Genomic DNA, 102300 nt, shown 5'->3' with positions numbered 1-102300 from the left:
ACAGGCCGGACATATGAAAGCAACCGATCAAACCACCCGACAAAAAGCCCTTGCCATAGGGGGCGTCCACATATGAATCAGCTACGATCTCAGGAAACATGCAGTAGGCGCGGATGGCAGAATTTAGTTCTTGCACTGAGCTTCCTCCTCTCAGTAAGGGCAGGATGAGGCAGAATGGGCGGCCTGTACAGGCAGCAGACGGCAAGGCGTTTGCGGGCTTTTGCAACAGGGAGTGCGGGTTTATGCAGGACGTGGACGCCCCGTCGAGCGCTTAATGGAGGATGCGGTCGACGCGTAGAGCAGGCGGAGGCGATCGCGGGAGGAACTGCGGACATGCCGCACATCGCGCCGGCCGCCCTGGTCGACCACTATCTTGGTATATCCCGGCTGCTGGCCGGCCAGCTCGATTTCCGCTCCGCAATCCGCGCCGTGGCGGCGGAGGTGGCGCACATCATCCCGCACGACCATCTCGACGTCTGTATCCTGATGGTGGGCGGCAATTACCACACGGCTTACGAAACGGGCATGGACACCGCCTGGGGAAACGTCGCCTCGACGCCGGTCGCCAGCAGTCCAATCCGATCCCTCCTTTGGGGCGAAGTCGACTATATGCTCACCGACGATGCGATCAACGATCAGCGCTTCCACTTCGAGGGGGCATTCAAGCGGCCGATCATCGAGCAATCTCTCCGCAGCCGGTTGCATGTGCCGATGAAGGTGCAGGGCACGATCATCGCAGCCCTCAGCTGCTCATCGCAGGCTCCGGCAATCTACACCATGGAGGACGTCGACCGGGCGCGGATTATCGCCGACCTGCTGGCGCCCTATTTCTTTGCCCTGCACGCCGCCGAACAGGCGCAGCGACTGGCCATCGTCGAGGCGGAGGCGCGGGCGCGGGAGGAAGGGCTGAGGCAGGGTGCCCTGAAGTTGACCGAAGCCCTGGAGCAGGAGCGCCAACGCATCGGCATGGACCTCCATGATCAGACGCTTGCCGACCTCACGCGGTTGTCGCGCCGCATCGACCGACTGGCTCGGTCGAGCGAGCTGAACGGCGAGGCACTCGATCCCATTTCGCGAGGCCTGCACCATTGCATGCAGGACCTGAGGCAGATCATCGAGCAGGCAACTCCCTCTGTCTTGCAGCTCTTCGGCCTCGCTCAGGCGGTCGAGAACCATCTCGACCGGTCCGTCCGCGACAGTGCCATGCCGATCGAGTGGGCAGTCGCCGATGAGACTGCAGGGGCACTTGAACGGTTGGAGCCGACGGTGAGCGTCGCTCTCTTCCGCATAGCGCAAGAAGCGATCAACAACGCGGTTCGTCACGCCCAGCCATCGGCGATCACCGTCAAGCTTCGGCTCGAAGCAGGCCAGCTCGCGATCGAGATATCGGATGACGGGCGCGGATTTCCCAAAGCCCGTGGGCGCATCGGAGGCGGCATCGACAGCATGAAGACGCGTGCGCGGCTCATTTCGGCGAAATTCGCCATCGGTCCACGGCGTGACAATCGCGGCACGATGGTTACGGTCTTGCTGCCGCTCGGCGAGCTCGCAGCCGATGCGGAAGTCCAGTGATGAGAGAGGAGGACCGGCGATGAAGGTTCTGATCGTAGAAGACGACCCGCTGCATCGCTCCTACCTGCATGAGGCGGTCTGTTCGGCGCTGCCCGAATGCGACACCGTGATCGAGGCGGAAAACGGGATCGTCGGCGAGCGGCTCGCCCGTGACCACAAGTCCGCCCACATCGTCATGGACCTGCAGATGACCACCCGCAACGGGATCGAAGCGGCGCGGACCATTTGGAAAGAGCGTCCGGACACGCGCATCCTCTTCTGGTCGAACTACTCCGATGAGGCCTATGTCCGCGGCGTCTCGCGTATCGTCCCGGACGGAGCGGCCTATGGCTACGTGTTGAAGTCCGCTTCCGATGAGCGACTGAAGCTGGCCCTCCGTTCAATCTTCGTCGAGAGCCAGTGCGTGATCGATCGCGAGGTCCGCGGCTTGCAACAGAAAAGCATCGGCCACGCCAACAGCCTCACCGATTCGGAATATGAGATCCTCGTCGATATCGCCCTCGGATTGACGGACCGGGCAATTGCCAGACGCCGAAGCCTGTCGCTGCGCAGCGTCCAGAACCGGTTGCAGCAACTCTACGACAAGCTGGACGTTTACCAGGCGGCTGCCGACGATCAGCTCGACAGCCGGTTCAACCTGAGGGCGCGCGCCGTCACCATTGCCCTCTTGCGCAAGCTGTTGAACTACAATGCCCTGGAGAGAGCAGAGGCGGAATTGCAAGACTGGCTGAAGGAACCAAAGTGAGCGACGCTTCCGGCTTTCGCGGGCGATGACCTTTGAGGTCGCCGCGACTGGGGCCATAGGAACATCGAAGGGTCCAAGCCAGCAAATCGGAGCGGATTGCCTATCGAGTCCGGCCGGCGCTAGTCCTCCTCTACGAAGACCTCGTTGCGCTTCCGGCGGATGTGCGGCAGGGCGGCGACGAGAATGCACATGAGCCCGAGCGCAAGCAGCGCCGCCGAGAGCGGCCGGGTCACGAAGGTCGTCGGATCGCCATGGGAAATGATCATCGCCCGGCGCAGATTTTCCTCTAGAGCGGGATGCGCTCACATACGTTCGCGTCGCCGCTCTAAACCTTTGTTTTTGCCGCATTTGTGCGACGTCAGGTGATTCCACCTGACTGCAAAATGCTCTAAAAGCGGCCCCAGAACGAAGCCGAGGAGGAGCGGCGCGGGTTCGCAGCCGAGCCGAATGAGCACGTAGCCCAGGACGCCGAAAACGGCGATCGCGTAGACGTCGAAGGGATTTCCGTCGATCGAATAGCAGCCGATCGAGGCGAAGACGACGATCGCCGGGAAGAGCACGCGATAGGGGATCGTCAGCATCTTCACCCAAAGGCCGATGAGCGGCAGATTGAGGATCACGAGCATGATGTTGCCGATCCACATGGAGACGATGATGCCCCAGAAGAGCGCCGGCTGATCCTCGATGACGGTCGGGCCGGGTGTGATTCCTTGCAGGATGAACGCGCCGATGATCAGCGCCATCACCGGATGGGCCGGAATGCCGAGCGTGAGCAGCGGGATGAACGAGGTCTGGGCCGCAGCGTTGTTGGCGCTCTCCGGACCAGCCACGCCCTCGATCGCACCGTGGCCGAACTCCTGCGGGTTCTTCGAGAGCCTCTTTTCGGCCGCGTAGGACGCGAAGGAGGCGAGCACGTGGCCGCCGCCCGGCAGGATTCCGAGCACCGAGCCGAGCCCTGTGCCGCGCAGGACCGGCATGGCGATGCGGCGCAAGTCCTTGCCCGTAAGCCAGAGGTTGGTCACGCGGCTCACGCCGACCTCGCGGTCCGATAGCGATTGCAGATTCTTGAAGATCTCCGCGACGCCGAAGACGCCGACCGCAAGCGATACGAAGTTCACGCCGCCGAAGAGTTCCTGGTAGCCCATCGTGTAGCGCGGCGTGCCGCTGGTGACGTCCTGGCCGATCGTGCCGAGGAGCAGGCCGAGCGCGATCATCGCCAGCGCTTTAAGCACCGATCCATGGGCGAGCGAGATCGAGACCAGCAGTCCGAGGACGAGCAGCGAGAAATACTCGGCCGCGCCGAAGTTCAGCGCTACGCGGGCGAGCGGCGGCGCAGCGACGGCGAGCACCAGCGTTGCGAAGGAGCCGGCGAAGAAAGAGCCCAGCGCCGCAGTCGCGAGCGCGCGCCCGGCACGTCCCTTGCGCGCCATCTGGTAGCCGTCGATCGCCGTGACTGCGGAGGAGGATTCGCCGGGCAGGTTGATGAGGATCGCGGTGGTCGATCCGCCATACTGTGCGCCGTAATAGATGCCGGCCAGCATGATTAGGGCCGTCACCGGGGAGAAGGTGAAGGTGATCGGCAGGAGCATGGCGATGGTCGCCGTCGGGCCGATGCCCGGAAGCACGCCGACCAGCGTCCCCAACAATACGCCGACGAAACACCAGAGCAGGTTCTGGATGGTGAACGCCGTCTCGAAGCCGAGCGCGAGATGGGAAAGAAGTTCCATTGGCAATGCTCCTCAGTAGATCTGGTAGGAGCCGAACACAGGCCCGAGAAGAGGTAGCGAGAGGCCGAGGCCGACCTTGAAGACCAGCCAGCAAAGCAGCGACAGCGCCGCTGCGATCCATCCCGCCGAAACGATCGAGTTCTGAGGCGACGCCAGCGCGGTCAGAAAGCCGCAGAGGAATACGATGGGCAGAAGACCGAGGTCACGGCTATAGGCTCCGAAGAGCACCAGGGAGACGCAGACGAGCGCCGCACCGCGCCACGGCAGGGCGCCCGGAGCATCGACGCTTTCGCTGCGGCCGAATACGGCGAGCGCAATGCCCAGAGCCCCGAGCATGATCGACAGCAAGAGAGGCACGAAACCCGGTCCCATGGCGATCAGCTGGCCCATCTCGTAGCCGGTTGCTCCCCAGCCGAAGACTACCGCTATCGCGACAAAGGTCAGACCGGCGAGAAAGTCCGGACGCGATCGCGTTCGGTTCGGTTGAAGGTTGTTGAATTCGGCCATTTTCTCCTCCCAGAGTAACAGCGGCCCGAGGCCATGGGGGTTACGGCAGCACGAGCACCGCCCTGAAATCATTGACATTGGTGAGGGTCGGGCCCGTCACCACGAGGTCGCCGAGTCGCTCGAAAAGCTCGTAGCTGTTGTGATCGTCTAGCAGGCGCTTCACGTCCTCCGCGGCCCCGGCCCGACGGATCGTGTCCGGCGCGATCACGGCGCCGGCCGCTTCCGCATTGCCGTCGATGCCATCGGTATCGGCAGCAAGGGCGTAGACGCACGGGTCGCCATCGAGCGCGAGCGCCATTGAGAGCAGGAACTCGGTGTTGCGACCGCCGAGGCCCGATCTGGCACCCGACAGCGATACGGTCGTCTCGCCGCCCGAGAGCAGCACGACCGGTGGTGCGGCGGGCTGGCCATGGATACCCACGGATTTTGCGATGCCAGCCATCAGCTTGCCCGCCTCGCGCGCCTCGCCCTCGAGTGCATCGCCAAGGATCACTGGCTTCACCCCCGCGCGCCCGGCGGCGGACGCGGCGGCCTGAAGCGTCATCATCGGCGTTGCGATCAGCCGGAAGTCGGCCTCCCAAGGCGCTTCGGTTATCGCAGGCTTGCACAGTATGGCTTTGGCCGCCTGGGGCAGGTCAGGGCCGAGTCTTTCGGCAAGATAAGCAAGGTCGAGGTGCCGATAAGGGTCGTGGACCGTCGGGCCGGAGGCGATCGCCAGGGGGTCGTCCCCGGGGATATCCGATATCGCCAGCGTGACGACCCTTGCCGGACGCGCCGCTTCCGCCAGCCGCCCGCCCTTGACGGCGGAAAGCCGCCGACGGATGGCGTTCATCTCGGCGATGCCGAAACCGGAGGCGAGGAGAAGACGGTTGACGGCCTGTTTGTCGCCTTCCGACAGGCCCTCGACCGGCATGGCAAGCAGCGACGATCCGCCGCCCGAAATCAGGGCCAGGACGAGATCGCCTTCACCGAGCGATCGGACGCTTGCCATGATCCGCCGGGCGGCTTCGAAGCTTGCTGCGTCCGGCACGGGATGCCCGGCCTCGATCACGTCGATCCGCTTCGTGGCAACGGCATGGCCGTGACGTGTCACGACACAACCCGACAGATCGACATCGGGCCAGGCCTCCTCGACCGCCTTTGCCATCACGGCGGCCGACTTGCCCGCACCGACAACCACGCAGCGGCCGGGTGGCTTGTCGGGCAAGAACTGCGGCAGTACCCGCAACGGATCGGCACTCCGCACGGCCGCCTGGAAGAGGTCGAGGAGAAGCGCCTTTGCCGCGGATCGGGGAAATGTTGAGGCTTGCATCGAAGCTCCCTCTCGTCCGGCCCGAATACCTAGATGTTGGAGCGGCGGATTGCTTCGCAGACCACGTCCGTCACTTCCTGCGTCGTCGCCTTGCCGCCGACGTCAGGCGTCAGGATTCCGGCGCCGGTGACCGCTTCCACCGCCTGCATCAGCCGCGCCGCCGCTGCCGCCTCGCCGAGGTGAGCGAGCATCTGGGCGGCCGTCCAGAAGGTTGCGACCGGATTGGCAATGCCCTTCCCGGTGATGTCGAAGGCCGAGCCGTGGATGGGCTCGAACATGGAGGGATAGCGCCGTTCCGGATCGATATTGGCTGTCGGCGCCACGCCGAGGCTCCCGGCAAGCGCGCCGGCGAGGTCGGAGAGGATATCGGCATGGAGGTTCGTCGCAACGATCGTGTCGAGGCTGCGCGGCTTCAGGGTCATGCGCGCAGTCATCGCGTCGACAAGCATCTTGTCCCAGGTCACATCGGGAAATTCCTGCGCAACCTCCGCGGCAATCTCGTCCCACATCACCATGCCGTGCCGCTGGGCGTTCGATTTGGTGACGACCGTGAGCAGCTTGCGAGGCCGTGACTGCGCCAGCTTGAAGGCGTAACGCATGATGCGGGTGACACCGGTGCGGGTGAATATCGCGACTTCCGTTCCGACCTCCTCGGGGTGGCCACGATGCGCCCGGCCGCCGATGCCGGAATATTCGCCCTCCGAGTTCTCGCGGACGATCACCCAGTCGAGATCACCGGGACCGACGCCCGCCAGCGGCGAGGCGATGCCCGGAAGAACCTTGGTCGGCCGGACATTCGCATACTGGTCGAAGCCTTGGCAGATCGGCAGCCGGAGACCCCAAAGAGTAATGTGATCCGGGACGTCGGGGGCACCGACGGCGCCGAAAAAGATCGCGTCGAAGCCCTTCAACCTGTCCGGGCCGTCGGCCGGCATCATCACGCCGTGTTTCTTGTAGTGGTCCGACCCCCAGTCGAACATGGTCACGTCGAGCTTGAAGGTGCCTTCGCGCCGCTCGAGAGCCTCCAGGGCCTGGAGACCGGCCGCGATGACTTCGGGCCCGATGCCGTCGGCCGGGATTGCCGCGATCTTGTAGTGCTGCATGGATTCGGTCCTTTTTGAGTAAGCGACACCGCATCCATCACGATACGGTGCCGACCCGTGGGTAAGGTGAGAGGTTAGTTTGCGGCGAGGAGCTTGCTCCAGCGCTCGATTTCGGACTGAAACCGCTTGTCCAGCGCCGCTGGTGTCGCGAGCTCCGCCGGAACCGGTACGGTTCCGAGAGATGCAAAACGCTCGATCACTGTTTGGCTCGTAAGCGCCTTCTGAAGCGCCGCGGAAAGTTTCTGGCGGATCGGTTCGGGCGTGCCCTTCGGTGCCCAGATCGCGTGCCAGGCGGTGATCTCGAAGTCCTTCACGCCGCTCTCGCTGATTGTCGGTACATCGAGCAGTACCGGGATGCGTTCCTTGGTGGTCACCGCATAGGGCTTGATCTCGTCGCCCTTGATCTGGTTGACGGTATTGGTGGTCTGGTCGCACATCAGGTCGATCTGGCCGCCGACGAGGTCTGTCATGGCCGGGCCGGTGCCCTTGTAGGGCACGACCGTCAGCTTGACACCGGTCGCTTCGACGAGCAGTCGGCCGCAAAGATCGGAGACGGCGCCGACGCCAGCCGTTCCGAAGGTTGCGCCGGCGCCTTCACCCTTGAGGTATCCGAGAAGCTCTGTCATGTCCCCCGGCGGCAGGTCTTTCCTGCCGACAACGGTCATCGGCACCTCGGTGACCAGGCCAACCGGGTCGAAGGCTTCACCCGGCTTGTAGGCGAGATCGGGATAGAGCGCACCAAAGGTCGAGACGCCGATATGGTAGAGAAGGAGCGTATAGCCATCCGGCTCCGCGGCCGCCACGCGGCCGCTGCCGAGCGAGCCGCCTGCACCACCTGCATTTTCGATCAGGACCTGCTGGCCGAGATCGGCCCTCATGGCCTCGGCGACAAGGCGTGCGACCGTGTCGCTCGGGCCGCCGGCGGCTGCCGGGACCAGTATCGTGATCGGCCTGGTTGGGTAGTCTTCCTGGGCAAAGGCGGGTGCCGCTATTGCCATCGAGACGGCTGCGAGCGCTGCCGTAAGTATTTTCCTCATCGTTTCCTCCCTTGAGACGGCTGGCGACCGTCCGATTAGCCTTGCGTGCAAGCTTGCATGCAAGATGGAGTGCATCTAGACACGGGCCGCATCTTTTGTCAATGATGCGCGTCAAGGAGACCCGCATAGATGAAACCAGGTTCCAAAGATCAGAAGATTGAAGGTGTGCGCGGGGCGGACGAGTCGCCGGCCGGGGCCGAAGCACGCGCCGACGCCGCCTATCGCTTCCTGCGGAACGCCATCCTCACGAATGAAATTCCGGTCGGGTTCCAGGCCACGGAAGTCGAGATCGCGGCGCGACTCGGAATGAGCCGGACACCGGTTCACGAGGCGATGGCCCGCCTGCAGGAAGAAGGCTTCGTGCAAATCCTTCCGCGGCGAGGCATCCTCGTCAAAGGTCTTTCGCCGGCCGACCTGTTGGAAATCTACGACATTCTCATCGGACTTGAAGGCGCGGCTGCCGAGAGGCTCGCACTTGAGGGGGGCGACGCGATTTCCGAAGTCGTACAAGAACTCGAGAATCTGACCGAACGCATGGAACTCGCCCTGGATGCGGGCGACATGGACGCCTGGGCAGATGCGGACGAGGCATTTCACGACGCGCTTGTCGCGCGCTGCGGCAACGGACGCATCCGACGGCTGGCAGGCACGGTCTCCGGTCAGTCACACAGGGCACGCCGCCTGACCCTCAACATGCGGCCCCCGCCCGCGCAGTCTGTGATCGAGCATCGGCAGATCATCCATGCGATCGAGGCAGCCGATCCAATCGCTGCCGGCAGCGCCGCCCGAGCCCACCGCCGGCGGGCCAGAGATCAACTCGTACCGATCCTCAGGCGGCTGAATTTTTCTTCTCTGTGAGCAGCCGAGACGAAGCCGGTCCGGATGGGCGCGCCGGCGATGCCGTATTCGCTGCCATCCTAGACATCGTCAGGCGCGCGCCGATCCTCTTGCGCGACGATTGAGAATGATTCTGAGCCTGGCTTCGTTCTGAGCAGGGCCCGTACGCTCGCCGGTCTTTCGTTCCTCGGGCCTCGGTCGCCAATCGGAGTCCTCCCCCAGCGCGTCCTTTGCCTGCGGTCCATCGAGCCGATTGAGCAGGGTGATGATTATCTCCCGGTCGCTGATACCGCTGTCGGAAGACAAATAGTCCCATAGATCTCTTCGGCAGTCCTCAATGAGCTTTCTCATTTTCTCGGTTTTCATCGGGTACCTCAAAAAGAAAGCTCGGCAGTGAAGTCCCGGAGCGGTGAAGGGGCGATTGGCGACCGCTCCGGGATTGTCGCACGGCGGCGGCGGGGGGATAGCCGTTGTTCCGCATGTGCTCGTCGTCGAGTATGTCTTGCGAGAAATCACTCGGCAACCGGCCTAAGACCTTTGGTCCTGCCACCCGGGACTAAGGTCCTAGAGTTGGGGCGCCAAACTGCGCGGTGACCGATCCTGCGATAACATCAGCTTATCGCGACAATCGGAAATTCCAACTTAAACTAATCGAACGGCTTGGATATGGTGCCTGAAGATGCAGCTGCTGGCACAGCCGTCGGCGGCCAGCTCTGACGTCCACCACCCGGGACGAGCGACGCCCCAGCCTTTTTGGCCTAATTGGCTGACTTCCTCCGGATGGCCCAATTCAAGCAAGCACAATGGAGAGAATTATGGATTCAAAGGTCGAAAGTGCGGGCAAGTGTCCGGTGGCGCACACCCACACGGCCCGTGGCGGGAGGTCGAACCGGGACTGGTGGCCGAACCAGTTGAACCTCAGGATCCTCCATCAGAACTCTTCCGTGTCCGACCCCATGGGCACGGCGTTCAACTATGCCGAGGAGTTCAAGAAGCTCGATCTCGAGGCCCTGAAGAAGGACCTCCACGCGCTGATGACCGATTCGCAGGATTGGTGGCCGGCCGACTTCGGTCATTACGGTCCGCTTTTCATCCGCATGGCCTGGCATAGCGCTGGCACATACCGCACCGGAGACGGCCGCGGCGGCGCAGGCGCCGGTCAGCAGCGTTTCGCGCCGCTCAACAGCTGGCCGGACAACGTCAACCTCGACAAGGCGCGCCGGCTGCTGTGGCCGATCAAGCAGAAATACGGCAACAGGATCTCCTGGGCCGATCTGATGATCCTCACCGGCAACGTTGCCCTGGAGTCGATGGGATTCAAGACCTTCGGCTTTGCCGGCGGCCGCGCCGATGTCTGGGAGCCCGAGGAAGACGTCTATTGGGGTGCCGAGGATACCTGGCTTGCCGACAAGCGCTACACGGCAGAGCGCGACCTCGAAAAGCCCCTCGCGGCGGTGCAGATGGGCCTGATCTATGTGAATCCGGAAGGACCGAACGGCAACCCGGATCCGCTTGCCGCCGCCCGCGACATCCGCGAGACCTTCGCCCGCATGGCAATGAACGACGAAGAAACCGTAGCGCTCATCGCCGGCGGCCACACCTTCGGCAAGACCCACGGCGCCGGCGAAGCCTCGCATGTCGGTGTCGAGCCCGAAGGCGCGGACATCGCGGAACAGGGCTTCGGCTGGACCAGCAGCTTCGGAAGCGGCAAGGGGGCCGATACGATCGGCAGCGGCCTCGAAGTCACCTGGACGACGACGCCGACCAAGTGGAGCAACAACTTCTTCTGGAACCTGTTCGGCTACGAATGGGAACTGACCAAGAGCCCGGCCGGAGCGCATCAGTGGAAGCCGAAACACGGCGCCGGTGCCGCGACCGTTCCGGATGCGCACGATCCGTCGAAGCGGCACGCGCCGGCCATGCTGACGACCGACCTTGCCCTGCGCTTCGACCCTGCCTACGAGAAGATTGCGCGGCGCTTCTTCGAGAACCCGGATCAGTTCGCGGATGCGTTTGCCCGTGCCTGGTTCAAGCTGACCCACCGCGACATGGGTCCGCGGGTGCGTTATCTCGGCCCGGAAGTTCCGGAAGAAGAACTGATCTGGCAGGATCCGGTCCCTGCCGTCGACCACCCCCTGGTCGACGGCCAGGACATTGCCGATCTCAAGGAGAGGATTCTTGCATCCGGCCTGTCGGTCTCCCAACTGGTCTCGACCGCCTGGGCGTCGGCATCGACCTTCCGCGGTTCCGACAAGCGTGGCGGGGCGAACGGTGCGCGAATCCGTCTCGCGCCTCAGAAGGATTGGGAGGTCAACCAGCCGGAGCAGCTCGCCACCGTGCTCGAAACGCTCGAAGGCATCCAGAAGGCGTTCAACGACGGCGGGTCCGGCGGCAAGAAGGTGTCGCTCGCAGACCTGATCGTCCTTGGCGGTTCTGCGGCCATCGAGAAGGCCGCGATGAACGCTGGGCACGACATCGAGGTTCCCTTTGCGCCCGGCCGCACCGACGCCACGCCGGAGCAGACCGATGTGGACTCCTTCGGCGTTCTGGAACCGATCTCCGACGGCTTCCGCAACTACCAGAAGGGCGACTATCTGATTTCGCCCGAGGAACTGCTGATCGACAGAGCCCAGCTTCTGACGCTGACCGCGCCGGAAATGACGGTTCTCATCGGCGGCATGCGCGTGTTGAACGCCAACACCGCGCAATCCCAGCATGGCGTCTTCACGACGCGCCCCGAGACGCTCACCAACGATTTCTTCGTGAACCTGCTCGACATGGGCACCGCGTGGAAGGTCTCTCCGGAGTCGAAATACGTCTTCGAGGGACGCGACCGCAATACGGACGAAATCAAGTGGACCGCTACCCGCGTCGATCTCGTCTTCGGTTCGAACTCGCAGCTCAGAGCGCTTGCCGAGGTCTACGGTCAGAGCGACGCGCAGGAAAAGTTCGTGCGCGATTTCGTGGCGGCCTGGACGAAGGTGATGAACGCCGACCGCTTCGATCTCGTCTGATCCGAGCTCAAATGAAAGGGCGCGGCCGTCTCGCAGCCGCGCCCTTTTTAATTGGGCGAGATCGCCCATGCACTCTTACACACCGAGCTTTTGCCGCTCCGCGATCCGCCACGCCCGCGGCGTCGTTCCGACGTGACGGACGAAGAAACGGGAGAAATAGGCCGCGTCCGAAAAGCCGAGGCGGAAGCTGATTTCCTGTACGCTCGCCCGGGTGAAGACGAGTTCGCGCCGCGCCGCCTCGAGCAGCCGTCCGGCAATCACTTCGTGCACGCTCTGCCCGGACATCGCGCGGACCACACGGTTGAGATGAGTCGGCGACAGGCCGAGCTCGCGGGCATAGAAGGCCGCCGGGCGGTGCGCCAGACAATGCTGCCGCAGCAGCGCATCGAAGCGTTCCATGCGCCGCTCGTTCTCGCTGTCCCCGGCCGACTCGTTGGCGAGGGGTATTTCGGTGAGCCGCGCCGTCAGCCCCAGCACCGTCGTGAGATAGGCATCGAGCAGGCCGGTGCGGTGGCGGCGTCGCGCTTCCCATTCCTCGGCCAGGCGCTGCAACGTCTCGGCAATGTAGCGGCCGTCCTCGCTCCGACCGAGCGGCGTCAGGCGAGGGGTCGCCAGCCAGGTCCCGAGACGGTTGCGGCTACCCGGCGCAATTGGCAGATGCGACGCGAGCACCGTGAAAACGAAACCGTCGATGTCGGGGGAAAAGCGGAACCCGTGGCTGACTGCGGGCGGGATGGTGATCACCGCCGGCGGTGAAATCGACTGCAGCTTGTCGCCGAACAGGGCATCGCCCGAGCCCTTGGCGATGTACAGGATCTGAAAGAAGCTCTCGTGGCGATGAAGGCCGATTTCCCAATGATGCAGACGGCTGCGCGAGGGGATCGTCTCGCAATGCAGCCAGAAATCCGGCCTTTCGCCGGATTCCTCTCCGTAAAGCTCGTAGGTCGGGACGGGTCGTTTCATCGGGTTCACGCAGCGTGGATGTTCGATAAGTCCAATTAGTTGGCGGAAATGTCCATTGAGGCAAGTGCCTGCGACGCGCAAACTTCCTGACAAAAGTCAGTTTTGGAGCGGACGGGGAAGGCGGCATCGCCGCCGATACGGTGCTTCAGGTGAGGGGGTCCATGCGAACGCAGGTCGTCATAATCGGTTCCGGGCCGTCCGGGCTCCTGCTCGGGCAATTGCTCACCCTGGCAGGGATCGACAATTTGATCCTCGACCGCGCCAGCAAGGAACACATCCTCGGCCGGGTTCGCGCCGGTGTTCTGGAGGAAGGCACGGTCCGGTTGATGGATGAGGCGCAGTCCGGGGCTCGCATGCATGCCGAGGGGTTGCCGCATGAGGGGTTCTCGCTCGCCTTCGACGGCCGCGACCACCGCATCGACCTCTCCGGGCTGACGGGCGGCAAGCGGGTGCTGATCTACGGTCAGACGGAGCTTACCCGCGACCTCATGGATCATCGTCAAGCCGCCGGCGCGTTATCGATCTACGAGGCCGCAAACGTCACGCCATGCGAGTTCGATGGCTACGCGCCTTACGTCACATATGAGAAAGATGGTGTAACGCATCGGATGGATTGCGATTTCATCGCCGGATGCGACGGTTTTCATGGGGTCAGCCGCAGGTCTGTGCCGGACCGGGCGGTCCGCGCCTTCGAGAAGATCTATCCCTTCGGCTGGCTCGGCATCCTTGCCGACGTGCCGCCCGTCGATCACGAATTGGTCTACGCCAACCACCCGCGCGGCTTTGCGCTCTGTTCGATGCGGTCGCTGAGCCGCAGCCGTTACTACATCCAGTGCTCGCTCGACGAAAAGCTCGACGATTGGGACGACCAGCGTTTCTGGGACGAATTGCGGCGCCGTCTGCCGGTCCATCACGCCGAACGGGTCGTGACCGGGCCATCCTTCGAGAAATCGATCGCACCGCTACGCTCTTTCGTCGCCGAGCCGATGCGCTTCAATCGACTGTTTCTGGTGGGCGATGCCGCCCATATCGTGCCGCCGACCGGAGCCAAGGGGCTGAACCTTGCCGCGAGCGACGTGCACTACCTGTTCGAGGGCCTGCTGGAACATTACCAGGATCGCTCCAACGCCGGCGTCGACTCCTATTCGGCCCGGGCGCTGGCGCGTGTCTGGAAGGCGGTGCGCTTTTCCTGGTGGATGACGACGATGATGCACCGCTTTCCCGACACCAGCGACTTCGACCAGAAGATCCAGGAGGCCGAACTCGACTATCTCACCCATTCGCGAGCCGCCGCGACGGCGCTCGCAGAGAACTATGTCGGGCTGCCGTTTTGACGTATCCGTTCGTGCCGAAGCCGGCGGAAGCGATCGGGGCCACCAACGTGGGAGGGCTACCCATTGCCGGGCGTTCCTTGAAGGGCCGATTCATAACTAGAAAGTTATGTGGAGCGGGTTATCTTTCATTTTTCAACATCGTTCCACATGTCAAACTGACGGCGATCAAGAAATACAATTGATCATTAGACGGCGCCGGACGGGAGCGAGCCGGACGTCGTGGGGAGGAAACATGAAACGGACTATTCTCGCCGCGCTGGCGGCACTCACAATTGCCGGGACAGCCCACGCCGACACGATCAAGATCGGAGTCATCGGGCCGTTTTCCGGTCCGTTCGCGCTGCAGGGCAAGAATTTCAAGGCCGGCATCGACGCCTATAAGGCGCTGAACGGCAGCAAGGTCGGCGACGACGACCTCGAAATCATCTACCGGGACGTGCCGCAGCCCGATCCGGCGCAGTCCAAGGCGCTGGCGCAGGAGCTCGTCGTCAAGGAGGGCGTGCAATATCTCGCCGGCTTCTATTTCACCCCCGACGCAATGGCCGTGACGCCGCTTCTCGAGCAGGCGAATGTGCCGCTGGTCATCATGAATGCCGCAACCTCGGCGATCGTCACCAAGAGCCCGCTGGTCGTGCGCACCTCGTTCACGCTCTGGCAGACATCGACGCCGATGGCCAAAGTGGCGAAGGACGCCGGCGTCTCGAAGGTCATTTCGGTGGTCAGCGACTACGGACCGGGTGTCGATGCCGAGAACGCCTTCAAGAAGGGGTTCGAGGCGGCGGGCGGCCAGATCGTCGAGGCGATCCGTATGCCGCTTGCCACCAATGATTTCTCGCCGATCATGCAGCGCGTCAAGGATTCGGGCGCCGAAGGGCTCTTCGCCTTCCTGCCGTCCGGTCCGACGACGCTGGGTTTCGTCAAGGCCTTCAACGAAAACGGGCTCAAGGATGCCGGCATCAAGTTCTTCGCGCCGGGTGACCTGACGCAGGAATCCGACCTGCCGGCACTTGGCGAAGCCGCGCTCGGCATCCAGACGACCTTCCACTATGCGGTCTCGCACGATTCGCCGGAGAACAAGGCCTTTGTCGAGGCGGCCGGGAAGGCGATCGGCAACCCGGCCGAGCTTTCCTTCCCCTCGGTCGGTGCCTATGACGGCATGCATGTCATCTACAAGATGATCGAGGCGACGGGCGGCGAGCAGGACGCTGAGAAGGCGGTCGATGCGGTCAAGGGACTTTCCTGGACGAGCCCGCGCGGTCCCGTATCGATCGATCCGGAATCCCGCCATATCACCCAGAACATCTATCTGCGCGAAGTCGCCAAGGCCGAGGACGGCTCCTATTACAACAAGGAGATCGCGACCTTCGAGAAGCAGGGCGATCCCGGTCTTGCGGCGATGAAGTAACCGGTTGGCGAATTGGATGCGGGGCCGCCGGCCCCGCTCTGAAACAGGGTGGGTCATGCAAACAGTCTTCAGTATAGCAGTCGACGCACTCGCTTACGGCATGGTGCTGTTCGTGATTTCGATCGGTCTTTCCGTCACCATGGGCCTCATGCGGGTGGTCAACTTGGCCCATGGCGCCTTCGCCATGATCGGAGGATACATTGCCTCCTACGCGGCGCGCGACCTGGGTCTCGGCTACGGATTTGCGGTGCTGCTTGCCGTGTTCGGAACGATCGTCATCGCCGTTCCGATCGAGCGCCTGCTTTACCGACGCATCTACGGCGCGCCTGAACTCACCCAAGTGCTGATGACGATCGGCATCACCTTCTGCATCATCGGCATCGCCAACTACGTCTTCGGTCCGACGCTGAAGACAGTCCCGCTGCCGCCGGCGCTGCAGGGATCGGTCGATCTCGGCTTCCGGTCGATCGCCACGCATCGGATCTTCGCTATTGGCTGCGGTCTCGGCGTGGCGGTTGCCCTCTGGTACCTGATCGAGAAGACGGCCTTCGGCGTGAAGCTCAGGGCCGCCGTCGACAACGCGGCGATGGCGGCTGCGCTCGGCGTCCGCACCGAGATCGTCTATGCGGTGAGCTTCGCGGTCGCGGTCGGTCTCGCAGCCTTGGGGGGCGTCGTCGGCGCCGAACTGCTGCCGGTCGAGCCCTATTACGCGCTGCGCTACATGGTGACGTTCCTGGTCGTCGTGTCCGTCGGCGGGGCAGGATCGATACCGGGCGCGCTCGTCGCCTGCCTGCTGCTTGGCGGCATCGACACGGCCGGCCGCTACCTCGTGCCGGAGTTCGGCGAATTCTTCTTCTACCTTGCGGTCATCGCCATCGTTTGCGTCTTTCCGCGCGGCCTTGCCGGAAGGGCGGGACAATGACCATGGCAACCATGAACGATGCGCTGGCGGGCGCCCAAGGCAAGGGGCGCAAGCGCGGCCGCGACCTCGCCGGTCTGGCGGTGATCCTCGGGCTGGCCGTGCTCGGTTACCTGTTGTTTCCCAACAACCTCGCGCTGCTCACCCGCATGACCGCGATCGCGCTTCTAGTTCTCTCCCTCGACCTCGTCACCGGCTATTGCGGCGTGGCGACGCTCGGCCATGCTGCGCTCTTCGGCAGCGGCGCCTATGCGTCCGGCATTGCCGCAGTGCATTTCGGCATCACCGATCCGCTGCTGATGCTTGCCTGCGGCATTCTCGGCGGCGCGGTTGCGGGGCTCGTCTGCGGTATCGTCATCCTGCGGGCGCATGGGCTTCCGCAACTTGTCCTGTCGATCGCGCTCATCCATCTGTTTCACGAATTCGCCAACAAGGCCTCCGCGTGGACAGGCGGCAGCGACGGGCTTGCCGGCATCGCGCCCGATCCGCTGCTCGGCTATTTCGAATTCGATCTTTGGGGCCGCACCGCCTATGTGCTCGGCATCATTCTCCTTGCTGTCGTCTTCGCGCTGCTGCGGCTCATTGTCCGCTCGCCCTTCGGGATGCTTTGCCGCGGCGTCAAGGAGGACCCGATCCGCATCCGCGCCATGGGCGCCTCGCCGAAGCTGGCCTTGATGAAGATGTATGTGATTTCCGGCGCGGTTGCCGGCGCGGGCGGCACGCTCAACGCCATCTCCACCCAGGTTGTCGGCCTCGACAGCCTTTCCTTCACGCTGTCGGCCGAGAGCCTGGTCATGCTGGTGCTCGGCGGCACCGGCTCGCTTTTCGGCGCGCTCACCGGCACGATCGTCTTCATGTTCTTCGAGGATATCGTCTCCGCCGCCAATCCGTTCCACTGGCTGACGATGGTCGGGGCGCTTCTGATCGCCGTCGTGCTCTTCGCGCCGAAAGGTCTCTACGGCACGGTCGCCGGTCTCGCGGCCAGACGGCGGGGGGCGGGCCGATGAGCACGATCTTCGAAGTCCGCAGCCTGAAACGCGCCTTCGGCGGCCTCGCCGTCACCAACGACGTCAGCCTCGCCATGGCGCCGGGCGACCGCGTCGCGCTGATCGGCCCGAACGGCGCCGGCAAGACCACCTTCGTCAACCTCGTCACCGGCAACCTGACGCCGGACTCCGGCGACGTCCTGATCGGCGGCGAAAGCGTGACGCGCATCGACGCGACCGGGCGGGTGCGGCGCGGCCTCGTGCGTTCGTTCCAGGTGACGCGCCTTTTCCAGGAGATGACGTCGGCCGAGCACGTGGCGCTTGCGGTGTTGCAGCGTGACGGCCGTGCGGGCCGCATGTTCGGCCATTTCCTTGCCATGCCCGAAGTCATGGCGGAGGTCGCCGGACTGCTCGGCAAGCTTGGTCTCAGCGAGCTGATGCACCGGCGCGTCAGCGAGATCGCCTATGGCCAGCAACGGCTCCTGGAAATCGCGGTGGCGCTGGCGCTGAAGCCGAGAGTGCTGCTCCTCGATGAGCCGGCCGCCGGCGTGCCGCAAAGCGATACAGGTCGTATCGAGCAGGCGCTCGCCGACCTTCCGGCCGATCTCGCCGTGCTGATGATCGAGCACGACATGGATCTCGTCTTCCGTTTTGCCAAGCGCGTCATCGTGCTCGCTGCCGGCACGATCATCTTCGACGGCTCGCCGTTGGACGTTACCAGGGATGCGCGGGTGCGCGAGGCCTATCTCGGGAGCTATGCCAATGCCGGCCACGCCGCTTGAAGTCCAGAACCTGTCGGCCGGTTATGGACCGACGCGGGTGCTTGAAGGGATCTCCTTTTCGGTGCCGGCCGGCGCGCGGCTCGCCGTGCTCGGCCGCAACGGTATGGGCAAGACGACGCTGCTTGCCACGCTCGCCGGCCAGACACGCCGCTATGACGGGCGCATCGTGTTGGGCGAGACCGATGTCACGGCGCTGCCGAGCGCGTCACGCGCTTGGCATGGCCTGGGTTTCGTGCCGCAGGCACGCTGTGTCTTTCCGACGCTGACGGTCGAGGAGAACCTCTTCGTGGGTCTCAAGGGCCGTCCGAAGAGCGCACTCCAGGAGGCCTATGAGATGTTTCCGCGCCTCTACGAGCGGCGCAGGAACCTCGGGTCGCAGCTCTCCGGCGGCGAGCAGCAGATGCTGTCGACCGCCCGTTCGATCCTCGGTCGGCCCTCCGTGCTGCTCCTCGACGAGCCGCTCGAAGGTCTGGCGCCGGTCATCTGCGAGGAACTGATGAAGGCCTTCGCCGAACTCGCCAGGACCGGCGACATGACGATCCTGCTGGTCGAACAGCGCATCCAGAGCGCGCTCGATTTCGCCGACCAGGTCATCGTCCTGGAGCGAGGCCGGATTGCCTGGAGCGGCACCCCGGATTCGCTCTCGAAGGATCACGCAGCCGTCGAGCGGCTGCTGGGGGTCGGTGGGTTGCATTAGCGAACCGATCCGCTTTCGCCTGCATTGATCATATGAATTCCGCGCCCTGAGCTGCAGCACAAGCCGTTGGACCGCGTTGTCGGCTGCGGGGCAATTTTCCCAGGAAAATCCGACGGAATGCCTTGAAAAATTTGAAAGTCTTTCGCACGCGCCGTCGAAATGGCCGGCTAGCGATCATGCGCGCGACGTCGCACAATTGTCGGGCTGCATGGGGACTCCCGTTCGGCGAGGCCGCACGGCCTGGATCGCGACGCTTGGACGCCGCGATCGAAATGGGAACGGCCGGAAGTTGGAGGAGCAGCTTTCCGGCCAGTCGTTCGGCCGCGTCGAGATGACGGCTGCCAGAGCGGGTTCAGGAAAAATGCGAGCGGTTGTCCGCTCCAATCTAGGAGGATCGATCACGTTCATGATCTTGGCTCACCCAGGATCACCGTGGTCTCAGGGAGGAAATATGTTTGAACGGCTTTTCAAGCTGAAAGCGCATGACACGACGGTCCGAACGGAATTGGTCGCCGGTCTCACGACATTCCTGACGATGTCGTACATCATCTTCGTCAATCCGGACATTCTGTCGACCACCGGCATGGATCGCGACGCCATCTTCGTCGCCACCTGTCTCGCGGCCGCCCTCGGTTCCGCCGTCATGGCGCTCGTCGCCAACTGGCCGATCGGCATGGCGCCCGGCATGGGCCTCAACGCCTTCTTCGCCTTCACGGTTGTCGCCGCCCTCGGCTTCACCTGGCAGCAGGCACTCGGCGCCGTGTTCATCTCCGGCCTGATCTTCCTGCTCTTGACCGTCACCGGGGTCAGAAGCTGGCTGATTGCCGGCATCCCGCATTCGCTGCGCAGCGCCATTGCGACCGGTATCGGCCTGTTCCTCGGCATCATCGCGCTGAAGAACGCCGGCATCGTCGTCGACAATCCGGCAACGCTGGTCGGCCTCGGCGACCTGAAGCAAACCGGGCCACTGCTCGCCATACTCGGCTTTTTCGTTATCGCCGTGCTCGACTCGCTGAAGGTTCGGGGCTCCATCCTGATCGGCATCCTCGTGGTCACGGTGCTGTCGATGTTGCTCGGAGTTTCCGAGTTCAAAGGCGTGGTTTCCGCGCCGCCGAGCATCGCGCCGACCTTCCTGCAACTCGACATCATGGGCGCGCTGCACGGCGGTCTCGTTCATGTCATCCTCGTCTTCGTGCTCGTCGAGGTCTTCGACGCCACCGGCACGCTGATCGGCGTCGCCAAGCGGGCGAGACTTGTCGAAGAAGGCAAGCCGAACCGGCTCGGCCGCGCGCTGCTCGCCGACAGTTCGGCCATCATCGCCGGCTCGCTGATCGGCACCAGCAGCACCACGGCCTATGTCGAGAGTGCGTCCGGCGTGCAGGCGGGTGGTCGCACGGGGCTGACGGCCCTCACCATTTCGGTGCTGTTTCTCGCGGCCCTCTTCATCTCGCCGCTTGCCGCTGCCGTCCCGTCCTACGCGACCGCGCCGGCGCTGCTCTACGTGGCGGGCCTGATGATGCGCGAGCTGACCGAGATCGAGTGGGACGATCTCACCGAGGCGGCACCGGCGGCCCTGACGGCGATCGCCATGCCCTTCACCTACTCGATCGCCAACGGCCTCGCCTTCGGCTTCGTGAGCTACGTGATCCTGAAGGTCTGCACCGGCAAGTGGAGCGTTATCCATCCCGCCACGCAGATTGTCGCCGCCCTGTTCGTCGTGCGCTTCGCCTTCTTCGGGGGCTAGGACAAGACCCCTCCCCACAAGGGGGAGGGACTTACAATGCCGCACGGCCCGCGTTCTCGTGGCCGCCTTTTCACCAGATGCAACGGTCCGAAATGGCAGGCGGTTGCGGCGGGTTAAGCCCCTCCCCCTTGTGGGGAGGGGTTGGGGAGGGGTTCGGAAGGCTTTTTTGAATCGAGCAATGAACGCAGTGTGTGCCGAGACTACGTCCAAGCTAAGTTCGCTTGGCACTACCGGGATGTACGAAACGGCCGGCCCGCAATATCGCGAGCCGGCCATCTTCATGCGAAGTATCGTCGTCTTGCCTGCTCAACCCGGCAGCATGTCCCGCAGCCGCAGCAGCGCGATCCGCTCCACCTGCCGGCAGGCGGTTTCGAACTCGGTGTCGCGGTCATTGCCGATCCGGCTCTCGAAGGCGGCGAGGATGTCGTCCTTGCTGCGGCCCCTGACCGCAATGATGAAGGGGAAGCCGAATTTTTCGACATAGGCCGCATTGAGCTCGGTGAAGCGCTCGCGTTCCCGGTCCGTCAGGGCATCGAGACCGGCTGAGGCCTGCTCGTTGGTCGAACTCTCGGTGAGGCGCTTGGCCTGGGCGAGCTTGCCGGCAAGGTCCGGGTGGGCGTTGAGAACAGCGAGCCGTTCCGCGCCGCTCGCCTCGCGAAACACCGCGGTCAACGCGGCGTGCAGGCCGGTCGCCGTGTCGCTGGCGGGAGAAAGCTCGCCTGCGAAGGCGCGTTTGGCGATCCAGTCCGAGTGCTCGAAGACTCCGCCAAACCGGGCGACGAAGGCCTCTTCGGACAGCCGAGACGGGCGATCGCCGTTCGGCTGGAACGGATAGGCCACCGCCCAATAGCGGGCGATGTCGATGCGGCGGGCGAGCCAAACCTTCTCATGGTTCTTTACATAGTCGACGAAGCGCGCCAGCGCCGCCGCCCGGCCCGGTCGGCCGGCAAGCCGGCAGTGAAGGCCGATGCTCATCATCTTCGGCGATCCGGCTTTCCCCTCGGCATAGAGCACATCGAAACTGTCCTTCAGATAGCTGAAGAACTGGTCGCCGCTGTTGAAGCCCTGGGCGGTCGCGAAGCGCATGTCGTTGGCGTCGAGCGTATAGGGGATGACGAGCTGATGCCGGCCGTCGTGCTCGTGCCAATAGGGGAGGTCGTCGGCATAGGAGTCGGAAATATAGTCGAATCCGCCAGCCTCGGTGACGAGGTCGAGCGTGTTCTCCGAGCAGCGGCCCGTGTACCAGCCGCGCGGCCGTTCGCCGGTCACGATCGTGTGGAGCCGGATCGCCTCGGCGATCTCGGCGCGCTCCTCCTCGACGCTGAAATCCTTGTGCTCGATCCACTTCAGGCCGTGGGAGGCAATTTCCCAGCCGGCCTCCTGCATGGCGGCGACCTGCGCCGGCGATCGCTTCAGCGCCGTCGCGACGCCGTAGACCGTCACCGGCACCTGGCTGGCGGTGAACAGCCGGTGCAGCCGCCAGAAACCGGCCCGTGCGCCGTATTCGTAGATCGACTCCATGTTCCAGTGGCGCTTGCCGTGCCAGGCTTGAGCGCCGACGATTTCCGACAGGAATGCTTCCGATGCCGGGTCACCATGCAGCACGCAGTTTTCGCCACCTTCTTCGTAATTGACGACGAATTGTACGGCTATCCGCGCTTCATTCGGCCAAATGACCTGGGGATTAGGGCCGTAACCTTGGAGATCACGGGGATATCTCATGCAACTTTCCTCCTGAGACTATCTGTAGATGCCACTTCGTACCGGCAATGAAGCAGGCTTATTCCCCTCGAAAAATTTGAAAGTCTCGAAGCCCGGGCCCGCTACACAAAGGCGCCGCCGCTTCGGATACTCCATTGGTCGAGAGTGAGCTGGAGGAGCGACGCGCATGCAAACTCATGGCGGAAACGCCGGGCGCCTGACGACCCATGTGCTGGATACGGCAAGCGGCAAGCCTGCCGCGAACCTGCGCATCGAGCTTTACCGCCTGGATGGCGAGTGGCGCGAGCGCCTCGCTTCTGCCCGCACCAACGGCGACGGCCGTTGCGACGAGCCGCTGCTCAGCGGGGCCTCGATGGAGAGCGGCGTTTACGAACTGCGCTTCCACGCCGGCGAGTATCTGGGCGCCGATCGCACCAATCCGTTCCTGGACGTCATCCCGATCCGCTTCGGGATCGCCGATCATGACGCGCATTACCACGTCCCGCTTCTGCTTTCGCCCTACGGCTATTCCACCTATCGCGGGAGCTGAGCGGCCATGACGATCGAAATCCGCGATACGATCCGTTTCCGCCTGAACGAGCGCGAAGTCGAGCTTGCCGATGTCTCGCCCGTCCAGACCCTGCTCGATTTCCTGCGCATCGACCGCAATCTGCGCGGCACCAAGGAAGGCTGCGCCGAAGGGGACTGCGGCGCCTGCACGGTGCTCGTCGGCCGCCTCAATGACGGCAGGCTGAAATACGAATCCGTCAATGCCTGCATCCGGTTCGTCGCGTCGCTCGACGGCTGTCACGTCGTGACGGTGGAAGCGCTCGCCCAGCCTGATGGTCCGCTTCACCCGGTGCAGCAGGCGATGGTCGACACGCACGCTTCGCAATGCGGCTTCTGCACGCCGGGCTTCGTCATGTCGCTCTACGGCCTCTGGATGGAGAACCCCAAGCCAAGCGTTCAGGAAATCGAGAAGGCGCTGCAGGGCAATCTCTGTCGCTGCACCGGCTACGCCGCCATCATCCGCGCCGCTGAGGCGATTTCATCGATCGGCGAGCTCGGCAAGGACCCGCTGGTGGCCGAGCGCGAAAGGATCGCGCGGCAGCTTGCGGCACTCAGGGACGGCCGCCGCGTCGAGATCGGCAGCGAAAAGGAACGCGTTGTTCTGCCGGGTTCGCTGGATGATTTTGCTGCCGTCCTCGAGGCCAATCCGAAGGCGACGATCGTCGCCGGCTCCACGGATGTCGGGCTGTGGGTAACGAAGTTCATGCGCGACATAGCGCCGGTCGTTCACCTCTCCCATCTTGAGGAGCTGCGCCGGATTTCCGTCGACGCCGACGGCATCACGCTTGCCGCCGGCGTCAGCTACACCGAAGCCTATCCTTCAATCGTCCGCCGCTTCCCGCAATTGCGCGAGCTTTGGGATCGGATCGGCGGAGAGCAAGTGCGCAACATGGGGACAATCGGCGGCAATATCGCCAACGGTTCGCCGATCGGCGACACGCCCCCGGCGCTGATCGCCCTTGGTGCGACCGTGACCTTACGGAAGGGCGGGGAACGACGCACTGTACCGCTCGAATCCTTCTTCATCGAATATGGCAGGCAGGACCGCCAGCCTGGCGAGTTCGTCGAATCCGTCCGGGTTCCATTCCTGAGCGATGCTGACCGATTTGCCGTTTACAAGATTTCAAAACGGCTCGACGAGGATATTTCCTCCGTCTGCGGCGCTTTCCGGGTGAGGCTCGACGGCGAAGGCCGGGTCGCGGACGCGACGATCGCCTTCGGCGGCATGGCCGGCACGCCGAAGCGCGCATCGAATGTCGAGGCGGGGCTCAAGGGTTCGGTCTGGGGCGAAACGGCGGTCAACGCCGCCGTTGCAGGTTTCGAACGGGATTTCACGCCTCTGACCGATTGGCGCGCCTCGGCGGACTATCGCATGCTCGTTGCCAAGAACCTCCTGCGGCGCTTCTATCTGGAAACGCAGGAAACCCGAAACGTCCGTATCGACCGCGCTGTCGCGGCGGCTGTCTAGGAGGGTGGACCAATGAACGTGATGCAGCCCATCGACCGCATCCGCGGCGGCGTCCACGAAAGGGAACGGCACGAATCCGGCCACAAGCACGTGTCGGGCACGGCTGAATATATCGACGACATTGCCGAGCCTGCCGGTACGCTGCACGCCTATCTCGGCCTGTCGGAGCGCGCGCATGCCGAAATCCTGTCGATCGATTTCCAGGCCGTGACGAGCAGCCCCGGTGTCGTCGGCATCCTGACGGCCGACGACATTCCCGGTGAGAACGACATCAGCCCGGCCCACAAGCACGACGATCCGGTTTTCGCCAGCGGCAAGGTCGAGTTTCATGGCCAGCCGATCTTCGCGGTGATCGCCACCTCGCGCGACGCCGCCCGCCGCGCTTGTGCAAAGGTGAAGATCGGATATCGCGACCTGCCGCATGTGACCGACGTCGTCGAGGCGGCCGCCGCCAATTATCCGCTGGTGATCGATCCCCTGAAGCTCGAGCGTGGCGATATCGACGCCGGCTTTGCCAAGGCGAAGAATGCCGTTCAGGGCGAAATGCGGATCGGCGGCCAGGATCACTTCTATCTCGAAGGCCACATCTCCTTCGCTTTCCCCGGTGAAGACGACGAGGTGACCGTGATTGCCTCGACCCAGCATCCGAGCGAGACGCAGCACATGATCGCCCAGGTGCTCGGCGTACCCTCGAACGCGATCACGGTGAACGTCCGCCGCATGGGCGGCGCCTTCGGCGGCAAGGAGACGCAGGCGAATCTCTTCGCGGCCGTCGCGGCACTCGCAGCGAGGAAATACCGCCGTCCCGTCAAAGTGCGACCCGACCGGGATGACGACATGGCGGCGACCGGCAAGCGTCATGACTTCCATGTCGATTACAAGATCGGCTTCGACGACGAGGGCCGTATCGAGGCGGTGGACGCGGTCTTTGCCGCGCGCTGCGGCTTTTCGGCCGATCTCTCCGGGCCGGTCACCGATCGCGCGCTCTTCCACGCCGACAATTGCTATTTCTACCCGAACGTGCGGCTGCGCTCGCGTCCGCTCAAGACGAACACGGTGTCGAATACCGCATTCCGTGGCTTCGGCGGGCCGCAGGGCATGGTCGGCGGCGAACGGATGATCGAGGACATTGCCTATACGCTCGGCAAGGATCCGCTAGAGATCCGCAAGCTCAATTTCTACGGCGGCGGGGGGCGAAATCTGACGCCCTATCATCAGACGGTGGACGACAACATCATCGGCCGGATCATCGAGGAACTCGAAGCATCCGCGGATTATGCCGCCCGGCGTGAGGCAGTGCTCGCCTTCAACCACGAGAACCGTGTGATCAAGCGCGGCATCGCCCTGACGCCGGTCAAGTTCGGCATCTCCTTCACCAAGACCGAATACAACCAGGCCGGCGCTCTCGTCCATGTCTATACGGATGGCTCGATCCAGCTCAACCACGGCGGCACCGAGATGGGGCAGGGCCTCTACACCAAGGTCGCGCAGGTGGTGGCGGATGAGTTCCAGGTCGACCTCGACCGTATCAAGGTGACGGCGACCTCGACCGGCAAGGTGCCGAACACCTCGGCGACGGCCGCATCGTCGGGCTCGGACCTCAACGGCATGGCGGCTGCCAATGCCGCTGAGCAGATCAAGACGCGGCTGGTGCGTTTCGCGGCGGAACGCTACGGCGTCGACGAAGCGGACGTTGCCTTCGAACCGAACGTGGTGCGGATCGGCAGCGAGCGCATCGCCTTTGCCGATTTCATCAAATCGGCCTATGCGGCTCGCATCCAGCTCTCGGCGGCCGGTTTCTACAAAACGCCGAAGATCCACTGGGACCGGTCGCAGGGAAGGGGGCGTCCGTTCTACTACTACGCCTACGGCGCCTCCTGCTCGGAGGTCAGCGTCGATACCCTGACCGGCGAGTATCAGGTCGAACGGACGGACCTCCTCCATGACGTCGGCAAGTCGCTCAATCCGGCGCTCGATCTCGGCCAGGTCGAAGGCGCCTTCGTTCAAGGCATGGGCTGGCTGACGACGGAGGAATTGTGGTGGGACGCGAAGGGGCGCCTGCGTACCCATGCGCCTTCCACCTACAAGATCCCGCTTGCCTCCGACCGCCCGCGCGTCTTCAACGTCCGCCTGGCGGAATGGTCGGTCAATCGCGAGGAGACCATCCGCCGTTCAAAGGCGGTCGGGGAACCGCCCTTCATGCTGGGCATTTCCGTCCTCGAGGCGATATCCATGGCAGCCGCAAGCGTTGCGGAGTATCGTATTCCGCCGCGTATCGACACGCCGGCAACACCGGAGCGCGTGCTGATGGCGATCGAGCGGCTGCGTGGCGCGGCGTCGCGCGGCGAAGCGGATGGATGACAGGCATGACCAGCAGAGAGGACATTCGGCATTTCCTGAGCGACAATGCGGCCTGCATTCTCGTCGAGGTGTCGGGAGCGGCTGGCTCCACGCCGCGCGATACGGATGCCTGGATGCTCGTCTCCAAGGATCGCACCTTCGCCACGATCGGCGGCGGTCAACTGGAATACATGGCGATCGATCATGCCCGGCGGCTGCTCCAGGGCGCAACGGCCGATGATCGGCTGACGATCCCGCTCGGGCCGGAAATCGGGCAGTGCTGCGGCGGACGGGTCGCACTCGCCTTCAAGGCTGCTGATCCGGACACCCGGGCCGCCCTGATCGAACGCAGCGACGCCGAATTGGCGCGCCGGCCGCATATCTATGTCTTCGGCGCCGGTCACGTCGGCAATGCGCTCGTCACGGCGCTTTCGCTGGTGCCGGTCCGAACCGTGCTCGTCGATACGCGCGCGCAGGAGCTCTCGGCCGTCGACGTCCCGGGGATCGAACCCTGCCTCACGGCGATGCCCGAGGCCGTCGTCCGCGACGCCCCGCCCGGCAGCGCCTTCGTCATCCTCACCCATGATCACGCCTTGGACTTCCTGATTGCGGCGGAAGCGCTTTGTCGGCAGGACGCTTGCTATGTCGGCATGATCGGTTCGAAGACCAAGCGCGCCACCTTCAAGAACTGGCTGTTGCGCGAAGTCGGACGCCCGGAACTCTTCGACCGGCTTATTTGCCCCATCGGCGGCACGGCGGTGAAGGACAAGCGTCCGGCGGTGATCGCGGCGCTCGCGGCGGCCGAGCTCGTCACGGCGGTACTTACTCATGAACGGCCGAACGGTGCTGCGTCGCGCAGGAAGGACAAGCCGTTAAAGGCAGAGACCGGTTCCTCGTCCTTCTAGCGGTCAAAATCTGGCGCCGATGCCGCATTGCTGGTTCGACCATAAGGTCATTTTCGGACGCTCACATCGTGCGCGGCCTTCCATATAGCCTGGGGAAACGGATGTTTATTCGGTGATCTCGACGACAACCCCCGGCTTGACCATCGCCGCCAGTTCCTCCGCGTCCCAGTTTGCCAGGCGAATGCATCCATGCGACGGATCCTTGTCGACGCGTGACGGTTCAGGCGTGCCGTGAATCCCGTAGGTCGGCTTCGACAGATCGATCCAGACGCTTCCCACGGGGCCGTTGGGACCGCGGGGCAGCGTCAGCACCTCCGTGTTGTCGCCCTGCTGGTAGTTGACTTTCGGGTTGTAGGTATAGGTGGGCATTCGGGCGATCCCCTTGACCTTGTGCGTGCCGGACGGCGAGGGCGTCTCCTCGCTGCCGATCGTAGCGGGATACGCCGCGAGCAGCGCGCCGTCCTCGGCAAAGGCCAGGACTTGCCCCGCTCGTTTGCGCGCCTCTATCCGTTTGGCCGTACCTTCCTTCGCAACGCCCGGCGCCGCAACGGATATCGTGTCTCCGACCGCAAATGCCGAGCCCGAGTTGAGCGTCTTGAGAAGGTCGATATCCATGTGAAACCGTTCGGACAGTTTTTCCGCGACGCTTGTATATCCGAGGCGTTTCATCTCGGCTTGCTCGGCGTAGTCTTCGGGAATGCGGTCGACGAGATCCTTGGCGTCGTCTTCAGAGATGACATACGGCTCGATGACGGGCATTTCGTCAGAAAGTCGGCCGATGACCTCAGGGTCCAGCTTTCCATCAGCGGGAAGGTCTTGCATGGCCTCAAACCCGGCAATCGCCTTGGTGACATTCTCGCCGTAATAGCCGTCGATCACTCCGGGAGATGAACCCGCCCGATCCAGAAGAACCTGCAGATGAACGATCGCGGCGTCCGGTTGAGCCGAGGCGTCGGGCGGTCGTTCTGGCGGGATGGAATCCATCGAAGCATTGTTGATGGCGTCTGCCTGAAGCTCCTGCGCAATGGCGGTGCCACAAACGCCCAAGATCAGCGATGCTGCCAATAACGCCATGTTCTTCATGAACATGAAATCTATAGCGCCCGGACTTGTTCCCCCCGCCGGTTCCTGAAATGTGGTGCAAGCACAGAACTCTGGTCCCGCATCGGCTAAGTCACAGGCTCCTGCATCCGCGCCGGTGCAGGCTCGGCAAGCATCCTGCCGATCAGCCGCTGGCACCGCTCGGCCATGAAGTCGATGATCAGGCGCACCTTGGGATCCTGGAAGCGCTTGTGCGGGTAGATGGCCGCGAGCTGCGCACCAAGCGGCGGCGTCTCTTCGAGGATCGGCACGAGCGTGCCCTCGTTGAAATATTGCTTCACCTCGAAAAGCGGTTTGTTGACGATGCCCCGGCCGTCGAGCGCCCATTGGGTCAGCACGTCGCCGTCGTCGGAGTCATAGGGGCCGCCGACCTCGTATTTCCGCACCCCCTCCGGCGTCTGCAGCGTCCAGTAGTATTCCTTCGAGCCGGGATAGCGCAGCAGCAGGCAGTCGTGGTGGTCGGTGATGAGTTCGTCTGGCGTTCTTGGAGTGCCGCGCTTCTCGAAATAGGTTGGCGCGCCGCAGAGCACGCGTTCGCAGTTCATGATGCCACGCATGCGCAGGTTCGAGTCCTCGAGGATTCCGAGCCTGAATGCGACATCGATACCTTCGCTCAGGATATCGACGTTGCGGTCTGAAAGACGAAGACGAACCTCGATGTCCGGATAGCGGTCGTGGAATTCGGGAACGCCCGAGGCGATCAGTCTCCGACCTATGCCGAGCGGCGCGGTAATCCGCACAGCCCCCTTGGGATTGCGCGACAGATCGGCGATGGCGCTTTCCGCCTCGTTCACCGCCTCGAGGATCTTCACGGCACCGTCGTAAAAGACGCGGCCATGCTCCGTCGGCGTCAGTTTCCGGGTGGTGCGGTTGAACAGGCGCACGCCCATATGCCGCTCCAACTCCTTGATTCTATTGCTGGCAACGGCCGGGGTGACGCGCTGGTCGCGGCCGGCGGCCGACAGCGTTCCAAGTTCCACGACACGCACGAAAACGCGCACATTATCGAGATAGGACATGTTCCCGCCTCCGCTCCATAGCGTCCAGATTACCGCGCCGGTGACGCGCCTATTTTATATTTTTTTTTGAAAGAGTTGCTGAACTCGCGGCATTTCTCGTCCTCTCAAGCAATGACACATAATGCGGCCCAATGCATGTCGCCCAAAAGTGCGCAGCGGTTTTGGGACAACGGCATGCATGAAGACAAAGCGCGTCACGTCATTCGTTTGAAGGCGACGCGCTTTAGAGAAATGGGAGGCCTCCATGTACGAATATGCCATTGCCTGGGACTGGCTGACATTCGCGGTGCGGTGGCTGCATGTCATCACCGGCATCGCCTGGATCGGCTCGTCCTTCTATTTCGTCGCGCTCGATCTTGGGCTGCGGCAGCGGCAGGGCCTGCCGGCCGGCGCCTATGGCGAGGAGTGGCAGGTCCACGGCGGCGGCTTCTATCACATCCAGAAATATCTCGTCGCACCGGAAAACATGCCGGAGCACCTGATCTGGTTCAAATGGGAATCCTACGTCACCTGGCTGTCCGGCTTCGGCATGCTGGCGCTCGTCTATTATGCCGGCGCCGATCTCTATCTGATCGATCCGAGCGTGCTCGACGTGTCGAAACCGACGGCGATCGCCATCTCCCTGGCATCGCTCGCCTTCGGCTGGCTCGCCTATGACACGATCTGTCGCTCGCCGCTCGGCAACGACAACACCCGTCTGATGGTGCTGCTCTATTTCATTCTCGTTGCAGTCGCCTGGGGCTACACCCAGCTCTTCACCGGCCGCGCTGCCTACCTGCATCTCGGCGCCTTCACGGCGACGATCATGTCGGCGAACGTGTTCTTCATCATCATCCCGAACCAGAAGAAGGTGGTCGCCGACCTGATCGCCGGCCGCACGCCGGATCCGGCTCTCGGCAAGCAGGCGAAGCAGCGTTCGACGCACAACAATTACCTGACGCTGCCCGTGCTGTTCCTGATGCTGTCGAACCACTATCCGCTCGCCTTCGGCACTCAGTACAACTGGATCATCGCCTCGCTGGTCTTCCTGATGGGCGTCACCATCCGCCACTGGTTCAACACGCAGCATGCCCGCAAGGGCGCGCCGACCTGGACCTGGCTGGTCACGGTGCTCCTCTTCATCGTCATCATGTGGCTTTCGACGGTGCCCAAGGTCCTTACCGAGGGAAGCGAGGCGAGGGCGGCCACCGCCGAGCGGGCCGTCGTCGCAGCGGCGGATTTCTCGAAGGTGCGCGACACGGTGCTCGGCCGCTGCGCGATGTGCCATGCGCGGGAGCCGGGCTGGGAGGGCATCGTCGTGCCGCCCAAGGGCGTCGTCCTCGAAAGCGACGGCGACATCGTCGAGCATGCGCGCGAAATCTATCTGCAGGCGGGGCGTTCGCACGCCATGCCGCCCGCCAATGTCACTGGTATCACCGAAGAGGAACGGCAATTGCTGGCCTCCTGGTACGAGACGGCCGTGAAGGAAGGAACGATTCAATGACTGATGTGCTGATCCGCGGCCGTGTGCTGACCTTTGTCAGGGAGCCCGAGGGTATCGACGATACCCGCGCCTATCGGTACTACGAGGACGGCGCCGTTCTCGTCGCGAACGGCAAGGTTGCCAATGTCGGCACCTATGCGGACCTGGCGAAACAGGCCGGGAGCGGCATCAGCATCGCCGATCACCGCCCCAATCTCGTCCTGCCCGGCCTGATCGATGCGCATCTGCATTTCCCGCAGACGCAGGCGATCGCTTCCTATGGCGCCCAGCTCCTGGAATGGCTGAACACCTATATTTTCGTCGAGGAACAGAAGTTCAAGGAGCGCGAACACGCCGCCTTCATCGCCGGCCGCTTCATGGACGAGCTTCTCTCCAACGGCACGACGACGGCTGTCGCCTATTGCTCCGTGCATCCGGAAAGCGTCGATGCCTTCTTCACGGCCGCCGAGGCGCGCGACATGCTGATGGTCGGCGGCAAGGTGATGATGGATCGCAACGCCCCCGAGACACTGCGTGACACGCCCAAGAAAGGCTATGACGAAACCAAGCAAATGATCGGCAAGTGGCACGGCCGTGGCCGGGCGCATTACGCGATCAGCCCGCGCTTCGCGATCACCTCGACGCCCGAGCAGATGGAGATGAGTCGGGCGCTCGTCGCCGAACATCCGGACTGCTACGTGCAGACGCATTTGTCCGAGAACAAGGATGAGATCGCCTTTGCCACGTCGCTCTATCCGGAAGCGAAGGACTATACCGACATCTACGCGCGCTACGGTCTTCTCGGCCGCAAGACGCTGCTCGGCCATTGCATCCATATGAGCGACCGGGAGATATCGGTGCTTGCCGAGACGGGTGCCGTCGGCGTGTTCTGCCCGACCTCCAACCTGTTCCTCGGCAGCGGCCTGTTCGACCGCGATCGCTTCGACAAGCTCGGTGCCCGCCATTCGGTCGCGACCGATGTCGGCGCCGGAACGAGCTTCTCGATGCTGGAAACGATGGACGAGGCCTATAAGGTGCTGCACCTCCAGGGCCAGCGGCTCTCCCCGCTCCATTCCTTCTACATGATGACGCTCGGCAACGCCCGGGCACTCGACCTCGAGCACCGGATCGGATCGCTGCATGCCGGCGCGGACGCCGACATCGTCATCCTCGACAGCCGGGCGAAACCGGCAATGGAACTCAGGATGCAAGTGGCATCGTCACTCGCCGAAGAGCTCTTCGTGCTGCAGACGATGGGCGACGATCGCTGCGTCGCCGAAGTCTATGTGGCGGGACGGCCGATGAAACAAGGCAGGAGAGAGCAAGCCAAAAGTCCGGTTGGAAGAGCTGCAGAGCTGGCATAGGTAGCGGACAAACCGGCCGCTACCGATCTCGATTTCGGAAGTTAGGAAACCGTGATCAGGATGCAGGATTCCCGCACCCGAGGAGTTGCGGGAATCTGCTATCGGCTCAGGCTCGGTTTCGACCTACTGCCTGTTGATCGCGATGCGCTTCGCCTTGGATTGGCCTTGTTCCGTCTTCGGAAGGGTAACCGTCAGCACGCCGTTGCGGAACGTCGCATTCACCTTGCTTTCGTCGATGTCATATCCAAGCGGAATGCGCCGCTCGAAGCGGCCATAGAAGCGTTCGGAGAACTGGTTCTCCTGGTCTTCGGCCTCGGAGCGCTTTTCACCGCGGAGCGTCAGCACGCCCTCGGAGATGAACAGCTCGACATCCTTTTCCTCAAGGCCGGGCAGTTCCGCCGTCAGCTTGATTTCCTTCTCGCGATCAGAGACTTCGACGCTTGGCCATCCGGACCCGAACGCGGAATATCCGGAGGCCATAGGCAGCCGGCTTTCGAAGCCACGGAAGACGTCGTCGAACAGGCGGTTCATCTCCCGATGAAGCGCGAGGAACGGGTTGCGATCGCCTTCGCGATAGGCTGCCGGAAGCTGTCCCTGTCCGCGGCCCCAGGGGATGAGATCACGTACGTTCATTTGTCAGCTCCTTTCCTTGACGGAGCGGGATATCCTGGGCGGATTCGGGTATCCCGCCCCTCTATCTGGTTTTTGCTGCGCCGTCCGCTAGGCGGCGTGCTTGTCGCCCTCGATCTGCTTGCTGAGGCCCCCGGCAGGCAGCGCGTCGGCCTGCTGAATATCGATGCGCCGCGGCTTCATCTGCTCGGGAAGTTCGCGGACGAGATCGATCGTCAGCAAACCGTTGGCGAGGTTTGCGCCCGTGACCATCACGTAATCGGCGAGCTGGAAGCGGCGCTCGAAGTTGCGGGCCGCAATGCCGCGATAGAGATACTCCGCATTGTCCTCATCGGCCTTCTCACCGTTGACGACGAGCAACTGCTGCTCGTGCGTGATGGTGAGTTCGTCCAGGCTGAAGCCGGCAACCGACATCGCAATGCGATACTGGCTCTCGCCAACGCGCATGATGTCATAGGGCGGCCAGTTGTCGGCCGGTGCCATGCGGTTTGCCGAGTCGAGCAGTTCGAACAAGTGGTCAAAACCCACGCTGGAGCGTGACAGCGGCGAGAAATCGAAGGTTGTTCTCATAGCCATATCCTCCTTGAGCAACATGGACGACGAGGAGCGCCGAAGAGTATGGCGCTCCTCGACTGTAGGACCCCTGAAAGGCGGCCACACAGTCGATTTAGTCACTGAAACCGCGGATTCAAGAGGCATTTCACGCCCATTTGACCGCTTCTCGGCCGCCCCGCGGCGGCCTCGAAACGGAGTACGCGGAGCGATCCTGGGGGGTTCTTGAATCTGCCATTTCCACGCCAAATATCTTTGTGCGTGCAATCCATTGATGGCATCAGAAAGGAGGAAGAAATGCTTCTCAATGAGATTCCCTGGACGATCCCCCTGACCGTGCGCCTTTCGAACGGCTTGGAACGGACCTTTACCTCCGTTTACGAGGCCGTCGATTTTCTCGAGAACGAGTGGCCGCTTCGCAAAGGAGAGCGCTACGAGCGTGCGCTGCGCACCTGCCTTCGGGCACTGAACAGGATGACACCGGCGGCCGTTGCTCGGGAGGCTTTCATTGCGGCCTGCCTGGAAGCGGGTATGCCGCTGGTAATGGTGACGCCGCGGCACGAGCCGCGAGGCGCTGAAGCAAAGACTGCAATGTCAGCCTGACGAAGGAGTGATGGTCGGAAGCGCTGCGGCCTTCCGACCAATAACCCAACGTCGCTCGACGCCTGGGGATTGCCATCATTCGACGAAAACGCGCACTGTCGAAGCACGGCCCAGCGCGTCGATGACCGTCAGGGTCGAATATCCGCCGCCGTCAGGCAGCCACTGGCTGACGCGGCGGCGCGTCACGTCCGGCAGCGGCCGGCCGTTCGCCAGCCAGCGAAACGGTGCCCGGCCGCCCTGCAATTTCAGAGTCAAGGGCATCAGTGCCTGACCGGCGGTGGCGCCAAGCTCGACGCGCGCACCCTCCGGTGGAAAGACGATCTGCGGCGCCGCTTCACGGATCGACGTGGATGGCAGGCCGTTCGCCGTGACGGAGAAGCGTCTTTGACCGATCGGCAGATCGGCCTGCGCCAAGCGGATGGCGCCGGCCGGCGCGTCCGGCAGCGGGGTGATGGCGACGCCGGCCCTTGCGAATCCTTCGAAGAGGATCGGCGCGGCCGCGCCATAGCCGGTCAGCCCGGGTACAGCACCGTGGTCCGGCCGCCCGACCCAGACGCCGAGCACGTAGCGGCCGTCGAAGCCGACCGACCAGGCGTCGCGATAGCCATAGCTGGTGCCCGTCTTGTAGGCGATGCCGCGCTGCCGGCTTCCGGTCGGCGGCAGCACGCCTGAAAGAATATCGGCAACCTGCCAGCTGGCGACCGGCGAAAGCAGCGACTCGCCGTCGATCAACCCCGGCTTGCCCTCGATGCCGTCGCCGAGCCGCACCGGCAAGCCGCGGTTGGCAAGGCCCGCATAGAGCTGGACGAGGTCGCGCAGCGTGATGCCGACGCCGCCAAGGCCGATCGCAAGCCCCGGCGCCTCGTGCGCCGGCAGCTTCGGCCGAACCTCGGCACGGCGGAAGCGCACCATCAAGCGCGCCGGCCCGACCGCATCGAGGAGCCGGATCGCCGGCACGTTGAGCGAAAGCTGCAGCGCCTGGCGAATGCTGACGTCACCCTGGTAGCTCATGTCGAAGTTGCGCGGTCGATAGCCGAAGAAATCCGCCGGCCGATCCTCGATGATCGTCTCCTGGCTGACGAGGCCTTCCTCCAAGGCGAGCCCGTAGATGAAGGGTTTCAGCGTCGATCCCGGCGAGCGGGTGATCCGCGTCATGTCGATCCAGCCGGAGCGGCTGGCGTCGAAATAATCGGCCGAACCGACCTCTCCGACGATCTCGCCGGTCCTGACATCGGCCATGAGCATCGCGACGGAGACCTTCGGGCCAAGTTTCGCAGCGCCTTCGCGGGCGACGGCTTCGAGCCCGCGCTGGATTTCGCGACGCAGTGTCGTCTCGTGGCGGAGCGCCTGCGGGTCCTTGCGCAGGGCGGCTTCCGCCAGATGCGCGGCATGGGCCGGGAGCTGCAGGCGGCGGGCCGGTATTGCCGTCATCGCCGCCCGCTCCGCCTCGCCTTCGCCGATGACCTTGGCGACCGCCGCGCGGGCAAGCACCCGTTTTCGGGCTGCATCGGCGGCCGCCAGGTTGCGGTCCGGGCGGCGTTTCTCGGGCAATTGCGGCAGGGCGACGAGCATGGCCGCCTCGCCGACCGAAAGGCGGCGCGGCTCCTTGCCGAACCAGGCGAGGCTCGCGGCGCGAACCCCTTCGAGGTTGCCGCCGTAAGGCGCGTGGGTCAGATAGAGGTCGAGGATCTGCTCCTTGCTAAGGCGCCGTTCGATCTGGACGGCGCGCGCGAGTTGCAACAGCTTCGCCGTCAGTGACCGCCGCTCGCGCGGCTCGATCAGTCGCGCCACCTGCATCGAAAGCGTCGAGGCGCCGGAAACAATGCGGCCATTGGTGATGAACTGCAGCGCCGCACGGCCGAGCGCCAGCGGATCGACGCCGCGATGCTCGCGGAACCGCTGGTCCTCATAGGCGACCAGCATGTCGACGAAGCGCGGATCGACATCGCCGACCGTCGTCTTCAGCCGCCACAGTCCGTCCGGAGTGGCGAAGGCGCGCAGCAGGTGTCCGTCCTTGTCGAGAACCTCGCGTGAAAAGGCCTGGGCGCGCTCGAGCGGCGGCGGAAAGGCTCGGTCGGCCCATTCGAGGCCAAGGGCCGCAAGCGCGCTCATGACGAGGCCGACCGGCAAGGCGATCAGAAATGCGCGAAGGCGGCGTGGATGTCTGGAACGATGGGAATTGGCCGTCCGGGAATTACCCCCCTCTGCCCTGCCGGGCATCTCCCCCACAAGGGGGGAGATCGGCAAGCGGCTGGGCCGCAGTCTCCAAAACGCGTGGGATTTGATGGCCCGGACCACAAGCGGTGGGTGCGCCTCAATCTCCTCTTCTGATGTGGCGCGAGCGCCCACCTCCCTGATCTCCCCCCTTGTGGGGGAGATGCCCGGCAGGGCAGAGGGGGGTACAACAGGCGCCATGCCTCTGCGGCTCAATCTTACCCGCTCAAGCATCTGCCCTGGCAAACCGACGAAAAGCTTCCTGCGGATCGACATCGCGCCTACTGCTGGGCCGCCAGCACCTCCATACGGCCCGTCGCGGTGCGGGCCGAGAACTGCGGCCGGTACATGTCCTCGACGCTTGCGGCCGGATGGTCATACGTCCCGGGCGTCACCGCACGGACCACATAGGCAAGGGTGATCTCGCGATTATCGCCCGTGGACCGGTCGAAAGCCGCAACGAAGCGGTCGCTGCGGAACTCGGTGTGGGCGGCCTGAACCTCGCCGATCCACTCGAAATTCGAGAGCTGAGCACTGTCGACAAGGCTCGGATTGTCGATCTCGAAGCCCGCCGGCAGGAGGTCGCTGATCAGCACGCGAGACGGCCAGTCGTTCGATTCGGTCACCTTCAGCACGACGACATAGCGTTCGTTCTGCCGCGCCTGACTGACATTCGCCTCGGCACCATCGAGCGTATAATAGGTCCGCTCAATGGCGAAGCCGTCGCCGCCGGCCGAGAGCGGCTCGGCGGGCGCCGCCACGGTGGTGACCACGGCGGAAACCGCGTCAGTGCCGTTGTTGCGGATGACCACCGGATGCTCGATCAGCGCATCGCCGGCGATCCGCGCGGCATAGCTGCCGGTGCGCTGGGCGCCGTTTACCTCCAGGTTCATGTCCGTGTCACCGCCCTGGACGGCGCGTGCGGCGAGCAGCATCCAGGCCTGTTCCTGAGTGCTGGTGTAGCGGGCCTGCTCCCATTCCCGCGCGACGATCCTGGACAGTTCCGGGATGATCGGCGGTACCGGCCGGCTTTCGGCCGCGAGCGCCAGCACCGCCGCATCGTCGCGAAGCGATGAGCCGTAGTCGGAGCGGGCGAGGCTGACATTGACGAGGCCGGTCGACATGTTGACGGCGGCCGCGAAAATGTCCTGCGAGCGCCCGCCATCACCGTAAAGGGCGAGTGCAGCGGCGATATGCGCCTTTGCAAGCGGCGTCGGAAAATCTCCGAGCAGCGTGTCGGCGTAATAACGAAGGTCGCTGATCGCCGCCTTGCGGTTGCGGGCGAGCACGTAGAGCGCATAGGCGATCTCGTTGCCCTGATCCTTGACGTTCACCTCGTAGCTCAGCGCGTTCTGCAGGTTCTCGAGCGCCTGAACCATCGCCTGTTCCGGCACGTCGAATTTCTGTTCGCGCGCGCGGGTCAGGAAGTCGGTGACATAGGCGTCGAGCCAGAGATCGCCGGAACCCGGGCTCCAGAGGCCGAAGCTCCCCGACGAGGACTGATAGGAAAGAACGCGATAGATCGCGTCCTGCACGCGCTTCGTCACTTCTCCGTCCTCGGCAAGGCCGGACTGCTTGGCAAGTTCGCTGAGATAGAGCAGCGGCAAGGCGCGGCTTGTCGTCTGTTCGGCGCAGCCATACGGATAGCGGTCGAGGGACATCAGCAGCGCCGGGATGTCGAAGGCAGCCGAGCGGGTGACGTTGACGCTGACCGAAGCGCCCTGCAGCAGGCTGTCGGCGAGCAATTGATCGTCGACGGTCAGGCTGCTGCCGGCAGCGATATTGACGACCTGACGCTGGGTGATCGGCAATGCGGCCGGACGGACCGGGATGTGGAGCGCCTGCTCCAGCGACAGTCCGGCAGCGTTCGAGAGCGCGACGGTGACGAGGCCGTTGCCCGGATACTGGCCGGTCAGCGGCAGTGTCACGGCGGATTTGCCGCCGGCTTCGAGTTGCACGGTCTGGGATGGCCCCGTCTGCTCGACGGTGGCCGGACCATTGGTGGTCACCTGCAGCTGATAGTCGCCGGCCGGTCCATCCGTGTTGGCGATGTCGAGCCTCAGTTCGGCCCGGTCTCCGGGCGCCAGGAACTTCGGCAGGCTGGCGGTGACGACGATCGGGTCGCGGATGACGACGTCCTTTACCGCATGGCCGACGCCGGCCTTCGTCCAGGCGACCGCCATGACGCGGGCCGTGCCGTTGAACTGCGGGATGTCGAAGCTGACATTGGCGGTGCCCTCGGCGTCGAGCTTCACCGGCCCGGAGAAGTAGGCGACCAGCTCTTCGGTCGGCGGGCTACCCTGCAGCGGCATCTGCCCGCCGTCGCCGCCGGTGCGCAGCCGCCCGGTCGCGCCGAGCGAACCGTCGATCAGGCGGCCGTAGAGGTCGCGGATTTCGAGGCCGAGCCGCCTCTGGCCGAAATACCAGCCATCCGGATCGGGGGCTTCATAGCGCGTCAGGTTCAGGATGCCGACATCGACGGCGGCGACCGTGACGTAAGCGTCCTCGTTGGCGCCCGCGCCGCGCACCTGGAGGCTGATATCGAGCGGCTGGCGCGGCTGCGTCCTCTCGGGTGCGTCGAGACCGACTGCGAGTTTGCGATCGGCGGGATCGACCGCGAGCCACTTGATGCCGATCGCCCGCATCGGCATGCGGGTCTCCTGAGCGTCGCCGGGCCGATAAAGCGTCGCCGTCACGTAGGCGCCGGCGCCCCAGTCGGCGGTGACCGGGAGTTCAACTTCACCGCCGGTCTCGGCGATCGTCGCCGTCTTCGTCGTAATCAGGTTCTCCGTACCGACGGTCACCAGCAATTCGCCGGCGAAACGGGGGGAAACCTTGAGCTTCGCTGTCTCGCCGACAGCGTAATTCTCCTTGTCGAGGGCGATCTCGAGGCCGTCCGGCGCTTCCGTCGAGGTGGCCTCGACATACCAGCCGGCGTCGAACTCGACGCTGGAGGTCGGGCCGTCGGCCGCCGCCGTTTCGATCTCCAGCCGATAGCGCCCCCAGCCGACCGGCACGGCGATCTGCGCGCCGTCCTCGGTCACGCCGACCGTGCCGTTTGCCACCTGTTTCGTGGAAATGACCGGCTCGTATTTCCAGGCGCTGCCGTCGCGATACCACTGATAGTTCCGTTCGACGCTGATCAGCTTCCAGAAGAGGCCGGGCATCGCCACCTTCGAACCGTTGGCGTCGACGGCGATCACATGGAACTTGCCGACCGAGTTCTCGGCGAGGTCGCCGGAAAACTCGGGCTTGATGCCGATCATCGCGCCGCCCGGCTTGACGGGCAGCGTCAAGGCGCGCTCGACGGCCCGGCCTCCGCCCTCGCGCATGCGGACCGTAACCGTGGCATTGAGCAATTGCGTCGTCGCGGGCACCTCGGCGAGATCGACGGTAAAGACGGCTTTCCCGTCCTCATCGAGCGGCGCGAGGCCTTCGAGCGGTACGCGGGTATCCTCGCTCGCCTCCTCATCGGCGAGGCCGAAGAAATAGCCCTTGAAGGCTTCGCTCTCGCGCGTCGGCTTGACCGCCACATCGCCTTCCAGCGTCAGGCCTGCGGCCGGCGCGCCATAGAGGAAACGACCGTCGACGGCGACGTCCACCGGGGTGCCGACTTCCAGCTCTTTCGCTGCGCTCGTGAGGTCGAATTCGGTGCGGTCCGGCACGAAATCGTCGACGAGGAACTGCTTCTCGCCGATCGCCGATCCCTTGGGATCGGTAAAGATCTGCATCGTCCAGGTGCCGCGCATGGCATTTTCTTGGATCGGCAGATCGAGCGTATGGCCGCCGAGCTTGCCGCCATTGCTGACGATGCGCCGATCCTCGACGCCGTCGGGTCGCAGGAAGACGAAGGTGAGCGGCAGGTTCTCGATCGCCTGACCGTTGACGTCGCGAGCAAGCGCTGCGGCATGCACCGTCTCGCCGGCGCGGTAGATGCCGCGCTCGGTCCAGGCGTAGATATCGATCGCGCCAGGTGCGGCGCGGCCGGTGACGCCGCGGTCGGAAAGATCGAAGCCGGCGCGCGTCATGTCGAGAAACACGTAGTCGTCGTCACCTTTTCGCGCCGTGATGACGGCTGGCGTCATGCTTGCCGTGCCGCGGATCAGGCCGGCCGCGAAGGTCGCCCGTCCCTCCGCATCGGTCGTCGCAGTGCCGAGCACTTCGTTGTTCTTCGCCACCAGCTGCAGTTCGACATCCGCGAGCGGCTTGGCGCTGGCGAGCGAACGGGTAAAGACGCTGAGCCCGTCGGTCCCGGCATAGGTCGAGATGCCGATATCGGAGACGACGAACCATTGCGTGGCGCGCGCATCCCAATCCTGGCTGAGCGCGGTTGCGGAGGCGGCCGTCAGCACATAGACGCCGGGCTTGCGCTTCGGCAGCGCCTCATCGACCGGGAAGCTCGTAACGACTTCCTTGTTGATCTCGGTGTGGATGTCGATGCTGCCTTGCCAGACGAGTTCGCCGCTTTCGGCTTCGATGCGCTCGGCGCTATAGCCGTCGAGCTGCGTGAGGAACTGCGAACTTGTCAGCACCGACGAGATGCTGCGGTCGCCGATGCGATAGAGCTTGAGATTGGCGCCTTCCGTGTTGACCGAGACGATCGGAATGCCGCGCCGCGCCGTCGAGGGCAGCACGAAGCTGTCGCCGGTGAAGCGCACCATCGGCGCGCGGTCCTTGACATAGATGTCGAGGCTGACCGGCGTCTCGATGACTTCGTCGACCGATGAGGGCAGTCCCTGCCTGAAGACCAGCTTGTAGCGCTGGCCATGCTTGAGCCCCTCGACGCAGATCTCGCTGCCCTTGGACTCGACCGCCTTCGGCGCGACGCCGTCGAGCGTTACGAAGGAGGCATAATCGGGACCGTTCTTCAGGAGCGGCTCGGAGAATTGGACGCAGGCGCGCGGGCTTGCGCCATCCGCATCGATCGTGTGGCCCGTGACCCGGAAACCCTGACGCGCCTTGAGGTCGAGATAGGCCGTCTCGACAGTCTTGGCCTGCACGAGCTCGAGGCTTGCCTTGTAGGCCTGGAGCGCGGCTCGGTAATTCTGCAAATTGTCGAGCGCCTGGGCGAGGATGGCGAGCGCATCGGCGCGGCTCTGCGCGGTCCGCGTCAGTTGATAGCCGTTGAGCGCGGCCAGGGCAGCCTCGCTCGCGAGGTCCGTGCCGCCGCTGAACCGGTTGGCGGTTCGGGCTGTCTCCAGCCACAAATTCCCGTCCTCCGGGGTGATCGCCAGCGCGCCGCGGAATGCCGTGAGTGCCGCCACGAAGTTGCCAGCCGTCAACTCGCGACGTGCCGTTTCGATCAATCCGTTGACGCCGAAGCCCAGCTGATCGTCGGCCAAAGCGAGGCCGGCCTTGACGTCGCGTGCCTGCTGCAGGAGGTCGTCCGAGACGAAGGTCAGTCGCGGCGCGGCGCCGAGATCCGGTTCGCCCGCGGCGGTCTCGACGACCTTGCCGGCGATCGCGCCCTTGAACGTGTTCAGCTGGTTGAAGTCGGACTTGAGGAAGCACCATTTCACCTTTGGATTGTAGGTGAAGGCCTTGCAGGCGCGGTCGGCGATACAGCTTGCCTGGCACCCGTCGAGCGAGACATTCTGCTCGGTGCGTAGGTCGAAGCCGAAATAGTCGGCATCGTTGGTCACCTCGACCTTGCGGTCGGCTTCGGCCGCTGCGGCCGGTGAGCCGAGGGAAAGAAGCGTCACGAGAAGGGTGGTAAGGGCGAGAAACGCGCGCATCGACAAAGTCCTCCCAACGCTGCCCGCTTCGAGTGAGCAACACTCTTTCAACCTTCGCAGAGCGTTGTCAACAACGAGCTTTGCAACCAGAGGGATTCGTCGGCACGGGTCAGCGGCGAGCCGGCGCAAAGGCCTCCATCGCGCCGGTATAGGCCTTCGGGAGCGGCGAGGCATAGGAGCCGCGCTTGCTGGTCACGAGCCCTTGGGCCACCAGGGCTTCGGCCTGCTTGACCGCCGCCGAAACGCCGTCGATGACCGGCACGCCATATTCACGTTGCAGCGACTGCACAAGGTCGGCCATGCCGGCACAGCCGAGAACGATCGCCTCCGCGCCGTCTTCGTCGAGCGCCCGTTCGATTTGCCCTCTGAGTTTGCCGAGGGCGCCGGAGGCGGCGTCTTCGAGTTCGAGGACCGGAATATCGGCGGCACGGACCTTGGCGCGATCCCCCATGCCGTATCGGCGCACGAGGTTCTCGAGGAGCACGCGGGAGCGCTCGAGCGTCGTGACCACGGTGAAGCGCTGGGCTATGAGCGCCGCGGTCATTGCAGCGGATTCGCAAAGGCCGACCACCGGTATCGCGGCGAGGGCCCGGGCGGCTTCCAGCCCGGTATCGTCGAAGCAGGCGATGATCGCGGCGTCCGCTCCCGCTGCTTCTCCCTTGCGGATTTCCGCGAGCAGGCCGGGCACGGCGATCGCCCCGTCATAGTGCCCCTCGATCGAGGCAGGTCCGCTCTTCGACGTGGCCGCGATGATTTCCGTGCCGTGCCCGGCGACCACCCGTGCGGCTGCTGCCGCCTTTTCGGTCATCGAGGCGGTGGTGTTGGGGTTGACGATCAGAATGCGCATGGATGTCAGCTTGCCTTTGCCTGGCGGCGCCTGAGTACGAGGATGATGGCGAGTGCTGCGAGGATGATGGTGAAGGAGAAGAGCGTCGTCACCGTGCCCAGCGCATAGAGCACCGGCGTCGTGACGTTGGTGGTCATGCCGTAGATTTCCAGCGGTAGCGTGTTGTAGGTGCCGGAGGTCATCAGCGTGCGGGCGAACTCGTCATAGGAGAGGGTGAAGCCGAACAGGCCGACGCCGATTAGGCTCGGCGCGATCATCGGCAGGACGACGTGGCGGAAGGTCTGCCAGGAGGTGGCGCCGAGGTCACGGGCGGCCTCCTCATACGCGGGCGAGAAGCGATTGAAGACGGCGAACATGATCAGCACGCCGAAGGGCAGCGTCCAGGTGAGGTGCGCGCCGAAGCCGGAGGAATACCAGGCCGGCTTCAGGCCGAACTGCTGGAAGACGACGCCAATGCCGAGCGAAATGATGATCGAGGGGACGACGAGGCTTGCGACCGTGATGTAGAAAAGTGCCGTGGAACCGCGGAAACGATGGCGGAAGGCGAGGCCCGCCAACAATGCGACGACGACGTTCACCACCATCACCATCAGCCCGAGCGTGAAGGAGCGGCGGAACGAGGCGCCGAAATCGCCGACCGCCTGTTTTTCGAAGAGATTGTAGAACCAGTGGAGCGAAACGCCGTTCAGCGGGAAGGTGAGGCCGCCGTCCGGCCCCTGGAAGGAAAGGATCAGGACGGCCGACAAAGGCCCGTAAAGGAACAGCACGAACAGCGCGAAGAAGGCTGCCAGCACATAGAATTCCAACGTTCGTGTTTCGTGGCTCATGTCAGAGCTCCTTGCGGATATCGACGACCCTCAGGATCGCCGCAACCATCAGCAGCACCACGACCAGCAGCACGACCGCATTGGCGGCCGCCGCCGGATATTGCAGCAGCGACATCTGGTTCTTCATCATCAGCGCGACCGATGCGCTCTGCCCGCCGGACATGACCTGCACGGTCGAGAAATCGGCCATCACCAGCGTCACCACGAAGATCGAGCCGATCGCCATTCCAGGCTTGGCGAGCGGCAGGATGACATTCCAAAGCACCTGCCATCCGCTCGCGCCGCAGTCGCGCGCCGCTTCGATCAGTGAACGGTCGATCCGCATCAGCGTATTGAAGATCGGCGTCACCATGAAGAGGGTGTTGAGATGCACCATGGCGAGCACGACGGCGAAATCGGAGTAGAGCAGCCACTCGATCGGCTGAGGGATGATGCCAACTTCTATGAGAGTGGAGTTGACGAGACCGTTACGGCCGAGGACCGGGATCCAGGAGATCATCCGTATGATGTTGGAGGTGAGGAACGGCACGGTGCAGACGAGGAAAAGCACCATCTGCATCGTCGTCGTGCGGATGTGGAAGGCGAGGAAATAGGCGACCCAGAAGCCGATGAAAAGCGTCAGCGCCCAGGTGATGGCGGTGAATTTGAGTGTGTTGAGATAGGTCTTCCAGGTGACCCAGGAACCGAGCGTATCGGCATAGTTCATCGTCAGGAAATCGGGATAGAGACCTGCGAAGTCGTAGTCCCAGAAGCTGACGACGATGATGGTGAGGATCGGCAGGATGAAGAAGAAGCCGAGGATCAGCAGGAGGGGCGTGGCCTGGAGCCAGGCGGCGAGCCAGGAGGGCGCGGCTAGGCCGCGAGATGCCTTGCCTGCTTTGATTTCTCCTGAGGTAGCGACTGCCGTCATTGTCCGTCCCATAAAATTTGCAGAAATGCCCCTCATCCGCCTGCCGGCACCTTCTCCCCGCAGGCGGGGAGAAGGGAGATGCGGCGCAGTCTCGTGCCTCACTGCACCCGCGAGGAAAGGTGCGGGTGCGGCGTTCTCGTCCCCTCTCCCCGCCTGCGGGGAGAGGGTTAGTCCTCGGGTTAAACCCGAGGAGAGGGGCAAGTGCCTCCTCAGAACGACCTTGCCTTTTAAGCCGCGATGAACTCGTTCCAGCGGCGAACCATGTAGCGGTCCTCGTCCATCACCGAATTCCAGCAGGCGACCTTGCCCATGCGTTCCTCGAAGGAACCGCCGTCGCGGACCGCTCCGGCCTTTTCCATGACCTTGCCTTCCGGCGAGAGGATGTCGCCCTTGGCCGGCTTGCCTTCGACCCAGAAGCCCCATTCGTCCTCGGACATGTGGGCTTTGGCGGTCTCCATGGCGGCGGAGTAGTAGCCTTGGCGGTTGAGATAGGCGCCGACCCAGCCGGAGAGATACCAATTGATATATTCATAGGCCGCATCGAGCTGCGCCCCCTGAAGATGCGCTGCGAGGCCGAGGCCGCCGCCCCAGGCGCGGTAGCCTTCCTTCAGCGGCTGGTACTTGCAGGCGATGCCCTTCGAGCGCACCGCGGCGACGGCCGGCGACCACATGGACTGGATGACGACCTCGCCGGAGGCCATTAGGTTGACGCTCTCGTCGAAGGACTTCCAGAAGGCGCGGAACTGGCCGTCCTGCTTGGCCTTGATCAGGAAGTCGATCGTCTGGTCGATCTCGTCCGTCGTCATGTTGCCCTTGTCGGCATATTTGATGTTGCCCATGGCCTCCATGATCATCGCCGCGTCCATGATGCCGATCGACGGGATGTTGAGGATTGCCGTCTTGCCCTTGAATGCCGGGTCCATGATATCGGCCCAGGTGGTGATCTCGCGGCCGACGAGGTCCGGACGGATGCCGAGCGTGTCGGCGTTGTAGATGGTCGGGATGAGCGTCATCCACTGGGTCGGCGCCTTGGCGAAGCTCTTCGAATCCTGCGCCTCGACGAAGCCGACGGTGTGCGGCGCGGTGCCCTGGGCGACCACGCTCTCCGGCTTCAGCTTGCCGTCGATGAAGAGCGGCACGATCTTGTCGTAATATTTGATCTTCGACACATCCATCGGCTGCATGACGCCGGACGGGAAGACCTTCTTGGCGATCCAGTATTCGATGTCGGCGATGTCGTAGGAATCCGGCTGGGTGACGGCGCGTTGAGCGGCGGCGTCGGAGTCGGTCGCGGTCATTTCCAGCGTGATGCCGAGGTCTTCCTTGCACTTCTCGGCGATCGCATTGATGTTCGAAACGCCGGTGCCGAACTGGCGGAGCGTGATCGGGTTCTGCGCCCAGATGGTCGGGAAGCCGGTGATCGCGCCGGAGCCGGCGATGGCGCCCACGGCGGCCGCACCGGTCTTCAGGAGCGTGCGCCGTGAAATGCCCTTTTCAGGCGTGGCAGTCTTTGTTTCAGTGGTCATGCTGTCGTTCCCCTTTTCATGATGCTTGATTGGTTGGTCCCAGGCAGGATCGGGCGGGTTTGCTTCTTCTGACCCCGTTCAGGCTGACACGCGGCCGAGGGGGATCACGTCCTCCAGGGCCCAGCTCAGCGACACCGCATCGCCGGTCGATGCGGGTTTCTTGAAATAATCGGCATCGGAGACGACCACGGTGAAGTCGTCGCTGCCGGCTCCGATGAGTGTGATCTTCACCGAGGCGCCGCGATATTCGACATTCGAGACGATGCCCTGGAAGCCGAGTGATTTGTCCGATGCAGGTTCGAGGCGCACCCGGTCAGTGCGGATGCCGATGTCGATCGGCTTGCCGATCTCCTGCGCGATGTCGCGCACCGAAAAGCTCTGACCTTCCGGCGCCGTCAGCGTGACGATGTCGTTGTCGATCGCGGTCACGCGGCCGGAAAGCACATTGTGGTCGCCCATGAATCGGGCGACGAAGGCCGTCGCCGGCTGTTCGAAAACGTTTCGGGGGGGTGCCGCCTGCTCGATGCGGCCGTTGTTCATGATGACGATGAGGTCGGCAAGCGCCATCGCCTCTTCCTGGCTGTGCGTCACATGCACGAAGGTGATGCCAAGCGTCTTCTGCAGCTTCTTGAGTTCCGCCCGCATGCGGATCTTCAGGAACGGATCGAGGGCCGAAAGAGGTTCGTCAAGCAGCAGCGCTTCCGGATCGGTGATCAGCGCCCGGGCGAGTGCCACCCGTTGCTGCTGCCCGCCGGAAAGCTGCGCCGGCCGGCGCGTCGCATAGGCCTCCATCTGCATGAGCTTCAGCATTTCCAGAGCCTTCGCTCGGCGCTCTTCCTTCTCGACGCCTTTCATCTTCAGGCTGAAGGCAACGTTGTCGACGAGGTCGAGATGGGGGAAGAGCGCATAGGACTGGAACATCATCGCCGTGCCGCGCTTGGCCGGCGGGAAATCGGTGACGACGACATTGCCAAGGCGGATATCGCCGGAGGAGATGCTTTCGTGGCCGGCGATCATCCTGAGCGTCGACGTCTTGCCGCAGCCGGAAGGGCCGAGAAGGCAGCAGTAGCTGCCGGCCGGGATCTTCAGGCTGATGGCGTGGACGGCGGTCGTCGTGCCGTAGACCTTGGAAACGGACGCGATATCGATTTCTGCTGCTTTGGACATGCCGCCTTCTCCTTGCAGCGACAAAGAAGCATCAACCGTGCCAGATTGCTAAGGGTCTGATTCTGTAGTTAAGTTTTCGAAGGTCGCCATATTGGCCAATCAACAAACCGGTTGGGTGCATATTTTGTGGGCATTTGTGCCCAAAGATTGGCCATTATTGTATACAATCTTGAGGATTGATTGGGGGCAAAAAGCGGTTAACTTGTGCCGGGCCCCACAGTATCGGTATCGTTCGGATTCCCCAGCATCATGACGTCAGACAATCTCCCCCAGGCGGAAAGCGCCATAGACATCGATGCCCAGCAGATTCGTGACACGATCCGCGATGCGATCGTCGAGCGGCGCCTTGCGCCCGGAACGAAGCTTTCCGAAACCGACGTCGGCAGCCTTTTCAATGTGAGCCGGACGCTCGTCCGCGCCGCCCTTCAGGCACTCTCTTACGAGGGACTCGTCAGTGTCGAGAAGAACCGCGGCGCCTTCGTCGCCTACCCTTCGGTGACCGAGGCGCAGCAGATCTTCGCGACGCGCCGCCTTTTGGAGCCGGTCATACTCCGCGAGGCGGCGCCCAATATCGGCAAAGCCGAGATCAAGGAGCTCCGAAAGCTGCTTGCCGATGAGGAGCGGCTTACGAACCAGCGCGGCGCACCGGCCCGCCGCGCCGAGATCAAGGCCTCGGGCGATTTCCACCTGGCGGTCGCCGGCATGAGCGGCAATGCCATTCTCAAGCGCTTCATGGACGAACTCGTCGCACGGTCCTCGCTCGTGATCGCGCTTTACGGGCAATCGGTGATCTCGAGCTGCGGTCACCACGAGCATCAGCAGATCGTCGATGCGCTGGAGAAGCAGGATATCGAAGCGGCCTGCAGGCTTATGCTGCAGCACATCGATCACATCGAAGCCGATCTCGACCTCCGGCCGGCCAGGAAGGGCAGCGATCTCAAGGACGCCTTCCAGCGGTAATGCGACCGCATGCAGGAGGGGGCCGGGTTGAGGGGTGTCAAAGCCGATGGGTGACTTGCCGGCACAACTTGTCCTGTGATATTTGTCACAAATAATGTTGCGCTGGCTTACCCTGCGGGCGCCACACCTCGCCCGTCGCGCCAACCGGAAGAACAATGGCCAACCGCAAGGCTACCCGTATCATCGCATTGGCCGAGGCGCTTTCTGCGCGGCGCGTGCTGCATCTCAAGGATGCGGCCGCTCTTCTCGGTGTGTCGGAGATGACCGTCCGCCGCGACATTGCCGACAACCCCGGGCTCTTTGGCTATCTCGGCGGCCACATTGTGGCGGCGGCCGATATCGAAGCCGATGCCCCCTATGATCTCGCGCGTGAGGCCGACAGTCACGCGACAGCCAAGCGCGAGGCTTGCGTCCATGCCGCCCGGCACATCCGTCCCGACGAGACGATCTTCATCGACTGCGGCACGACACTCGAATATCTCGTCGATCTGATACCGGAAAATTATTCAATTACGGCAGTGTGTTATTCCTTGAACGCGGCGAACCGCCTCGCTCGTAGGCCGAACGTTCGGATTGTCATGCTTGGCGGGGTCTACCACCCGTCATCAGTTTCGTTTTCGGGCAATTCCGGCCTCGAGACGCTCGACCACCTCGGTATCAACGTCGCCTTCCTGTCGGCGGCCGGCGTAGATCCCGCCCGCGGCGCGACTTGCGTCCATTTTCATGAGGTGCCGGTGAAGCAGAAGGTGATTTCACTCGCGCGCGAGAATTACCTCGTGGTGGACAAGAGCAAGATCGGCAGGCTGAAGCCCGCTTTTTTTGCGCCGCTCAATTCATTCCGTGCGGTGATCACGGAAGACGGAGAGGCGGCGCTCCCGGCGCTTGAGACGCCGACGCCACAAATATGATAATCTCGCCGCTTCGTCCGATGTCGTCGCTTGACACGTGATAGTCTTGATGGAATGCTAACAAAAAATCGATAGAAAAATAACAAGTCGCCGGGCTGATCTGCAGCGGCCCGGTTGGGCAGGGAGAAATCGAGGAGTAGTCGCTTGGAAGACCTTGCTGTAAAGGGGGTGTCGGCGGTTTCTGCCCAGCCCGCCGGCGCCGGTCATAATTGGCCGCGCAACGACGGTGTCGATCTCGATCTTTCCTGGGTACTCGACCAGCGCGTCAATCTTTCCGCTGCCGAGCGCCGTGTCGCAACGCTGCCGGGCCGCCGGACCGTTAAAAAGGATGCGCAGGCCGCCTGGCTCTTGAAGGCGGTCACCTGCATCGACCTGACCACGCTCAACGGCGACGATACGACGGAGCGCGTCAAGCGGCTCTGCGCCAAGGCGCGCCGGCCCGTGCGCCAGGATCTTCTCGACGCACTCGGGATGGGCGATCGCGACATCACGACGGGGGCGATCTGCGTCTATCACCGTTTCGTGTCGACGGCGGTCGAGGCGCTCGAGGGCTCCGGTATCCCGGTGGCCGCGGTTTCCACCGGCTTTCCGGCGGGTCTCGTACCGCATGACGTCAAGCTTAGGGAGATCGAAGCGTCCGTCGCCCACGGTGCCAGGGAAATCGACATCGTCATCACCCGCGAGCATGTGCTGACCGGCAACTGGCAGGCGCTTTATGACGAGATGCGCGATTTCCGCGATGCCTGCGGCGATGCGCATGTCAAGGCGATCCTCGCGACCGGCGACCTCAAGACCTTGCGCAATGTCGCCCGCGCCTCGCTCGTCTGCATGATGGCGGGGGCCGATTTCATCAAGACCTCGACCGGCAAGGAAGGTGTGAACGCGACGCTGCTCGTCACCCTCGTCATGCTCAGGATGATCCGTGCCTACCAGGAGCGCACCGGCATCAAGGTCGGCTACAAGCCGGCCGGCGGGATCTCGGCGGCGAAGGACGTGTTGAACTACCAGTTCCTCATGAAGGAAGAGCTCGGCCGCGAATGGCTGGAGCCGGACCTCTTCCGCATCGGGGCATCGAGCCTGCTGGCCGATATCGAGCGTCAGCTCGAGCATCATGTCAGCGGCGCCTATTCGGCCCTCAACAGACACCCGATAGGATAATCCGATGAGCGTCGCCAAATTCTTCGACGAAATGTCTTACGGCCCCGCACCCGAAGGCGACAGCGAGGCCCGGGCCTGGCTCGCCCGCCACAAGGGCGAGTTCGGCCACTTCATCAACGGCGGCTTCGTCGCATCCGCGTCTGGAAAGACATTCGACAGCTTCGAGCCGGCAACCGGCGCGCTGCTGGCGAAGGTCGCGCTTGGCGGCCGCGAAGACGTCAACTCCGCCGTGGCAGCGGCGCACAAGGCGCAAGGCCCCTGGTCGAAGCTTTCCGGCCATGCCCGAGCCCGGCATCTCTATGCGTTGGCGCGCATGATCCAGCGCCACGCCAGGCTGATCGCCGTGGTCGAAGCGCTCGACAACGGCAAGCCGATCCGCGAGACGCGCGACATCGACATTCCGCTTGCCGCCCGTCATTTCTATCACCACGCCGGCTGGGCGCAGCTCCAGGAAACGGAATTTGCCGATCAGGTGCCGGTCGGCGTCGTCGGCCAGGTCATCCCGTGGAACTTCCCCTTCCTGATGCTCGCATGGAAAGTGGCGCCGGCGCTGGCACTTGGCAATACGGTCATTCTGAAGCCCGCGGAGTTCACGCCCCTGACGGCGCTGCTTTTCGCCGAACTTGCCACCGGCGCCGGCCTGCCGCCGGGCGTCCTGAACGTGGTAACCGGCGAGGGAGAGACGGGTGCGCTGATCGTCGAGCACGACGACATCGACAAGATCGCCTTCACCGGCTCGACCGAGGTTGGCCGCCTGATCCGGGAAAAGACCGCGGGCACCGGTAAATCGCTGACGCTGGAGCTCGGCGGCAAGTCGCCCTTCATCGTGTTCGACGATGCCGACATCGACGGGGCGGTCGAAGGCGTGGTCGATGCGATCTGGTTCAACCAGGGCCAGGTCTGCTGCGCCGGATCGCGGGTGCTCGTCCAGGAGGGCGTGGCGCCGCTCTTTCACGAACGCCTGAAGCGGCGCATGGGAACGCTCAGGGTCGGCCATCCGCTCGACAAGGCGATCGACATGGCGGCGATCGTCGCCCCGGTGCAATTGCAGCGGATCGAAAACCTCGTCAGCCAGGGCGTGACGGAAGGGGCCGCGCTTTACCAGCCGCAGATCGCATTGCCCAAGGGCGGCAGCTTCTATCCGCCGACGCTGCTGACCTCGGTCCAGCCGACCTCCGTGGTGGCCACGGAAGAAATCTTCGGACCGGTCGCCGTTTCGATGACCTTCCGCACCCCGGAAGAGGCGATCCAGCTTGCCAATCACACTCGCTACGGCCTTGCCGCCAGCGTCTGGAGCGAGACGATCGGTCTCGCCCTGCATGTCGCCGCCAAGCTTGCCGCCGGTGTCGTCTGGGTCAATGCCACCAATCTCTTCGACGCTTCGAGCGGCTTCGGGGGAAAACGCGAATCCGGCTTCGGCCGCGAAGGCGGCAAGGAAGGGTGCTACGAATATCTGAAGCCGAAGGCCTGGGCGGGACGCAAGCTCCGGACTGAAGCGAGTGTGCCGGTTCTCAAGACGGCTGCAAGCGATTTCGCCGTGCCGTCGCTCGATCGCACCGCCAAGCTATTCATCGGCGGCAAGCAGGCGCGGCCGGATGGAAATTACTCGCGGCCAATCCTGTCGCCGAAGGGCAAGGTGCTCGGCGAGGTCGGCGAGGGCAACCGCAAGGATATCCGCAACGCCGTTGTCGCAGCGCAGGCGGCAGCGAGCTGGTCTTCGGCGACGACGCACAATCGCGCGCAGATTCTCTATTACATTGCCGAGAACGTCAGCGGCCGGGCGGCGGAATTCGCCGATCGCATCGCCGCCATGACCGGCGCCTCGGCCGCCAATGCGAAGGCCGAGGTGGAGGCTTCGATCGCCCGCCTCTTCAGCTATGGCGCCTGGGCGGACAAATTCGAGGGCGTCGTCCACCAGCCGCCCTTGCGCGGCGTTGCGCTTGCCATGCCGGAGCCGCAGGGCGTCGTCGGGGTGATCTGCCCGCCGGAGGCGCCGCTGCTGGGCTTCGTCAGCCTTGTCGCGCCGCTGATCGCCGTTGGCAATCGCGTCGTCGCCGTTCCGAGCGAGCCGCATCCGCTCGCCGCCACCGATTTCTATTCCGTGCTCGAAACGTCCGACGTTCCGGCCGGCGTCGTCAACATCGTCACCGGATCGGCAATCGAACTTGCCAAGACGCTTGCCGCCCACAACGATGTCGACGCAGTCTGGGCCTTCGGCACGGCGGAACTGTCGACGCTCGTCGAGAAGCTGTCGGTCGGCAATCTGAAGCGCACCTTCGTGGACTACGGCAGGGCGATCGACTGGATGAATCGTTCGGCGGCTGAAGGGCAAGCCTTCCTGCGGCGAGCCGTGGACGTCAAGAACATCTGGATCCCTTACGGGGAGTGAGGGGTCCGCGCATGCCGTCGGGCGGGGGAACCGAACGCCGTGGAGGACGCTTTTGCGAAGTTTAATGACAGTCGCCGGCGGCGTCATGCCAACCCGCGGCGGTCGAATGGATGGTTTGGAGGAGGACTGACATGCTCAAGAATATCGACCCGGCCCTGAATGCGGATGTGCTGCACGCGCTCCGGTCCATGGGTCACGCCGACACGCTGGTGATCTCCGACACCAACTTCCCATCCGACGCGATCGCCCGTCAGACGACGCTGGGTAAACTGCTCCGCATCGACAATGTTTCGGCCGCCCGCGCAGTGCAGGCGGTGCTTTCGGTGCTGCCGCTCGACACGCCGCTGCAGCCTTCGGTCGGACGCATGGAAGTGATGGGCGCGCCGGATGAGATCCCGACCGTCCAGCGCGAGGTGCAGGCCGAAATCGATCGCGCCGAGGGCAAGCCTGCGCCGATGTACGGTATCGAACGCTTTGCTTTCTATGAGGAGGCGAAGAAGGCCTATTGCGTCATCACCACCGGCGAGACGCGCTTCTATGGCTGCTTCATCTTGACCAAGGGGGTCATTCCGCCGGAATCCGCCTGAAGCGCATCACCAGCTGCCGTTGACGGAGGAGGCTCAGCATGAAGACAGGCGTTTCGATCCTCGGGATATTCGTGGCCGATACGGCCTATCTGGCGTCCCGCATGCCCCGGATCGGCGAGACGATCACCGGCAGCGGTTTCTCCGTCGGCCCGGGCGGCAAGGGCTCGAACCAGGCTGTTGCGGCGGCGCGGGCCGGCAGCGAGGTGTCGTTCATCTCGCGGCTCGGTCGCGATACGTTCGGCGAGATGGCGCTGAAGACCTATGCCGAGGCGGGCGTGACGCCGAAGATCGTCCAGATGGACGATCTGCCGACCGGAGCGGCCTTTATCTATGTCAACCACGAGAACGGCGAGAACGCCATTATCGTCTATCCCGGCGCTGCCGGCTCGATCGGCGTCGAAGATGTGGAAGCCGCCCGTGAAACGATCGAGAATTCGCGCGTCTTCGTGACTCAGCTCGAACAGCCGGCCGCGGCCGCCGAGAGGGCGCTCAGGATCGCCCACGCGGCAGGCGTCACCACCGTGTTCAACCCGGCGCCGGCCGAACCCTTTCCGGAAAGCATTTTCCCGCTCTGCGACTACATCGTGCCAAACGAGACGGAAGCCGCAGCCCTCGTCGGCTTTCCGCTGCCGACGCAGGATGACGTCCGTCGCGCCGGAGATGCCCTTTTGAACAAGGGGGTGAAGACCGCTCTGATCACGCTTGGCGAGCGGGGCGTGCTCTACCACACCGAGGGGCACTCGGTCCTCGTGCCCGCGGTCGCGAGCGGGCCGGTGATCGACACGACCGGCGCAGGCGATGCTTTCGTCGGCGGCTTTTCGGCCGCGTTGGCACGGGGGCTTTCGCCGGTCGAGGCAGTGCGGTTCGGCTGCGCAACGGCCGGCATTTCGGTCACGCGCCGCGGCACGGCTCCGGCCATGCCGAAGCTCGAGGAGATCGAGGCGCTGCTCGCACGGGGGGCGGCGGCATGACGCGCAACGACCCGATCAAGCATTTCTTCATCTGGCCGGCTCTGATCATCGTCCTCCTGATCTCGATCTTTCCGCTCGTCTATTCGCTGACGACGAGCTTCATGAGCATGCGGCTCGTGCCGCCGATGCCCGCACGCTTCGTCGGCTTCGGCAACTATGCCGATCTGCTTTCCAACCCGCGCTTCTGGCACGTGGCGGGTACCACGACGCTGATCGCTTTCCTTTCCGTCGGACTGCAATATGTGATCGGCCTCTCGGTCGCGCTGGCGCTGAATTCCCGCGTGCCGGGCGAGGGGATTTTCCGTGTCGGCTTTCTGCTGCCGATGCTCGTTGCCCCGGTCGCCGTCGCGCTCGTGGCGCGCCAGATCCTCAATCCGACCATGGGGCCGCTGAACGAGTTCATGTCTGCGTTCGGCTTTCCGAACCTGCCGTTCCTGACCCAGACGAGCTGGGCGCTCGGCTCGATCATCGTGGTCGAGGTCTGGCAATGGACGCCCTTTGTCATCCTGATGCTGCTCGCAGGCCTGCAGACCTTGCCTGACGATGTCTACGAGGCGGCGGCGCTCGAGAACGCCACGCCCTGGCAGCAATTCCGCGACATCACCTTTCCGATGCTGTTGCCGATTTCGACGGCGGTCGTCTTCATACGTCTGATCGAGAGCTACAAGATCATGGACACGGTCTTCGTCATGACGGGTGGCGGGCCGGGCGTGTCGACGGAGACACTGACGCTTTTCGCCTATCAGGAGGGCTTCAAGAAGTTCAATCTCGGCTACACGTCGGCGCTGTCGTTCCTCTTCCTGATCTTCATCACGGTGATCGGCCTCGTCTATCTGGCGGTGCTCAAGCCTTATCTGGAGAAGCACAAATGAGCGTGCGCACTCTTCAGGGAAAGGGGCGCTGGCTGGCGCTCGGCGGCTGCCTCGTCTGGCTCGCCTTCACCCTGTTTCCGCTCTATTGGGTGGCGATCACATCGTTCAAGACGCCGATCGCGGTCGTCGGCGGTCCGACCTATCTGCCGTTCGTCGATTTCGAGCCGACGCTGACCGCCTGGAACGAGCTGCTCTCCGGCGAGCGTGGCGCCTTCTACAACACCTTCATCGCGTCGCTGATCGTCAGCCTTTCGGCTGCGGTACTCGCAACCTTCATCGGTGCCATGGCGGCCTACGCGCTCGTCCGCTTCACCTTTCGCTTCCGGCTGCTTTCCGCACTCTTCTTCGTGCTCGTCGCCTTCGGCGGCTTCCTGCTGGGTCGAAACGTGCTCGGCTTCGGCCAGGGGATTTCGCTCATCTATTCCTTCATCGCCGCGCTGGCGCTCGCGGTGATCTCCAGCCGCTTCCGCCTGCCCGGGCCCGAACTCGGCAACAACGACATCGTCTTCTGGTTTGTCAGCCAGCGCATGTTTCCGCCGATCGTCGCCGCCTTTGCCCTCTACCTCATGTACACGGAAGTCGGAAAGCTCGGCTTCAAGCTCGTCGACAGCTACATCGGCCTGACCTTCGCCTATGTCGCCTTCTCGCTGCCGATCGTCATCTGGCTGATGCGCGACTTCTTCGAGGCCCTGCCGATCGAGGTGGAGGAGGCGGCGATGGTCGACAACGTGCCGTCCTGGCGCATCTTCTTCGGCATCGTCATGCCGATGTCGAAGCCGGGCCTCATCGCGACCTTCATGATCACGCTCGCCTTCGTCTGGAACGAGTTCCTCTTTGCGCTCTTCCTGACGAGTTCGAAGTGGCAGACGCTGCCGATCCTGGTCGCCGGACAAAACAGCCAGCGCGGCGACGAATGGTGGTCGATCTCGGCTGCGGCACTCGTGGCGATCATCCCGATGATGGTCATGGCTGGAATCTTGAGCAGGCTCATGCGGTCGGGCCTGCTTCTGGGAGCGATCAAGTGACCGCGCGCATTTTCCAGATTTGGCAAGGTTCACTCAGAGGGAGGAAAAAATGAGGAAACTTCTGCTCGCATCTACCGCCGCCGGCCTGCTGGCCGCGGCGGCCAACGGAACGGCCTTCGCCTGCGACCCGGACTTCACCGGCGTCGAACTGACCGCCACCACACAGACCGGTCCCTACATCGCATCCGCGCTTCAGATTGCCGCCAAGGGCTGGGAGGAGAAAACCTGCGGCAAGGTGAAAGTCGTCGAGTTTCCCTGGTCCGAGCTCTATCCGAAGATCGTGACCTCGCTCACCTCCGGTGAGGACGCCTTCGACGTCATCGCCTTTGCGCCGGCCTGGGCGCCGGATTTCACCGACTTCCTCGCCGAAATGCCGGCGGAGATGCGGCAGGGTTCCGCCTGGGAAGACATCGCGCCGGTCTATCGTGAACAGTTGATGGTCTGGAACGGCAAGGTCCTGTCGCAGACCATGGACGGCGACGCCCATACCTACACCTACCGCATCGACCTTTTCGAGAACGCCGACAACCAGAAGGCCTTCAAGGAGAAATACGGCTACGACCTGGCGCCGGCCAAGACCTGGAAGCAGTATCTCGACATCGCCGAGTTCTTCAACCAGCCGGCCAACAACCTCTGGGGCACGGCGGAAGCCTTCCGCCGTGGCGGCCAGCAGTTCTGGTTCCTCTTCAGCCACGTAGCCGGCTATACGAGCCATCCCGACAATCCGGGCGGCATGTTCTTCGATCCGGATACGATGGACGCGCAGGTCAACAACCCCGGCTGGGTGCGCGGCCTTGAGGAATATATCCGCGCTTCCAAGCTTGCGCCGCCGAACGCGCTCAACTTCTCCTTCGGCGAGGTGAACGCCGCCTTTGCCGGCGGACAGGTCGCCGAATCGATCGGCTGGGGCGACACCGGCGTCATTGCCGCCGACCCGAAACAGTCGAAGGTCGCAGGCAAGGTGGGCTCGGCGCCGCTGCCCGGCGTTGACGAGATCTATAACTACAAGACCAAGATGTGGGACAAGTTCGATCAGGTCGTGCAGACCTCCTTCATGGCCTTCGGCGGCTGGCAGGCAGCCGTACCGAGCTCGTCGACGAAGCAGGAAGCCGCCTGGAACTATATCCAGTATCTGACCAGCCCCGAGGTTTCGGCGCAGGCGGCGATCACCGGCGGCACGGGCGTCAACCCCTATCGCCTTTCGCACACCACCAATCTCGAACTCTGGTCGAAGATCTTCTCCGATCGCGAGGCGAAGGAGTATCTCGGTGCGCAGAAGGACGCGGTGACCGCCAAGAACATCGCACTCGACATGCGTCTGCCCGGCTACTTCTCCTATACGGAAGTGCTCGAGATCGAGCTCTCCAAGGCACTTGCCGGTGAGGTGACGCCGCAGCAGGCGCTCGATACGGTGGCAGAGCAATGGAACAAGCTGACCGACGAGTTCGGCCGCGACAAGCAGCTTGCCGCCTATCGCTCGTCGATGGGCCTGCCGCAGAAGTAATCATCGGAGCCCGCTCCGGCCATCCGGAGCGGGCCCCGCATGGCGCCGGGCAGTCGGCGCTCCATTTCGCAGTGCATTCCCCGGCTCAGAGCCATGGGGTCTCGAGAAAGGCAGTCGAATGTCGCAGGTTCGCCTGGAGCAAGTCACCAAATCCTTCGGCAGCGTCACGGTCATCCCGCCGCTCGATCTTTCGATCGCCGACCGCGAGTTCGTCGTTCTCGTCGGTCCGTCCGGCTGCGGCAAGACGACGACGCTCAGAATGATCGCCGGGCTGGAGACGGCGTCTTCGGGCACGATCCGGATCGGCGAACGGGATGTCACCGATCTGCGTCCGGGCCTGCGCAACTGCTCGATGGTGTTCCAGAACTACGCGCTCTATCCGCATATGACGGTCGCCGAGAACATCGGCTACGGCATGAAGGTCCGCGGCACGTCGAAGAGCGACATCGAGAAGTCCGTGGCGGAGGCCGCCCGCATCCTGAACCTCGGCGCCTATCTCAACCGCAAGCCGAGTGCCCTTTCCGGCGGTCAAAGGCAGCGCGTCGCGATCGGCCGGGCAATCGTCCGGCAGCCGGACGTTTTCCTTTTCGACGAGCCGCTGTCGAACCTCGACGCAAAGCTCAGGATCGAAATGCGCACCGAGATCAAGCTTCTGCACCGGCGGCTTCAGACCACCGCCGTTTACGTGACGCACGACCAGGTCGAGGCGATGACGATGGCGGATCGCGTCGTGGTGATGAACCAGGGGCGGATCGAACAGGCTGCCGATCCGATCACTCTCTATGAGGCGCCCGCCAATCTCTTCGTCGCCGCCTTCATCGGCGCGCCGAGCATGAATTTCATCGAAGGCATTCTCGAACGCGGCGAGGCGGGGCTTTCGTTCCGGGCCCCTGGCGATGTCGCCTTTCCGCTTCCCCACGAGCAGGCGCAAAAGCTTGGCGCCCATATCGGCGAGGCGATCGTGCTCGGCATCCGGCCGGAGCACACGATTGCCGCCGATCAAGGTCTCCCGAAGGTCAAACTGAAAGTCCGCGATATCGAGCCGCTCGGTCCCCATACGCTGGCGATCGGAAAAGTAGGATCGGCGTCGTTCACGGCCCAGGTCCACGCCGCGGCGCGCATCTCACCGGACGACGTCATCGACGTTCCGATCGACATGGCGAAGGTTCATTTCTTCCTGAAAAACACCGGAGTAGCCGTCGGGCGGTGAATATGGCGTGCAAACCCATCGCCAGCCGCTCGCTCCGAGCCGACTTTGACGGCCATGGCCGAATCCCGAAATTGCTGAAATATTGCCTTCGCAGCAGGGACGAGGAGGCGCGGCGATGGCCGAGCTCAGAGTGAAGACGAGGGAGACCGGCGCGACCGCCGTCGTCGGGCGGACGGCGTTTCCGCATGTCACCTCGGTGACCGGCGGTGCCCTCGACATCGTAACCGGTCCCTCGCAGGCCGGGTTTGGTCCCCTCGACCTTCTCTACGCATCGCTCGCTAGCTGCCTGGTGCTCAGTGCGCGCATCGCCGCCAGCCGCTTCGGGGTGCTCGACAGGCTCGTCGAAGTCTCCGCCAAGGTGACCGGTGAAAAAGCGCGGGACGAGCCGTCGCGGGTGGCGCGCTTCGATATCGAATTCGTCATCAAAGGCGATTTCGACGACGCCGTGCGGCGCGCCATCGCGGAAGCGGCGGAAGAGGAAATCTGTACGGTCAGCAACACGCTGCGCGGCCATCCGGAATTCGCAAGCAAGGTCTTCGGTTAATTAGAGGAAACAGGGTCTCGATGACATCGCGTCCGGCTTACCATTTCAATTCGATCATCGTCCGGGAGCCGTCGCGCTCCGTCGTCAACGGACTGCGCGCCGAGGATCGCGGCAGCCCGACCTATGAGGGCGTCAAGGCCGAGCACGATGCCTATCTGGAGGCTATGCGCAAGGCAGGCGTGACAGCAACGGTTCTTCCGCCACTCGAGGCCTTCCCGGATTCGATCTTCGTCGAAGACCCGGCGCTTGTGTTCTCCGAAGGCGCGATCCTGCTGCGGCCGGGCGCGGCAAAGCGCGAAAAGGAAGTCGAGGAAATCGCGCCGACGCTCCGCGACATGTTCGACACGGTGCTCGATCTGCCGGCAGGTTACGCCGATGGCGGAGACGTATTGACGACTCCGGAAGGCGTCATGATCGGTCTTTCGGCGCGCACCGACAGGGCCGGGGCCGCGGCGCTTCGGACCTGCTTGGACCAGCTCGGCCGCAACAGCGAAATTGTCGCGACGCCGGAGGGCGTCCTTCACTTCAAGACCGATTGCTCGCTGCTCGATGACGAGACGATCCTCTCCACCAATCGGCTTGCGCGCTCCGGCGTCTTTCAGAAATTCAGGCAGATGGTCATTCCGGAAGGCGAGGAACCGGCCGCCAACGCACTCCGCGTCAACGACGTCGTCTTTGTTGGTGCCGATTTCCCGCGGACGATCGAGATGCTTGACAAGGCCGGATACAAGGTCGTGCCACTGAAGACGACGGAGATCGGCAAGATCGATGCCGGGCTTTCCTGCATGTCGCTGAGGTGGTTCAGCCGCGAATGACGCGGATGAATTCGTGCCAGGGAACGAACAGCCGCGGAACGTCGCAACAGGCGAGGCGTGCCTGGCTATTGCTTTTAATCGCACCCGGACTGAGTGTCTGCTAAGACGCGCGCTACTGTGTCATGAGCCGCTTGATTGTCCGGCCTTGCCCGATCTGTTATCGTATTAGCATTGGCTAATGTAGCTGTGGACAGCTGCAGGTCCGATATCACGACAACGATGCGATTGTGGGAGAATGGCCATGAAACGGCTTCTGACGGCTGCTGCCCTCTTGGCGGCGAGCGGTTTGGTCGCAGGGCAGGGCGCAGCCGCCGACGACGCTGCGCTGATCAAAAGCGCCGAATCCGCTGCCCCCGCTGCGGTATCGAGCGGCGCTGCCATCCACGCCATGGATGAGAAGGGTACCATGCGCACCTTGAGGGAGGGCAAGAACGGGTTCTGGTGCATGCCGGACAACCCGGTTACGCCTGGCCCCGACCCGATGTGCGGCGATGCCAACGCGATGGAATGGGCGACGGCATGGATCGGAAAGAAGGAGCCGCCCAAGGGCAAGGTTGGCTTCATGTATATGCTGGCCGGCGGCACCGACGCCAGCAATACCGACCCCTATGCGACCAAACCCGAGGAGGGTAACAACTGGGTGGAGACCGGCCCGCATGTCATGATCGTCAATGCGACGGACATGATGCAAGGCTACCCGACGGAACCCAAGCCCGACACGTCCAAGCCGTATGTGATGTGGGCGGGGACGCCCTATGCCCACCTCATGATACCGGTGAAGTAGCGGCGGCGAGAACGCCGTGGGCGCGAACCGCGTGCTGCGCCGCAAGGGAGGCAGTGACAGCCAGCTGCGTGCGCGGGCTTCGATGGAGAATGTCGGCCGATTTCGCCTTTGCAGCAGTCGGCGTGCTCGGCATCGCCGGAAGCGCGTTTCCACCGGTTTTCGTCTGCGCGACGCGCTCGGCACGCCGCAATCCCCGCCATGCAGATTTGAAAGAACACGCCCGGATTGAGCCGCACGCGCGGAACAAGCAGGGGGATGGTCCCGTTTATTTGCGAGCCCAAGGGCACCATGAACACAGCTCGGTCGAGCGATGAGCCTCCGTGTCAGTGCATACGCGAGGCTTCGCTATGTTAAACGAATCATGTTGCGGAGCCTCCTATGGAAGACTTCCTGCTGTTCGCGGCGGTCGGGTTTCTTGCCCAGGCGGTCGATGGTGCTCTTGGGATGGCCTATGGCGTGATCTCTTCGACGGTGCTCCTCGCCTTCGGGGTGCCGCCGGCGCAAGCATCGGCATCGGCTCATGCTGCAGAATTGTTCACCACTGCCGCCTCCGGATCGGCCCATCTCTACCACCGCAACATCGACTGGAAACTGTTTCGGCGGCTGGTTCCCTTTGGTGTCGGCGGTGGGATCATCGGCGCCTTCGTACTCACCTCGTTTGATGGAGACCAGGTCAAGCCCTTCGTTACGGCTTATCTCGCAATCATCGGGAGCTGGCTGTTGTATCGATCGTTTCATCGTATTCCGACAAACCCGGTGAAAATGAGAGTCGTCGCGCCCCTGGGCGCAACCGCCGGCTTCCTCGATGCTGCGGGCGGCGGCGGCTGGGGTCCTGTTGCCACAACCGGCCTGCTCGGCGCGGGCGGACAGCCGCGGTTCGTGATCGGCACCGTCAATGCCAGCGAGTTCCTGATTGCGTTTTCGGTGTCGCTGAGCTTCCTCGCCACGATTGTCACCGGCCACTGGGAGCAAGCCGGCGAATTCGGCGACTATCTCACATCTGTCGGCGGGCTGATCGCCGGAGGCGTTTTCGCGGCGGCGCTGGCGGGATGGATGGTCAAGGCATTGAAGGAGAGGACCCTTCTGCGGCTCGTCGGATCTCTGATCACGCTTCTGGCCGGCTACCAGACGCTCGAGCTGACTGGGTTGGTTTGAAACTTGGCGTTAGGTCGCAGGCGAAAGATCTCCAAATACCGTCGGGATCAGTTCCGACACCGTGGGGTGAATGTGCATGGCGCGGCTGATCGTCGTATAGGGTTTCTTCGCATACATCACGTCGAGGATGCTCTGGATCGCCTCGTCGCCGCCCGTGCCGAGGATCGAGGCGCCGAGGATTTCCTTCGTGTCGGCGTCGACGATCACCTTCATGAAGCCCAGCGTCTCGCCCTTCTCGACGGCACGCCCGACGCGCGTCATCGGCCGGGTGCCGATCAGGAGCCTGCGGCCGCTCTTGCGTGCCTCCGTCTCGGTCATGCCGGCGCGGCCGAGCGGCGGATCGATATAGAGCGCATAGGCCTGGATGCGGTCGCCGACCCGGCGCGGGTCGTTGTCGATGAGGTTCGCGGCAACGATCTCGAAATCGTTGTAGGACGTATGGGTAAAGGCGCCGCGGCCGTTGCAGTCGCCCATCGCGAAAATATGCGGCACGCTCGTGCGCAGGGCATCGTCGACCTCGATATAGCCGCGTGGGTCGGTCTTCACACCCGCCTTGTCGAGCCCGAGATCGTCCGTGTTGGGGCGGCGGCCGGTGGCGAGCAGCACGTCGGAGCCGATGACCTCCGGGGCTCCCGACGTGCAGTCGACGCCAGCTGCGACACCGTCGGAGTGCTTGGCGAAGCGGATGCATTCGGCGTTGAGGCGTATATGGATTCTCTCTTTTTCGAGGATGGCGCGGATCGCATCGGAGATGTCCGGGTCTTCGCGTGCGATCAGGCGAGGGCCTTTTTCGATGACGGTAACCTCGGAACCGAAGCGGCGGAACATCTGCGCGAATTCGAGCCCGATATAGCTGCCACCGATGATCACGAGATGCCGGGGCAGGTGGGCTAGTTCCATGATCGAGCTGTTGGTGAGGTAGGGAGCGTCGTCGATACCCGGAAAATCCGGGATGGCGGCGCGTCCGCCCACATTGAGGAAGATCTGCTCGCCGGAGATCAGCTCTTCGCCGATGCGGATTTCCGTCGGGCTCTCGAAGCGCGCATGGCCGTCCAGCACCGTGCAGTTCTTCATGTCCCTGAGCCAGCTCTCGACCCCTGACCGGGCATCGAACCGGACCTTCTCCTTGCGGGCCATGACCCGCGCGAAATCGACGGATACGGGACCGGTCGTCATGCCGTATTCGGCGCCGCGGCGTGCCGTATGGATAGCGTAGGCGCTCGCCACCATCGCCTTGGTCGGCATGCAGCCGGTGTTGACGCAGGTGCCGCCGAAGAGCTTACGCTCGACGAGTGCTACGGATTTGCCCGCTTCCGCCAGGCGTCCGGCAAGCGACGGTCCTGCCTGGCCGGCGCCGATGATGATCGCGTCGAAATGCCTGGTCATGATGACACCACCCAGAGCGCCAGCAGAATGGCGACAAGGTCTTCGAGGAGGGCGATCGGCAGGTCCTTGCCGCCGATCATCGCAACGAGGCGCTTGCGCGCTTCATAACCGCCGAGCGTCCCGAGGATTGCGCCAACGATCCCGGCAACGGCGCCGCCTAGCGGAGAGCCCGCGCCGGTACCAATCACCGCGCCGCAGAAGCCGCCGCTGACGATGCGGGCGCCGAATTGCTGCGGCACCTTGCGGCTCGGCGTGCTCGGGAGCTGGTCGGTGACGTATTCGACGAGCGCCAGCAGACTGAAAATGTAGGGTGTGAAGCGGTAGCCCATAAAGGCCGCCCAAGTATTGGCGACGGGTAGCCAGCCGGCCGCGGCGGCGATGCTGGCGGCCGCCGGCGCGGTCATGACCCGCAAGCCCGCCACAACGCCGATCAGAAGCGCAAGAACGTAGACGGACATCACATCCCCCGAACTGGTTTCTCAAGGACAAGAGCTGCTGCCGTAAGGGAACCCAGCGAGAGAGTGTCCGACTTCGCGGTCGATTGCAACCTGGTAGTAGGTAGCTTGACCTCGGGCATCCCGAAGTTCAACCATAAGTCCTATGGGGTCCTTGCTCTGTTCTTTGCGGAACCCTGACATATATGGATGCTCTAGCCGGACGCAGCGGAGAGCCGCGACGGTCGTGGATCAATTGAGGGAGACGATCATGCGCCTGACCCTGATGAAGACAATTGTCGGCACGGCGCTCGCTTTTGCGCTGACCTCCGCGGCGGCCAGGGCCGACGTCGTGGTTTCGTCCAAGATCGACACGGAAGGCGGCGTTCTCGGCAACATCATTCTCGCCGTCCTCAATGCCAACGACATCAAGACCACCGATCGCGTCCAGCTTGGCGCCACTCCCGTCGTTCGCAAAGCCATCACTGCGGGCGAAATCGACCTCTATCCGGAGTATACGGGAAACGCCGCCTTCTTCTTCGAGAAGGCCGACGATCCGGCCTGGAAAGACGCCGCCAAGGGCTATGAGCTGGCAAAGGAGCTCGACTACGACGCCAACAAGATCGTCTGGCTGACACCTTCGCCGGCCAACAACACCTGGGCGATCGCGCTGCGCAAGGAGGTGGCCGAGAAGAACAAGCTCAAGACGCTTTCGGACTTCGGGAAATATGTTGCCGGCGGCGGCGAGGTCATCCTGGCGGCGTCGTCTGAGTTCGTGAACTCCGCCGCCGCCTTGCCGGCCTTCCAGACGGCCTATGCCTTCACGCTGAAACCGGAGCAGCTCATTACTCTGTCGGGCGGCGATACGGCCGCCACCATCGCAGCGGCGGCGAACCAGACGAATGGCGCCAATGCGGCGATGGTCTACGGCACCGACGGCGGCATTGCGCCATCCGGTCTCGTCGTTCTCGAGGACGACAAGAACGTTCAGCCGGTCTACCAGCCGACGCCGATCATCCGGGAAGCGGTACTGAAGGAGAATCCCAATATCGAGAGCCTCTTGAAACCCGTCTTCGAAAAGCTCGACCTCGTCACGCTGCAGGAGCTCAATGGCCGCGTGCAGGTGGGCGGCGAGCCGGCAAAGGCCGTCGCCGAGGACTTTCTGAAGAAGAACGGCTTCCTGAAGTAGGCTGGCAATAGGCGTTGTCCGATGCCGGATCGGGCAACGCCTGCGGACAGTCGTCGAGCGGATCATTTCATGGCGATCGGTGTCATCCGGGAAACAGAGCGCAGGTCCTTACCCTTCGATAAGCTCGGCGTGATCATTGCGGCTCTTGCGGTCTATGGCGCGTTCCTGGCCCCTTTCGCGACGTTCCGGGCAAACCGCATCGTCCAGGGCGAAGGTAAGGCGATCCTCGAAGCTTTGCCGCCCTCGCTCGGCTACGGGCTTCTCGCGCTCGTGACGTTCGCGATCGTCGTGGCGGTTTTGAAGACATCCGTCCCCGTTCGCATGGCGGCCGCCTTTGCGGCCCTCCTCGCCCTGGGCTTTCTGATAGGCAGCTGCGCCGGCAATCTGGTGCCGGCGGAGAATGCCTATGCGCGCGTCTCTCCGGCCTCCGGCTTCTGGGTCCTCGTCTTTGCCTTCGCGCTTCTGGTGGCTGACGCGTTGACCCGGCTGAATCCCGGACCCGGCCTCCGGCTTCTTTTTCTCGCAGGCGCCCTGGCGCTGGTCGGTGCAATGCTCGCCACGGGGCGATGGGACGGACTTTCGATCCTCAAGGAATATGCGAGCCGGGCCGACACCTTCTGGGCTGAGGCCGGCCGCCACCTGACGCTGGCGCTCGGATCGCTCGTCGCGGCGACAGTCGTCGGGCTGCCGCTCGGCATCCTCTGCCATCGCGTCGAGCGGCTGCGGGCAGCCGTGTTGAATGTCCTGAACGCCATCCAGACAATTCCGTCGATCGCCCTTTTCGGTATTCTGATCGGGCCGCTCGGCTGGATCGCGGCACATGTTCCCGGCGCCGAAGCGATCGGCGTCCGCGGTATCGGCGTCGCTCCCGCCTTCGTGGCGCTTTTTCTCTATTCGCTGCTGCCGGTGGTCGCCAATACGGTCGTCGGGCTCGCCGGCGTGCCGCGCGCCGCCAATGATGCCGCACGCGGCCTTGGCATGACGGAGTGGCAGCGGCTCGTGACGGTCGAATTCCCTCTGGCTTTTCCGGTCATCCTTGCCGGTATCCGCATCGTGCTCGTCCAGAACATAGGACTTGCCACCATCGCCGCCCTCATCGGCGGCGGCGGCTTCGGCGTCTTCGTCTTTCAGGGCATAGGGCAGACGGCCATGGATCTCGTGCTTCTTGGCGCGGTTCCGACCGTGGTGCTCGCCTTTACCGCCGCCATCGTACTCGACGCGCTGATCGAAGTGACGGGTCCCAAACACAGCCGGGGCAAGGCCGCATGATCGAATTCGACCGCGTCACCAAACGATACGACGAAACGGAGGTGGTCAGCGACGTCTCTCTGGCCGTGATGCCGCATACGATCACGGTGATCGTCGGGACTTCGGGCTCGGGAAAGACCACGCTCATCAGGATGGTCAACCGTCTGGTCGAGCCGACCTCCGGCATGATCCGGATCGATGGCGAGGACAATCGCCTGGTGCCGGAATTCGAACTGCGCCGCCGGATCGGCTATGCGATCCAGGGCCATGGCCTCTTTCCGCATCGCACCGTCGCCCAGAACATCGCCACCGTGCCGACGCTGCTCGGCTGGGAGAGGGGGCGGATCAAGGCGAAGGTCGAAGAGCTGCTGACGCTCTTCCAACTCGATCCGGATTTCTTCGGCCCGCGCTATCCGCACGAGCTCTCCGGCGGCCAGCAGCAACGTGTCGGCGTCGCGCGGGCGCTTGCGGCGGAGCCGAACCTGCTCCTGATGGACGAACCCTTCGGCGCCTTGGACCCGATCATTCGCGCCAAGGCGCAGGACGACCTGCTCGCCATCCAGAAGCACTTCGGCACGACGATCATCCTCGTGACCCACGACATGGAGGAAGCCTTCCATCTCGCCGACCGGATCGCCGTGATGGACAAGGGCGAGGTGGTGCAACATGGAACACCGGCCGAGATGCTGGTGCGTCCCGCAACACCTTTCGTCGAAGAACTGATCGGCGCTACCGAACGGCCGTTCCGCCTGTTGGCCATCGAGACGGCCGGCGATGCCGTCGAGCCCGGCACGGCCGAAGGCACGCCGATACCGGAGGCCCTCAGCCAGCGCGAGGCGCTCTCCGAACTCCTGTGGTCCGGACGGTCCGCCTTGCCGGTCGCGGCGGCGAATGGTGCCATCGTCGGCAAGGTCAGCCTCGATGGCCTGGTGAAGCGTGCCGCGAGGCCGCGGTGATGGCGTCGCTGCCCACGCTCCTGCGGCTGGCGGTGTTCCTTCTGTTGCTGGCCTTTCTCCTGCAGCCTGGCTGGTTCGAGCCGCTGCTCAAGCCGCTGGTGCAGGAGAACGCCCCGGCGGTCTACAACAGGGGCAGCCTTTTCTGGCTGACGCTCCTCCACCTACGAACCGTGTTCGTCGCGACGTTTGCAGCGACGGTCATTGCCGTGTCGCTGGCGGTCCTCGTGACGCGCGAGGCGGGCGCCGAATTCCTGCCGCTGTCGCGCAGCCTCGTGAATATCGGCCAGACCTTTCCGCCGGTGGCGGTGCTGGCGCTCGCGGTTCCGATCTTCGGCTTCGGCGAGAAGCCGACGCTGATCGCTCTTTTTCTCTATGGGCTGCTGCCGATTTTCGAGAATGCCGTGACAGGGCTGACGACACTGCCGCCGGCCGTAACCGAGGCCGCCCGCGGCGCCGGCATGACCGAGCGCCAGAGGCTCATGCAGATCGAGCTTCCCCTGGCCATGCCGGTGATCCTCACCGGCATCCGGCTTTCCGTCGTGATCGGCCTCGCAACGGCAACGATCGGCTCGACCGTTGCCGCCAAGACGCTCGGCGAGGTCATCATCGCCGGGCTGCAGTCGAACAATCTCGCCTTTGTCCTGCAGGGCGGGCTTATCGTCGCGGCGCTTGCCGTCCTCATCCATGATGCGCTTCAGGCATTGGAGCGTGCCCTTGCAGGACGCACCAACGCGTAACCGAACCCTTGCCTGACGGGGCCGCCGACCGGGAAAACGTGGCTTCTCTGCGCATGTGAAAATGAATTTCACAATTTCTCAGAATGACCGAATTTTTGTTGACGTGCCGCAAAATCTATCCCAGTCTGCGAAAATAAATTACGAGACGGGAACGGCATCAGCATGAAGATCGGGATAATCGGACTCGGATTCCGTCTCGGATATCTGGGCTATGTCTTCAAGGCCATCGACGAAAGCTTCGAGATCGCCGGCTATGTCGACCCCGCCCCGGCCGGCCTTGCGACGCTTTCGGAAAAAGGCATTTCGGCGGGAAAGGCCTATGCCACGCCCGAGCAACTGATCGCCGGCGAGCGCCTCGACCTGCTGATGATCGGCTCTCCGAACCACATGCATCTCGAGCATATCCGCATCGGCCTGGAAGCGGGTCTCAAGGTCTTCTGCGAGAAACCGATCGTCAGCACGATCGAACAGAGCGTTGAACTTGCCGCTCTTCTGGCGAAACACGGTCCCGATCGGCTGATGGTCGGCCTCGTGCTGCGCTACGCGCCGATGTATCGCGACCTTCGCGCCGCCCAGGCGGCGGGGACGCTCGGCGAGATCGTTTCGATCGAGGCGGCCGAGCACATCGAACCCTATCACGGCGCCTTCTTCATGCGCGACTGGCGCCGCTACGGACGCTATGCCGGCAGCTTCATGCTCGAGAAATGCTGCCATGACCTCGACCTCTACAATGGCGTCGTCGGCGCCCGGCCGGAGCGGGTAGCGAGTTTCGGCGGGCGCAAGAGCTTCACCCCTGCCAATGATCCGGCCCGCGACGGCGTCAACGACCTGCAGCTCTTCCACCGCAAGCCGAGCGGCTGGCTAGGGTCCGACAAGGTCTTCGATAGCGACGGCGACATCATCGACTATCAGGTGGCGATCATCGAATACGCCAACGGCGTCGCAATGAACTTCCACACCAACCTCAACGTTCCGGACCAGTTCCGCCGCTTCTGCGTGATGGGGTCGCGCGGCATGGCGGAAGGCGACTTCATCCGCGGTTACCTCGACGTTCACGAGGTGCTTTCCGGCAGGAAGGTGGTCGAGAAGCGCTACGCCAAGGAGACGGCGCTCTCGCAGCACTATGGAGCGGACGAGCAGATGGCGGCCGAGATCATCGCCCATGTCCGGCACAGTGGCCCGCTGCCTGTCTCGCCGCTCGATGCGCTGGAAGCGGGCATCCTTGCGCTTTCCATGGACGAAGCGCGCATGAAGCGGCAGGTGGTCGATCTCAGGCCGCTCTGGGATCGCTTCGACGAAGCCCTGCACGCCCGTGCGGCCTGACGGGGGGGAGGGGCATGAGTGTTCGCCGCAGCACCGTCATCTTCGCCTGGATCCTGCTCCTTCCGGCCGTTCTCTACGTCTCTGTGATCGTCGCCTATCCGCTGGTCGATACGTTCATCCTGTCGTTCACGGACGCCTCGCTGAAGAAGACGACCAAATGGGTCGGCACAGCCAATTACGACAAGATTTTCAACGCTACCTTTGCGGAAGTGATCGTCCGGACCTTCGTCTGGACCGCCTTTTCGGTGGCGATCAAGATGATCATCGGCACCTTCGGTGCGGTGATGCTGAATGCCGCCGTGCCGGGGCGGGCGCTGTTTCGCGTGCTGACCATGCCGCCATGGATCGTGCCGATGGCGATCGGCATCTTCATGTGGGGCTGGATGTATAACGGCCAGTTCGGAATGATCTCCGGCATGCTGCAGAACTGGGGCCTGGTGGACGGCCCGGTCGCCTTCCTCGCGCATGGCTCGACCGCCTTCTGGGCAACGATCATCACCGACGTCTGGATCGGCGTGCCGATGGTGACGCTCTACATGCTCGCTTCGATGCAGGCGATCCCGCAGGATCTCTACGAGGCCGCCTGGACGGACGGGGCAGGGCGCTTCTACCGCTTCCGGCGCATCACCCTGCCGCTTCTCGTCCCGTCGATGATCACCATGTCGATGCTGTCGCTGATCGCCACCTTCAACTCCTTCGACATCATCTGGATTCTCACCCAGGGCGGCCCGAACGGCGACACGACGACGATGATCATCGACACCTACCGGACGGCGATCGGCTCGAAGAAATACGGCGAGGGCGCAGCCCGCGCCGTGCTGATCTGCATCTTCCTGTCGATCTTCTGCATCGCCTATTTCCGCGTCACGCACCGTCTTGCCTCGGGAGAGGGCCGATGAGCCAGCCAGCCATGATCAACCGCTATCGCTGGTACGAACTGGTCGGCATCTATGCGGGCATCTTCGTCTTCCTGAGCTTCATTCTTTCCCCCTTCGTCGAAGGCTTCCTCGTATCGCTGAAGCCGCTCGGCCTTCTGTTCTCCTCGCCCTACCGCTTCTGGCCGCAGAACGGATCCTTCGACGCCTACCGCAGCATGTGGGTGAGCGTGCCGGGTTTCGCCCGATACATCTTCAATTCCTTCTTCATCTCCACGATCGTGACGGCAGTCGTGCTCGTGCTGGTCGTGCCTTCGGCCTACGCCTTTGCCCGCTTCAGGTTTCGCGGCAGCGGCGCGCTGCTCGCAGCTTTTCTGGCGGTCAACATGTTCTCGGGCGCCGTGCTGCTCATCCCGCTCTTCCGGCTGATGCGCAGTTTCGGCGTGCTCAACACCTATTTCGCGATGATCGTGCCGGGCGTCGCCTTCCTCATTCCCTCGGGCATCTGGCTGTTGCGTACCTACATGATGCGGATCCCCCGGGAACTCGACGAGGCTGCCTTCGTCGACGGGGCAAGCCATTTCTATACGCTGCGCCGCGTCATCCTGCCGATCGCCATGCCCGGCATCACCGTCGTCGCGATCACCACCTTCATCGGCTCCTACGCCCAGCAATTCATCTTCGCGCTGACCTTCAACTCGAAGACCGAATACATGCCCCTGCCGATCGGCCTCTATGCCTATTTCGGCCGGCAGGAAGTCGTCTGGAACGAACTCATGGCGGCGAGTTTCGTCGGCATCGCGCCGGCCGTCGTCCTTATCTTCCTGATGCAACGCTATCTCGTCGCGGGCCTGACAGCCGGCGCCGTGAAACAGTAATCCGCAACAACGAGCTCACAAGCGAGGGGAACTACCATGACAAAGCATGCCTCATTGATTGCCGGAACTTTCGCGCTTCTCGCCACGACGGCCCTGCCGGCGCTCGCCGACACCGAGATCACCTTCCTCGCCTGCGGCGACAAGATGCAGCCGGCCCATGCCGACTTCATCAAGAAATGGGAAGAAGCCAATCCCGGTTACAAGATCGCCTCGGAAGTGGTCGGCTGGGGCCAGTGCCAGGACAAGGTGACGACGCTTGCCGCCTCTGGCACGCCTGTGGCGCTCGCCTATGTCGGCTCGCGCACGCTCAAGGAATTCGCTCAGAACGAACTGATCGTGCCGATCCCCTTCACGGACGAGGAGAAGAAATCCTATTACCCCTTCATCATGGACACGGTGACGACCGACGGCAAGCAATGGGGCGTTCCGGTCGCCTTTTCCACCAAGTCGCTGTACTGGAATAAGGCGCTCTTCAAGCAGGCTGGTCTCGACCCGGAAAAGCCGCCGCAGACCTGGGCGGAAGAGCTCGAATACGCCAAGACGATCAAGGAGAAGACCGGAACTGCGGGCTTCGGCGTTGTCGCCAAGACCTTCGACAACACCATGCACCAGTTCCTGCATTGGGTTTACACGAACAATGGTTCGGTGATCGACGCCAGCGGCAACATCACCTTCGACAGCAAGGAGAACCTCGAGGCGCTGACAGCGCTGAAGGATATCGTTCCCTATGCCGAGGAGGGGCCGACCTCCTATGAGCAGAACGAGGTCAGGGCAATCTTCCTCGACGGCAAGCTCGGGATGATCCATGCGTCGGTCGGCGCGGTGAACCGCCTCAAGGAAACGAAGATCGACTGGGGCGTTGCGCCGCTGCCGCTCGGGCCGAGCGCCAAGGGGCCGGGCACGCTGTTGATCACCGACAGCCTTGCCGTCTTCAGCGGTACGGGCGTTGAAGAAAAGGCGATCGAATTCGCCAAATTCCTCACCAATCCTGAGAACCAGCCGATCTACGAGGCGCAGGAAGGCCTGACGCCGCTTCGTCCGGGCAAGGCGGTCGACGATATGGTTGCGGCCAACCCATATTGGAAACCATTCATCGACGGAATCTCCTTCGGCGGGCCGGAGCCCCTCTTCACCGACTATAAGGGACTTCAGAACACGATGATCGAGATGGTCCAGTCGGTCGTCACCGGCAAGGCCGAGCCCGCCGATGCCCTGAAAAAGGCGGCTGCCGACCTCGAACAATACAAGTAAAGCCCGGCGGGACCGCGGGGCTTCGCTTCGCGGTCCCCTCAATTCGTGGAAAAGCCGCCTTCGCCGGCGGCCGGAGACAGTTACTTGGGCCAGCTCAATCTCAAAAAGGTTCAGAAGTTCTACGGCACGTACGAGGTGCTGAAGGGTATAGAACTCGAGGTGAAGAACGGCGAGTTCGTGGTCTTCGTCGGCCCGTCCGGCTGCGGCAAGTCCACGTTGCTTCGAATGATCGCGGGGCTCGACGAGACGACGGCCGGCGACATCGTTATCGACGGCAAGCGGGTCAACGACCTGCCGCCCGTCAAGCGCGGCATTGCCATGGTCTTCCAGTCCTATGCGCTCTATCCGCACATGACCGTGTTCGAGAACATCGCCTTTCCTTTGCGCGTCGAAAAGATGGCCGAGGAGAAGCTCAAGGCCAAGGTCGAACATGCGGCGCGCATCCTGCATCTCGACCAGCGGCTGGAGCAGAAACCGGGCATGCTGTCGGGCGGCCAGCGACAGCGCGTCGCGATCGGACGGGCGATCGTGCGCGAGCCGAAGATCTTCCTGTTCGACGAGCCGCTTTCGAACCTCGACGCGGCGCTGCGCGCCGACATGCGCATTGAGCTGGCGAAACTCCACCGGCAACTGAAGGCAACGATGATCTACGTCACGCACGACCAGGTCGAGGCGATGACGATGGCGGACCGGATCGTCGTGCTGAATGCCGGTGAGATCGCCCAGACCGGCGCGCCGCTCGAGCTCTACCACAAGCCGGCCAACATCTTCGTCGCCGGCTTCATCGGCCATCCGAAGATGAATTTCCTGCCGGTCACCTGCACGGGTGTGAGCGAGGCTGGCGTCGAAATCGACTATAGAGGGCAGACGGCGTTTGTTCCGGTTTCGCCACGGAGCGGCATGGCCGGCCGTACGCTAACACTCGGCGTGCGCCCGGAGCACATCCAGACGGGCTCAGGCGACCTGACGCTGACCATCAACCCGTCGGTCATCGAGCGCCTCGGCGCGCACACGGTTGCCTATGCATCGCTCGGCGGCGAGGGCGAGAACTATTGCGCCATGCTGCCGGGAACCGCCGTCCTCCGGGCGGAGGAACAGGTGAAGACCGGCATCCGTGGTGTCGATTGCCACCTGTTCGACGAAGACGGCATCGCCTTCGAGCGTCGCGTCGAGATGACCGACATCGATCTTGCCCTTTTCGACCCGGCGGCCTGAACGTGACCGTAGTGATAAGACTGCTCGGCCCGGACGATATCGAAACCTTCCGGCGCATCCGGCTCGAGGCGCTGCGCGCGGAGCCCGATTCCTTTGCCAGCAGCGCCGAGGACTGGGAAAGGCTGCCGGACGACGAATGGCGCCGGCGGCTGACCGACAATCCCGTTTTCGTTGCCTTGCGCGATGAGGATCCGGTGGGCATCATGGGCCTACTGCGCCAGCACGCCAGCAAGATGGCGCACCGGGCCACCGTCGTCATGGTCTATGTGCATCGGAGTTTGCGCGGAAGCGGTGTCGCGCGGCTGCTTCTCCAAACAGTGACGGAGCACGCGCGGAGGGAAGGCATCCGGCAATTGGAGCTCTCGGTCAGCGCTGAAAACGTGGCGGCGATCGCCTTCTATCGCCGGGAGCGGTTCGAGGCGGTCGGCCGCATTCCCGGCGGCTGCATCCGCAACGGCCGGGAAGTCGATGATCTCATCATGGTCCGGCGCATCGTCGATTGAACCAAGGAGACCTCAGAGCGTCGAATTGAGCGCGCCGCCGTCGAGCAGCAGGTTCTGGCCGACGATATAGCCGGCATACTGGCTGCAGAGGAATGCCGCAGCGGCGCCGAACTCATCTGGCGTACCGACGCGGCCCGTCGGATTCTGCGCATACTCCTCGGCGCGCGCCTCTTCCAGTGAAACCCCACGTGCCTTGGCGGATTTTTCGAGGAGTTTTTCCAGCCGCTCCGTCTGGTGCGATCCCGGCAACAGGTTGTTGATGACGACGCCGTGCCGTGCCACCTGTCGTGCCGTACCCGCAACGAAGCCGGTGAGCCCGGTGCGGGCGCCGTTGGAGAGACAAAGTTCCGGGATCGGTGACTTCACCGAGGCCGAGGTGATGTTGACGATCCGGCCCCATTTCCGCTCGATCATGCCGGGGATCACGGCCTTCATGAGCAGGATCGGCGCCAGCATGTTGGCCCTGATTGCCTCCAGCCAGTTGTCCTCCGTCACGCTCGACCAGTCGCCTGGCGGCGGGCCGCCGGCATTGGTGACAAGGATATCCGGCTGCGGCTCGGCGCGAAGGAGTGCATTGCGGCCTTCCTCCGTCGTGACGTCGGCGGCGACGATCTCCACCTCCACGCCATAGTCCTTGCTGATGGCGCGTGCCGTCTCGCGAAGCTGTTTCGGCTCGCGGGCATTGAGCGTCAGGATGACGCCTGCCTCGGCGAGCTTCTCGGCGACGCCCCGGCCCAGCCCCTTCGAACCGGCGCAAACCAGCGCCCGTTTGCCTTTGATACCCAAATCCATGTTATGCTCCGACAATTCTGTTTGACTTATCCGTTTGGCAGCGTGGCCAAGAAAGATGGCGGCCTCATGCTTTCCGCGCGACATCGGCGACCGCATCCGAGAGGCGGGCAATCTCCGATAGGGTGTTGAGATAGCTAACCGAAGCCCGCGCGATCTGGTCGAGCCCTCGCGCGGTCATGTCGAGCGGTGTATAGGGAACACCATTCGCCCCGATCGCGATTTGTCTTTCGGCCAGGGCCGCGCGAACTTCCGGCGCCGGAATGCCCTCGACGGTGAATGATACGACACCGGAGAGTTCGGCCCCGAGGTCCCGCACCGTCACATTCGGGATGCTGCGAAGATTGTCGCGCAGTTCGTTCGCGAGCGTGCCGATCCTCTCGCGGATCGCCTTCATGCCGAGCGCACTTGCCTGGCAAATGGCAGCGCCAAGTCCGAGGATCAGCGCCGGCGAAATCTCGCCCGCCTCGAAGCGGCGTGCATCGTCGCGGATCTTGACGACGCCGTCGACGATCGGCCCGGAAAGCACATCGAGATAGCGCGGTGTCAGCCGCGGCAGGAATTCCTGCCTGACATATAGGATCGCCGTGCCGCGCGGCCCGCGGAGGAATTTCCGGCCAGCCGCCTTCAACACGTCGCATCCAAGCGAGGCGACGTCGATCGGGATCTGCCCGAGTGCCTGGCCCGCATCGATGAAATAGGGAATGCCGGCGGCCCTGGTCACACGCCCCACCGCCGCCGCATCGTTGATCAGGCCGCCATTCGCCGGCAGCCATGTGAGCGACACGAGACGGACGCGTTCATCGATCATCGCCGCCAGTGCCGAGGCATCGACGCTGCCGTCGTCGCGGGCGGGAATGGCCTCGACCCTCGCTCCGGCCCGCACTGTGGCGTCTTGCATCGTAGCGAGATTGCCGCCCCATTCCTGGCGGCCGACGAGGATGCGGTCGCCTGGAACGAGCGGCGGCAAGGCTGCAAAAGCTGCTCCCCAGGCGGCAGAACCGCTGCCGAGGAACGCAATCTCGCTCGGCCTGGCGCCGATCAGTGCCGCTGTGCCGGCTCGCACGTCCTCTAGAAGAGCCGTGGCACTATTCGCCGCTTCCATCGGGCCGTCGTTGGATTCCTTTCTCAGATAGTCCCACATCGCTGTCAGCGTCGATTGCGAAGGCAGCGAGGCGCCGGAGTGATTGAAATGCATGCCGACCGCACAGCCGGGCGTATCGGCTCGCAGCCGATCGAGGTCGAACACATCGCTCATGCGGCCGGCTCCAGTTCCACCAGCGCGTCGATTTCGACGGTGGCACCGGCCGGCAGCGCGGCCACACCCACGGCGGCGCGTGCGTGCCGCCCCGCCTCGCCGAACACGTTGACGAAAAGATCCGAAGCCCCGTTGGCGACCAGTGATTGCTCCGCGAAGTCGGGCGACGAGGCGATGAAGACGCCGAGCCGAACAACCCGCCGGACGGCCGCCAAAGAACCGTCGGTCGCAGCGGCAATCTGCGACAGGACGTTGATCGCAGCGCGTTCGGCGGCGATGCGGCCCTCTTCGATAGTAACCCCGGCTCCTACCGACCCGGTGAAGACGTCGTCGTGCCAGGCGCTGATCTGTCCCGAGACGGCAAGAAGGTTGCCGGTTCGTACCGTGGAAACGTAGTTCGCCGCCGGCCTTGAAGGTACTGGCAGAGCATGTCCGAGAGCGGAAAGTCTGGCTGCGATGGTTTCTAACATGGCGGTCTCCCCTTGGAATGCGGGCGAGAATGCAACGGCCCTCCGATTGCTTCCAATTCAAACTGCATTATGGTGCGATCGATCAGGCTAATGTCTCTATTCTAAAGAACCAGGGAAATCATGCGCGCCTCCACCACCATGCCCCCGCTGCAAGCCTTGCGGGCTTTCGAGGCGGTGGGCCGCCTGCTGAGCTTCCGTCGTGCCGGGGAGGAGCTGCTCATTACCCAGAGCGCGGTGAGCCACCACATCAAGCAGCTCGAGGAAACGCTGGGCATCCGGCTTTTCGTGCGCAAGGCCAAGAGTATCGAGTTGACGCCGGCGGGGGCGGCCTACCTGGACAAGACCGTCGAGGCTTTCGCGATCATCGCCGATGCGACGTTCGAGATGCGCCGACAGGTGCCCCGGCAAAGGGTGCGCGTCAGCGTCCTGCCCTCGTTCGCGGCGAACTGGCTGGTTTCGCGGCTTGCCGGCTTCATGCTGAAGCATCCGGAGATAGAGGTCGAACTCGACCCGACACTGCGTCTCGCAGACTTCGCAGCGGACGGTGTCGATCTGGCGATCCGCTTCGGCAGCGGCCAATCGGAGGGGGTCAGGGCAGAGTGGTTGATGAATGAAGAGTTGAGCCCTGTCGTTAGCCCGGCACTCTTTGGCGACGGTTCGCGCTTCGGCGGACCGGCAGACCTTTTACGTCATACCTTACTTGAATCCTGGAATCCGGTGGGGTGGGAATTGTGGCTCGGCGAGGTTGGCCTCGATATTCGCCGGGCCCGCGTGCTGCAACTCACCGACTACAATATCGTCCTTCAGGCGGCCCTGAACGGACAGGGCGTTGCGATCGGACGCATGCATATGGTTCGCGATCATCTCGCCGCCGGAAGGTTGATCCAGCCTTTCCCGCAAACCGTCCGGTCCGAAAAGATCGCCTACTGGCTCGTCATGCCGCAAAGCCGAGGGCTCAGCGCCGGCGCCGAGACCTTCGCCTCTTGGCTGCAGGAAGAGGCGGCATCGCCGCATTTGCGCGTCTGCTGAAAGCGACAGCCATCATTTCGGCAGGCCGTCGTCCCGATAGAGGAAATCCTGACTGCGGGCTGCATCGGGGCCGGACGTGTCCTTGCCGGCTGCGGTGTCGCGTATCGTTTCGAGGAGTTCGCGCCGGTGCGGATCGCTGGCGATCGGCCAGATGTCGCGCCGCGCCCGGACGTAGGGCGTTTTCGCCGGGTCGTTGGGATAGGGCGTTCCGGCCGAGCAATAAAGGATCTGCGAGGCGATCTTCGAGAACGAGGCGTAGAAATGGTTCGTCGACTTGACCACCAGGATCTTCTTGGCGGTCGGATCGATACCCATGACCGAAAACAGGCTCGGGTCGAAGCTCTGGGCGCGCGTCGAATTGAGAATGATGTCGATGCCGCGGTACTGGATATGCGCCGCATCTCCAAACGGAGCGAAGCTCTCGCCGAAGCGCATTTCGGCATTGCGCACCAGCCGCACCACCCTGACCATGCCGTCGATCGGGCGGCCCGTGCCGGGGGCGGATTTCGCACCGAAGCGCAAGGGGATTTCCGCGCCTTCGCCCGCCGCCATGCAGATTTGCACGGCCATCGGATCCCAGATCGTGCCGATCGCCGCATCGGTGACGCCTTTGGCGAGCAGTTCGTCGAGGACCACGGTCGCATCACCCGCCGTGCCGCCGCCCGGATTGTCCCACATATCGGCAATGACCATCGGTCCGGCGGGCGCGGCAATTGCCGCGGCGACGGCCTGCCGTTCGTCGATTTCCGGCATGCGGAAGGTGCCGCGCTTTTCGAAGAGTTCGAGGCCGAGTTCGCGGGCGAGCGCCTGGCCCTTCTCCGGACGGCGATTGGTCACGGCGACCATCTTGGTGCCCATTTCCGGGACGTCGCCGGCCATGAAACCGTGTACGACCGAGAGCGACAGGACGTCCGGATCTTCCCGCTCGGTCCGCATCATCTTGTCGACGAAGCTGCGCATCGGTTCGCGCGACGTCGGAAAGACATCAATCATCCGGCAGTCGAACACCGACATGACCGGCCGGACGCGACCTTCGAGCGTATCGACGGTGATGCGCCAGAGGTCCTCGGCTCGATCGACGAAATCGGTGTGTGGAAATTCTTTGAAGAAGACGAAGAAATCGGCCGCAGCGACCCGTTTCTCGGTGAGGTGGCTATGCGGATCGAGTTCGGCGCAGACAAGCACGTCCGGGCCGACGATGTCGCGCACGCGGGACAGGAGATCGCCCTCGGTGTCCTCGTAGCCGGCGGCGACCATCGCTCCGTGCAGCCCAAGCACCACGGCATCGACGGGGAGCGCCGCGCGCAATTGCTCCAGCACTTCGTCACGCAGCGTTTCGTAGGTCTGCCGGTTGACGAGACCGGCTGGATCGGCCCAGGCCGCGGTTCCTTCGATCAGTTCCCAGCCTTTCTCGGCCGTCACGCGACGCCCGACGGTTATCGGCGCGGTGCAGAGCGTCGGCGTTTCCGGGTGTTTTCCGGGCGGCGCATAGAGCGACGCCTCGAAGGCGCGCCTGTCGATGCAAATGGGGGAGAAGGTGTTCGTTTCGGTCGCCAGGGCTGCCGTGAAGATCCGCAATGCCGTTGCCTTCCTTGCCCTCAGTTCGAACCCATCGGATTCGGCAGGTAACCGGTGAAGCCGCAGATCTTCCACCGGCCTTCATGCAGCCGGCAATAATAAACCGTCTGCCACTTCAAGACATCGAAGTTTCCATCGGCCTTTTTTATTCGGCCATCGAACTTCTTGCGGGCGAGCGCCCGGTCTGCGTTGATCTCGATGTCCTCGAGCGTCGTCGTCGTGAAAATGGCGGTGCGCGCATCCTCTGCGAAGGACTGTTCGGCAAAAGTCAGCGCCTGGCGCAGCCACTCGTCCCGATAGGCGGCAAGCGATGGGAAGGTGAGCCGCCAATCGTCCGGGCTCGCTGCCCGCCTTCCATCGATGCCGATGAAGCCGTCTTCGACGAAATCACCAGCCACCAAAGTCCAGTCGGCAGCCAGGAAAGCGTCGATGTCCCGAGTCACCAACATCTCCCAGATCGAATGCCTGGCCGAGTCGCCGGTGTGGAAGGGATTCTGAAAGGGATTGCGCATGTGTACCGCTCGGGATTGAAATTCTTTTCATGAATGGCGTTTTTCTCTGGCCAAATTCCGCGTTCTGTGGTGATTTGTCAACGTAGCACGAAAATAATTTGCACAAAGGTTCCCTATGTCCATCAAACGCTATGGCGCCGAAGAGATCGGGGCGGGCGGAAAATCGCTGCCATTCGCGCGCGCCGTGGAGGCAGGCGGCTGGCTCCACATCTCCGGGCAGGTCGCCATGGAAAATGGCGAGGTTGTCGACGGCAATATCGTCGCCCAGACCCACAAGGCGATCGGCAATCTGCTGGCCATTTTGAAGGAGGCCGACTACGGTATCGAGCACGTGGTGAGAGTCGGCGTCTGGCTGGACGACCCGCGCGATTTCTGGAGCTTCAACAAGATCTATCAGGAATACTTCGGAGCTCATCCGCCGGCCCGTGCCTGCGTGCAGTCTTCGATGATGGTCGATTGCAAGGTGGAGATCGACTGCGTCGCCTACAAGCCCAAGGACGCCCAATATGTCGCGGGATGAGTGCGTGCGGGTTTCCGCCCGCATTTCGCGGCTCAGATAGGGAGTGGCCGTCCGGATGGATATTTTCGCAACCTTGCAGCATGAAAAGGAGCGGCTTTCGCAGTCTGAAAGCCGCATCGCCGACATTCTGCTCAACGACTTCGAATTTGCTGTCAACGCATCGATCATCGAGCTTGCAGGAAAGGCCGATGTCTCGCCGCCGACGGTGACGCGCTTCTGCCGGCGGCTGGGTTGCGACAGCTTTTCCGATTTCAAGGTGCAACTGGCCCGCACCGCCTATGTCGGCATGCGCTACCTGAAGCCGGAGCCGAAAAGCCAGGAACCGGGCGATGTCGCGCAGGACATCATCACCAAGGCACAGAATGCGCTGTTCCTGCTGCATCGTTCACTCGATCTTGCCGCGATCGAGCAGGCCGCCGACCGGCTGGCGGGCGCGGAAATGATCTATGCCTTCGGTTCGGGCGGCAATTCCTCGATGATCGCCGGGGAGTTGCAGAACCGCCTCTTCCGCCTCGGCCTGCGCATCACCGCGAGTTCCGACCACAGCATGCAATTGATGCTGGCGGCCGCCGCCAGGCAGAGCGACGTGATCATCGGCTCGTCCTTTTCCGGGCGCAACACCGAGCTGGTGCGCGCCTTCACTCTTGCCCGCGACGCCAGGGTGCCGACCGTCGCGCTGACCCAGACCGGCAGCCCGGTGGCGCAAGCCGCCGACATCACCGTTCCGGTCGACTTGCCGGAAGGAAACAACATCTACCGTCCCACATCCACGCGCATCGCCTATGTGGCGCTGGTTGATATCCTCGCCAGCCTGGTGGCCTATCGCGTCCAGCCGCAGGCCACCGCGACGCTGCGGCGCATCAAGCAGCAGCTGGTGGCGCACAGGGATGGCGACGATCGCCAGCTTCTCGGAGACTGATGTGGCACAGGAGCACCGCCCGAAAACCGTAGCGATCGTCACCGGCGCGGCCGGCGACATCGGCCGTGCCATCGCCCGTCGCCTGGCGGACGGCCACGACGTCGTGCTCCTCGCCGATATCGACGGCGATGCGGCAGGCAAGGCCGCGAGTGACCTCGGCGGGGAGGAGCGTTTCGCAGCGGTCGCCTGCGACGTGACGGATGCTTCGAGCGTGGCGGCCTTGGCGGCGGCGGCGGCGGCGCGCGGCCGCGTGCATACGCTCGTCAACAATGCCGGCGGCGCGCGCGCCGTCAGCCTGCAGGATACGACGCAAGACATCTGGCGGATGGACAGCGCCCTCAATCTCGAGGCCGCTTTCCTCTGCTTCCGGGCGGTCGAGGACATGCTGAAGGAGAGCAGGGGCTCCGTCGTCAATATCGCTTCGGTGAACGGAATCAGCGTCTTCGGCCACCCGGCCTACAGCGCCGCCAAGGCGGGCCTTCTCCACCTGACGCGGCTCATCGCCGTCGAATACGGCAAGTTCGGCATCCGCTCGAATGCTGTGGCTCCCGGGACCGTTCGAACCCAGGCCTGGGAGGCGCGCGCCGCCGCCAATCCGCAAGTCTTCGAGGAGGCGAAGCGCTGGTACCCGCTTCAGCGCATCATAAACCCGGAGGACGTCGCCAACGCCGTTCACTTCCTGGCGGGACCCCAGGCGAGCGCCATATCGGGCGTCTGCCTGCCGGTCGACTGCGGCCTCACCGCCGGCCAGACGGAACTCGCCCGCACCTTTTCGCAGTCCAGCCACTACTGACCAAGCCCTTTGGAGGATGCTCATGCAGCCGGTCTCTTATCGCCTCGAATCTGCCTGGCAGCCGGATGGCGACCCAAATGGACGCTTCACTTTCAGCCTCTTCAATCTCTCTGGCGGAGCGCTCAGCGGCTTCCGTCTCGTTTATACGTCGCTCACCCGCGTCCTCGAGCCGGCCGCCTGCGAGAATGCCGTTTTCCTGCGCCGCAACGCCAATTTCCATGAATTCGCGCCACCCGAGGGGCTGACCCTTGAGCCGGGGGAAAGCTGGACCTTCACCGTCGGCGGCCTGCACCGGCAGGCGAAGCACTGCACCGACGGGGCGAAGTCCGCCTATCTGACGCTGTCCGACGGCAAGCACTTGCCGGTGGCGGTCTCGGATCTTCGGCTCGAAGGAGCTATCAGCGAGCCGCCGCCCGCTCGCCTGCCGGACGGACGGCTCGACCTGCCCTTCGCGCTGCAGCCCTGGCCGGCCGAGATCGACGCAGTGCCTGGAGAAGGTCTTCCCGTCGTTCTCTACCCGGCATCCGGAAGCAGCGCAGAGGACATCGCGGCGGTCTCCGACGTGCTGGCGCTGTTTCACCGGCTCTTTCCCGCCGGCCACGCCCCCTTCAGCCTCGCGCCGTCCGGTCAGGGGCTGCCGATCGTCTTTGTGAAGAAGAGCGAACTCGGTGGCGAGGCCTACAGGCTTTCCTTCTCCGACCGCGACATCCGGCTCGCATACGGCGGGGTCGCCGGACGGCAATACGGCCTGACGACGCTGGCGCAGTTGATTGACGGTGCGCGCAACCATGCCGGCGCATTCCGCTTTCCCGCTTCGGGCACGATATCCGACGGGCCGCGTTACGGCTGGCGCGGCTGCCATCTCGATGTGTCGCGGCAATTCTATCCGGCCGCCGACGTCCTGCGCCTGATCGATATTCTCGCCTGGTTCAAGCTCAACATCTTCCACTGGCACCTGACGGACGACGAGGCCTGGCGGCTGGAGATCAAGGCCTATCCGACGCTGACGACGCTCGGCGTCCTGCGCGGGCCGGACGAGCCGCTGCTGCCGCAGCTCGGCAACGGCGCCGAACCGTCGGGCGGGTTCTACAGCCAGGAGGAAGTCAAGGCGATCGTCGCCCATGCGGCGGCGCTCAATGTCGAGATCGTACCCGAGATCGATATTCCAGGCCACAGCACCGCGGCGCTCGTCGCGCTTCCCGAGCTTGCCGATGGTCAGGAAGCGCCGGAAAGCTATCATTCGGTCCAGGGCTATCCCAACAATGCCCTCAATCCGGCTGTCCCGCTCACCTACGAATTCCTCGAAAAGGTCTTCGACGAAATGGTCGAGCTGTTCCCGAGCCGATATATCCACATCGGCGGTGACGAGGTGGCGAACGGCTCCTGGCTTGCCTCGCCCTTGGCGCGCAAGCTGATGGAGGAGGAAGGCATTTCCAGCACCTTCGCGCTGCAATCCTATTTCCTGAAAAAGGTGAAACAGATGCTGACGGCCCGCGGCCGCAAGCTCGTCGGTTGGAACGAGGTGGCTCATGGCGGCGGTGTCGGCACCGACGGGACTCTGCTGATGGCCTGGGAAAACCCGCAGGTCGGAATCGAGCTGGCGCGCGAGGGCTACGACGTGGTGATGACCCCCGGCCAGGCCTACTACCTCGACATGGTACAAGCGGACGCCTGGCAGGAGCCCGGCGCGAGCTGGGCCGGCACGGCAACGCCGGCGCATACCTATGCTTATGAGGCGGAGGGCGAGTTCCCGGAAGAATTGAAGGGCCGGATGAAAGGGGTGCAGGCCTGCATCTGGTCGGAGCATTTCCTGTCGCGCGGCTATTTCAACCGGCTCGTCTTCCCGCGCCTGCCGGCGATTGCCGAGGCGGCGTGGACGCCGAAGGCCGCGAAGGACTGGCTGCGCTTTGCTGCGATCGCTCCCCTCAGTCCAAGCCTGTGAGGTTGAGTGATGCGGATCGCCGTCGGCGGAATCCACACGGAGTGCAGCACCTATTCGCCCGTGCTGATGTCGGTCGAAGATTTTCGGGTCCTGAGGGGCGAGGCGCTGCTCGAAGCCGACTATTTCAGCTTCCTCGACGCAGAGGAGGTGGGGCACGTTCCGCTCCTCCACGCCCGCGCCGTTCCGGGCGGTCCGGTTTCGCGGCCGGCCTATGAGACGTTCAAGGCGGAGTTCCTTGAAGGGTTGAGAGCGGCGCTGCCGATCGACGGGCTCTATCTTGCCATGCATGGAGCGATAAAGGTCGACGGCATGGACGATGCGGAGGGCGACTGGATTTCTGCCGCCCGTGCCGTCGTCGGTCCCGACTGCCCTATTGCCGTCAGCTATGACCTGCACGGCAATGTCAGCCAGCGGATCATTGACCAGATCGACATCTTCGCCGCCTATCGCACCGCGCCACATATCGATACGCGGCAAACCATGGTGCGGGCCTGGACGATGCTGGTGGAGGCGTTGCGAAGCGACAGGCGACCCGGCGTCGCCTGGGCGCCCGTGCCGCTGCTCCTGCCGGGAGAACGCACCTCGACGGAGGACGAGCCCGCCAGGAGCTTATATGGGCGCCTGGCGGACTTCGATGCATGGCACGGCGTTCTCGATGCCAATCTGATGGTCGGCTACGTCTGGGCGGACGAGCCGCGGGCCACCGCATGCGCGGTCGTGACCGGTACCGATCGGGACGCGGCTTCGAAAGCGGCGGAGGAAATCGCCGCAAGCTACTGGGATGCCCGGAAAAACTTCCGCTTCGGGCCGGTAACCGGAACCCTCGAAGCAATGCTCGATATTGCCGCAGGCGCGGCGACAAATCCGATCATTCTGGCGGACTCCGGCGACAACCCGACCGGTGGGGGCGTCGGCGACCGCGCCGATGTGTTGAAGGCGCTTCTGGCGCGTGGTTGGCAGGGCGCGCTCCTCGCCGGAATTGCCGATCGGCCCGCCGTTGATGCGTGCTTTGCCGCCGGTGAAGGCGCAACTCTCCGCTTGCGCATCGGCGGCAGCCTCGATCCCTCGAGTCCCGCTGTCGAAGGAACCGCAATGGTGGTCAGGCTTGACGATCCCGGTCCCCTCGCCGAACGCCAGGCGGTGGCCCAAGTGGGCGACACCATGGTGGTGCTTTCGGCGCGGCGGCGTCCCTACCACACTATCGAGGATTTCCGCCGTCTCGGACTCGATCCGACGGCCGTGCGCCTGCTGGTCGTCAAATCCGGTTATCTTTCGCCGGACCTTGCGCCGATCGCCAATCCCAATCTGATGGCGCTGACCGAGGGCGTCGTCAATCAGGACATAGAACACCTGGCGAGCAGGCGCCGCCAGCGGCCGATCTTTCCCTTGGATGTCAATTTCGAGTTCACGCCAAAGGCGCGGCTGTCCGCCCGCTGGGCGGAGGTCGTGTGACCAGGGCAGCGGACCGTGGAGCTGGCCTGAACCCCCTCTGGCCTGTCGGCCATCTCCCCCACAAGGGGGGAGACGAAGGAGGCGCCGTCGTGCGCTACCGGCACCAATTGTGGTCAGGTTGGCCTTATCGACTTCTGAAAGAGAGCGGGGAGCCAGCCCCTTGTATTCTCCCCCCTTGTGGGGGAGATGACCGGCAGGCCAGAGGGGGTTCGGCGACGACATCCGCATCTGGTTATTGCCGTCGCGCCGGCCTCCTGCCTTCTCATCAGTTCCCCAGAATACCCGGCAGGCGCAGGCCCTGTACCCTGGCGCAGTCGACCGCGATGTCATAGCCGGCATCGGCGTGGCGCATGACGCCCGTTGCCGGATCGTTCCAGAGAACCCGCGCGATGCGGCGTTCCGCGTCCTCGCTGCCGTCGCAGCAGATCACCATGCCCGAATGCTGCGAGAAGCCCATGCCGACGCCGCCGCCGTGGTGCAGTGACACCCAGGTGGCGCCGGAGGCGGTGTTGAGCAGGGCGTTCAGGAGCGGCCAGTCGGAGACCGCGTCGGAGCCATCCTTCATCGCCTCGGTCTCGCGGTTCGGCGAGGAGACCGAACCGGAATCAAGATGGTCGCGACCGATGACGACGGGCGCCTTGAGTTCGCCATTGCGCACCATCTCGTTGAAGGCGAGGCCGAGGCGATGACGGTCGCCGAGGCCGACCCAGCAGATGCGTGCCGGCAGGCCCTGGAAGGCGATGCGCTCGCGCGCCATGTCCAGCCAATTGTGCAGGTGCTTGTTGTCCGGCAGCAGTTCCTTGACCTTCCGGTCGGTCTTGTAGATGTCCTCCGGATCGCCGGAGAGTGCCGCCCAGCGGAACGGGCCAATGCCGCGGCAGAACAGCGGGCGGATATAGGCGGGCACGAAGCCCGGGAAGTCGAAGGCGCGCTCGAGGCCCTCGTCCTTCGCCACCTGGCGGATGTTGTTGCCGTAGTCGAGCGTCGGAATGCCGGCGTCCCAGAAGGCCAGCATCGCTTCGACATGGTCGCGCATCGAGGCGCGGGCGGCCCTTTCGACCGCCTTCGGATCGCTTTCGCGCTTGGCCTTCCATTCCGCGATCGTCCAGCCCTTCGGCAGGTAGCCGTTGATCGGGTCGTGCGCCGACGTCTGGTCCGTGACGATGTCGGGACGAATGCCGCGCCGGACCATCTCGGGCAGGATTTCCGCGGCATTGCCGAGGAGGCCGACGGACTTCGCCTCGCCTGCCTTCGTCCACCGCGCGATCATCTCCATCGCTTCCTCGAGCGTCTCGGCCTTCTCGTCGAGATAACGGGTGCGCAGGCGGAAATCGATCGAATCCGGATTGCATTCGACCGCCAGGCAGCAGGCGCCGGCCATGACTGCGGCGAGCGGTTGCGCTCCGCCCATGCCGCCGAGCCCGCCAGTGAGGATCCATTTGCCCTTGAGGTTGCCGCCAAAGTGCTGCCGGCCGGCTTCCGCGAAGGTCTCGTAGGTGCCCTGAACGATGCCCTGCGTGCCGATATAGATCCACGAGCCGGCGGTCATCTGGCCGTACATGGCGAGACCCTTTTTATCCAGCTCGTTGAAATGGTCCCAGGTCGCCCAATGCGGCACGAGGTTGGAATTGGCAATCAGCACACGCGGCGCATCCTTGTGGGTCCGGAACACGCCGACCGGCTTGCCGGATTGCACAAGCAAGGTCTCGTCGTCGTTCAGATCCTTCAGCGTCGCGACGATCCGGTCGAAGTCCGCCCAGGTGCGGGCCGCCCGCCCGATGCCACCATAGACGACAAGCTCATGGGGGTTCTCGGCGACGTCCGGATCGAGATTGTTCATCAGCATCCTGAGCGGCGCTTCCGTCAGCCAGCTCTTGGCGCTGATCTCGGTTCCGCGCGGGCTGCGCACTTCGCGGATGTTATGGCGCGGGTTATTCACGTTCATGCCTCACTCCCTGTCAGTTTGAGGTCGAATGCTTTTGTTTCAATCCGTTGCAGGATATTCCTGAGGTGGCCGCGAAGACGTTCAGCTTTGCTTGAGTCCAACGCGAAAGGGGGTGCTTCCGATGCGAGATGGGTCGACTGCGCGAGTTCCATCTGGATCGCGTGAACTCCCGCTTCCGGTTTTCCATAGCGACGAGTTGTCCAGCCGCCTTTGAAGCGCCCGTTCAACACGTGGCTGTAAGTCTCTGCTTTCGCCGCGATTTTCACGGCAGCCATCTCGATCGATCGAGCGCAGGTCCTTCCCATATCGGTGCCGATGTTGAAGTCCGGCAGCTTGCCCTCGAAGAGGAAGGGAATGTGCGAGCGGATCGAGTGGCAGTCATAGAGAACCGCCACGCCATGGATCGCCTTGATGCGGGCGATCTCGGCGGCGAGCGCAGCGTGATAGGGCACGTGAAAATCGCGCAGCCTTGCCGCGATGTCTGCATCCGTCGGGCCCTCACCTTCCTTCCAGATCGGCGCGCCATCGAAATCGGTCTCGGGCACAAGCCCGGTCGTGTTCTGGCCGGGATAGAGGCTGGCGCCAGCCGGGTCGCGATTGGCGTCGATGACATAACGATGGAACGTGGCGCGCACCGTTGTCGCTTCGGGCAGCAGGCCTTCATAGAGGTCGTGTATGTGCCAATCCGTATCGGCCAGGATACGGCCGTTGTCGTTCAGCCGCAGCCAGATCGGTGGGGGTACTTCGGTGCCTGTATGCGGCAGGCCGAGAATGACGGGCGAGGTGCCTTGCCGGACTTCGAAGACAGCCATGTCAGCCCTCCAGTTCCGGCAGGATGCCGTCGGAGACGGCGGCCGTCAGTCGGCCCGAGGCGACGAGTTCGCCTGCGGCCCGGAGATCGTCGGCCATATAGCGGTCCTCCTCGACTGTGGGGGAAACGGCGCGGAGAGCCGCGGCCGCCTTCTGGAGTTCCGGGCTGGTCGCAAGCGGCGCCCGGAATTCGATGCCCTGGACGGCCGCCAGCGCCTCGATGCCGATGATCGAGAACAGGTTGTCGGTCATCTGCAGCAGGCGCCGGGCGCCGTGGCAGGCCATCGATACATGGTCTTCCTGGTTGGCCGAGGTCGGCGTCGAGTCGACGGAGGCCGGGTGCGAGAGCTGCTTGTTCTCCGACATCAGCGCCGCGGACGTGACTTCGGCGATCATCAATCCGGAATTCAGGCCGGGCTTTTTGGCGAGGAAGGCGGGCAGGCCGTAGCTCAGGGCCGGGTCGACGAGGAGGGCGATGCGGCGCTGGGAAATGGCGCCGATCTCGCAGATCGCCAGCGCGATCTGGTCGGCGGCGAAGGCGACCGGCTCGGCATGGAAGTTGCCGCCGGAGACGACGGAATGGTCGGAGAGAACGAGCGGGTTGTCGGTGACGGCATTGGCCTCGATGGTGAGGGCAGCGGCCACCGAGCGCAACAGGTCGAGGCAGGCGCCATCGACCTGCGGCTGGCAGCGGATGCAATAGGGATCCTGCACGCGTTCGTCGCTCTCGATGTGGCTTTGGCGGATGGCCGATCCATCGAGCAGCCGGCGAAGCGCTGCCGCCGTGTCGATCTGGCCGCGATGGCCGCGCAGCGTATGAATGTCGGCGTGGAAGGGGGCGGACGAGCCCATGGCCGCATCGGTCGACAGCGCGCCGGTGATGAGCGCTCCTTGAGCGGCGCGATGGGCGCGGAAGAGTCCGGCAAGCGCCAGAGCGGCCGAAACCTGGGTGCCGTTGATCAGCGCCAGGCCCTCCTTGGCGGCGAGCGTCACCGGGGAAAGACCCGCCGCCTTCAGGGCGGCATCGCCCATCATGCGTTCGCCGGCGAAGAAGGCCTCCCCATGGCCCATCATCACGGCTGCCATGTGGGCGAGCGGCGCGAGGTCGCCGGAAGCGCCGACCGAGCCCTTCTCCGGGATCAGCGGGATGACGCCCTTTTCGAGCATCGCCTCGATCAGCCGAACGAGCTCGAGGCGGACGCCGGAGGCGCCCCGTCCGAGCGAGATCAGCTTCAGCGCCATGATGAGGCGTACGATGTTCTCCGGCAGCGGCTGGCCTACGCCGCAGCAATGCGAGAGGATCAGATTGCGCTGCAGGGTGGCCACATCGGCGCTGTCGATCTTGATCGAGGCGAGCTTACCGAAGCCGGTGTTGATGCCATAGATGGGCGCGTTACCCGATACGATCTCGGCGATGCGCTCAGCGGCCTTCTCAATGCCGGCATCGAAGGCGCGATCAAGGCGGGCCGGCTCGCCGGTCCAGTAGATCGTCGCCAGGTCCTTGAGCGGCACCGAACCGGGTTTCAGAACGATGGTCATCGGGCAATCCTTTCACCCTTGAAAATCCGCTCGGAGAGGGGGTTGAAGCCGATGCGGTAGATCAATTCCGCCGGCGCATCGATGCTCCAGAGGGCAAGATCGGCGGATTTCCCCGCTTCGATCGTGCCGGTCTCGCCGACTATGCCGAGCGCGCGCGCCGCCTCTCGCGTGACGCCGGCGAGGCATTCCTCGAGCGTCAGGCGGAAGAGTGTCGCCGACATGTTCATCGCGAGCAGCAGCGAGGTCAGCGGCGATGTGCCCGGGTTGCAATCGGTGGCGATGGCGATGCGTGTGCCGGCGGCGCGGAGTGCAGCGACCGGCGGCAATTGCGTTTCGCGCAGCGTGTAGAACGCCCCGGGCAGCAGGACGGCGACGGTGCCGGACTTCGCCATGGCGGCGGCGCCGTCCTGATCGAGATATTCGAGATGATCGGCCGAAAGCGCCCCATAGGAGGCGGCAAGCCTGGCGCCGCCGAGGTCGGAAAGCTGCTCGGCATGAAGCTTCACCGGCAGGCCGAGAGCCTTGGCTCTGTCGAAGACACGCGCCATCTCGGCGGGCGAGAAGGCGATCCCCTCGCAGAAGCCATCGACCGCATCGACAAGCCCTTCAGCATGCGCCTGGGTCAGTCCGGGCAGCACGACGTCTTCTATGTAGCCGACATTCCGACCCTTGTATTCCGGCGGCGTGGCGTGGGCGGCGAGATAGCTGGTGACGACGCGGACCGGGCGCAGGCGCTCCAACTGCCGGGCGGCGCGGAGCATCTTCAACTCGGCATCGATGTTGAGGCCGTAGCCCGATTTGATCTCGACCGTGGAGACACCTTCGGAAAGTAGCGTGTCGAGCCTCGGGAGCGCCGCCGTCACCAGTTCCTCGACCGACAGCGCGTTGGTCGCCTTCACGGTGGAGACAATGCCGCCACCGGCACGCGCGATCTCTTCATAAGTCGCGCCTTCGAGGCGCAGCTGGAATTCGCGGGCGCGGTTGCCGCCATGGACGAGATGGGTGTGGCAGTCGATCAGCGCCGGGGTCATCCAGCGGCCCTCGCAATCGATCACCTGTTCGGCCCGGGAAAGCTCGCCGGGCAGGTCGGCCTCTGCGCCGGCATAGACGATCCGGCCACCGCGTACCGCCACGGCGCCCTTTTCGATGACGCCGAGCGGACCCAGATCCTCGCGGAGCGTCGCGAGGCGCACATTGCGCCAGAGGCTGCTGCCTTCCATGTCGGCGTTTCCGTTCATCAGCTCTTCGCCTTTCGTTGCGATAATGTATATACATAATAGAGCAAACGGCAAGCGTAAAAATTTCGACCTTGTCCCAGGAGGTAACGCCGCCCGCGCACTGGCCCAGCAATCGGAACGAAAAAGCCCCGGTCTTTCGATCCGGGGCTTGGCGCGAAATTGTCCGATAGTCGGCGATCAGGCGGGGTGAGGGGCCTTGGCGCAATGCTGTTCGACGAGCGCGACGAACCGCTGCCCGGCGACGTCAAGCCGCCCGCTATTGTCGATCACCGTCACGTCCGGACCGGCGACGACGTCCGGCACTTGCCGCTTCAGTCGCCTTAGCACGTCTTCCTCGCTTTCACGTCCCCGTTGGGCGAGCCGCTTCGCCAGCACCGGTGCGTCCGCGGTGACAAGGGCGACGGCCACCTTGCCGAAAGCGGCGCGAACGGCGGGAAGGGCGGCTCGGCTGCCGTTGACGATCGCGGTCATGCCGCTTTCGATCTTGTCGGCGATTTCGCGCGGAATGCCGTAACTCAAGCCGTGCGCCTGCCAGGAGACGGCGAAAGCGCCGCTTTGCTGCAATTCCTCGAATTCGGCGGTGGATACGCTTTCATGCACTTCGCTGCCGGCATCGGACGGACGGGTGATGAATCGCCGGACGAAGAGAATATCCGGCCGCTGCGCGAAATGGCGGGCGGCAAAGCCCATGACGCTGTCCTTTCCGGCGCCGCTCGGCCCGACGACGACGATGAGCGTTCCGCCCTGTTTTGCCTCCTCCGTCATGCGACACGCCGTCCTTCGCGCCATACGGAGCGAACCACCGGAATGCCCCCTGGCCGATGGACACGAACGATATCGGCGCGCAGCCCGACGGCGATCCTGCCGCGGTCGCTGAGGCCGACCGTGCGTGCCGGTGTTGCGGTCACCAGGGCGATTGCGCTCGGCAGGTCGATGCTCTCGACCTCGTCGGCAAGGATGAATGGCGCATGGATCAGGCTGAAGGGCACATAGTCTGAGGAAAGCACGTCGAGCACGCCGCGTTCCGCAAGCTCTCGCGCGGCGATGTTGCCGGAATGCGATTTGCCGCGCACGACATTGGGCGCGCCCATCAAGACGCTCAATCCCGCCCGGTGCGAGGCTTCCGCCGCTTCGAAACTTGTCGGAAACTCCGCAAGGCGGACGCCATAGCCGATCGACTCCTCGACATGCGCAAGCGTCGCGTCGTCGTGGCTGGCAATGGTGATGCCGCGCTGGGCGCAAGCCTCGGCGAGCGCGGTGCGGTGCGGCGCGGCATAGCGGGCCGACAGGGCCTGCTGACGCTCGACGAAGGCGGCGAATGCCTCGTCCGTGAGGCCGCGCTTGGTCTTGTAGTAGAGCGTGTACTGCTCCATCGTCTGGAACTGCCGCTGGCCGGGCGCGTGGTCCATCAGCGAGACGAGTCGGACCTGCGGGTCGTCGCGAAAATCCTCGTAGTGGTCCAGCACGTCGGCGGTCGAGACCTCGCAGCGCAGGTGGATGAGGTGGTCGGCGCGCAACCTGCCCTCCTCCTTCGCCTGCGCCAGGGCGTCGGCCATGCTGCGCATTTCGCCCTTCGGGAAGCCGCTCTCCTCGTCCGAGCCGAGACGCAGACAATCGAAGACCGTGGTGATGCCGGAGGTGACGACCTGGGCGTCGTGCGCCTGGATGGCGGCGATCTTCAGCCAGCGCACGCCGGGCCGCGGCGAGTAATGCGCCTCTAGGTGGTCGGTATGAAGTTCGATCAGGCCAGGCAGCAGGTAGTCGCCTTGAAAATCCTCGCCAGCCCGGCTCGCCCCTTCCGAAATGTCGGCAATCTTCCCGTCGCGGATCAGCACCGAACCGTCAATGATGTCATCTTCGAGAACGATGCGGGCATTGCTCAGAACCTGTTCGCTGCTCATGTCAGGCAATCTTTCGTGCGGATGCGCTGCCGAGCGGCAGCAGGGAATGAACGGTGAAGGGGGCGCCGCGTTGCGTCTCGACAAAAAGAGCGACCGTCGCGACGCTCAGCGGCTGGCCGATAAACATATGGAAGGCGGCCTCGAGCGTTCCGCGCATGATGTCGCGCATCTCCTCCGGCACTGGACCGGTCAGTGTAAGGTGAAACTGAAACTCTTCGAAAACATAGGGGTAGCCCCATGCCATGAGATATTCCCGCTGACGCTGTGTCAGCCTCTCGGGATTCCGGCGGGCGACATCGGCTTCCGAGAGAGGGGCGCGAAAAGGCTCGAAGCGGCGGACCGCCTGCTCGGCCAGACTTTGCAGGGGCGCGGACGGTTTGCTCGGCACAAGGGCGAAGAACGGGCCGATCTGGTGAAGCGCGATTTCAGGCAGCTCGAAAGGCTCGATCTCTGCAGCGAATTCATCGAAGGCGGCGATCAACTCGGCCTCGCTTCGCCCTGGCGCAAGCGCGAACGGCGCCTTCAAGGTGCCATGAAAGCCGTAGCGGCGCGGCTCGGCCGTCAGGGCGATCTGCCGTTCGCGTTCGATCCCCAGGTCTTCCGGCCAGGCCAACGCCCCACCGCCGAAGGCATCCCGGCCGAGCCAACGGGCCGCGGTCAGCGACAGCCGGCAATCGGCCGGCGGCGCGAAATAGATTGCATAACGCACGGGTCTTCACTTTCTTCATCGACGCCTCGCCCGGAAGGCGAGTCGACTATTGGCGGCAATGCGCAGCTAACCGACTTGCGTGACAACATCATGATCGCCGCCGCGCATCGGATAAATGCCTATTGCGTCCGATCAGTCGGGAACGGCACGCGTGAAGATGCTGTCGAAAATGAACACAACCATCAAGATCAAACGTATCCCATAGGCGACTTTTTCCCAATCCGAGTTGGAACTCGCTGTCGACTTCAGCGGCAGCATGCTGGATCGACGTGATCGCGTCCTTCGGGTGTTGGTCGTGGCGGCGCGTGGCGGGTAACGTCGTTTCGCGGACAATCCGCAGAGCCGGGCCCGGCACAAGCCATTCCCGGCACGCATGAGGCAGTGCCTCAAATTCGTTTGAAACGGCTGATCCGGCTTGCCATAACCTGGAGGCGGAAGATTCCGACGGGAGGGAGACATGGCCGGAAAAAATCAATTCCAGTGGGACGATCCGTTCCTCCTCGAGGATCAGTTGACCGAAGACGAGCGGATGATCCGCGATACGGCGCGCGCCTATGCCCAGGAAAGACTGCAGCCGCGGGTGATCGAGGCCTATCGCGAGGAAAAGACCGACCCGGCGATCTTCCGCGAGATGGGCGATCTCGGCCTCCTCGGCGTCACGGTGCCCGACACCTATGGTGGCGTCGGCGCCTCCTACGTTGCCTATGGCCTCGTCGCGCGCGAGGTCGAGCGGGTCGATTCCGGCTATCGTTCGATGATGAGCGTGCAATCCTCGCTGGTCATCTACCCGATCTTTGCCTACGGCTCCGAAGAGCAGAAGCAGAAACTCCTGCCGAAGCTGATCAGCGGCGAGTGGATCGGTTGCTTCGGCCTGACCGAGCCGGATGCCGGCTCGGATCCGGCCGGCATGAAGACCCGGGCAGTCAAGACCGACGGCGGCTATCGCCTGATCGGCTCGAAGATGTGGATCTCAAACGCGCCGCTCGCCGATGTGTTCGTCGTCTGGGCGAAATCGGAAGCGCATGGCAACGCCATCCGCGGCTTCGTGCTGCAGAAGGGCCTGAAGGGGCTTTCGGCGCCGAAGATCGCCGGCAAGCTTTCGCTCCGGGCGTCGATAACCGGGGAGATCGTTCTCGACAATGTCGAGGTCGGGGAGGAAGCGCTGCTGCCGAATGTCGAGGGCCTCAAGGGACCCTTCGGCTGCCTCAACCGCGCCCGCTACGGCATCTCCTGGGGAGCGTTGGGTGCGGCCGAGTTCTGCTGGCACGCGGCGCGTCAATACGGCCTCGACCGCAAGCAGTTCAACCGGCCGCTCGCCCAGACGCAGCTCTTCCAGAAGAAGCTCGCCGACATGCAGACCGAGATCGCGCTCGGGCTGCAGGGGTCGCTCCGCGTCGGGCGGCTGATGGACGAGGGGCGAATGGCGCCGGAGATGATCTCGATCGTCAAGCGCAACAATTGCGGCAAGGCGCTCGACATCGCCCGCATGGCCCGCGACATGCATGGCGGCAACGGCATTTCCGAGGAATACCAGGTGATGCGCCATATGCTGAACCTGGAAACGGTCAACACCTATGAGGGCACGCATGACGTCCATGCGCTGATCCTCGGCCGCGCCCAGACCGGGCTACAGGCCTTCTTCTGAGTAATGTGACGATGGAAGCGCCGCTCAAGGGCATACGGGTCCTCGAACTCGCCCGCATCCTCGCCGGCCCGTGGATCGGCCAGACACTCGCCGATCTCGGCGCCGAGGTCATCAAGGTCGAGAGCCCGGCCGGAGATGATACCAGGACCTGGGGACCGCCCTTCGTGGAGGGCGAGGGAGGCGAGAAGCTCGATGCCGCCTATTTCCACGCCTGCAACCGGGGAAAACGCTCCGTCGTCCTCGACTTCACGACGGAGGAAGGACAGGAGGCGGTGCGCCGGCTCGCGGCACAATCGGACGTTCTTCTGGAAAACTTCAAGGTCGGCGGGCTGGCCAAATACGGGCTCGACTATGAGAGCCTGAGGCACAGCAATCCGCGGCTGGTCTACTGCTCGGTGACCGGTTTCGGCCAGGACGGCCCCTACGCCCACCGGGCCGGTTACGACTACATCATCCAGGGCATGAGCGGCATCATGGACCTGACCGGCGAGCCGGACCGCGAGCCGCAGAAGATCGGCGTCGCCTTCGCCGACATCTTCACTGGGCTCTACGGCGTCATTGCCGTGCAGGCGGCGCTGGCGCAGCGCGAGCGTACCGGCAAGGGGCAGCAGATCGACATGGCGCTTCTCGACTGCATGACCGGCGTGCTCGCCAACCAGGCGCTGAACTTCCTCGTCTCCGGCAAGGCGCCGCGGCGTCTCGGCAACGCCCACCCCAACATCGCGCCCTACCAGGTGTTTCCCACAGCTGACGGGCACCTGATCGTCGCGGTCGGAAATGACCGGCAGTTCGTCAAGTTCTGCGACCTGCTCGGCCGCCCCGACCTTGCGGCCGATGAGCGTTACCGGACGAATGCCGGGCGCGTTCAGCATCGCGACAGCCTGACGCCGGAACTCGCCGCGGAAACCACGAAATTCGCGCGCGACGCCCTGCTCGCAAAGCTCGAAGCGGCCGGGGTGCCAGGCGGGCCGATCAACACGGTTGCAGACGTATTCGCCGACCCGCAGATCGACCATCGGCAGATGCGCGTCGAGACACCGCATACGGGTGCTGCGACCGGCACGTCGCCCGGGGTCCGGACACCGGTTCGCTTTTCCGGGGCGTCGCTGGCGCTCGAGCGCGGGGTGCCACGGCTTGGCGAGCATACGGCCGAGGTGCTGGCGGAGATTGGAATGTCCTCGCGAGGAAAAGAGCGAGACTGACCTACACTTCGGTCTTTGCTTTGGGGATTTGCCCCTCACCCTAGCCCTCTCCCCGCACGCGGGGAGAGGGGACAAGTGCTGGGCGGCGCCGCGAATCTCCTTCGCCCCGCTTGCGGGGAGAAGGTGGCCGGCAGGCCGGATGAGGGGCAAAGCCGCGCTCCTTTTACCCCTTCAATGCCCGACCGAAAACGCGCGACAGCCGTTCGGCGAAGCCGCGCGGATCCTCCGGTTTGTCGCCGTCGAGAACGCGCGCCTGATCGAGCAGCAGCTTCACTGCATCTTCGCGCAAGGCACTCTCTGTCGCAGGGCAGCTGGCAAGGGCAGCGATCAAGGCATGGCCGGGGTTGATTTCGAGGACCGGCTTTACCGCGCTTTCGATGCGGCCGGCGCCCTGCAGCATCTTCTGCAGCTGGCGGTCCGGGCCGTGCTCCGGCGCAACGAGGCAGACGGCGCTTTCCGTCAGGCGGTCGGAGGCCCTGACATCGGAGACCGCCTCGCCGAGCGTCGCCTTGGCGAAGGACACGAATTCAGCCACCGCCGGACTTGTCTCGGAAGAGGCGGCTTCGGAGTCCTGCTTTGCGATGCCGGCGAGATCCGCGGCGCCCTGGGTGATCGACTTCAAGGGCTTGCCCTCGAAATCCGGCGCCGTCGTCACCCAGAAGCTGTCGACCGGGTCGGTCAAGAGGAGCACTTCGATACCGCGGGCGCGAAAACCCTCGAGCTGCGGCGACGCCTGCAACTGAGCAAGATTGTCGCCGGTGAGATAATAGATCGCCGACTGGCCGTTCTTCATGTCCTTGACGTAGTTGTTAAGCGCGCGCGGCCTGTCCTCGGAAGCGGTGCTGCGGAAGCGGGAAAGCGCCAGGAGCTGCGCGCGCCGCTCGAAGTCTTCGTAGATGCCCTCCTTGATGACGCTGCCGAAATTCTCCCAAAGCTTGGCGAAGGTTTCCGGCTCGCTCTCCGAGAGCTTTTCTATGCTCGTCAGCACGCGGTTCGCCAGGCCCTTGCGAATGTTCGCAAGCAGCGGGCTTTCCTGGATCATCTCGCGCGAGACGTTGAGCGGCAGGTCGGCGGTGTCGATGAGGCCGCGCACGAAGCGGAGATAGCGCGGCAGCAACTCCGCCTCGTCGGTGATGAAGACGCGCTTCACGTAGAGCTTCATGCGGCCCTTGCGGTCGGGATCGAACAGGTCGAAGGGCTTCGCGCCGGGCACGAAGGCAAGCGCCGTGTATTCGTGGCGGCCTTCGGCACGGAAGTGAACCGTCAATGCAGGCTCGTCGTACTGGCCGGCTACGCCGCGGTAGAAATCCGTATAGTCTTCCTTGCTGATGTCGCTCTTCTGTTTGGTCCACAGCGCCGTCCCATCGGCAACCTGCATGGGCTCGGCGCCGGGCTTCTCGATGATCGAGATCGGCACGGGCACGTGGCCTGACTGATCCTTGACGATGCGCTCCACGGTCCAGCGCGACGTGTAGGTTTTGGCGTCTTCCATCAGATGCAAGGTGATGCGGGTTCCACGCGCCGGCGCATCGGCCAAATCGACTGCGGACAGCGTGTAGCTGCCCTTGCCGTCCGACGCCCAGTGCCAGGCCTTGTCGGAGCCGGCGCGGCGGGAAACGACGTCGACATTGTCAGCAACCATGAAGGCCGAATAGAAGCCGACGCCGAACTGGCCGATGAGCTGGGCGCCATCCTTACCCTGTGCCGCCTCGATCCGCTCCATGAAGGCGCGCGTGCCGGAGCGGGCGATGGTACCGAGCGACTCGACCAGCTCGTCGCGGCTCATGCCGATGCCGTTGTCTTCGACGATGAGGCGGGCGTTTTCCTCGTCGAGCGTCAGCGTGATGCGCGACGCGGGGTCGCTGCCGAGCAGTTCCGGTGCGACGATCGCCTCGTAGCGCAGCTTCTCGCAGGCGTCAGCCGCATTCGAAATCAGTTCGCGGAGAAAGACGTTCTTGTCGGAATAGACAGAATGCACCATCAGATGCAGCAGTTTCGCCACATCGGCTTCGAAGACATGTTTCTCGACGGACATTTCGACATCGCTCATCGTGTTGCGGCCTCCTCGGATCGTTTTGATTTCGACTGATTGGAGCGGGACAGCGGAACGCCCGGCCTGCTTCGGTTTTCGCCCCAATTGGCAAGGCGCGGCAAGAATTTCAAGGGCTGGTAGGGTTGCGGCGATCACCGCATCCGCCAACGGCCCTTTCCCATGGTCAGATATTGCCCATGCAGAGATACTTCATCTCGAGATAGTCCTCGAGACCGTGGCGCGAGCCTTCGCGGCCGATACCGGACTGCTTGATGCCGCCGAAGGGGGCTGCCTCTGAAGACATGCGGCCGGTGTTGATGCCGACCATGCCGTATTCCAGCGCCTCGGCCACATGCCAGACGCGCTTCAGGTTCTCGGCATAGAAGTAGGCGGCAAGGCCATAGATCGTGTCGTTCGCTTCGGCGACCACCTGCTCGGCCGTCTCGAAGCGGATGATCGGGGCGATCGGCCCGAAAGTCTCCTCCTGGGCGGCGCGCATGTCGTGCGAGATGCCGGTGAGCACGGTCGGTTCGAAGAAGGTGCCATTCGTGCCGATCCGCTTGCCGCCGCAGCGCAGTTCGGCGCCCTTGGCGAGCGCGTCGGCCACATGCGCCTCGATCTTCTCGATCGCGTGGCCGTCGATCATCGGGCCGATGATGGCACCCGGCGAAAATCCATCTCCGACGCGAAGCTCGCGCACCCGAGTGACGAATTTCTCTGCGAAAGCGTCGTGTACCGCCGATTGCACGTAGACGCGGTTTGCCGAGACGCAGGTCTGGCCGGCATTGCGGAACTTCGCCTGGATTGCCCCATCCACCGCCTCGTCGATGTCCGCATCGTCAAAGACGATGAAGGGGGCATTGCCGCCCAGTTCGAGGCTCACCTTCTTGATCTGGTCGGAACATTGCCGCATCAAGAGCCGGCCGACCTCGGTGGAGCCGGTGAAGCTGATCTTGCGGACCTTGGGGTTGCTGCAGAGTTCGCGCCCGATCGGCGCCCCTTCCGAGGCATAGAGGAGATTGAGAACGCCTGCGGGGAAGCCAGCCTTCTCGGCAAGCACGAACATCGCCCCGGCGACGAGCGGCGTTTGCTCGGCCGGCTTCAGGACGATCGCGCAACCGGCGGCGAGCGCCGGAGAAATCTTGCGGGCGACCATCGAAGCGGGAAAATTCCAGGGCGTGATCGTGCCGACGACACCGACGGGCTGCTTGATGACGAGCATGCGGCGGTCGTTGGCAGGTGCGGGGAAGGTCTCGCCATAGACGCGTTTCGCCTCCTCCGCATACCACTCGACATAGGCGGCGGCATGCAGGACCTCACCCTTCGCCTCGACGAGCGGCTTGCCCATCTCGGCCGTCAGGATGGCGGCGAGATCGTCGACATGCTCGACGATCAGGTCATGCCAGCGACGCAGGATCGCGCTTCGATCCTTGGCAGGCCTGCCGGCCCAGAGCGGTTGAGCCCTGGCGGCGGCATCGATCGCGACATGCGCGTCTTCGATACCCATGTCCGGAAGCGTCGCCAGCAATTCGCCGGTGGAAGGATTGAAGACATCGAAGGTCTCGCCGCTCCACGTGGCAGCGGCCCGGGCCACCCGATCGAGTGCCGCGAACTGGTCCGCCGCGCGAAGGTGCTTGGTAAGTGCGGTTGTCAGGGCCATGGCGCGTCCTCCGGCGAGACCCGCCACGGCTCAGCAAGCCTCGCACTTTTGCTTTGGTAGGGGCGCAGGACTGTGCGCGCCCCACGGGGTCGGACGAGCGCGATAGCGGTCGTCCGACCTGACGTCAACCGCGCGCTTCGAAGATCGATGCTTCGAGGACATCGAGGGCCTCGGCGAAAACCTCGTCCTGAATGGTGATCGGCGCCAGGAAGCGGATGACATTGCCGTGGACGCCGCAGGTGAGCAGGATCAGTCCTTTTTCGAGGGCAATGAGGCGGACCTTGTTGGCGAATTCGGCGCTCGGCAGGTTCGTTTTCGCGTCGTTGAACTCGACCGCATTCATGAAGCCGGGACCGCGAATGTCGGCAATCTCGGGGGCTTTCTCGCGGATCTCGGCAAGGCGCTGCTTCAGCCGATTGCCGAGCTGGTTGGCGCGCTCGCAAAGCTGTTCTTCCTCGATCACGTCGAGAACGGCGTGCGCTGCGGCGATGCCGATCGGGTTGCCGCCATAGGTGCCCCCAAGCCCGCCCGGACCCGGCGCGTCCATGATCTCGGCGCGGCCCGTCACGGCGGCAAGCGGGAAGCCGCCGGCAAGGCTTTTCGCCATCGTCATCAGATCCGGCGCGACGTCATGATGCTCCATCGCGAAGAGCTTGCCGGTCCGGGCAAAGCCGGTCTGGACTTCGTCGGCAATCAACAGGATGCCGTGCTGGTCGCAGATCTCGCGCAGCGCCTTCATGAAGGCGGTCGGCGCGGGGTAGAAGCCGCCTTCGCCCTGGACCGGCTCAAGGATGATCGCCGCGACGCGCCCGGGATCGACATCGGCGGCAAAGAGCTTCTTCAGCGCGGCGAGCGACTGCTCGACGCTGACGCCGTGGAGTTCGATCGGGAAGGGGGCATGGAACACGTCGGCCGGCATAGCGCCGAAGCCGACCTTGTAGGGCACGACCTTGCCGGTCAGCGCCATGCCCATGAAGGTGCGGCCGTGGAAGCCGCCGCCAAAGGCGACGACGGCCTGGCGGCCAGTGGCGGCGCGGGCGATCTTCACGGCGTTTTCGACTGCCTCGGCGCCGGTGGTGACGAAGATCGTCTTCTTGGCGAACTTGCCGGGGGCGAGCGCATTGAGGCGTTCCGCCAGATGCACGTAGTTCTCGTAGGGGACCACCTGGTGGCAGGTGTGGGTGAAGCGATCGAGCTGCGCCTTGACGGCAGCGATCACCTTCGGATGGCGGTGGCCGGTGTTGACGACGGCGATTCCGGAGGCGAAATCGATGTAGCGATTGCCTTCCTTGTCCCAGATTTCGGCATTCTCGGCGCGTTCGGCATAGATCTGCGTCGTCATTCCCACACCGCGGGAGATGGCGGCATTCTTGCGGTCGGTCAGGCTGGTCATCGTCGCTGTCCTGTCTGGAGTTCGTAGATATATTGCATTTTTTCTGCAACTTTTCTCCGGAAGTGGTACATTTTTTTAAATGGAAAGCAAATCAAATTTGGTGATCGAGACAACACGGCAGCGAATGGCCGCTCCTTGTAAATCGGCCAAGCTCCCGGGTAGATTGCCGCAGCAACGGAAGGCCCGGAATCGCGTCGCCTTCGACGTCGGAAGGGACAGGTATTGATGAGCGGGGCGGGCAATATTCGCTACAAGGTTGCCGAAGCGGCAAGGCTCGCCGGCGTCTCGGCCTCGACGCTGCGTCTGTGGGAAACCCAGGGGCTGGTTGTGCCCGAGCGTTCGGCGACCGGCCACCGGCAGTACACTGAGGCGGACCTGGCGCGACTGAAGCGCATTTCCTGGTTTCGCGCCGAGCGTGGCCTCAACCCGGCTGCAATACGCGAGGCGCTGGACGCCGAAAGT

Annotated in this window: 86 protein-coding genes and 2 pseudogenes (1 of these 88 running past the window's edge); 52 read left to right on the top strand and 36 right to left on the bottom strand. The window is 63.9% G+C overall.

Annotated elements, in window-relative coordinates; translation table 11 throughout:
• Positions 1 to 333: 333 nt before the first annotated feature.
• Both AU381_RS13420 and AU381_RS13415 read left to right on the top strand, forming a co-directional pair.
• Positions 334 to 1572, top strand: a complete 1239-nt coding sequence (locus tag AU381_RS13420; protein ID WP_064242260.1) for a GAF domain-containing sensor histidine kinase — start codon at positions 334 to 336, stop codon at positions 1570 to 1572.
• 19 nt (positions 1573 to 1591) lie between these two features.
• On the top strand, positions 1592 to 2317 hold the full coding sequence (locus AU381_RS13415) for a response regulator transcription factor (protein ID WP_064242259.1): 726 nt from the start codon (positions 1592 to 1594) through the stop codon (positions 2315 to 2317).
• Between the two features lie 119 nt (positions 2318 to 2436).
• Here AU381_RS13415 and AU381_RS29700 read toward each other — a convergent pair.
• The 6 genes and pseudogenes from AU381_RS29700 to AU381_RS13390 all read right to left on the bottom strand — a co-directional run.
• A pseudogene (locus AU381_RS29700) lies at positions 2437 to 2607 on the bottom strand (tripartite tricarboxylate transporter permease); the annotation flags it as partial.
• A 102-nt stretch (positions 2608 to 2709) separates the two neighbouring features.
• Positions 2710 to 4044: pseudogene (locus tag AU381_RS13410) on the bottom strand (tripartite tricarboxylate transporter permease); the annotation flags it as partial.
• A 12-nt stretch (positions 4045 to 4056) separates the two neighbouring features.
• Positions 4057 to 4551 (bottom strand): tripartite tricarboxylate transporter TctB family protein, encoded by a 495-nt coding sequence (locus AU381_RS13405; protein WP_064242258.1) that lies wholly within the window; start codon positions 4549 to 4551, stop codon positions 4057 to 4059.
• A gap of 40 nt (positions 4552 to 4591) precedes the next feature.
• A complete protein-coding gene (locus AU381_RS13400) occupies positions 4592 to 5863 on the bottom strand; it encodes a glycerate kinase type-2 family protein (RefSeq protein ID WP_064242257.1) in 1272 nt (423 codons plus the stop codon).
• A gap of 29 nt (positions 5864 to 5892) precedes the next feature.
• The gene (locus tag AU381_RS13395) at positions 5893 to 6966 is read right to left on the bottom strand and encodes a tartrate dehydrogenase (protein WP_064242256.1); all 1074 of its coding nucleotides are present in this window, start codon (positions 6964 to 6966) and stop codon (positions 5893 to 5895) included.
• A gap of 74 nt (positions 6967 to 7040) precedes the next feature.
• Positions 7041 to 8003: a tripartite tricarboxylate transporter substrate-binding protein gene (locus tag AU381_RS13390; RefSeq protein WP_064242255.1), complete on the bottom strand. Its 963-nt coding sequence runs from the start codon at positions 8001 to 8003 to the stop codon at positions 7041 to 7043.
• Positions 8004 to 8132: 129 nt separating this feature from the next.
• On the opposite strand from AU381_RS13390, the gene AU381_RS13385 reads away from it, so the two are divergent.
• Together AU381_RS13385 and katG are read left to right on the top strand one after the other, a co-directional pair.
• Positions 8133 to 8861, top strand: a complete 729-nt coding sequence (locus AU381_RS13385) for a GntR family transcriptional regulator (protein ID WP_082909956.1) — start codon at positions 8133 to 8135, stop codon at positions 8859 to 8861.
• Between the two features lie 794 nt (positions 8862 to 9655).
• A complete protein-coding gene (gene katG / locus AU381_RS13375; RefSeq protein ID WP_064242253.1) occupies positions 9656 to 11854 on the top strand; it encodes a catalase/peroxidase HPI in 2199 nt (732 codons plus the stop codon).
• Positions 11855 to 11929: 75 nt separating this feature from the next.
• On the opposite strand, the gene AU381_RS13370 is transcribed toward katG, so the two are convergent.
• Positions 11930 to 12817, bottom strand: a complete 888-nt coding sequence (locus tag AU381_RS13370; protein ID WP_064242252.1) for a helix-turn-helix domain-containing protein — start codon at positions 12815 to 12817, stop codon at positions 11930 to 11932.
• A 161-nt stretch (positions 12818 to 12978) separates the two neighbouring features.
• Between AU381_RS13370 and pobA the strand changes: the two genes are divergently transcribed.
• The 7 genes from pobA (at position 12979) to AU381_RS13335 (ending at position 20684) form a co-directional block, all read left to right on the top strand.
• Positions 12979 to 14151, top strand: coding sequence for a 4-hydroxybenzoate 3-monooxygenase (gene pobA / locus AU381_RS13365; protein WP_064242251.1), 1173 nt, complete (start codon positions 12979 to 12981; stop codon positions 14149 to 14151).
• Between the two features lie 232 nt (positions 14152 to 14383).
• On the top strand, positions 14384 to 15556 hold the full coding sequence (locus tag AU381_RS13360; protein WP_064242250.1) for an ABC transporter substrate-binding protein: 1173 nt from the start codon (positions 14384 to 14386) through the stop codon (positions 15554 to 15556).
• Between the two features lie 55 nt (positions 15557 to 15611).
• Positions 15612 to 16478 (top strand): branched-chain amino acid ABC transporter permease, encoded by an 867-nt coding sequence (locus AU381_RS13355; protein WP_015887358.1) that lies wholly within the window; start codon positions 15612 to 15614, stop codon positions 16476 to 16478.
• Between the two features lie 2 nt (positions 16479 to 16480).
• Entirely contained in the window at positions 16481 to 17482 is a 1002-nt protein-coding gene (locus tag AU381_RS13350) for a branched-chain amino acid ABC transporter permease (protein WP_064242290.1), read from the top strand.
• Positions 17479 to 18243, top strand: a complete 765-nt coding sequence (locus tag AU381_RS13345) for an ABC transporter ATP-binding protein (protein ID WP_064242249.1) — start codon at positions 17479 to 17481, stop codon at positions 18241 to 18243. Before AU381_RS13350 ends, AU381_RS13345 begins: the two co-directional genes overlap by 4 nt.
• Complete coding sequence (locus AU381_RS13340) at positions 18224 to 18940, top strand: ABC transporter ATP-binding protein (protein ID WP_064242248.1); 717 nt, start codon at positions 18224 to 18226, stop codon at positions 18938 to 18940. Before AU381_RS13345 ends, AU381_RS13340 begins: the two co-directional genes overlap by 20 nt.
• Before the next feature lie 451 nt (positions 18941 to 19391).
• Entirely contained in the window at positions 19392 to 20684 is a 1293-nt protein-coding gene (locus tag AU381_RS13335; RefSeq protein ID WP_064242247.1) for an NCS2 family permease, read from the top strand.
• 306 nt (positions 20685 to 20990) lie between these two features.
• On the opposite strand, the gene puuE is transcribed toward AU381_RS13335, so the two are convergent.
• On the bottom strand, positions 20991 to 22406 hold the full coding sequence (gene puuE, locus AU381_RS13330; protein ID WP_064242246.1) for an allantoinase PuuE: 1416 nt from the start codon (positions 22404 to 22406) through the stop codon (positions 20991 to 20993).
• 166 nt (positions 22407 to 22572) lie between these two features.
• Between puuE and uraH the strand changes: the two genes are divergently transcribed.
• From uraH to xdhC, 4 genes are read left to right on the top strand one after another with little or no spacing between them, the layout of a single operon-like run.
• Complete coding sequence (uraH, locus tag AU381_RS13325; RefSeq protein ID WP_064242245.1) at positions 22573 to 22935, top strand: hydroxyisourate hydrolase; 363 nt, start codon at positions 22573 to 22575, stop codon at positions 22933 to 22935.
• A gap of 6 nt (positions 22936 to 22941) precedes the next feature.
• Positions 22942 to 24423, top strand: a complete 1482-nt coding sequence (xdhA, locus tag AU381_RS13320) for a xanthine dehydrogenase small subunit (protein ID WP_064242244.1) — start codon at positions 22942 to 22944, stop codon at positions 24421 to 24423.
• 12 nt (positions 24424 to 24435) lie between these two features.
• A complete protein-coding gene (gene xdhB, locus AU381_RS13315; protein ID WP_064242243.1) occupies positions 24436 to 26784 on the top strand; it encodes a xanthine dehydrogenase molybdopterin binding subunit in 2349 nt (782 codons plus the stop codon).
• Positions 26785 to 26789: 5 nt separating this feature from the next.
• Positions 26790 to 27668: a xanthine dehydrogenase accessory protein XdhC gene (xdhC, locus tag AU381_RS13310; protein WP_064242289.1), complete on the top strand. Its 879-nt coding sequence runs from the start codon at positions 26790 to 26792 to the stop codon at positions 27666 to 27668.
• A 105-nt stretch (positions 27669 to 27773) separates the two neighbouring features.
• On the opposite strand, the gene AU381_RS13305 is transcribed toward xdhC, so the two are convergent.
• Together AU381_RS13305 and AU381_RS13300 are read right to left on the bottom strand one after the other, a co-directional pair.
• The gene (locus tag AU381_RS13305; protein ID WP_064242242.1) at positions 27774 to 28757 is read right to left on the bottom strand and encodes a L,D-transpeptidase family protein; all 984 of its coding nucleotides are present in this window, start codon (positions 28755 to 28757) and stop codon (positions 27774 to 27776) included.
• Positions 28758 to 28837: 80 nt separating this feature from the next.
• On the bottom strand, positions 28838 to 29788 hold the full coding sequence (locus tag AU381_RS13300) for a LysR family transcriptional regulator (protein ID WP_064242241.1): 951 nt from the start codon (positions 29786 to 29788) through the stop codon (positions 28838 to 28840).
• A 244-nt stretch (positions 29789 to 30032) separates the two neighbouring features.
• Here AU381_RS13300 and AU381_RS13295 point away from each other — a divergent pair, with 244 nt between their 5' ends.
• Entirely contained in the window at positions 30033 to 31271 is a 1239-nt protein-coding gene (locus tag AU381_RS13295) for a urate hydroxylase PuuD (protein WP_064242240.1), read from the top strand.
• The gene (gene guaD / locus AU381_RS13290) at positions 31268 to 32614 is read left to right on the top strand and encodes a guanine deaminase (RefSeq protein ID WP_064242239.1); all 1347 of its coding nucleotides are present in this window, start codon (positions 31268 to 31270) and stop codon (positions 32612 to 32614) included. Before AU381_RS13295 ends, guaD begins: the two co-directional genes overlap by 4 nt.
• Before the next feature lie 123 nt (positions 32615 to 32737).
• Here the strand turns inward: guaD and AU381_RS13285 are convergent, their stop codons facing one another.
• Positions 32738 to 33247 carry an Hsp20/alpha crystallin family protein gene (locus AU381_RS13285; protein ID WP_064242238.1) on the bottom strand — a complete coding sequence of 170 codons (510 nt, stop codon included), beginning with the start codon at positions 33245 to 33247 and terminating at the stop codon, positions 32738 to 32740.
• 87 nt (positions 33248 to 33334) lie between these two features.
• Positions 33335 to 33814, bottom strand: coding sequence for an Hsp20 family protein (locus AU381_RS13280; RefSeq protein ID WP_082909977.1), 480 nt, complete (start codon positions 33812 to 33814; stop codon positions 33335 to 33337).
• 279 nt (positions 33815 to 34093) lie between these two features.
• Between AU381_RS13280 and AU381_RS13275 the strand changes: the two genes are divergently transcribed.
• Positions 34094 to 34399 carry a DUF982 domain-containing protein gene (locus tag AU381_RS13275; protein ID WP_064242236.1) on the top strand — a complete coding sequence of 102 codons (306 nt, stop codon included), beginning with the start codon at positions 34094 to 34096 and terminating at the stop codon, positions 34397 to 34399.
• 75 nt (positions 34400 to 34474) lie between these two features.
• Here the strand turns inward: AU381_RS13275 and pbpC are convergent, their stop codons facing one another.
• The 7 genes from pbpC to AU381_RS13240 all read right to left on the bottom strand — a co-directional run bounded on the left by pbpC (position 34475) and on the right by AU381_RS13240 (position 47625).
• Positions 34475 to 36511 (bottom strand): penicillin-binding protein 1C, encoded by a 2037-nt coding sequence (gene pbpC, locus AU381_RS13270; protein WP_064242288.1) that lies wholly within the window; start codon positions 36509 to 36511, stop codon positions 34475 to 34477.
• 383 nt (positions 36512 to 36894) lie between these two features.
• On the bottom strand, positions 36895 to 42348 hold the full coding sequence (locus tag AU381_RS13265) for an alpha-2-macroglobulin family protein (RefSeq protein WP_064242235.1): 5454 nt from the start codon (positions 42346 to 42348) through the stop codon (positions 36895 to 36897).
• A gap of 109 nt (positions 42349 to 42457) precedes the next feature.
• Entirely contained in the window at positions 42458 to 43195 is a 738-nt protein-coding gene (locus AU381_RS13260) for an aspartate/glutamate racemase family protein (protein ID WP_064242234.1), read from the bottom strand.
• 5 nt (positions 43196 to 43200) lie between these two features.
• Positions 43201 to 44022 (bottom strand): ABC transporter permease, encoded by an 822-nt coding sequence (locus AU381_RS13255; RefSeq protein WP_064242233.1) that lies wholly within the window; start codon positions 44020 to 44022, stop codon positions 43201 to 43203.
• Position 44023: 1 nt separating this feature from the next.
• Entirely contained in the window at positions 44024 to 44932 is a 909-nt protein-coding gene (locus AU381_RS13250) for an ABC transporter permease (protein WP_064242232.1), read from the bottom strand.
• 227 nt (positions 44933 to 45159) lie between these two features.
• Positions 45160 to 46458 carry an ABC transporter substrate-binding protein gene (locus tag AU381_RS13245; RefSeq protein WP_064242231.1) on the bottom strand — a complete coding sequence of 433 codons (1299 nt, stop codon included), beginning with the start codon at positions 46456 to 46458 and terminating at the stop codon, positions 45160 to 45162.
• Positions 46459 to 46536: 78 nt separating this feature from the next.
• Entirely contained in the window at positions 46537 to 47625 is a 1089-nt protein-coding gene (locus AU381_RS13240) for an ABC transporter ATP-binding protein (RefSeq protein WP_064242230.1), read from the bottom strand.
• A gap of 249 nt (positions 47626 to 47874) precedes the next feature.
• On the opposite strand from AU381_RS13240, the gene AU381_RS13235 reads away from it, so the two are divergent.
• From AU381_RS13235 to AU381_RS13165, 15 genes are all read left to right on the top strand, one after another.
• The gene (locus AU381_RS13235; protein WP_064242229.1) at positions 47875 to 48585 is read left to right on the top strand and encodes a GntR family transcriptional regulator; all 711 of its coding nucleotides are present in this window, start codon (positions 47875 to 47877) and stop codon (positions 48583 to 48585) included.
• Between the two features lie 155 nt (positions 48586 to 48740).
• Positions 48741 to 49493, top strand: a complete 753-nt coding sequence (locus AU381_RS13230; RefSeq protein WP_064242228.1) for a DeoR family transcriptional regulator — start codon at positions 48741 to 48743, stop codon at positions 49491 to 49493.
• A gap of 144 nt (positions 49494 to 49637) precedes the next feature.
• Positions 49638 to 50651 carry a deoxyribose-phosphate aldolase gene (deoC, locus tag AU381_RS13225; protein WP_064242227.1) on the top strand — a complete coding sequence of 338 codons (1014 nt, stop codon included), beginning with the start codon at positions 49638 to 49640 and terminating at the stop codon, positions 50649 to 50651.
• Between the two features lie 4 nt (positions 50652 to 50655).
• Positions 50656 to 53040: an aldehyde dehydrogenase family protein gene (locus AU381_RS13220; RefSeq protein ID WP_064242226.1), complete on the top strand. Its 2385-nt coding sequence runs from the start codon at positions 50656 to 50658 to the stop codon at positions 53038 to 53040.
• Positions 53041 to 53171: 131 nt separating this feature from the next.
• Positions 53172 to 53627 (top strand): RbsD/FucU family protein, encoded by a 456-nt coding sequence (locus AU381_RS13215; protein WP_064242225.1) that lies wholly within the window; start codon positions 53172 to 53174, stop codon positions 53625 to 53627.
• A 38-nt stretch (positions 53628 to 53665) separates the two neighbouring features.
• Positions 53666 to 54598 carry a ribokinase gene (gene rbsK, locus AU381_RS13210; RefSeq protein WP_064242224.1) on the top strand — a complete coding sequence of 311 codons (933 nt, stop codon included), beginning with the start codon at positions 53666 to 53668 and terminating at the stop codon, positions 54596 to 54598.
• Positions 54595 to 55470: a carbohydrate ABC transporter permease gene (locus AU381_RS13205; RefSeq protein WP_064242223.1), complete on the top strand. Its 876-nt coding sequence runs from the start codon at positions 54595 to 54597 to the stop codon at positions 55468 to 55470. The genes rbsK and AU381_RS13205 overlap by 4 nt, the downstream gene beginning before the upstream one ends.
• Positions 55467 to 56495, top strand: a complete 1029-nt coding sequence (locus AU381_RS13200; protein WP_064242222.1) for a carbohydrate ABC transporter permease — start codon at positions 55467 to 55469, stop codon at positions 56493 to 56495. Before AU381_RS13205 ends, AU381_RS13200 begins: the two co-directional genes overlap by 4 nt.
• Before the next feature lie 49 nt (positions 56496 to 56544).
• On the top strand, positions 56545 to 57999 hold the full coding sequence (locus tag AU381_RS13195; protein ID WP_064242221.1) for an extracellular solute-binding protein: 1455 nt from the start codon (positions 56545 to 56547) through the stop codon (positions 57997 to 57999).
• Between the two features lie 118 nt (positions 58000 to 58117).
• On the top strand, positions 58118 to 59209 hold the full coding sequence (locus tag AU381_RS13190; protein WP_064242220.1) for an ABC transporter ATP-binding protein: 1092 nt from the start codon (positions 58118 to 58120) through the stop codon (positions 59207 to 59209).
• A 115-nt stretch (positions 59210 to 59324) separates the two neighbouring features.
• A complete protein-coding gene (locus AU381_RS13185; RefSeq protein ID WP_064242219.1) occupies positions 59325 to 59753 on the top strand; it encodes an OsmC family protein in 429 nt (142 codons plus the stop codon).
• Between the two features lie 20 nt (positions 59754 to 59773).
• Complete coding sequence (locus AU381_RS13180; protein WP_064242218.1) at positions 59774 to 60568, top strand: arginine deiminase family protein; 795 nt, start codon at positions 59774 to 59776, stop codon at positions 60566 to 60568.
• Between the two features lie 241 nt (positions 60569 to 60809).
• The gene (locus tag AU381_RS13175; RefSeq protein ID WP_156528592.1) at positions 60810 to 61352 is read left to right on the top strand and encodes a hypothetical protein; all 543 of its coding nucleotides are present in this window, start codon (positions 60810 to 60812) and stop codon (positions 61350 to 61352) included.
• An 89-nt stretch (positions 61353 to 61441) separates the two neighbouring features.
• The gene (locus AU381_RS13170) at positions 61442 to 61666 is read left to right on the top strand and encodes a hypothetical protein (RefSeq protein WP_064242216.1); all 225 of its coding nucleotides are present in this window, start codon (positions 61442 to 61444) and stop codon (positions 61664 to 61666) included.
• Positions 61667 to 61730: 64 nt separating this feature from the next.
• Complete coding sequence (locus tag AU381_RS13165; RefSeq protein ID WP_064242215.1) at positions 61731 to 62507, top strand: sulfite exporter TauE/SafE family protein; 777 nt, start codon at positions 61731 to 61733, stop codon at positions 62505 to 62507.
• Between the two features lie 9 nt (positions 62508 to 62516).
• Here AU381_RS13165 and AU381_RS13160 read toward each other — a convergent pair whose 3' ends face one another.
• Together AU381_RS13160 and AU381_RS13155 are read right to left on the bottom strand one after the other, a co-directional pair.
• Positions 62517 to 63893 carry an FAD-containing oxidoreductase gene (locus AU381_RS13160; protein ID WP_064242214.1) on the bottom strand — a complete coding sequence of 459 codons (1377 nt, stop codon included), beginning with the start codon at positions 63891 to 63893 and terminating at the stop codon, positions 62517 to 62519.
• Positions 63890 to 64351 carry a hypothetical protein gene (locus AU381_RS13155; RefSeq protein WP_064242213.1) on the bottom strand — a complete coding sequence of 154 codons (462 nt, stop codon included), beginning with the start codon at positions 64349 to 64351 and terminating at the stop codon, positions 63890 to 63892. The genes AU381_RS13160 and AU381_RS13155 overlap by 4 nt, the downstream gene beginning before the upstream one ends.
• A 247-nt stretch (positions 64352 to 64598) precedes the next feature.
• On the opposite strand from AU381_RS13155, the gene osmF reads away from it, so the two are divergent.
• From osmF to AU381_RS13105, 10 genes are all read left to right on the top strand, one after another.
• Positions 64599 to 65516: a glycine betaine ABC transporter substrate-binding protein OsmF gene (gene osmF, locus AU381_RS13150; RefSeq protein ID WP_064242212.1), complete on the top strand. Its 918-nt coding sequence runs from the start codon at positions 64599 to 64601 to the stop codon at positions 65514 to 65516.
• 69 nt (positions 65517 to 65585) lie between these two features.
• A complete protein-coding gene (locus AU381_RS13145) occupies positions 65586 to 66785 on the top strand; it encodes an ABC transporter permease (RefSeq protein ID WP_064242211.1) in 1200 nt (399 codons plus the stop codon).
• Complete coding sequence (locus tag AU381_RS13140; RefSeq protein WP_064242210.1) at positions 66782 to 67720, top strand: ABC transporter ATP-binding protein; 939 nt, start codon at positions 66782 to 66784, stop codon at positions 67718 to 67720. Before AU381_RS13145 ends, AU381_RS13140 begins: the two co-directional genes overlap by 4 nt.
• On the top strand, positions 67720 to 68457 hold the full coding sequence (locus tag AU381_RS13135; protein ID WP_082909946.1) for an ABC transporter permease: 738 nt from the start codon (positions 67720 to 67722) through the stop codon (positions 68455 to 68457). The genes AU381_RS13140 and AU381_RS13135 overlap by 1 nt, the downstream gene beginning before the upstream one ends.
• 162 nt (positions 68458 to 68619) lie before the next feature.
• Positions 68620 to 69780 carry a Gfo/Idh/MocA family protein gene (locus AU381_RS13130; protein WP_064242208.1) on the top strand — a complete coding sequence of 387 codons (1161 nt, stop codon included), beginning with the start codon at positions 68620 to 68622 and terminating at the stop codon, positions 69778 to 69780.
• 14 nt (positions 69781 to 69794) lie between these two features.
• On the top strand, positions 69795 to 70679 hold the full coding sequence (locus tag AU381_RS13125) for a carbohydrate ABC transporter permease (RefSeq protein ID WP_064242207.1): 885 nt from the start codon (positions 69795 to 69797) through the stop codon (positions 70677 to 70679).
• Positions 70676 to 71533 carry a carbohydrate ABC transporter permease gene (locus AU381_RS13120; RefSeq protein WP_064242206.1) on the top strand — a complete coding sequence of 286 codons (858 nt, stop codon included), beginning with the start codon at positions 70676 to 70678 and terminating at the stop codon, positions 71531 to 71533. Before AU381_RS13125 ends, AU381_RS13120 begins: the two co-directional genes overlap by 4 nt.
• A gap of 36 nt (positions 71534 to 71569) precedes the next feature.
• Entirely contained in the window at positions 71570 to 72784 is a 1215-nt protein-coding gene (locus tag AU381_RS13115; RefSeq protein WP_064242205.1) for an ABC transporter substrate-binding protein, read from the top strand.
• An 84-nt stretch (positions 72785 to 72868) separates the two neighbouring features.
• Positions 72869 to 73999, top strand: a complete 1131-nt coding sequence (locus tag AU381_RS13110; protein WP_064242204.1) for an ABC transporter ATP-binding protein — start codon at positions 72869 to 72871, stop codon at positions 73997 to 73999.
• A gap of 2 nt (positions 74000 to 74001) precedes the next feature.
• Entirely contained in the window at positions 74002 to 74502 is a 501-nt protein-coding gene (locus AU381_RS13105) for a GNAT family N-acetyltransferase (RefSeq protein WP_064242203.1), read from the top strand.
• 12 nt (positions 74503 to 74514) lie between these two features.
• Here AU381_RS13105 and AU381_RS13100 read toward each other — a convergent pair whose 3' ends face one another.
• From AU381_RS13100 to AU381_RS13090, 3 genes are all read right to left on the bottom strand, one after another.
• Positions 74515 to 75294 (bottom strand): SDR family oxidoreductase, encoded by a 780-nt coding sequence (locus AU381_RS13100; RefSeq protein ID WP_064242287.1) that lies wholly within the window; start codon positions 75292 to 75294, stop codon positions 74515 to 74517.
• Between the two features lie 64 nt (positions 75295 to 75358).
• Positions 75359 to 76549, bottom strand: a complete 1191-nt coding sequence (locus AU381_RS13095; protein WP_064242202.1) for an aminotransferase class V-fold PLP-dependent enzyme — start codon at positions 76547 to 76549, stop codon at positions 75359 to 75361.
• Positions 76546 to 77019 (bottom strand): RidA family protein, encoded by a 474-nt coding sequence (locus AU381_RS13090; protein ID WP_064242201.1) that lies wholly within the window; start codon positions 77017 to 77019, stop codon positions 76546 to 76548. The genes AU381_RS13095 and AU381_RS13090 overlap by 4 nt, the downstream gene beginning before the upstream one ends.
• A gap of 120 nt (positions 77020 to 77139) precedes the next feature.
• Between AU381_RS13090 and gcvA the strand changes: the two genes are divergently transcribed.
• A complete protein-coding gene (gene gcvA, locus AU381_RS13085; protein WP_064242200.1) occupies positions 77140 to 78048 on the top strand; it encodes a transcriptional regulator GcvA in 909 nt (302 codons plus the stop codon).
• Positions 78049 to 78060: 12 nt separating this feature from the next.
• Here gcvA and AU381_RS13080 read toward each other — a convergent pair whose 3' ends face one another.
• Both AU381_RS13080 and AU381_RS13075 read right to left on the bottom strand, forming a co-directional pair.
• Positions 78061 to 79626 carry a M81 family metallopeptidase gene (locus AU381_RS13080; RefSeq protein WP_064242199.1) on the bottom strand — a complete coding sequence of 522 codons (1566 nt, stop codon included), beginning with the start codon at positions 79624 to 79626 and terminating at the stop codon, positions 78061 to 78063.
• A 20-nt stretch (positions 79627 to 79646) separates the two neighbouring features.
• Positions 79647 to 80138, bottom strand: a complete 492-nt coding sequence (locus AU381_RS13075; protein ID WP_064242198.1) for a hypothetical protein — start codon at positions 80136 to 80138, stop codon at positions 79647 to 79649.
• A 115-nt stretch (positions 80139 to 80253) separates the two neighbouring features.
• On the opposite strand from AU381_RS13075, the gene AU381_RS13070 reads away from it, so the two are divergent.
• Genes AU381_RS13070 through AU381_RS13050 form a run of 5 tightly spaced genes read left to right on the top strand, consistent with a single transcriptional unit; the run spans position 80254 to position 85764 of the window.
• Positions 80254 to 80658 carry a RidA family protein gene (locus AU381_RS13070; RefSeq protein ID WP_064242197.1) on the top strand — a complete coding sequence of 135 codons (405 nt, stop codon included), beginning with the start codon at positions 80254 to 80256 and terminating at the stop codon, positions 80656 to 80658.
• A 55-nt stretch (positions 80659 to 80713) separates the two neighbouring features.
• Positions 80714 to 81577, top strand: coding sequence for a MurR/RpiR family transcriptional regulator (locus AU381_RS13065; RefSeq protein WP_064242196.1), 864 nt, complete (start codon positions 80714 to 80716; stop codon positions 81575 to 81577).
• Positions 81546 to 82370: an SDR family oxidoreductase gene (locus AU381_RS13060; RefSeq protein WP_064242195.1), complete on the top strand. Its 825-nt coding sequence runs from the start codon at positions 81546 to 81548 to the stop codon at positions 82368 to 82370. The genes AU381_RS13065 and AU381_RS13060 overlap by 32 nt, the downstream gene beginning before the upstream one ends.
• A 22-nt stretch (positions 82371 to 82392) precedes the next feature.
• Complete coding sequence (locus AU381_RS13055; RefSeq protein WP_064242194.1) at positions 82393 to 84312, top strand: beta-N-acetylhexosaminidase; 1920 nt, start codon at positions 82393 to 82395, stop codon at positions 84310 to 84312.
• Positions 84313 to 84321: 9 nt separating this feature from the next.
• Positions 84322 to 85764: a M81 family metallopeptidase gene (locus AU381_RS13050; protein ID WP_064242193.1), complete on the top strand. Its 1443-nt coding sequence runs from the start codon at positions 84322 to 84324 to the stop codon at positions 85762 to 85764.
• Between the two features lie 265 nt (positions 85765 to 86029).
• On the opposite strand, the gene hutU is transcribed toward AU381_RS13050, so the two are convergent.
• From hutU to AU381_RS13015, 7 genes are all read right to left on the bottom strand, one after another.
• The gene (gene hutU, locus AU381_RS13045; protein WP_082909944.1) at positions 86030 to 87709 is read right to left on the bottom strand and encodes a urocanate hydratase; all 1680 of its coding nucleotides are present in this window, start codon (positions 87707 to 87709) and stop codon (positions 86030 to 86032) included.
• A complete protein-coding gene (hutG, locus tag AU381_RS13040; RefSeq protein ID WP_064242192.1) occupies positions 87706 to 88521 on the bottom strand; it encodes an N-formylglutamate deformylase in 816 nt (271 codons plus the stop codon). Before hutG ends, hutU begins: the two co-directional genes overlap by 4 nt.
• A 1-nt stretch (position 88522) precedes the next feature.
• Positions 88523 to 90058 carry a histidine ammonia-lyase gene (gene hutH, locus AU381_RS13035; RefSeq protein ID WP_064242191.1) on the bottom strand — a complete coding sequence of 512 codons (1536 nt, stop codon included), beginning with the start codon at positions 90056 to 90058 and terminating at the stop codon, positions 88523 to 88525.
• Positions 90055 to 91296 carry an imidazolonepropionase gene (gene hutI / locus AU381_RS13030; RefSeq protein ID WP_064242190.1) on the bottom strand — a complete coding sequence of 414 codons (1242 nt, stop codon included), beginning with the start codon at positions 91294 to 91296 and terminating at the stop codon, positions 90055 to 90057. Before hutI ends, hutH begins: the two co-directional genes overlap by 4 nt.
• A gap of 177 nt (positions 91297 to 91473) precedes the next feature.
• On the bottom strand, positions 91474 to 92061 hold the full coding sequence (phnN, locus tag AU381_RS13025; RefSeq protein ID WP_064242189.1) for a phosphonate metabolism protein/1,5-bisphosphokinase (PRPP-forming) PhnN: 588 nt from the start codon (positions 92059 to 92061) through the stop codon (positions 91474 to 91476).
• Entirely contained in the window at positions 92058 to 93197 is a 1140-nt protein-coding gene (locus AU381_RS13020; protein WP_064242188.1) for an alpha-D-ribose 1-methylphosphonate 5-triphosphate diphosphatase, read from the bottom strand. Before AU381_RS13020 ends, phnN begins: the two co-directional genes overlap by 4 nt.
• A gap of 1 nt (position 93198) precedes the next feature.
• Complete coding sequence (locus AU381_RS13015) at positions 93199 to 93906, bottom strand: DUF1045 domain-containing protein (RefSeq protein ID WP_064242187.1); 708 nt, start codon at positions 93904 to 93906, stop codon at positions 93199 to 93201.
• A gap of 457 nt (positions 93907 to 94363) precedes the next feature.
• Between AU381_RS13015 and AU381_RS13010 the strand changes: the two genes are divergently transcribed.
• On the top strand, positions 94364 to 95551 hold the full coding sequence (locus AU381_RS13010) for an acyl-CoA dehydrogenase (RefSeq protein WP_064242186.1): 1188 nt from the start codon (positions 94364 to 94366) through the stop codon (positions 95549 to 95551).
• A gap of 11 nt (positions 95552 to 95562) precedes the next feature.
• The gene (locus AU381_RS13005) at positions 95563 to 96753 is read left to right on the top strand and encodes a CaiB/BaiF CoA transferase family protein (RefSeq protein WP_064242185.1); all 1191 of its coding nucleotides are present in this window, start codon (positions 95563 to 95565) and stop codon (positions 96751 to 96753) included.
• Positions 96754 to 96916: 163 nt separating this feature from the next.
• Here AU381_RS13005 and htpG read toward each other — a convergent pair whose 3' ends face one another.
• The 3 genes from htpG to AU381_RS12990 form a co-directional block, all read right to left on the bottom strand.
• On the bottom strand, positions 96917 to 98803 hold the full coding sequence (gene htpG, locus AU381_RS13000; RefSeq protein WP_064242184.1) for a molecular chaperone HtpG: 1887 nt from the start codon (positions 98801 to 98803) through the stop codon (positions 96917 to 96919).
• Positions 98804 to 98969: 166 nt separating this feature from the next.
• On the bottom strand, positions 98970 to 100445 hold the full coding sequence (locus tag AU381_RS12995; RefSeq protein ID WP_064242183.1) for an NAD-dependent succinate-semialdehyde dehydrogenase: 1476 nt from the start codon (positions 100443 to 100445) through the stop codon (positions 98970 to 98972).
• Between the two features lie 124 nt (positions 100446 to 100569).
• Positions 100570 to 101838: a 4-aminobutyrate--2-oxoglutarate transaminase gene (locus AU381_RS12990; protein ID WP_064242182.1), complete on the bottom strand. Its 1269-nt coding sequence runs from the start codon at positions 101836 to 101838 to the stop codon at positions 100570 to 100572.
• Between the two features lie 225 nt (positions 101839 to 102063).
• On the opposite strand from AU381_RS12990, the gene AU381_RS12985 reads away from it, so the two are divergent.
• Positions 102064 to 102300 carry the beginning of a MerR family transcriptional regulator gene (locus tag AU381_RS12985; protein WP_064242181.1) on the top strand. 591 nt of this gene lie beyond the right edge of the window, so the window shows 237 of its 828 coding nt (coding positions 1-237); it begins with the start codon at positions 102064 to 102066; the stop codon falls past the right edge of the window.

Source organism: Sinorhizobium glycinis (assembly GCF_001651865.1).
In the GTDB taxonomy this organism is placed as follows: Bacteria; Pseudomonadota; Alphaproteobacteria; order Rhizobiales; family Rhizobiaceae; genus Sinorhizobium; species Sinorhizobium glycinis.
Note: the sequence above shows the minus strand (reverse complement) of the source record. Positions and strands in the feature narration are given on the sequence as shown.

Excerpts from the sequence above, each read along its gene's own strand:
- AU381_RS13420 (WP_064242260.1), top strand. The coding sequence starts at position 334 with ATGCCGCACATCGCGCCGGCCGCCCTGGTCGACCACTATCTTGGTATA.
- AU381_RS13415 (WP_064242259.1), top strand. The coding sequence starts at position 1,592 with ATGAAGGTTCTGATCGTAGAAGACGACCCGCTGCATCGCTCCTACCTG.
- AU381_RS13405 (WP_064242258.1), bottom strand. The coding sequence starts at position 4,551 with ATGGCCGAATTCAACAACCTTCAACCGAACCGAACGCGATCGCGTCCG.
- AU381_RS13400 (WP_064242257.1), bottom strand. The coding sequence starts at position 5,863 with ATGCAAGCCTCAACATTTCCCCGATCCGCGGCAAAGGCGCTTCTCCTC.
- AU381_RS13395 (WP_064242256.1), bottom strand. The coding sequence starts at position 6,966 with ATGCAGCACTACAAGATCGCGGCAATCCCGGCCGACGGCATCGGGCCC.
- AU381_RS13390 (WP_064242255.1), bottom strand. The coding sequence starts at position 8,003 with ATGAGGAAAATACTTACGGCAGCGCTCGCAGCCGTCTCGATGGCAATA.
- AU381_RS13385 (WP_082909956.1), top strand. The coding sequence starts at position 8,133 with ATGAAACCAGGTTCCAAAGATCAGAAGATTGAAGGTGTGCGCGGGGCG.
- katG (WP_064242253.1), top strand. The coding sequence starts at position 9,656 with ATGGATTCAAAGGTCGAAAGTGCGGGCAAGTGTCCGGTGGCGCACACC.
- AU381_RS13370 (WP_064242252.1), bottom strand. The coding sequence starts at position 12,817 with ATGAAACGACCCGTCCCGACCTACGAGCTTTACGGAGAGGAATCCGGC.
- pobA (WP_064242251.1), top strand. The coding sequence starts at position 12,979 with ATGCGAACGCAGGTCGTCATAATCGGTTCCGGGCCGTCCGGGCTCCTG.
- AU381_RS13360 (WP_064242250.1), top strand. The coding sequence starts at position 14,384 with ATGAAACGGACTATTCTCGCCGCGCTGGCGGCACTCACAATTGCCGGG.
- AU381_RS13355 (WP_015887358.1), top strand. The coding sequence starts at position 15,612 with ATGCAAACAGTCTTCAGTATAGCAGTCGACGCACTCGCTTACGGCATG.
- AU381_RS13350 (WP_064242290.1), top strand. The coding sequence starts at position 16,481 with ATGGCAACCATGAACGATGCGCTGGCGGGCGCCCAAGGCAAGGGGCGC.
- AU381_RS13345 (WP_064242249.1), top strand. The coding sequence starts at position 17,479 with ATGAGCACGATCTTCGAAGTCCGCAGCCTGAAACGCGCCTTCGGCGGC.
- AU381_RS13340 (WP_064242248.1), top strand. The coding sequence starts at position 18,224 with ATGCCGGCCACGCCGCTTGAAGTCCAGAACCTGTCGGCCGGTTATGGA.
- AU381_RS13335 (WP_064242247.1), top strand. The coding sequence starts at position 19,392 with ATGTTTGAACGGCTTTTCAAGCTGAAAGCGCATGACACGACGGTCCGA.
- puuE (WP_064242246.1), bottom strand. The coding sequence starts at position 22,406 with ATGAGATATCCCCGTGATCTCCAAGGTTACGGCCCTAATCCCCAGGTC.
- uraH (WP_064242245.1), top strand. The coding sequence starts at position 22,573 with ATGCAAACTCATGGCGGAAACGCCGGGCGCCTGACGACCCATGTGCTG.
- xdhA (WP_064242244.1), top strand. The coding sequence starts at position 22,942 with ATGACGATCGAAATCCGCGATACGATCCGTTTCCGCCTGAACGAGCGC.
- xdhB (WP_064242243.1), top strand. The coding sequence starts at position 24,436 with ATGAACGTGATGCAGCCCATCGACCGCATCCGCGGCGGCGTCCACGAA.
- xdhC (WP_064242289.1), top strand. The coding sequence starts at position 26,790 with ATGACCAGCAGAGAGGACATTCGGCATTTCCTGAGCGACAATGCGGCC.
- AU381_RS13305 (WP_064242242.1), bottom strand. The coding sequence starts at position 28,757 with ATGTTCATGAAGAACATGGCGTTATTGGCAGCATCGCTGATCTTGGGC.
- AU381_RS13300 (WP_064242241.1), bottom strand. The coding sequence starts at position 29,788 with ATGTCCTATCTCGATAATGTGCGCGTTTTCGTGCGTGTCGTGGAACTT.
- AU381_RS13295 (WP_064242240.1), top strand. The coding sequence starts at position 30,033 with ATGTACGAATATGCCATTGCCTGGGACTGGCTGACATTCGCGGTGCGG.
- guaD (WP_064242239.1), top strand. The coding sequence starts at position 31,268 with ATGACTGATGTGCTGATCCGCGGCCGTGTGCTGACCTTTGTCAGGGAG.
- AU381_RS13285 (WP_064242238.1), bottom strand. The coding sequence starts at position 33,247 with ATGAACGTACGTGATCTCATCCCCTGGGGCCGCGGACAGGGACAGCTT.
- AU381_RS13280 (WP_082909977.1), bottom strand. The coding sequence starts at position 33,814 with ATGAGAACAACCTTCGATTTCTCGCCGCTGTCACGCTCCAGCGTGGGT.
- AU381_RS13275 (WP_064242236.1), top strand. The coding sequence starts at position 34,094 with ATGCTTCTCAATGAGATTCCCTGGACGATCCCCCTGACCGTGCGCCTT.
- pbpC (WP_064242288.1), bottom strand. The coding sequence starts at position 36,511 with ATGAGCGCGCTTGCGGCCCTTGGCCTCGAATGGGCCGACCGAGCCTTT.
- AU381_RS13265 (WP_064242235.1), bottom strand. The coding sequence starts at position 42,348 with ATGCGCGCGTTTCTCGCCCTTACCACCCTTCTCGTGACGCTTCTTTCC.
- AU381_RS13260 (WP_064242234.1), bottom strand. The coding sequence starts at position 43,195 with ATGCGCATTCTGATCGTCAACCCCAACACCACCGCCTCGATGACCGAA.
- AU381_RS13255 (WP_064242233.1), bottom strand. The coding sequence starts at position 44,022 with ATGAGCCACGAAACACGAACGTTGGAATTCTATGTGCTGGCAGCCTTC.
- AU381_RS13250 (WP_064242232.1), bottom strand. The coding sequence starts at position 44,932 with ATGACGGCAGTCGCTACCTCAGGAGAAATCAAAGCAGGCAAGGCATCT.
- AU381_RS13245 (WP_064242231.1), bottom strand. The coding sequence starts at position 46,458 with ATGACCACTGAAACAAAGACTGCCACGCCTGAAAAGGGCATTTCACGG.
- AU381_RS13240 (WP_064242230.1), bottom strand. The coding sequence starts at position 47,625 with ATGTCCAAAGCAGCAGAAATCGATATCGCGTCCGTTTCCAAGGTCTAC.
- AU381_RS13235 (WP_064242229.1), top strand. The coding sequence starts at position 47,875 with ATGACGTCAGACAATCTCCCCCAGGCGGAAAGCGCCATAGACATCGAT.
- AU381_RS13230 (WP_064242228.1), top strand. The coding sequence starts at position 48,741 with ATGGCCAACCGCAAGGCTACCCGTATCATCGCATTGGCCGAGGCGCTT.
- AU381_RS13220 (WP_064242226.1), top strand. The coding sequence starts at position 50,656 with ATGAGCGTCGCCAAATTCTTCGACGAAATGTCTTACGGCCCCGCACCC.
- AU381_RS13215 (WP_064242225.1), top strand. The coding sequence starts at position 53,172 with ATGCTCAAGAATATCGACCCGGCCCTGAATGCGGATGTGCTGCACGCG.
- rbsK (WP_064242224.1), top strand. The coding sequence starts at position 53,666 with ATGAAGACAGGCGTTTCGATCCTCGGGATATTCGTGGCCGATACGGCC.
- AU381_RS13205 (WP_064242223.1), top strand. The coding sequence starts at position 54,595 with ATGACGCGCAACGACCCGATCAAGCATTTCTTCATCTGGCCGGCTCTG.
- AU381_RS13200 (WP_064242222.1), top strand. The coding sequence starts at position 55,467 with ATGAGCGTGCGCACTCTTCAGGGAAAGGGGCGCTGGCTGGCGCTCGGC.
- AU381_RS13195 (WP_064242221.1), top strand. The coding sequence starts at position 56,545 with ATGAGGAAACTTCTGCTCGCATCTACCGCCGCCGGCCTGCTGGCCGCG.
- AU381_RS13190 (WP_064242220.1), top strand. The coding sequence starts at position 58,118 with ATGTCGCAGGTTCGCCTGGAGCAAGTCACCAAATCCTTCGGCAGCGTC.
- AU381_RS13185 (WP_064242219.1), top strand. The coding sequence starts at position 59,325 with ATGGCCGAGCTCAGAGTGAAGACGAGGGAGACCGGCGCGACCGCCGTC.
- AU381_RS13180 (WP_064242218.1), top strand. The coding sequence starts at position 59,774 with ATGACATCGCGTCCGGCTTACCATTTCAATTCGATCATCGTCCGGGAG.
- AU381_RS13175 (WP_156528592.1), top strand. The coding sequence starts at position 60,810 with ATGAAACGGCTTCTGACGGCTGCTGCCCTCTTGGCGGCGAGCGGTTTG.
- AU381_RS13170 (WP_064242216.1), top strand. The coding sequence starts at position 61,442 with ATGTCGGCCGATTTCGCCTTTGCAGCAGTCGGCGTGCTCGGCATCGCC.
- AU381_RS13165 (WP_064242215.1), top strand. The coding sequence starts at position 61,731 with ATGGAAGACTTCCTGCTGTTCGCGGCGGTCGGGTTTCTTGCCCAGGCG.
- AU381_RS13160 (WP_064242214.1), bottom strand. The coding sequence starts at position 63,893 with ATGACCAGGCATTTCGACGCGATCATCATCGGCGCCGGCCAGGCAGGA.
- AU381_RS13155 (WP_064242213.1), bottom strand. The coding sequence starts at position 64,351 with ATGTCCGTCTACGTTCTTGCGCTTCTGATCGGCGTTGTGGCGGGCTTG.
- osmF (WP_064242212.1), top strand. The coding sequence starts at position 64,599 with ATGCGCCTGACCCTGATGAAGACAATTGTCGGCACGGCGCTCGCTTTT.
- AU381_RS13145 (WP_064242211.1), top strand. The coding sequence starts at position 65,586 with ATGGCGATCGGTGTCATCCGGGAAACAGAGCGCAGGTCCTTACCCTTC.
- AU381_RS13140 (WP_064242210.1), top strand. The coding sequence starts at position 66,782 with ATGATCGAATTCGACCGCGTCACCAAACGATACGACGAAACGGAGGTG.
- AU381_RS13135 (WP_082909946.1), top strand. The coding sequence starts at position 67,720 with ATGGCGTCGCTGCCCACGCTCCTGCGGCTGGCGGTGTTCCTTCTGTTG.
- AU381_RS13130 (WP_064242208.1), top strand. The coding sequence starts at position 68,620 with ATGAAGATCGGGATAATCGGACTCGGATTCCGTCTCGGATATCTGGGC.
- AU381_RS13125 (WP_064242207.1), top strand. The coding sequence starts at position 69,795 with ATGAGTGTTCGCCGCAGCACCGTCATCTTCGCCTGGATCCTGCTCCTT.
- AU381_RS13120 (WP_064242206.1), top strand. The coding sequence starts at position 70,676 with ATGAGCCAGCCAGCCATGATCAACCGCTATCGCTGGTACGAACTGGTC.
- AU381_RS13115 (WP_064242205.1), top strand. The coding sequence starts at position 71,570 with ATGACAAAGCATGCCTCATTGATTGCCGGAACTTTCGCGCTTCTCGCC.
- AU381_RS13100 (WP_064242287.1), bottom strand. The coding sequence starts at position 75,294 with ATGGATTTGGGTATCAAAGGCAAACGGGCGCTGGTTTGCGCCGGTTCG.
- AU381_RS13095 (WP_064242202.1), bottom strand. The coding sequence starts at position 76,549 with ATGAGCGATGTGTTCGACCTCGATCGGCTGCGAGCCGATACGCCCGGC.
- AU381_RS13090 (WP_064242201.1), bottom strand. The coding sequence starts at position 77,019 with ATGTTAGAAACCATCGCAGCCAGACTTTCCGCTCTCGGACATGCTCTG.
- gcvA (WP_064242200.1), top strand. The coding sequence starts at position 77,140 with ATGCGCGCCTCCACCACCATGCCCCCGCTGCAAGCCTTGCGGGCTTTC.
- AU381_RS13075 (WP_064242198.1), bottom strand. The coding sequence starts at position 80,138 with ATGCGCAATCCCTTTCAGAATCCCTTCCACACCGGCGACTCGGCCAGG.
- AU381_RS13070 (WP_064242197.1), top strand. The coding sequence starts at position 80,254 with ATGTCCATCAAACGCTATGGCGCCGAAGAGATCGGGGCGGGCGGAAAA.
- AU381_RS13065 (WP_064242196.1), top strand. The coding sequence starts at position 80,714 with ATGGATATTTTCGCAACCTTGCAGCATGAAAAGGAGCGGCTTTCGCAG.
- AU381_RS13060 (WP_064242195.1), top strand. The coding sequence starts at position 81,546 with ATGGCGACGATCGCCAGCTTCTCGGAGACTGATGTGGCACAGGAGCAC.
- AU381_RS13055 (WP_064242194.1), top strand. The coding sequence starts at position 82,393 with ATGCAGCCGGTCTCTTATCGCCTCGAATCTGCCTGGCAGCCGGATGGC.
- AU381_RS13050 (WP_064242193.1), top strand. The coding sequence starts at position 84,322 with ATGCGGATCGCCGTCGGCGGAATCCACACGGAGTGCAGCACCTATTCG.
- hutU (WP_082909944.1), bottom strand. The coding sequence starts at position 87,709 with ATGAACGTGAATAACCCGCGCCATAACATCCGCGAAGTGCGCAGCCCG.
- hutG (WP_064242192.1), bottom strand. The coding sequence starts at position 88,521 with ATGGCTGTCTTCGAAGTCCGGCAAGGCACCTCGCCCGTCATTCTCGGC.
- hutH (WP_064242191.1), bottom strand. The coding sequence starts at position 90,058 with ATGACCATCGTTCTGAAACCCGGTTCGGTGCCGCTCAAGGACCTGGCG.
- hutI (WP_064242190.1), bottom strand. The coding sequence starts at position 91,296 with ATGAACGGAAACGCCGACATGGAAGGCAGCAGCCTCTGGCGCAATGTG.
- phnN (WP_064242189.1), bottom strand. The coding sequence starts at position 92,061 with ATGACGGAGGAGGCAAAACAGGGCGGAACGCTCATCGTCGTCGTCGGG.
- AU381_RS13020 (WP_064242188.1), bottom strand. The coding sequence starts at position 93,197 with ATGAGCAGCGAACAGGTTCTGAGCAATGCCCGCATCGTTCTCGAAGAT.
- AU381_RS13010 (WP_064242186.1), top strand. The coding sequence starts at position 94,364 with ATGGCCGGAAAAAATCAATTCCAGTGGGACGATCCGTTCCTCCTCGAG.
- AU381_RS13005 (WP_064242185.1), top strand. The coding sequence starts at position 95,563 with ATGGAAGCGCCGCTCAAGGGCATACGGGTCCTCGAACTCGCCCGCATC.
- htpG (WP_064242184.1), bottom strand. The coding sequence starts at position 98,803 with ATGAGCGATGTCGAAATGTCCGTCGAGAAACATGTCTTCGAAGCCGAT.
- AU381_RS12995 (WP_064242183.1), bottom strand. The coding sequence starts at position 100,445 with ATGGCCCTGACAACCGCACTTACCAAGCACCTTCGCGCGGCGGACCAG.
- AU381_RS12990 (WP_064242182.1), bottom strand. The coding sequence starts at position 101,838 with ATGACCAGCCTGACCGACCGCAAGAATGCCGCCATCTCCCGCGGTGTG.